Here is a 113,168-nt window from a genome sequence, read left to right as displayed (position 1 = left end):
CGCGGCATGGCGCAGCGCGTCGACCGTCTGGGCAAGCGTCGCGCCGCGCGGGCCGAAGAGCCCGCCGCCGCCGGCGCCTTCCTCGCCCGGCAGCCGGCGCCAGTCGAGCTTCAGCACCGTGCGATCGCTGATCGCCGGGCGCGAATCGCCCATGACGCTGCCCAGCAACACGAGGCCGCCGACGCCGAGGATGGTGATGAAGCCGATGATGGCCAGCAGACCGACGATGAACCGTCTCATGGGAGGAGGACCTGGTTAGTGCTGCCGTCGTCCTGAGCGAAGCGAAGGACCTTGCGGTCGTGCGAGCGGTACGCTGGCCGCATATGGCAGCAATACCGCTAGGTCCTTCGCTTCGCTCAGGACGACAGTGTGTTAGCGCCGCTCGGCGCGCGGGTCGAGGGCGTCCTGCAGGGCATCGCCCAGGAAGTTGAAGGCGATCACCGTGAGGAAGATGGCCAGGCCGGGCCAGACCGCCAGCAGCGGCGCGGTCCATACCAGGTCCTGCGCGCCGGTGAGCATGTTGCCCCAGCTGGCATGCGGCGCCTGGATGCCCAGGCCAAGGAAGCTCAGCACCGATTCCATCAGCACGATGCTGCCGATCGAGAGCGTCGTGGCGACGATCAGCGAGGCCGCGGTGTTGGGCAGGATGTGACGGAACATCTGCCGGCTCGGCGAGGCGCCCAGCGCGCGCGCGGCGCGCACGAAATCGCGCGCCTTCAACGACAGCGTCTCGGCGCGCACCAACCGCGCCACGCCGGTCCAGCCGGTGAGCGCGACGATGACGACGATGCGGTAGAGCGACATCATCTCGGACTGGGCCGTCTCGGCCGGGACGCCGAGCTTGGTGACGTCGATGGCCGCCAGCACGATCAGCAGCGGCAGCAGCGGCAGCGCGATCACCATGTCGGTGATGCGCATGATGATCGCATCGGTACGGCCGCCGACGAAGCCCGAGACCACGCCGATCACCGCGCCGATCGCCGCCGACAGCACCGCGGCGACGAGGGCGACCAGCATCGACACCCGGCCGCCCTCGAGCAGGCGCTGCAGCACGTCGCGCCCCAGATCGTCGGTGCCCAGCCAGTGGCGGGCGCCGGGCGGCTCGAAGCGCGCCAGCAGGTCGGCGTTGGTGGCGTCGATGCCGCGCCAGGCGCCCAGCAGCGGCGCCAACAGCGACATGCCGAAGATCAGCACCAGCAGGACCAGCGAGGCGACGCCCAGGCGATGCTGCAGGAAGCGGCGCCAGGCGCGCCGGGTGGGCGAGCCCGCTCTCACGATCCCGGTCTCATGCGGGGCGATGGCATATGGCGTTCAGGTCTACCTTCCCCCGGAGGGGGAAGGTGCCCGAAGGGCGGAAGGGGGATGTCGAAGACGGACACCGGCGTCGTTGAAGCATCCCCCTTCCGTCGCTGCGCGCCACCTTCCCCCTCCGGGGGAAGGCAAAGCCGAGGCAAAACGGCCCTATCCAATCGCCCTGCGTTCTCATGGGGCCTCGCGCAGGCGCACGCGCGGATCGAGCGCGGCGTAGCCGAGATCGGCGAGGAAGTTGCCCAGCAGGGTGGCGAAGGTCGCCAGCATCAGGCCGACCAGCGCCAGGTTGAAGTCGTTGCCGAGGATCGCGTCGTAGATCGTCTTGCCCATGCCGGGCCGCGCGAACATGGTCTCGGTGATCACCGCGCCGGAGAACAGGCTGCCGAAGGACAGCGCCAGCACCGTCAGCACCGGCGCCATGGCGTTGCGCAGCACGTGGCGCCACATCACCTGGCCTTCGCTCAGGCCCTTCGACCGCGCGGTGCGCACGTGGTCGGCGCGCAGCGCGTTGATCGCGGCGGCGCGCACGAAGCGGATGTGATGGCCGAGCTGGGTCAGGCTCAGCACGATGACCGGCATCACCAGATGGCGCGCCTGCTGCCATGGGCCCTCGCCGACGCCGCCGGCCGGCAGCCAGCCCAGCACCACGGCGAACAGCGTGATCATCAGCAGCGCCAGCCAGAAGCTGGGCAGCGAGACGCCGGCGAAGCACAGCAGGTTGACGACGTAGTCGACGCCGCTCTGCGCGCGGCGCGCCACCCACAGCCCGGCGGGAATCGCGATCGCCACCGAGATCGACAGCGCCAGCCCCATCAGCAGCAGCGTGTCGAGCAGGCGCGGGGCGAGCACCGCCAGCACCGGCTGGGTGAACAGGCGCGAATAGCCGAGCCGGCCCGACAGCGCCTCGCCCAGCCAGCTCAGGTAGCGCGCCCAGATCGGCTGGTCGAGGCCGTACAGCCCGCGCAGGCGCGCGGCGTCGGCCGGCGTCATCTCGGGATCGCCCTGGATCATCAGGTCGATCGGATCGCCCGGCATGAGCCCGATCAGCCCGAAGACGATCGCGCTCATGGCGAGCAGGACCAGCAGCATCTGCAGAAGCCTGCCGAGCAGGTAGCGCGTCATGCCGGCAGTATACACAGCGACAGGTCTTCTTACCTTCCCCCGGAGGGGGAAGGTGGCGCGCAGCGCCGGAAGGGGGATGTCGAAGACGAACGCAGGAGTCCGTCTTCAACATCCCCCTTCCGCCCTTCGGGCACCTTCCCCCTCCGGGGGAAGGTAACGTTCGTCAATACTTCAGCCGCCGCTCCAGCCCGTCCCTCACTTCGGGCCACTCGTCGTCGACGATGCTGAAATAGACCGAATCCCTGATGTGGCCGTCGGCCAGCACCATGTGCTTGCGGAAGATGCCTTCCTGGGTCGCGCCCAGGCGCAGGATGGCGTCGCGGCTGCGCTGGTTGCGCGCGTCGGTCTTGTACTCGACACGGTTCCATCTCAGCGTCTCGAAGACGTGCCGCATCAGCAGCAGCTTGCACTCGGGGTTGACCATGCCGGCCCAGACGGTGGGGTCGTACCAGGTCGCGCCGATTTCCACCCGCTTGTGCGCCGCCTCGATGTTCATGAAGCGCGTGCTGCCTACCAGCCGGTCCTCCTCCAGCAGGCGCACGACGAACGGTCGCTCGATGCCCGAAGCGGCGCGGTTCAGCGCGTTGTCGAAATAGGGATCGAAGGCGGCGCCGAAGGCCGAGGTGGTCAGCACCCAGATGCGCGGGTTCTGCGCCGCCGGACGCAGCATCTCGCGATGGCGTTCGGCGAGCGGCTCGAGCCGCACGTAGCGGCCGGTCAGCTCGACGGGCTCGAAGGACATGCGCGGATCATAGACAGGAGCACAAAGCATTGAAGGGGAATGTTGTGCCGCCTATTCCCAGCGCCACTGCTCGACCCAAAGGGTCGAGGAATTGAGATGGCCGGTCGGGCGGACGCCCTTGAGCTGCCGCGGGAAGATGAAGGCATCGGCGCGGTGGTAGAGCGGCAGCACCGGCAGGTCGTCGGCGTAGAGCCTCTGGATCTCCGCGAAGTGGGCGCGGCGCTTCTGCGGATCGATCTCGCGCTCGGCGGCATCGAGCGCGCGGTCCATGGCGGGGTTCCTGTAGCCGGGATGGTTCTGGCCGCTCCAGTTGTTGGCCGCGGTCGGGATCTCGTTGGAGTGCAGCGTGGTGCGCGGCACGCCCTCCGGCCGCGTCACCCAGGCGTACATCGCGAGCCCGCTGAAGCCGCGCTTGTTGAGCGACTCCGAGGAGAAGACGCGCGGCGGCTCGGCCTTCAGCCGCAGATCGATGCCGATCTGGCGCCACTGGCTCTGCAGCACCTGCTGCACCTGCTCGCGCGTGCGGTTGCCGGCGGTGGTCACCAGCTCGAAGGTCAGCCGCTCTCCTTTGGCGTTGTGGCGGACGCCGCCCTTGATGTCGCGCCAGCCCGCCTCGTCGAGCAGCGCGCGCGCTTTCGCCGGATCGTAGGCGTAGTGGCGCGCCTGCTTGTCGTACATCGGATCGAGCGGGCTCAAGCCGCCATGCGCCACCGGCTGCTTGCCCTCGAACAGCCGGCTCGAGATCGCCTGGCGGTCCATGCCGTGCATCAGCGCCTGGCGCACCTTGAGATCCTTGAGGATCGGGTTGTCGAGGTTGACGTCGATATGCTCGTAGATCAGCGCCGGCTGGTAGTGGACGACGAAGCGGTCCTTGTGGCGCTTCTCGAAGGCGATCGCCTGGTCGATCGACAGGCCGAGCTCGCCCAGGATGTAGTCGACGCTGCCCGACAGCAGGTTGGCTTCCAGCGCGGCGCTGTTCTCGATGGTGCGCACGACGATGCGGCGGAAGAACGGCCTGGCGCCCCACCAGGTGGGGTTGCGCTCCAGCACGACCTGCGCCCCCGGTTGCGCCGAGACGATGCGGTAGGGGCCGCTGTACAGGCCGGGATTGGCGGTGTTGGTGTCGTAGCTGTTGCGGTTGCGGTACTCGAGCGGGTTGGCCTCGAAGATCGGCTTCTCGATATGCGCCGGCAGCAGCAGCAGGCCGGTCGAGTTGTAGTCGAAGGTGACGCGATCGATCGTCAGGGTGAACGACTTCTCGTCGTGCGCCGCGACCTTGAGGATGCGGCGATAGCCTTCCGAGGAGGCGACGCCGGATTGCGGGTGCTTGCCGAACGCGATGGTGAACTCGACGTCCTTGACGCTGACCGGCGTGCCGTCGCCCCATCTGGCCTCGGGCCGGATGGTGAAGTCGATCTCCATGCCCTTCCTGCCCTCGGGCAGGTCGACCAGGCGCGCCTTGCCGTTGTCCAGGGTCGGCAGCTCGGTGCACAGCAGACAGACCAGCTTCCAGTCCGGGTCGTAGGCCGTGAAGGGCCGCGCCGTCATGTTCTGCACCACCGATTTGGCCAGCATGGCGCCGATCAGCGGGTTCCAGGTCGAGGGATACTGGGTCAGCCCGATCACCAGCTCGTCCTTGGCTTGCGCCGGCCGGGCGAACGGGGCGAGGCTGGCGAGCAGGGCGAGGACGAGCGCGATCGATCTGGTGAGCATCAGGACGGCCTCGCGGACGGGAACGGCGTGCCAAGCGTCGCACCGGCGCCCATGTCCAGGCAAGGGAGCGGAGGATGGCGGAACCGCTGGGTGCGCAACTGGTGCGGCGCTTCTACGACGAGGTCTGGAACCACGCCGACGAGGCGGTGGCGCGCGAGATCCTCGCCGCCGACCTGTCGTTCCGCGGCTCGATCGGCGAGGAACGCGCGGGCGCCGAAGGCTTCATCGACTACATGCGCAAGATCCATCGCGCCTTCGCCGACTACCATTGCCGCATCGACCATCTGGTGGCCGACGCCGACAGCGCCGCCGCGCGCATGACCTTCGGCGGGCTGCATTGCGAATCGCTGTGGGGCGAGAAGCCGACCGGCCACACGGTGACCTGGACCGGCGCGGCCTTCTTCACCGTCAAGCACGGACAGATCGCGACGATCTGGGTGCTGGGCGACACCGAAACCCTGCGCCGCCAGCTGAGGGGCACGAAATGAACGTTACCTTCCCCCGGAGGGCAGGGCGATCGCATATGGCGTTTCCCCCTCTCCCCGCATGCGGGGAGAGGGTCGGGGTGAGGGGTCGTTTCAGGTTGAGCACAGTCGTGGTGCGCCACTTGCGGCAGCCCCTCACCCCAACCCTCTCCCCGCAAGCGGGGAGAGGGGGGCACAAGGCCAAACCATATGCGATCGCCCTGCCCTCCGGGGGAAGGTATTGGCCTCCGACGGTGCGCCTCAGTGGCGGCCCTTGGCGAGGCCGGTCTTCTCGGCATCGCGCAATTCGGCATTCTCCGGTGATTCGACGGCCTTCTTCGCCTTCTCGGCGGCGGGCTTCACCTTGCCGGAATCGATGTGCTCCTTGAGGCCAGCATTGTAGGCGCGCGCGGCGCTGCGGCTGCCCTCGCCTTCGTTCCTGTTCGAGATGGGGACGTGCTTGTTGCCCATGACGCAACTCCTGCCGTTCGGGGTCTCCTCCAGAACGGCAGGTCGCGGGACGGGTTGCCGCTTCAGCGCGCCGGCGGTTGGGCCATGGCGCCCATCGGCGGGCGCATCTGGTTGGGCCGTTGGCCGGCGCCGCCATGGGTGGCCGACCATCCATCCGGCGATTCGAGGAAGGCGCGGGTCTCGGCCAGGCCCTGGGCGTCGAAGTACTTGTGACGTTCGGCCGCGTCGAGCACATCCCACCAGGTGGCGAGCGCATGCAGCTTCACGCCCATCAGCGAGAGCGTGTCGATGCTCTGGGCAAAGATGCCGTAGTGGAAGATCACGAAGCAGTCGGTGACCTTGGCGTCGGCCTTGCGCAGCGCCTCGATGAAATTGACCTTGCTGCCGCCGTCGGTGGCGAGATCCTCGACCAGCAGCACGCGCTGGCCGGGCTTCAGCTCGCCCTCGATCTGAGCCATGCGGCCGAAGCCCTTGGGCTGCTTGCGCACGTAGATCATCGGCTTCTTCGCCGTCTGGGCGATGAAGGCCGAGAACGGGATGCCCGCCGTCTCGCCGCCGGCGACGACGTCGATCTTCGACCAGCCGATCGTGTCGCCGATCAGCTTGTGGGCATGCGCCATGATCTTCGCCCGCGCCTCGGGGAACGAAATGATCTTGCGGCAGTCGATGTAGACCGGGCTGGCGCGGCCCGAGGTGAAGATGAAGGGCTTGTCGGCCCGGCAATGGACCGCCTCGATCTCCAGCAGCAGCCGCGCCGTGTCGCGCGCACCCGCCGATGCGCTGGCTTTCGACGCCTTGCCCGCAGCCCTGCTCGCGGCCTTCGTGACGGCCTTCTTCGTTGCCGGCTTGCTGACGGCCTTCCTGGGCGGCGACTTTCTTGCTGCGGTCTTGCCTTTCTTCACGGCCATTGACGTCCCCCGGGCCCGTCGCCTGTGCGACGGCCGAAGCGTGTGTAGCGTCAGGGGGTTAGCTGGGCAAGACCCATGCCGTCAAACCGCCCGATGGGGGCCGGGCCGGGGCGAAGAAGGCACATGAGGTGAGGGCGCTTTTTGCTTTTGCAAAAGCGGCTTGCGAGCCGACCTCAATCGAATGCGGCATATTTTCTCATCGGATCTGCAATCATCGCGCCGCGCTCAGCCGCGCGGGCGCCGGTCGGGCACGGCGAGGTAGCACAGTGCCGAGACCAGCAGCACGGCGGCCACCGCGCCGAAGCCCATGCGATAGACGAAGTCGCTGCGCGGTCCGCCCTGGGCGAGCTGGCTGATCACCGCGCCGGCGAGCAGCGGCAGGGCCATGCTGCCGCCGACCTGGGCGATGTTCAGCGTGGTGACGCCGCGGCCGACGAGGTCGGGCGGGTACATCGCGCGGCCATGGGCCACGATCTGCACCGAGTAGGCGGCGAAGAAGCACAGCGCGACCAGCAGGCTCACGGCCAGCCACGTGGCCGGCAGCGGGACGAGCACCAGCGCCAGGAACGGCGCCAGGGTCAGCGCGACGCCGGCGATCACCACGCCCTTGCGCGTGTTGAAGACGCGATCGAGCGGACCGTAGAGGCTGACCCCGACGATCTGGGCGATCGCCATGGCTGTCACCACGTGACCGCGCGCCAGCGCGTCCATGCCGTGCACGTCGGCGAGGTAGGGACCGCTCCACGCGCCCATGATCGCCAGCATCGAGGCATAGGCGGAGAAGTGCATCGCCATCAGCATCGGCATGCGCGGCAGGCGCAGGATGCGGCCGATGCCGCGCAGCATGTCGATGAACGAGCCGGTCGAGGGCCGCCGTCGCGGCGCGCCGGGCGGCGTGTCGTGCACGGTGAACCAGAACAGCAGGCCGGTGGCGACGGCCAGCCCCGCCATGGCGCCGAAGGCGCCGCGCCAGCCCAGCCACTCGGCGAGGATGGCCAGTGGCGTGCCGGCGAGCAGCGTGCCGAGCCCGCCCAGCGCGAAGACGCGCGCCAGCATGGTGGCGAACTGCGCCGGCGCGAACCACACGCCGCACAGCACGGCGCCGGCCATGAAGTAGCCGGAGCAGCCCAGGCCGACGACCAGGCGCGCGGCGATCATCTCGGCCGGCGTGCGCGCCAGCGCCTGGCCGACGGCGCCCAGCACGGTGAGCACCGTGAGCGCGGCGATCGGGCCGCGCACGCCATAGCGGTCGAAGGCGATGCCCAGCGGCACCTGCGCCACCAGCAGCGAAAGGAAGAAGACGCTGACCGCCACGCCATAGACCGCCGCCGACATGCCGAGATCGCGCATGACGTCGGGCGCCACGGTGTTGAGCAGCACGCGGAAGGACTGGCTGAGCGTGGCGATGGCGACGAGGCCGGCGATGAACAGGGACACCTGCAGGCGCGTCGGCGCGCCGGTACTGACTGTGCTCGACATGGGGATCTTGTGGAGGAAGCTGCGCCGGCGATGCTTCGCTCAGGACCGAAGCGTCATTGCCGCGCCACCGCGTTGGCCTCGGCCTCGCTGCGCGGCAGCGAGGCGAGCTCGGCGACGGTGATCGGCTTGACCGGCGGCCGCAGGCGGTAGTGGCCGATCTCGGCCGGCGTCTTGCCGCGCGCCTGGGCGATCAGCTCGGTGACGGTCAGGCCGCAGAGGCGTCCCTGGCACGGGCCCATGCCGCAGCGCAGATAGGCCTTGAGCTGGTTGGGGCCGGTCGCGCCGACGCGCACCGCCTCGACGATCTGCGCTGCGCTCACCTCCTCGCAGCGGCAGGCGATGGTGTCGCCGGCGGGAATGCGATGCGCCTCGATCGGCCGGAAGGCGCGGTCGAGGAAGGCGCGGCCGCGGCCGAATCTCGCCAGGGCACGCCGCGGTGCGGCGGCCTCGCGCTCACGCGTCGGCTCATCGATCCGGCCCAGCCGGCATGCCGCGTCGAGCGCCGCCAGCCGGCCGCGCTCGGCCGCGGCCTCCGCACCGGCGATGCCCGCGCCGTCGCCGGCGATCGACACGCCATCGGCGCTGCTGTGACCCCAGGCATCGAGCATCGGCACGAAGCAGAGCTGCGCGTCGTCCCAGCGATGGGCACAGCCGATCGACATCGCGAGGTTGGCGTTGGGCACCACGCCCTGGTGCAGCAGCAGCGTATCGCACTCGATGTGACGCGCGGCGGCGCTGCGATCGGCGAATGACACACGGCGCAGGCGCGTGTCGCCCTCGGCGCGCAGGCCGCTCACGCCGCGCTGCGGCATCAGGTGACGCCTGGTCTCGCGCATCAGCGCCAATCCCTTGAGCAGATAGGGCGAGGCCGCGAAGGACAGCATGTCGAGGCCGATGCCGATGCGCGGCGTCGTGTCGAGGATCGCGCTCAACGTGCCGCCGGCGCGCAGCAGCTGGGCGGCGAGCAGCCACAGCAGCGGGCCGCTGCCGGCCAGCACCGTGCGGCCCGACGGCGCGAGGCCGGCGCTCTTGAGCAGGATCTGCGCCGCGCCGGCGGTCAGCACGCCGGGCAGCGTCCAGCCGGGTATCGGCATCGGCCGCTCCTGCGCGCCCGTCGCGACGATGACGTGGCGCGCTTGCATCAACCGTGCCTTGCCGCCGCTGGAGATGCCGATCTCGCGCCGGCCGTCCTCGACGCGCGGCGCGACGCTGAAGACGGTTGAGCCCGGCAGGTATGCGGCGCCGCTGCCCGCGAACGCGCGTGCCAGCTCCAGCCCGCGCCAGTAGTCGTCGCCGAACACCGTGCCCTGGCGCACCGGCGTCTCGGTGACGGCGCGATAGATCTGGCCGCCGGGCGAGGGCTGCTCGTCGAGCACGACCGCCTCGACGCCGAGCCGTGCGGCGGTGGTCGCGGCGGCCATGCCGGCGGGGCCGGCGCCGATGATCGCCAGCTCGCAGGTCCCGGTCATCGCCCCGCCATCCGTTTGCCGCGTTGCGTCTCGACCTGCATGCCCTCGCGCACGCGCACCAGGCAGCCCTGGCGGTTGCCGACGCCGTCGATCGTCACCAGGCAGTCGAAGCACACGCCCATCAGGCAGTACGGCCCGCGCGGCGTGCTCGACACCGCCGTCTCGCGGCAGGCGGCGTGACCGGCGGCGAGCAGGGCGGCGGCGACCGTGTCGGTCGGCCGCGCGGTGATCGCCTGGTTGTCGACGGTCAGCGTCACCAGCGCCGCGTCGGCGAGGTCAGGCAGCCGGTGGAACATGGAACCGTCCGGCGCTGAAGGCGGTGAAGTCGTCGGTGAGGCGACCGCCGGCGATCAGCGGGGCGAGCAGCGTGGCGTGCGCCGCCGCCAGGGTCACACCGCTGTGGCAGGTGGCGACGAAGGCGCCGGGATGGCTTTTCGACTCCTCGTAGATCGGGAAACCATCTGGCGTCATCACCCGCAGCGCCGCCCAGGTGCGCACCACGTTGAGCGAGCCCAGCAGCGGAAACATGCGCATCGCACGCTCCGCGATCGTGCCGACGACGCCCAGCCCGACGCGATCGTCGTAGCCGGCTTCTTCCAGCGAGTCGCCCATCATCACGCCGCCTTCGTCGGTCTGGCGGATGGTGACCACGGGATAGTTCAGGAACGGCGCGGCCTTCTCGGTGATGACAATCTGGCCGCGCTGCGGCCGCACCGGCACGTCGAGCCCGACCATCTCGCCCAGCCTGCGGTTGCCGTTGCCCGCCGTCAGCACGATGCGCGGCGCTTCGATGATCCGCGTGCCGCTGTGCATGACGAACACGCCGCCGCGATGCTCGATGCGATCGACGCCGTGCTCGGGCAGATACGATACGCCACGCAGCTTCAGCGCGGTGTGCAGCGCGCGCAACAGGCGCGGCGAATTGGCGTGGCCGTCGAGCGGGCAGTAGGCGCCGCCGACAACCTCGGGCCCGATGTCGGGCAGCATCTTTTGCAGCCGCGTGCGGTCCATGATCTCGTAGGGCAGTTCCGACTGGTTGTGGAGGCGCTTGAGCATGGTGTCGCGCCGCTCGAGCTCGGCCTCGGAGAGCGCCAGCGAGAAGCCGCCGGGGCGCTGGTGCGCGACGTCGATCCCGGTCTCCTCGCGCAATTCCTGCGCGAAGCCCGCCCAGGCATCCGACGAGGCGCGCGTCCAGCGCGCGTACTCGGGCATGCCCAGGCCCTTGCTCTGCACCCAGACGAGGGCGAAATTGCCGCGCGAGGCGCGGAACGCGACGTCGCCCTCGTCGAGCAGCGCCACGCGCCTGCCGGCACGGGCGAGGCCCCAGGCGATCGCCGAGCCGACCAGCCCGCCGCCGATAACCGCGATGTCGTGCTCAGCCATGTTGGAAGTTTCGCGCCGGCTCGTGCATGCTTCGCCGACCATGACGTGCCGGCCGCGGAAGTCAACGACGGCCGCCGATCGCGGATGAGGAGGACGAGTTGAAGGTGATCCTGACGCGTCGCCGTGCTTTGAGCCTCGCGGGCCTGCTGGCGCTCGCCGGCGCCATTCCGGCGCTGGCGCAGACGGCGTCGGCGCCGCCGGCCGATCCCCTGCCGGCGCTGCCGCTCAATCTCGTCGTCGTCGGCGATTCGCTGGGCCAGGGCGTGTGGGGCAGCCTGTACTGGCGCTTCTACGCCACCCGCGAGGTCAGGGTGATCAACGCCACCAAGGCGTCGACCGGCTTCAACCGCACGCCCTACGAGGACTTGCTGGATATCGGCGACGGTCAGAGCGCGCAGCTCGCCGTCATGATGACCGGTGCCAACGACGCGCAGAACGCCTGGCCGCTGCAGGAGGGTGGCGCCGTCGGCGTGTTCGGCACCGCTGCCTGGGCGCAGCTCTACCGCCAGCGCATGGATCGCTTCTTCGATGCCGCGATCGCCCGCGGCACCACGGTGATCTGGATCGGCATGCCGATCATGCGCGATCCCGGCTTCGAGCGGCGCATGGCGCTGGTACGCGAGGCACAGCGCGACGCCTGCGCCGCGCGCGGCGTGACCTATCTCGATCTCGTGCCGCCCAGCGTCGACGAGGCGGGCGGCTATACCGAGATCAAGAGGGACGACAAGGGCCGCACGCGCACCTTCCGCGGCGACGATGGCGTGCATCTCACGGTGTACGGCTCGGAGTGGGTGGCCGAGATCGTGCTCTTCGCGCTGCTCGATCAGAAGCCGTCGTGGCTCGATCCCGCGCGCGAGAAGCTTGTCCGCACCGCGCTGGGGTAGGGAAGGAAGAGGACGATGCGCATCACCGACGGGCAGATCCACATCTGGTCCAGCGGCATGCCGATGAACATGCATCGGCAGGTCACGTCCTACTCCGCCGACGAAGCGTTGCGCGACATGGACGAGGCCGGCGTCGATTCCGCCATCATCCATCCGCCGAGCTGGGACCCGAAATGCAGCGAGGTCGCGGCCGAGGCCGTAAGGGCGCATCCGCATCGCTTCGCGATTCTCGACGCCTTCGACGTCACCGCGCCGGACGGCCGCGCGATCGTCGAGGGCTGGCGGCAGCGGCCGGGCATGTGCGGCCTGCGCTTCGCCTTCCTGCGACCGGGCACGACCACGTGGCTCACCGACGGCAGCATGGAGTGGCTGTGGCCGCAGGCACAGAAGCACAACATCCCCATCGCCATGCTGGTGCCCAGCCGCGCGCGCGAGGTCGGTGAGATCGCTGGCCGCTTCCCCGACCTGAAGCTGATCATCGACCATTGCGCGGCGCGCCGTGGCAAGGTCGACGCCGAGGCCTTCGAGGACCTCGACACCTTCCTCGATGTTGCGCGCCAGCATCCCAACGTGGCGATCAAGGCGACCGGCGCGCCAAGCTATTCGAGCGGGCCCTATCCGTTCAGGACGGTGCACGATCCGCTGCATCGCATGTTCGACGCCTTCGGGCCGCAACGCATGTTCTGGGGCACCGACATCACGCGCATGCCGTGCTCGTGGCGCCAGTGCGTCACGCTTTTCACCGAGGAGCTGCCGTGGCTCAAGGGTCGCGACCTCGAGCTGGTGATGGGCGGGGCGATGCGGCGCTTCATCGGCTGGACGGGCTGAGGAATCAGAGGGAGGAAACCATGTCGGCGGCACAATTGCGCGCCCTGCTGCGCACGAAGAAGCTGATCGTCGCGCCGGGCGCGATCGACGGCATCACCGGGCGGCTGATCGAGCAGGCGGGCTTCTCCTGCGCCTACATGACCGGCGCCGGCACCTCGGCGACGATGGGCTATCCCGATTACGGCCTCTTGACCATGAGCGAGATGGTGGCCAATGCCGGGCGCATCGCGGCCTCGCTCAGCATCCCGCTGATCAGCGACGCCGATACCGGCTACGGCAACGAGCTCAACGTCTTCCGCACCGTGCAGGAGTTCGAGCGCGCCGGTGTCGCGGCGATCCATATCGAGGACCAGGTGTTCCCCAAGAAGTGCGGGCACCTGGACGACAAGGAGCTGATCCCGCGCGACGACTACATCGCCAAGATCCGCGCCGCCGCGGCGGCGCGCCGCTCGCCCGACTTCGCGATCATCGCCCGCACCGACGCGCGCGCCGTGGTCGGCCTCGAGGAGGCGATCGCGCGCGCCAACGCGGCGCTGGCCAACGGCGCCGACATCGCCTTCGTCGAGGCGCCGCAGACCATGGAGGAGATCGCCGCGGTGCCGAAGCGGGTGAACGGTCCGTGCCTGCTCAACGTCGTGCGCGGCGGCAAGACGCCCGACATCGACATGGCCGACGCCGAGGCGATGGGCTACGCGGTGGCGATCTTCCCCGGCCTGCTGTTCGCCGCGATCATCGCCGCCTGCGACCAGCAGTTGGCCGAGCTCAGGAAGACCAACCGGCACCCCAGGATCGCAGGCGGCGTGCCGCTGCGCGAGACCTTCGCGCGTTTCGGCGCCAACGAGTGGGACGCGCGACGCACGGCCTATCGCGACCAGGCGAAGGCGGCGGAGTAGGGCTGGGGGCGCGCCCCGACCTACGCCGGGCCGCGGCGGCGCGGCGGCAGCGCGCGGGCGGCGCCGGCCAGCATCTTCTGCGACTCGCTGACGATGGTCGTGCCGACGGACTGGCGGACCTCGCGGTCGAACTTCGACAGCGCCTCGCGGATCTGCGCGATCAGCGGTGCGGCATCGGCGTCGGGCATGCGGAAATAGGCCTGCGCCTCGGCCATCAGGGCGGGCAGCGCGGCGGCGGCCGATTTGGCGACGGCGGCCGAGGAGGAGGCGGCGGATTTCGCCGCGGCGGCCGACTCCGAAACCTTGCCCATCAGCTCGTGGATGTTGCGGCCGAGCTCCTCGGCCTGGGCCTTCCAGTCGGCGGTGGCGATCTGCAGGCTGGCGTGGCGCAGGCACAGCGGATCGCCGGTCATCTCCGGGCTGCGCACGGCCGGGCGGCCGCAGCGCACGCAGGAACAGGCCAACTCCGCCGAGGCGACCTCGACGATCTGCTCGACCAGCTCGGACGATTCGGTGGCGCCCGTCCAGGTCGCGTCGAGGCGGCTGTCGCGCTTGGCGATCGAAATCCAGCGGAAGCTGTCGAGCTCGGAATCGTCGAGAATCTGCGTGACTTCCGAGAACATCTGGGCGACCGGCGCCACCCAGCCCAGCGGCAGGGCCTCGAGCTGCGCGCGCGCCGCATCGGTTATGCGCTCGTCACAGGCCGCCAGCAGGGTCCGCAGCCGCTTGTTGGATCGTTGCTTCACCATCGCGTCACTCCCGGCCACAGGCCGGCACATGCACTACGCGTGCCGTTACCGCCGAATGTGGGGACGACCGGGCCGGAATCCCAGTCACCCCGTCAGATTACCGACGAGTTGCTGTCGAGTCACCATTTCTCCGCGACATCAATGTCACAGGCGCGCGACGGTTCCCGCTAGACTGCGGCCATGGACGAAGTGACACCCGGTCCGGTCTACAGCGATCCCCTGGCGCGCTGGTTCGTAACCGAGGCGTATCGCATCACCGACACCAGCGAGCTGATCGCCCAGGCCGGCGAGCAGCTGGTAGGCGCCGGCATTCCGCTGTACCGCCTGGCCTACTTCCAGAGCACCCTGCACCCGGAATTCGCCGGCAAGGGCTATTTCTGGCGCCGCGGCCGCGGCATCGTCACCCAGAGCGCGCAGCACGGGCTTTTCCAGGGCGACGCCTATCTCGACAACCCGCTGCCGCCGGTGCTGGAGCAGCGCAAGACCGTACGGGTGCGGCTCGAAAGCATCGAGCCGCAGGCGCCGGTCCTGCGGCAGCTGAAGGACGAGGGCGCCACCGACTATGTCGCCCTGCCGCTGATCTTCTCGACCGGCCATGTCGACGCCCTGAGCGTGGTCTCCGACCAGCCCGGCGGCTTCTCGGCGGCCGATCTCGACCGCATGTTCCTGCTGCAGTTCGCCTTCACCCGACTGGTCGAGGTGCATTCCCTGAGGGACACCGCGATCAACCTGCTCGACGCCTATGTCGGCCACGCCGCTGGCGAGCGCATCCTGGCAGGCGAGGTCCGGCGCGGCGGCGGCCAGACCATCGAGGCGGTAATCTGGTACTGCGACCTGCGCGGCTTCACCCGGGTCTCCGACAGCCTGCCGCGCGACAGCGTCATCACCCTGCTCAACGACTATTTCGGTGCCATGGGGGCGGCCGTCAGCGGCGCCGGCGGCGAGATCCTGAAATTCATGGGCGACGGCATGCTGGCGATGTTTCCGGTCGCCGTGGCCACGCAGCGCCGCTTCATCGCCCAGCGCGCCGTGCTGGCCGCGCTCGAGGCGCAGCGCGCCATGGACGCGCTCAACAGGCGGCGCGAGACCGACGGTGAGCCCGTGGTGCGCTTCGGCCTGGCGCTGCATGTCGGCGAGGTGAATTTCGGCAATATCGGCGCCAGCTCGCGGCTGGACTTCACCGTCATCGGCCCGGCCGTGAACTATGCGGCGCGGCTGGAGCGGCTCTGCCCGACGATCGGCCGGCCGGTGCTGCTGTCGGCGGCGCTGGCGGCGCTGCTGCCCGAGGGCGATGCGGTGCCCCTGGGCGAGCACCCGCTCAAGGACATCGCCGAGCCGCAGCCGGTCTTCGGCCTGAAGTAGCCGCCTGTCACAGGCCGATACCCGAAGCCATTTGGCCGCCGCGATCCTGTCCGGCCGCCGCCCTGCTCGGCGGGTTATATGGCCCCCTGAATTGATTGCGGAGGACGTCCATGAAACGCCTTGGCCTCGCGGCCCTGATGAGCCTGTCGCTGGCGCTCGGCGCCTGCGGCGACAACCCGATGGATCGCGGGCTGAGTGGCGCGGGCATGGGCGCCGGCGCCGGCATGCTGGGCGGCCTGCTGGTCGGCGCGCCGCTCGAAGGCGCGCTGCTCGGCGCCGTGGTCGGCGGTGCCGCCGGCGCGCTCACCCAGCGCAATCAGGTCGATTTCGGCCGCCCGATGTGGCGGTAAGACTCCTTCCCCCGGAGGGGGAAGGTGCCCGAAGGGCGGAAGGGGGATGTCGAAGACGAACGCTGGGTCCGTCTTCGACATCGCCCTTCCGTCGCGCTGCGCGCGCCACCTTCCCCCTCCGGGGGAAGGAAGGATTCAGGCATTCATGAACCGCTTCAGGCGGCCGCCGATGATCTCCTCGGCCTCGCGCATGATGCGGTCGATCAGCTCCTTCACCGTGGGCACGTCGCGGATCAGGCCGGCCACCATGCCGCACGACCAGGCGCCGGCATCCATCGCGCCTTCCTTCATGATCTTGGGATAGACGCCCGCGACCTCGGGCAGGATGTCCTCGAACTTCACCTTGGCGCCCAGCGCCTTCTCCTTCTCGAGCAGGCGCTCGACGGCGGCGTTCCTCAGCACGCGCTCGGTGTTGCGCAGCGGGCGCATGACCAGCCGCGTGTCGAGCTCCGAGGCGGCGACCAGCGCCTGCTTCACGTTGTCGTGGATCGGCGCTTCCTTCGTCGCCATGAAGCGCGTCCCCATGTTCATGCCCTCGGCGCCCAGCGACAGCGCCGCCACCAGCGAGCGGCCGTCGGCCATGCCGCCCGAGGCGACGAAGGGGATCTTGAGCTCCTCCGCCGCGCGCGGCAGCAGGATGAAGTTGGGCACGTCGTCCTCGCCGGGATGGCCGCCGCATTCGAAGCCGTCGACGCTGACCGCGTCGCAACCGATCGATTCAGCCTTCAGCGAGTGGCGCACCGAGGTGCATTTGTGGATCACCTTGATACCGGCGTCCTTCAGGGTGGGCAGCCATTTCTGCGGATTGTTGCCGGCTGTCTCGACGATCTTCACGCCGCCCTCGACGATGGCGCGGATGTAGCCGGGATAGTCGGGCGGCGTCACCGAGGGCAGGAAGGTGAGGTTGACGCCGAAGGGCTTGTTGGTCATGGCGCGGCAGCGCCGGATCTCGTGGGCCAGCAGCTCGGGTGTGCGCTGCGTCAGCCCGGTGATGATGCCCAGCCCACCGGCGTTCGACACCGCGGCGGCCATCTCGGCGAAGCCGACGAAATGCATGCCGCCCTGGATGATCGGATGCTCGATGCCGAGCATTTCGGTGATCCTGGTCTTCATTGGGACCTCCCCCTTCGTTGGTCAGTGCGCCAATCATACCTTCCCCCGGAGGGGGAAGGTGCCCGCAGGGCGGAAGGGGGATGTCGAAGACGAACACAGGTGTCCGGCTTCAACATCCCCCTTCCGTCGCTCCGCGCCACCTTCCCCCTCCGGGGGAAGGAGTGATTCTACGGAAATCTGTACCGCTGTGCGATCGGCGGCACGCGGCTGGTGCCGTCGTAGCAGACGATGATGGCGCTGTTGACCATGTTGCCCTTGCCGTCGCTGCCGTATTCGGTTGCCAGGCCGCGATGGCGCAGCGACGCGAGCCTCGCGCGCACCGACTCGCCGTCGACCTTGTCGGCACCGTCCGCCTTGGCGATCTCGGTGATGGCCACCGCCAGCATCGACACGGCGTCATACTCGGCCACGGCAAAAGCATCGGGATCGGCCTTGTACTCGGCGCGATAGGCGTCGACGAACGCCTTCATGCGCGGCTCGTCCATCGAGGCCGCGGGCATCGATGCGGTCTCCGCGCACACGCCCTTGAGCTCGGCCGGCTGGAACAGCGCCGCCGTCGCCGGCTGCGCCATGGCCGAGCCGGCGATGATCGGCAGGTCGGGCGCCACGGCGCCGGCGGCGCGGATGGCCAGCGCCGTCGATTGCGAATGCAGGTGCAGCACCAGCGCGTCGGCGCCGGCCGATTTCGCCTTGGCGATGATCGGCGTGAAGTCGTTGATCGAAGTGGCGACGCCTTCCTCCAGCGCCACCGTGATGCCGCCGTCGGCGAAGGCCTTGGCCAGCACCTCGCGGCCGGACTGGCCATAGGCGGTGGTCTGGAAGATCACCGCCGGCTTCTTCGCTTTCGTCACTTCGGCGACGTAGCGCGCATGCGCGATCTTCACCACGCCGTCGGCCGGGAAGAAGCGGAAGAAGAAGGGATTGTTGAGCTCGCTCAGCCGTGCCGTGCCCGAGACCGCCAGCAGCGGCAGTTTCGCATTCGCCGCCTCCGGCAGCAGCGCCAGCATCTGCGTGCCGAGGATCGGGCCGAGCACGGCCACCGGCGCGCGCGCGCCGTCTCGCGCGCCATCGCGCATCGCGCGGTGCCAGGCGGTGACGGCGGCTTCCGGCGCCGTGCCGGTGTCGAGCACCTCGGGCGCGAAGCGCACCAGGGAGGCGCTGTCGCGGATGGCGAGCAGGGCGCCCTCGCGCTGGCTCTTGCCTTCGAGCGCGGCGAAGCCGGTCAGCGGCAGCAGGATCGGCAGCCGGAACGACGGCACAGCCTGGGCGCGGCCGATCGCCGGCGCCGCGAGCGTCGCGGCAGAGGCCAGCAGGAGGCGTCGCGACAGCATGGCTACACCGCCGCGCCGCCGGCCCAAGGCGACATCACCTCGTTCATGCCGGTGACCGTGCCGGTCATCGGATCGCGGCGGATGCAGCTGGGGTTGGCGAAGTTCAGCGGATAGATCGGGTTGGGGACCTCGGTGAGCGGCATCTTCTTCGAGATGGCGCGCTTGATCTCCTCGTCAAGGTCCCAGTTGGCGCGCACCGGTCCGACGCCCGACACGTCGATGCGCGGCTGGTGGAAGGCGGTCTCGACATCCATGCCGCGGTCGGCCTGCATCATGATCAGCTGGGTGATCGCCGGCACGATGCGCCGTCCGCCCGAGGCGCCGATGGCGAACCAGCCTTCGCCGTTCTTCGACACCACCGTCGCGCAGATATTGCACAGCGGCCGCTTGCCCGGGGTGAGCGAGTTGGGTTTGCCCTGCTCGGGATCGAACCACATGATGCCGTTGTTCATCATGATGCCGGTCTTCGGCAGCATCACGCGCGAGCCGAACAGCGACAGCAGGGTCTGGGTCAGCGCCACCATGTTGCCCTCGGCGTCGACGGCGTTGAAATGCGTCGTGCACGAATCGGTGTGCGCGTCGCCCATGGTGCGGAAGCGCTCCTCGTAGGCGGTGTGCAGGCCCTCGGCGATGGCGATGAACGCCTCGGCGTCGGGCGCGCCGCTGCCGATGGTGCGATCGCCGATCAGCTCGAAGGCGCGCTTCATCGTCGGGCCGGCGGTCAGGTACGGCACGGTGTGCACGGTGGCGCCGTTGCGCTCGAAGGTGACCGGCTCGACCACGCGGGCGTGGTAGCCGGCGAGGTCCTCGAGCGCGATCGCCGAGCCGCCGGCATTGAGGTCGGCCACGATGTCCCTGGCGATCTGGCCCTCGTAGTAGTCGCGCGGGCCGGCGTCGCGCAGCCGCTTCAACGTGCCGGCGAGGTTGCCCAGCTTGATGCGCGGCGGGTTGCCCTCCCAGTCGATCACCGGCGGGAAGCCGTTGGGCAGGTAGGTGGCGCGCGACGTCTCGTACTGGTTGAGGGCGGCGGCGCCGGTGGTGATCATCGTCGTGCCGTACCAGTCGCAGCTCATGCCGCGCTCGGCCAGCTCGATGCCGGCTTCCATCACCTGCTTCCAGTCCCATGTGCCGAAGCGCTTCAGCGCCGTGGCCATGCCGTCGACCTGCCCGGGCACGGCGATCGAGTGGTAGCCCATGACGTTGTTGTTGTTGACCACCGGTGCCCAGCCGAACAGGTCGCTGATCGCCTTGCCGCCGGTCAGCGCGTAGTTCTTCAGGTCGAGCCCGCGCGCCGCCACGGCGCCGTAGTCGACGATGTAGGCCTTGCGCTCCCTGGCGATCCAGATCGCCATGTAGCCGACGCCGCCGATGCCGCTCATCCACGGCTCGACGCAGCCGATGGCCATCGCCGTGGTCACCGCCGCGTCGATGGCGTTGCCGCCGCGCGCCAGGGTGCGCGCGCCCATCTGCGCCGCCAGCGTGTTCTGCGCCACCACCGCGCCCTTGCCGCGCACTGCGTGCTTGATGATGCGCTGGTTGCGATTGAAGTTCTCACTCATGTCCGCACTGGTCCCCCGGCTTTGTCGCGCGGACCATAGCAGACGAAACCCGCGCCAAATCAAGGATCTGCCCGCATGCCGGGGATGCGTGGGCGGGCGCGCTCGTATAGGCTTTCAAAGCGCGATCGTGACGGCTCTGGACGACATCGACCTCGGCGCCCTGCTGGCCGGCGACAAGCGGACCTGGGACCGCTTCGTCGCCGCCGCGGCACCCCTGATCCACGCCGTGGCCCGCCGCGTGGTGTCGGCCCATGGCCTGTCGGCGGAGGAGGCGGGCGATGCCGCCCAGGACGTCTTCGTGCGGCTGTGCGCCAACGAGCGCCGGCTGCTGCGATCGTACGACCACTCGCGCGCCTCGCTGTCGACCTGGCTGGGCGTGATCGCGCGCTCCTGCGCGATCGACCACCTGCGGCGCAGGCGCCAGCCGACCGCGGCGCTCGACGACGTGCCGGAGGCGGCGGTGGCGGTCGAGGATCGCCATGTCGAGACGCTGAGCATTCCGCCCGGCCTGCTGACGGAGCGCCAGGCTCTTGTACTGACGCTGCTATACGACCGCGACATGGAGGTGGCCGACGCCGCCGCCCTGCTGCGGGTCGATGCCCAGACGGTGCGCAGCACGCATCACAAGGCGATGCTGCGCCTGCGTGAACATTTCCGCGTGAGCGCCTAAGAGGGTTGGGGGATGACGATGGCCCACCAAGCGTATCCAGAACGGGGATGTCCCCGGAGTGCGCGACCATGACCCAGGATGACGGATCGAGGAGCGCGCCCGACGCGTCCGGCCGCGCCCTGTGGCAGCGGGCGAGGGCAGCCGGGCCGGCGGCGGCCGGCCGGCCGGTGGACGACACGATGATCGCGGCCTGGCTCGATGGCCGGCTGTCGGAGGCCGAGACGGCTGCGGTCGAGCGGTACCTTGTCGCGCGCCCCGAGGCGCTGAAGGCCGCGCTCGAGGTGCGCAACGCACTGGCCGACGCGGCGCGCGCCCCGGTGCCCGACCGGGTGCTGGCGCGCGCCCGGGCGCTGGTCGGCTTCGAGGCCGAGCGGCAGGTGGGTCGCGGTGGGCTGACCGGATTGTTCGGCTCGCTCTTTGGCACCGGTCGCCGGGCGCTGGAGATGGCGGCGGTGGGTGCGGCCTTCGTGGTCGTGATCGCCGGCGGCTTCTCGCTGGGCGGCGGCACGCAGGAGGCCTATGCCCAGTCGGCGTACGACAGCACCGCCGCGGTCGAGCTGGTGCTCAATCCGCTGGGTGCGTTGCGGCTGAGCGAGGATATGGTCGATCTCCTGAACGAGCAGGGAGGTCGCTGATGCTGCGCAAGCACCTCGCCTGGATCCTGCTCGGCCTGTCGCTGGCACTCAACGTCGCCTTCGTCGGCGGCTTCGTTCACGCGCGCTACTTCGCCGAGCCGCCGCCGCTGGCCGACCTGCGGCTCGGAGCCGGCACGCCGGCACCGATCCCGACCATCGGCGTGCCCAAACCCGTTCCCTCGCCACAGGGCGCGGCCCGCGAGCTGGGCCTCGACGAGGGCCAGATGCGCGGCTTGCGCCAGATGCTGGCCGAGCAGCGCCGGCGCGCCGTGCCCGTCGTGCGCGAGATGGCGGCGCAGCGCGACGCGCTGGTTGTCGAGCTCGGCAAGGACAGGCCCGATGCCGCGGCGGTGGATCGTGCGCTGGATCGCATCGGCCAGTTGCGCATCCAGCTGCAGAAGGACAACGTGCAGGCGGCGCTGCGTTTCGCCGAGACGTTACCTGCGGAACAGCGCGAAGGGTTTCGCCGGTTGATGGTCAACCGCGCGATGGGCATGCAGTCCCGCCGTCAGGCGCCGGCCCAGCGCAAGTGAACCGGGGAGGTCGATCATGGCCGTGACCGCGATGCCTGGGCGCCGTGCGATGCTGGGACGCCGCGCCATGCTCGGCGGCACGGCGTTGGTGGCCCTCGCCGCGCCGGCGATCCTGACCCGTCCGGCACGCGCGGCGGGCATCGGCTTCGACGGCGCGCGCCACCTGCTGTCGCGCACCGGCTTCGGGCCGACGCCGGCCGAGATCGCCGCCTTCGAGACGATGGCGCACGAGGCGGCCATCGAGCGCCTGCTGCGCGGCTGGAAGCCGGGGGCGGTCACCGAGCCGCCGTCGTGGATCGACATCAAGCCGGCGGAAGTGCGTGCCATGCAGCGCGCCTACCAGGAGCGGCTCGCCAAGGCACGCGCCGCTCAGGACGGCCCTCCGCCACCCGCCGCGAGCGCCGACGGCGCCGCACCGGCGCCGACACCGGCACGCCCGCGCGGCGTGGCGGGCAAGCCGCTGGTCAATGCCGCGCCCTTGCAGGAGCAGGACCGCCAGCTGCGCAACTGGTGGGTCGAGGAGATGCTGGTCACCGACCAGCCACTGGTCGAGCGCATGGTGCTGTTCTGGCACAACCACTTCACGACCGGCCTGCAGAAGGTGCGTCTGGTGCCGGCGGTCTATCGCCAGAACGTGCTGTTCCGCCGTCACGCGCTGGGCAATTTCGCCACGCTGCTGCGCGAGGTCGCGCGCGACCCGGCGATGTTGATCTATCTCGACGGCGCGCGAAACCGCGCCAGCCAGCCCAACGAGAACTTCGCCCGTGAGCTGCTCGAGCTCTTCACCCTGGGCGAGGGCCACTATGCCGAGGCCGACATCAAGGCGGCGGCGCGCGCCTTCACCGGCTGGAGCCTCGATCGCGAGAGCGGCGGCTTCCGCTTCTATCCGGCGCTGCACGACAACAACGACAAGACCTTCCTCGGCCGCACCGGCAATTTCGACGGCGGCGACATTCTCGACATCATCCTTGCGCAGCCGCGCACCGCGGAGTTCGTCGTCGCCAAGCTGTGGCGCGAGTTCGTGTCGCTCAGGCGCGACCAGGCCGAGATCAGGCGACTGGCCGGCGTGCTGCGCGATGCGAAGTACGAGATGCGCCCGCTGCTGAGGGCGATGTTCGGCGCGCCGGCGTTCCGCGACAGCGCCAACCGCGGCACGCTGATCAAGTCGCCGGTCGAGCTGATGGTCGGCACGGTGCGCCTGCTGGGCCTGCCGGTGCCGGAGAAGACGCGCCTGGTGCGCGGCATGCAGGCGATGGGCCAGCTGCCGCTGTCGCCGCCCAACGTCAAGGGCTGGCCGGGCGGCGAGGACTGGATCACCACCAACCGCCTGCTGATGCGCCAGCAGATCCTGCGCCGCATCGTCGAGGCGACGTCGGTCGCCTCGGCCGACGACGGGCCCGACAGCATGATGCCGGGTGGCATGATGAAGCCCGGCCGCCGCGCCGAGCGGCGCGAGCAGATGGCGCCGGAACCGCCGCGGCCGGTCGAGGGCCGCAGCCTGCGCGACGCCGGCATGAGCGCGCGGCTGGGCCCGACGCTTGCCGGCATCGATGTGCCGACCCTGACGCGCACGCTGCTGCCGCTGCCGCCGCTCGTGCCGCTTCCGGCCGGCGCGACCCCGGGCCAGGCGGTGGCCGCCTTGCTGCTCGATCCTGTCTATCAGCTGAAGTGAGGCGCACCATGCTGCGTCGTGACCTGCTCGCCGGCCTGTCCGGCTTCGCCGTCGCCCTGGGCAGCGGCGCTGCGTGGGCGCAGAACCGTCCGGGTGTCGCGCCGGCGCCGGCCTCGCCGACGGGCGCCCGTTTCGATCGCATCCTGGTGCTGGTCGAGCTGCGCGGCGGCAATGACGGGCTGAACACGCTCGTGCCCTATGCCGACCCCGCCTATCAGCGGGCGCGCGGCGCGCTCGCCGTCCCGCGCGAGCGCGTGCTGCAGCTCGACGAGCGCGTCGGCCTGCATCAGACGCTGGCGCCGATGATGGAGGCGTGGAAGGCGGGCGACCTCGCCATCCTGCAGGGTGTCGGCTATCCCTATCCCAACCGCTCGCATTTCCGCTCGATCGAGATCTGGGATACCGCTTCGGCGGCAAGCCAGACGATCACCGAGGGCTGGATGGCGCAGGCCTTCGCCGGCGTGAAGCGGCCGGCCGGCCGCAGGGTCGACAGCGTCGTCGTCGACACCAATGCGCTGTTCGCCACCGGCGGCGATCTGCAGACCATCGTCATGCAGGACGCCGAGAATTTCATCAACCAGGCCAGGGCGATGCGCGAGACCGGCACGCGACCGCAAGTCACCAACCCGGCGCTCGAGCACATCCTGAAGGTGCGCGCCGAGATCCACGCCGCCTCTCTCGGCCTGGCCGAGCACATGAAGAACGCGCCGGCGCCGGCCGCTGCCTATGGCGACGGCCCGCTCGCGCAGCAGCTCGAGCTCGCCACGCGCATCCTGCTGGCGCGCGTGCCGGTGCTGGCGGTCAAGGTGGCGCTGGGCGGCTTCGACACGCATGCCGGCCAGGCCACCGTGCACGAGCGCCTGCTCGGCCAGCTCGGCCGTGGCCTCGCGACGCTTCGCCGGAACCTGATCGCGGCCAATCGCTGGAACGACGTGATGTTGATGACCTACACGGAGTTCGGCCGCCGCGTGAAGCCCAACGCCAGCAGCGGCACCGACCACGGCACCGCCTCGCCGCAATTCGTCATGGGCGGCGCGGTGAAGGGCGGCCTGCACGGAGCCTACCCGTCGCTCATCGACCTGCAGGACGGCGACCTCAAGCACACCATCGACTTCCGCAACGTCTTCGGCACGGTGGCGAAGAAATGGTGGGGCCTGAACCGCGACTTCGGGATGCGTCAGCCGCAGACCCTGTCGTTCACTTCTTGATGGTCGGGGCGCGCCCCGAGCAGATAGTCACTTGCCGGCGAGCACGACCTCGCGCACCGAGGGGCGCATCGCCTCGATGCGGATGTACCAGATCAGCAGGCCGGCCAGCACCTTCACGCCGATCGGCAGCATGATGTAGGTGACGACCAGCGCGTTGGTGTCGAACTGCAGATTGCCCGGGTCGAAGCCCAGCATCGCCGCCACCGGCAGCGACAGTCCCGCGCCGATCGCCGTGGCCAGCTTGGTCGAGAGCGCCCAGAGACCGAAATAGGCGCCGGTCTCGCCCTTGGAGTCGGCGCCTTCCTCGGCGTGGATGATGTCGGCGAGAATCGAGGGCGGCAGGCCGTAATCGGCGCCCAGCGCCATGCCGGTGAGCACGGCGATGGCGATGAACAGCCCCATCTGGCCCTCGCCGACCAGGCCGGCGCCGCCGAAGGAGACCACGGTGAGCACCATGGCGGCGAACCAGGCGGCGGCCTTGCTGGTGCGCTTCGACAGCCACATCCACAGCGGCACGCTGGCGGCGGCCGAGACGAAGTAGGTCAGCAGCACCATGCCGGCCTGCACCGTCGTGCCCTTCAGCACGTACTCGACGTAGAACAGCATCACGCTGACCGCGATGCCCAGCGCCGAGCCGTTGACGACGAAGACCAGCAGCAGGCGGCGGAAGCGCGGATTCTTCAGCGGCGCCAGGAAGTCGTGGAACACCGAGGCGCGACTCTTGCGTTCGACCGGCGGGTGCACCGTGTTGGGCGACCACAGGTAGCTCGGCAGGAAGCAGAGGATGGCGATCGGGATGAACAGGATGCCGAAGATGCCGTAACCCTTGATCTCGGCGGCCTGCTTCAGGCCGTTGACGGTGGCCTGCGCGGCGGCGACCGCCACGCTGTCGCCCGCCGCCCTTGCGCTGGCCAGCGCCGCGGTGGCCGCCTGCCAGGCCTCGGCGATGTCGCTGTGGATGTCGGGATTGATCAGCAGGGCCGGCAGCACGACGGCGAGCGTCATGCCGGTGAGCCCGAAGACCTCGCGCGCCACGGTCACGCGCGTGCGTTCGTTGTAGTCGTCGGTCAGGTCCGCGCCATGGGCGTGATAGCTGATCGATACGCCGGCATAGCCGAGATGCACGATGACCAGCGCCGCCAGCAGCCAGGCGGTCAGCCCGCCGGTGCCCAGCGCCGCCTTCGACGGCGGATCGAACAGCATCAGGAAGCCGCCGACCAGCAGGGGCATGCACATGAAGACGAAGATCAGCCGGCCGCGCGGGCGCCTGGTCATGCGGTCGCTGATGTAGCCGATCAGCGGATCCTGCAGCGCGTCGATCATGCGCGTGATCAGGAGGTAGGTGCCCAGCGCGGCGAAGGACAGGCCCAGCGCGTCGCCATAGAATTTCGGCACGTTCAGCACGACCGGCAGCGCCGCCATGTTGAGCGGCAGCTGCAGCGTCGCGTAGGCGACCAGTCTGTTGAAGGGAAGCTTTACGTACGTCGTCGAATCCGGCGAGCCGGCGGCGGCGAGTTGCAAGGGTAGCCTTCCTGTGTCTTTCGTTGGTCGCGACTATGATGGCTCGCAGTCGATACGCCAAGCTTCAGCTGTGCGTGAATTCCGCCTGGATGACGTCCGTGCGCCCGCTGGAGAAGCCGGCGGCGCAGTAGGCCAGATAGTAGCGCCACATGCGCACGAACCGGTCGTCGAAGCCCAGGCCCCTCACCCTGTCGACGACGCCGTCGAACCGGCCGAGCCAGGCCTCCAGGGTGCGGGCGTAGTCGCGGCCGAACTCGTGCGCGCCGGCCAGCGCCATGCCGGCGCGCCTTGCCTGGGCGCGCAGGGTCGCGGCCGAGGGCAGCATGCCGCCGGGGAAGATGTAGGTCTGGATGAAGTCGGCGCCGCGGCGATAGCGCTCGAAGCAATCGTCGGCGATGGTGATCGCCTGGACGATGGCGCGGCCGCCGGGATTGAGGTGGCGCTTGAGCGCGTCGAAATAGCTCGGCCAGTGGCGCTCGCCCACCGCCTCGATCATCTCGATCGACACGATGTGATCGTAGGTGCCCTCGACGTCGCGGTAGTCGCGGAACTCGACAGAGGCGATCTGCGCCAGCCCGGCGCGGCTCAGCCGGCTGCGCGCGTAGGCGAGCTGTTCCCGCGAGATGGTGATGGCGCGCACGCGCACGCCGCGGCGCGCCGCGGTCTCGGCGAAGCCGCCCCAGCCGCAGCCGATCTCCAGCAGGGTATCGCCCTGGCGCGCGTCCAGCCGGTCGAGGATGCGCTCGTACTTGGCGCGCTGCGCCTGATCGAGCGGCCGCGACGAATCGCCGTCGTAGAGCGCCGACGAGTAGGTCATCGTCGGATCGAGCCACAGCGAATAGAAGGCGTTGCCCAGATCGTAGTGCGCGTGGATGTTGCGCCGCGATCCGCGCCTGGTGTTGTCGTGTCCCAGATGGGCGAGCCGCAGCAGCTGGCGGCGCCACCACGAGGCCCGCGCGATGCGCCCCAGCGCCGCCTCGTTGGCGGCCATCAGCTCGAGCAGGCGCACCAGGTCGGGCGAGTCCCATTCGCCGGCCATGTAGCCCTCGGCGAAGCCCATGTCGCCGGACGACAGCACGCGCGAGAAGACCTGCCAGTCGCGCACGTTGATGGTCGCCTCGGGTCCCGGCTGGCCGCCGGCGAAGCGGCGCGTGCCGCCGTCGGGCAGGCCGAGCGTCAGCCCGCCCACCTTCAGGCGATCGAGCGCCTTCAGGGCCACGAAAGCGGCCAGCGGCAGACCATCGCGGGCGGTCCCATGGTGGGCGGTCATCGTGTGAGCATCTCCCCCGGCGGCTCGGGCCTCGGATGGAAACGGGTCCGTTTGCGCCACAACCCTAACGCTCGCCAGTGTATGCGGAATATCACCGCCAGGGCCACCAGCGGATTGGCCACGAAACGGCGCAACACGGCGGTCCTGTCCAGCGTGCAACGCGGCCCGCTGAGCGCGGTTGCCGGGATGAGGCCGGCGGCATCGCGGTGGTGCATCTGGGGACGCTCGCTGGCTTCGAGGTTTGCGGGGATCAAGGCGCGAAGCGACAGCGCAGCGTCTTGATCCTTGGCTTCCCCCACCCCCCTTAAGGGGGTGGGGGAAGCAGGGGACGTTGGAACCCCGTTGGAAGGGGGGTTGGAACCCGTTGGAAGCACCTGTTGGTACCCCGTTGGAAGGCGTTGGAATGGGTTGGAAACCCGTTGGAAGACCGTTGGAACGTCGGCATCGGCGCTCACTTCCCTCGGCATTTCCGATGCTGCCCTGGCCCGTCGGGCGCCCGTCGCGCGCCTGCCCGTGGCGCCGCCATCGACCGGTCGGCGCCATTTCCATGTTGTCGGTCTGTCGCACCCCGCACCGGGTGTCATGATTGAAGGACCACTGGGCTGTGCTTGGTAATTCCTTATTTACCCAATTCGTGAATTTATCAAGACCCTTCTTCCTGCCTTCTCGTCCCCACGGGGGACGGAACTACGACGTCGGACAGTCCGGGCGCGGTTCCATGGCGAGGGAGACGAGATCGGCGCCGGCGGTGACCAGGCCGGCGCTGACGCTGATGCGGTCCATCACGCCGGTGTCGTAGAGCAGCATCGAGAGCGTGAACAGCGGCCGGCCGCCGAAGCGGGTGCGGGTGAAGGCGATGGTGACCGGCCAGGCCTGGATGTTGAGCTCGCCGGCCGGCGACGCGGGGCGCGGCGGGCGCAGCAGCTCGGGCGAGGCGATGCCGGCGTCGACGGTCATGACGTCGCTGGTCACCTCGGGATCGAAGATGGTGAAGGAGAACGCGGTCTGCCCGGCCTTCAGCCGGTCGATCGCCGCAGCGATCGCCGCCACCGGCAGCGCGGTGCCGCCGGGCATGGCGAAGTCGATGGTGCGCGCCGGCAGCCTGATCTCGGCCGTGCCGCCGACGCGGCTGCTCGTCGCCTTGCCGGTGATGTGCTCGGGATGATCGTTGATGCGCCGCTCGAGCTGGTAGGTGAAGGCGCTGCCGCCCACCGTCTCCTCGCCGCGCAGCCGCGACTCGGTGGCGTAGCGCAGCATGGAGGTGAGCACGAAGGCGAAGCCGACATCGCGCTCGATGCGCCAGTAGCGGCAGTCGAAGGTCAGCCGCTGGCGCGCCGTGCCGATCTGCACGCCGTTGATCGCCGTGCCCAGGCGGATCACGTACTCGGCGCGATGCGGCGCGAGGTCGGCCGCCAGTGTCGGCGCGCCCGGCAACGCCAGCAGAATAAGGCAGGCCGCGAGGCGGCGAAGCGATCGCATGGCGCGACCATGATGGCGGAACGCCGGCAGGTCAACGCGACGCAGTGTCGGCGTTCCCGCAGGCATGGGCGACGGTGTAAGCTGCGCGTCCCCTCTCGCGCGCACAAGGCCAAGAACGCCGCCATCCGCCATGGAACCCGCCACTCGCTTCAAGCCATTCGATCGCGAACGCGCGACGGCGGCGGCGCGTTCCGTCGGCGGCCTGCCCTTCGTCTGCAACGGCGTCGAGCTGGTGGCGCGGCCCGACGGCTCGCTGTGGTGGCCGGCAGAGCGGCTGCTGGCGGTGGCCGACCTGCATCTCGAGAAGGGCAGCTGGTACGGCATGCGCACCGGCCAGCTGCTGCCGCCCTACGACACGCGCGCCACGCTGGCGCGGCTGGCGCAGGCCATCGCCGAGACCGGACCGCGCATCGTGCTGTGCGTCGGCGACAGCTTCCACGACGGCGAGGCCGCCTCGCGCGTCGATGCCGCCGATGCGCGCGAGATCACGCGCCTGGTCGGCGCGGCACGCGACTGGATCTGGATCACCGGCAATCACGATCCCGCGCCGCCGCGGCAATGGGGCGGTCAGGCGAGCATCGAGCTGGCCTTCGGCCGGCTGGTGTTCCGCCACCAGGCGCTGGCCATGCCGCTCACCGACACCGGCGGCGAGGTCTCCGGCCACTATCATCCGGTGGCCTCGCTGGTGGTGCGCGGTCGCGGGCTGCGCCGGCGCTGCTTCCTCACCGACGGCATGCGGCTGATCTTGCCGTCCTACGGCGCCTACACCGGCGGGCTCAACGCGCGCGACGCCGCGGTGGCGGCGATCTTCGGCGGTCCCTACGACGCGCTGGCGATCGGTGCGTCGAGCGTGCACCGCCTGCCGGTCGAGGCGCTGCGCCGCGACGCGGCGCTCATGGCGGCGAAGTGATTTTGTCATCCCGAGCGTAGCGAGGGATCCAGGACCGTCCTGGATCCCTCGCTACGCTCGGAATGACAGAGGGGCATGGTCCGAACGGCGTCAGAACTCGTAGCGCACCGTGACCTCGCCGAGGCCCTCGATGCGGCCGACCGCCGTCGTGCCCACCGGGATGAACTGGCAGGCGACCATCGAGCCGGTCGAGACGATCATGCCCTTCTTCAGGATCTTGCCGTGATCGGCCAGGCGATTGGCGACCCAGGCCAGCGAATTCACGCAATGGCCCAGCACATCGCCGGAATTGCCCGATGCGACCTCCTCGCCGTCGAACGAAACCGTGCCCTTGAGATTGCCGATGTCGAGCTTGCGCCAGTCGGGATTGACCGGCGCCAGCAGCGAGCCCCAGTTCCAGCCGACATCGATGATCAGCGCCATCGCCGACAGGCGCGAGTAGTCCGAGCCGCGATCCTCGATCAGCTCGAAGCCGGCGCGCGCCGATTCGATGAAGGGCGTGATGGTCTCCTTCGTGTAGGGCTTGCCGGCCGGTGGCGGCGGCACGTCGGCGTTGACCGTCAGGATGATCTCCAGCTCGAGGCCAAGGCGCACGTGGTTGGCCGCCTTCAGCGTCACCTCGCGCTCGAAGACGCGCGACTTGCGGATCGCGCCATAGGCAGGATTCTTCAATCCGGTCTGCTTGAGGATCGCCGGCGAGGTCAGGCCGATCTTGTAGCCGACGACCTCGCCATCCTCGGGGATGACGCGCTTCAGCAGCGCGTCCTGCGCGGCGTAGGCGGCGTCCTCGCCTGCCGGCGTCAGCGCCTTGGGCCACCAGCCCGCCGTGGTGCGCGTGCGGCGCAGGTTCATCACGTAGTCGGCGATCTGCTCGGACGTCGCGGCCATGGTCGTTTCCTCTGGTATAGAATCCTCTACCTTCCCCCGGAGGGGGAAGGTGGCGCGCGTAGCGCGACGGATGGGGGATGTCGAAGACGGACTCCCCTGTCCGTCTTCGACATCCCCCATCCGCCTTCGGCACCTTCCCCCTCCGGGGGAAGGTAAGATGCGACTATAGTCCAGCCATGCCGCGCATCCATCCCGCCATCGCCCGACCGATCCGCGTCGGCGGCCTGATCGGCGCCGTGCTGGTGGGCGGCGAGGGAAGCCGCATGGGCGCCGGCCCGCCCAAGCCGCTGCGCCAGCTGGCCGGCCGGCCGATGCTGGCGCATGTCATCGAGCGCCTGCGGCCGCAGGTGATGGACCTGGTGCTGAGCGCCCATGGCGACGCCGGGCCGTGGCGCGGCTTCGATGCGCCCGTCGTGCTCGATTCCCTGCCGCGCGATCCCGACGGGCGACGACCCGGGCCGCTGGCCGGCGTGCTGGCGGCGCTGGAGTGGATGGCCCGGCACCATCCCGCCGCGTCGTGGCTGCTGACCGTGCCTTCGGACGTGCCGCTGCTGCCGACCGACCTTACCGTCTATCTCGGCGGCCACATGCACGTGCCCGAGGCCGATGTGCTGGCGGTGCGCTATCGCGGCCGCACGCATCACGCCATCGCCATCTGGCGGGTCGAGCTGCTCGAGGCCCTGCGTCGCGCGGTGACGGAGGAGGGCGTGCGCTCGATCGAAGCCTTCGCGCGGCGCCACGACTTCGCGACCCTGGACTGGCCGCGCCGGGCGATCGATCCCTTCCTCAACGTCAACACACCGGAGGATCTGGCGCGCGCCGAGGCGTTGCTACGGTGAGTCGCGTGGACTTGCAGGCATGCGCGCATCAGACTTGGTGCCCGGGCAAGCGGGGGAGGAACCGATGCGGAGCTGGTGGCTGGCGTTCGCGCTGTCGGCGATCATGGGGCCGGCGTGGGCGCAACAGAGCTTTCGCGACTGCCCGACGTGCCCGGAGATGGTGGTGATCCCGCCGGGATCGTTCACCATGGGCGTGGCGGCAGCCGAGGAGGAACGCGAGGGCGTACCGGCGTACTTTCGTGGCCGCAGCGCGCCGCAGCATCGCGTGACCATCGGATACGCATTCTCGCTGGGGCGTCACGAGGTGACGCGAGGGCAGTTCGCGGCGTTCGCGCAGGCGACCGGCCGCGATACCGGCACGTCGTGCTGGACGCTGCGAGCGGACGGAAACTACGTGGAGACGGCGGGCCGCGACTGGCGCGATCCGGGTTTCGCGCAGACGGAGAACGATCCGGTGGTGTGCGTGAGCTGGGAAGACGCGCAGGCCTATGTCGAGTGGCTGAAGCGGACGACGGGCAAGGGCTACCGGCTGCCGTCGGAGGCGGAATGGGAGTACGCGGTGCGGGCGGGATCGCAGTCCGCGCGTTATTGGGGCGATAGCCTCGACGGCACATGTCTCCAGGCCAACGTCGCCGACCTCACTCTGGCCAGCCGCTTCAACGCCGAGAAGAATCCGGAACGCTTCTTCCTGTGCACCGATGGCCATTTGCATACAGCCCCGGTTGGTTCGTTCCGGCCCAACGCGTTCGGGCTGCACGACGCGCTTGGCAACGCCTGGGAATGGACAGGTGACTGCTCGCATGACACCTACAATGGGGCACCGGCGAATGGCGACTACTGGCACGCGTCCGGCGACTGTCCATTTCGTGTCGCTCGCGGCGGCAGCTGGTTCAACAATCCCTGGTCCGTCCGTGCCGGCTACCGCTTCTGGTTCACCCCCGGCTACAGAAGCTACGAAGTCGGTTTCCGCGTCGCTCGGACCAATTAGGTCTTGCGCCTCGCCCCTTTGCCGGCACGTCTCGATGCGCTGATCGCGCTCGGCCGGCGTGGACTACGCGTTGTGGCCATCCCCATGAGCACCACCATCATGCCTGCCGCGCCCGGCGAGGCGGAGCTCAAGGCCCAACCGTCCCGTGAGAGGGGAGAGGGAGTGGTGGCGTGCCTCTCGCTGGAAGCTATCGTCGCCATAGCCTGTGATGACGTGCGGCTCACAGGAATTTCAGGCACCTTGATTCCGGAGCGTGTGCCGCCACTGCTAGAGTTCGCGCATCCCATCGGGAGGGTTTCCATGAAGACGTCGCATTTCATTATCGCCTCCGCCGTCGCCGCCGCGATCGGCCTGCCGGGCGCCGCGCTGGCGCAGGCCAAGGCCGAGACCGAGAAGTGCTACGGCATCGTCAAGGCCGGGCAGAACGACTGCCAGACCGCGACCTCCTCGTGCGCCGGCACCTCGAAGAAGGACTCGCAGGCCGACGCCTGGATCGCGGTGCCCAAGGGCACCTGCGCCAAGATCGTCGGTGCCTCGCTGACGGCGAAGAAGTAGGCCGCCATGCTCGACGGCGCGGGCTCGCCGCTGCCATCGGGCATCGGCCTGCGCGCGCCCCATCTCGAGGAGCTGCCGACGCGTCGTCCGGCCGTCGGCTTCCTCGAGATCCACGCCGAGAACTATCTCGGCGGCGGGCCGGCGCCGCGCCGCATCGAGCGCCTGCGCGCCGACTACCGTTTCAGCGTCCATGCCGTCGGTCTCTCGCTGGGCAGCGCCGAGGGCCTCGATACGACGCATCTCGCCCGCGTGCAGGGGCTGATCGACCGGCTGCAGCCCGACCTCGTCTCCGATCACCTGTCGTGGAGCGTGGCGTCCGGCACCTATCTCAACGACCTGCTGCCGCTGCCCTACACCGAGGAGTCGCTCGACGTGGTGTGCCGCAACGTCGGGCGCCTGCAGGAAGCGCTGGGCCGGCGCGTGCTGGTCGAGAATCCCTCGTCCTACCTGCGCTTCAGCCATTCGACGATCGGCGAGGCCGAGTTCCTCGCCGCTGTCGTCGCGCGCACCGGCTGCGGCCTGCTGTGCGACGTCAACAACATCCACGTCACCTGCTCGAACATGCGGCTCGATGCGCTGGCCTATGTCGCGGCGCTGCCGGCCGAGGCGATCGGCGAGATCCACCTCGCCGGCCACGCCGTCAACGAGGCTGACGGCGAGACCATCCTGATCGACGACCACGGCTCGCGCGTCGCCGAGCCGGTCTGGGCGCTGCTGCGCCAGACGCTGGCGCGCATCGGCGACCGGCCGACCCTGATCGAATGGGACACCGACGTGCCGGCGCTCGACGTCCTGCTCGACGAGGCCGCGCGTGCCGATCGCGAGCGCCGCGCGATCGGCCTCGAGGCGGCGGCATGAGCGCGCTGGCCCTCGCCGAGCTGCAGAGCGCCTTTCGCGCCGTCTGCCTGGGTCGCGACGCGCCCGACCTGGCGGCGCTCGTCGACGGCGCCGACATCGGCGCCGAGGCGCGGCTGCGCATCTATCGCCACCACGTCTTCGACAGCCTGGCGACGGCGCTGGGCGCGACCTTCTCGACCGTGCAGGCGCTGGTCGGCGAGGCGTTCTTCCGCGGGCTGGCACGGCAGTTCATCGCCCTGTCGCCGCCATCGGGGCCGGTGCTGAGCGAATACGGTGCCGAGTTCGCCGTGTTCATCGAGCGCCACCAGGCCGCGCGGGAGCTGGTCTACCTCGCCGACGCCGCGCGGCTCGACTGGGCGCTGACCCGCGCCTATGGCTGCGATGCCGGCGCGGCGATGACGGCCGCACATCTCGCGGCGATCGCGCCCGATGCGCTGGGCGATCTTCGCCTGCGGCTGCGCGCCGGGGTCACGCTGTTGCGCTCGGCCTTTCCGATCGACCGGATCTGGGCGGTCTCGCAGGGCCGCGACGAGGGCGAGGTCGATCTCGCGTCCGGCGGCGTCGAGCTGGCCGTGTTCCAGCGCGACGACGATGCCGCCTTCGCGCGGATGACGCATGGCGAGGCGGTGCTGCTCGATGCCTGCGACGGCGCCACGAGCCTCGCCGACGCCCTCGAACGTGCGACGGCGGCCGATCCGTCCTTCGACCTCAGCACCGCGCTGCCCAGATTCCTCAACCTCGCCATCCTGGCCGCACCATGAACGCCTATCGCACGCTCGCTACCCGCCTCGAGGCCTTCCCCCAGCCGCTGCTGCAGTTCGCCATGCGCCTGGGCATCTTCTTCGTGTTCTGGCGCTCCGGCATGCTCAAGGCGGCGAACATGGAGCAGGCCGTGGCGCTGTTCCGTGACGAGTATCTCAGCACCCAGGACAAGGAGCCCGTGCCGGTCTTCTTCCAGGAGCTGCTGCGCATTCCGAACTGGCCGGCCGAGGCGATGGCGTGGGCGGCGACCGCGGTCGAGCTGGGCGGGCCGGCGCTGATTCTCGCCGGCCTGGCGACGCGGCTGTCGGCGGCCGCGCTGATCGGCATGACGCTGTTCATCCAGTTCTGTGTCTACTGGCGAGACTACCCCTCGCACCTGCTGTGGTTGTCGATCCTGCTGTTCATTCTCGTGCGTGGGCCGGGCCCATGGTCGCTCGATCGGCTGCTGGGTTTCGACGGCGGGCCACGCCGGTGACCGCCTGACAGGCCGCTGAAATCTCAGGCGCCGATCCACCTGTGCCACTATCTCGTTGGCACAGTTGTCGGATTCTCGATCGACTGATTTTGTTGCAGTGCACTATGAGCGGCGCAGCGAGGACGCCTAGTCGCTTGTTTTTCCCCATCCTCGCCCTCTATATTCCGCCCGCTTTTCCGGGGCGTGTGGCGGGCTCCCGTAAGGCCCGCTCGAGGAGCAGTGCGTATGTCGATGACTCTGCCGCCGGGCTACCGGCCGACGGACCGCGAACAGTTCATGAATCCGCTTCAGCAGGAATATTTCCGCCAGAAGCTGATGAAGTGGAAACAGGAACTGATCAACGAATCGAACCAGACCCTCGCATCGCTCCAGGAAGAAAGCCTCTCCCAGCCCGACCTCGCCGACCGGGCCACCGCCGAAACAGATCGCGCCCTTGAGCTCCGCACCCGCGACCGTTTCCGCAAGCTGATCGCCAAGATCGACTCCGCCATCCGCCGCATCGAAGAGAACACCTACGGCTACTGCGAGGAGACCGGCGAGCCCATCGCGCTCAAGCGTCTCGAGGCCAGGCCGATCGCCACGCTCAGCGTCGAGGCGCAGGAGCGCCACGAGCGCATGGAGCGCACGCGGCGCGACGAGTAGCCCGGGAGCACGGGCGCCTTCGCTTCCTGCTCGAGCTTGATGTTGCGTTCCTCGAGCTTCGGCCCCAGGTAAGCGGGCTCCTTGCGCACGGCGTCGGCGAATTGCCGGCGCGTCGTCTCGGGCGGGAAGTCGAGACCGTCCTCGTCCAGCGCGCTCTTCATCCTGGTGTTCTTCGCCGCGCGCCGCTTGCCGGCCTTGATCCGGCTCATCGCCGGCGGCAGCGAGGGGACGCATATGGTGAAGACGCCGCTGCGACGTCCATCGGCGCCGGGCCAATCGTCTTGCCCCTGTGTCCGCAATCAATAGACTGACTTCAAAGCAACAACCCCCCGAAGACTGGTGGCGATATTGACCCTGCCTCTGCCGCCGCAAGCCCTCGATCTGCTGAACTCGCTCGACGACAAGCTGGCGGTGACCGACGCGGTCGTCGACATCGTCGATGTGCGCAAGAGCCAGACCCGGGAGGGCCAGGATGCGCAGGATCTGCTGGTCCGTGGCCGTGACGGCAAGGAGCGCACCATCACGCTCACCGATTTCGGCGAGTTCGAGATGCGTCGCGGCCAGCAGATGTACGGGCTGTTCGTCGGCGACACCGCGGTCATGCTGTACAACACCAGGACCCACAAGCAGCTGCTGCTGCCGGGCGTCGACGCCGAGACGAAGCGCGGCCTGCTCGAGCGCGCGATCGATCCGCTCGACATCGTGCGCATCGTCCGCGGCTTCGCCACCGATCCGGAGGTGGCCGGCGGCGGGTCTCGCGCGCTGCGCGAGCTGAAATCCAACATCGAGAAGATCCTCGCCGAGAGGGCGGCGAAGGGCTCGTCGTCGGGCGCAATGCGCATTGTGCTGGGCGGCCTGCTGATCGCGCTGCTCGCCGGCGGCGGCATCTACTTCGGCTACGACCTGATCGCCGGCGGCTCCAAGCCCGTGGTCAGCATCGGCAATCCGCCGCATGTGCCGGGCACGCCGCTGGTCGCCTACCTGGACCTGGTGCAGCTGACGCTTGAGGAGACCCGCGCCGGCGCCGATCCGAAGGATGGAACGGCCGTCTGCGAGCTGGTCGGCTCGGTGTACAACCGCATGGGCCGCAAGATCGACAAGCTGAACTTCAACGGTCGCATGCGCGAGACCGTGGTTGCCTTCACCATCGAGGGAGTCGACAAGAGCGCGGAGAAGCGCGGCATCGTCATCGGCCGGCATCCCGGCGCCTGCCTGGAGAGCTACAAGGATCGCTACGAGCTCAGCGAGCCGCAATGCGTGCTCGACGGTGTGGTATGGAAGGGCTGCCGCGATGTCATCCGCATCCTTTTCTGAGGTATAGTGACGGCCCATGGGCGATCGGAATCACAAGAGCGGGCTGCATCCCAACTCCGAGCTGCTGCTGCGGCGGCCGGTGATCGGCCACAATGGCGGGCCCCTCGACATGTCGTGGGAGGCGTGGATCTGGCGCCGCGCCGCCGCCAAGGCGTGGAAGACGCCCAAGCCGGAGGTCGCGCTGCGCCGCATGGCGCGCGCCGAGAAGCTCGGCATCACGTATCGCGAGTTCACGGCCGTGATCCTCGACACCGGCACCTACCTGTCGACGGCGCTGGTGCCGCTGGGCCTGGTGGCCCGCATCCGGCACACCGCCGAGCGCACGATCGCGGTCGAGGCCCGGCCGGAGATGGCGGCGAAGCTGGCGCGCTTCGGCGGCCGGCTGCTGCTGGTCGCCGATCCGTTGATCCACGGCAAGCTGCCGCCGGAAGCGCTGGGCGATCTGCGCCTGTCGCTGTCGGCCGCGCTGCCCTGCGCCGTCGAGGCGATCGGGTTGCGCGACGACGTGAAGGGCCTCATGCGCGTGGCGGCCGTGCCGAAGCAGGAGGCCTTCTTCGTCGGCACCGGCTTCGCCGATGTCGCGGTGGCCGAGGCGGCCGGGCTCAGCCTGTTCAAATGGGCGCACGAGTGGCTGCCCTAGGCGGCGGCTCGTTGCCCCTGGCGGGTGTCAAGGTCGTCGAGTTCTCGCACACCGTGATGGGGCCGACCTGCGGCCTGATTATGGCCGATCTCGGTGCCGAGGTGGTCAAGATCGAGCCGGTCGACGGTGATCGCACGCGACGGCTGAAGGGCTTCGGCGTCGGCTTCTTCGGCTTCCTCAATCGCAACAAGCGCTGCCTCGCCATCGACATCGAGAAGCCCGAGGGCAGGGCGGTCGTCGACAGGCTCGTGAGCCAGGCGGACGTGCTGGTCGAGAACTTCGCGCCCGGCACGATGACTAGGCGCGGCTATGGCCCGAAGCGCTGCGCCGAGCTCAATCCGCGCCTGGTCTACTGCGCGCTCAAGGGCTTCCTCGGCGGGCCCTACGAGCATCGCGCCGCGCTCGACGAGGTCGTGCAGATGATGGGCGGGCTGGCCTACATGACCGGCCCGAGCGGCCGGCCGTTGCGTGCCGGCGCCTCGGTGGTCGACATCATGGGCGGCAGCTTCGGTGTGATCGGCGTTCTCCTGAAGCTCAGCGAGCGCGAGCGTACCGGCAGAGGCGGGCTGGTCGAGAGCGCGCTCTTTGAATCGGTTGTGCTGATGATGGGCCCGCACCTCGCCGCCGGCGCAGTGCTCAAGCATCCCGTACCGCCGATGCCCGAGCGCCTGAGCTCGTGGGCGATCTACGAGCCGTTCGACACGTCGGACGGCATCAAGATCTTCCTCGGCGTCACCAGCGACGGCCAGTGGCGGCGCTTCGTCGACATCTTCGGTCTCGACGAGATGAAGCGCGACCCCAGGCTCGCCACCAACAACGACCGCATCGCCGCGCGGCCCTGGCTGCTGCCGGCGCTGGCGAAGGTGATCGAGCGCATGCCGTTCGACGAGGTCGAGCGCAAGGCGGCCGAGGCCGACATCTCCTATTCGCGCGTCGCGCGGCCCGAGGATCTGTGGGACGACCCGCATCTCGCGGCGACCGGCCAGCTGGCCGAGCATGTCATGCCCGGCGGCGAGACCGCGCGCCTGCCGCTGCTGCCCTTCCGTCTCGACGGCAAGCTGATGGGCGTGCGCAACCAGGCGGCGGCGAAGATCGGCGGCGACAGCCGCGCCATTCTCTCGGAGCTGGGCTACGATTCGGCGGGGATCGAAGCGCTGGAGAAGTCAGGCGTGGTGACCCTGGGCGACTAGCTGATATGGTTCGTTTCGAAACACCGCGTTGAATTGTCTTCGAGAGTATGGAATGCGCGACAAAGACAGTCCGGCCACGAACGGTCAGGCGCCCGGCACACCGATCCTGCACGCTCCCAGCGCCGATCGCGTCGCCTACACGACCTGCTACATGTGCGCGTGCCGTTGCGGCATCAAGGTCCATCTCGCGGACGGCCGCATCCGATACATCGAGGGCAATCGCGATCACCCCGTGAACAAGGGGGTGCTCTGCGCCAAGGGTTCGGCCGGGCTGATGTCCCACTACTCGCCGGCCCGCCTGCAGAAGCCGCTGCGTCGCGTCGGCGAGCGCGGCAGCGGCGAATACAGGGAGATCGAGTGGGACGAGGCGATGGCGACGGCCACGGAATGGCTTGGCGCCATCCGGCGCAGCGATCCGCGCAAGCTTGCCTTCTTCACCGGCCGCGACCAGAGCCAGGCGCTCACCGGCTGGTGGGCGGCACAGTTCGGCACGCCCAACCATGCGGCCCATGGCGGGTTCTGCTCCGTCAACATGGCCGCGGGCGGCCTCTACACCATCGGCGGCTCGTTCTGGGAGTTCGGCGAGCCCGACTGGGAGAACACGCGTTACTTCATGATGTTCGGCGTCGCCGAGGACCACGACTCCAATCCCATCAAGATCGGGCTCGGCAAGCTCAAGACGCGCGGCACGGCGAAGTTCGTGTCGATCAACCCGATCCGCACCGGCTATTCGGCGATCGCCGACGAATGGATCGGCATCCGGCCGGGCACCGATGGCCTGTTCATCATGGCCTTGATCCAGGAGCTGCTGCGCGCCGGCAAGATCGACGAGGAGTACCTGCGCCGCCACACCAACGCGGCCTGGCTGGTCATTCAGGATGAGGGCGCGGCGGATCACGGGCTGTTCGCGCGCGACGAGGCAGGCCAGCCGCTGATCTTCGACGAGCCGAGCCAGGTGATCCTTCCCGTCAGCCGGACCGACGCGTCGCCGAGCCTGGCCGGGGCCGTCACCCTGGCCGACGGGCGCAAGGCGGTGCCGTCCTTCCACCTCGTCGCCAGGCGCTGCCTCGATCCGCGCTACGCAGCCGAGGCCGTCGCCGCGGAGACCGGCATCGATTGCGCCACCATCAAGCGCATCGCGGCCGAGCTCGCCCACGTGGCGTTCGAGCAAGCCGTGACGATCGAGCAGCCCTGGACCGACTGGACCGGTCGCCGCCACGAGCGGATGGTGGGACGCCCGATCTCCATCCATGCCATGCGCGGCATCTCGGCCCATTCCAACGGCTTTCACACCTGCCGCGCGCTGCACATCCTGCAGATGCTGCTGGGCGCCATCGATACGCCGGGCAGCTTTCGCTACAAGCCGCCTTTCCCGCGCCCCATCCCGCCGACCAACAAGCCGGTCGGCAAGCCCGATCAGGTGAACGCCGGCAAGCCGATGCCCGGCGCGCCGCTGGGCTTTCCGACCAGCCCGCACGACCTGCTGGTCGAGGCCGATGGCGCGCCGCGACGCCTCGACAAGGCCTATTCGTGGGAGGCGCCGCTTGCCGCCCATGGCGCCATGCATCAGGTCATCTACAACGCCTGGAAGGGCGATCCGTATCCGATCGACACGCTGTTCATGTACATGGCGAACATGGGCTGGAACTCGTCGATGAATACGGTCGGCACCATGGAAATGCTGACGGACAAGGATCCCGCCACCGGCGAGTACAAAATCCCGCGGATCATCTATTGCGACGCCTACGCCAGCGAGACGATCGCCTATGCCGATCTCATCCTGCCGGACACGACCTATCTCGAGCGCTGGGACTGCATCTCGCTGCTCGATCGTCCGATCTGCGACGCCGACGGCGTCGCCGATTCGATTCGCCAGCCGATCGTCGCGCCCGATCGCGATGTGCGGCCGTTTCAGGACGTCCTGATCGATCTCGGCGCGCGTCTGGGCCTGCCCGGCCTGATCAAGGACGATGGCAGCCCACGCTATCCCGGCGGCTACCCGGACTACCTGGTCCATCACGAGCGGCGGCCGGGCATCGGCATGCTGGCGGGATGGCGCGGGCCCGACGGCAGGCTCAAGGGCGTGGGGCCGGCGAACGAGAAGCAGCTCGACGCCTATGTCGCCAATCAATGCTTCTGGCGCAGCGAGGTCCCGGCGGGCGGGCGCTACTTCAAGCACGTCAATCGCGAGTATCTCGACTGGGCCGTGAACATGGGCCTGATCGACAAGGCCGAGCCGATCATCCTGCAGCTCTACAGCGAGACATTGCAGAAATTCCGCCTGGCCGCCGACGGTCATGGCGAGGTCCGGCCCCCGGCCGAGCATCGCGAACGCATCGCGACGTATTTCGACCCGTTGCCGTTCTGGTACATGCCGTTCGAGGAGGCGGCCGTCGACCGCGATGCCTTTCCGCTGCACGCCATCACGCAGCGGCCGATGGCGATGTATCATTCCTGGGGATCGCAGAACGCCTGGCTTCGCCAGATCCACGGCGAGAACCGCCTGCATATCAATCGCGAGACCGCCATGGCGCTGGGCATCGCCGATGACGATTGGGTCTCGGTGACCAGCCATCACGGCACGCTGAAGGCCCAGGTCAAGCTGATGGAGGGCGTCAACCCTTTCACCGTGTGGACCTGGAACGCCATCGGCAAGCGCGCCGGTGCCTGGAATCTGGCGCCCCGCGCCGAGGAAGCGCGGCGCGGCTTCCTGCTCAACCACATCATCTCCGAGATGCTGCCGACGCCGCGAAGCGGCCAGCACTACGGCAACTCCGACCCGGTCACCGGCCAGGCCGCGTGGTATGACCTGCGCGTGAAGATCGAGAAGATCGCCGCGGGCGACGAGCTTGCCCAGCCGCAGTTCGCCGTCCTGCCTCAGCCACCCAACCTTCCCGATCGACCCGACGTGCTGCGATACGGCGCCGGGTTTCGTGCGAAGGCCGAGGGAGGGCGCTCGTGACCAGCCTGCCCGACGCGCCCTCGTCCAGGCGACTGGGCCTGGTCATCGACCTCGATATCTGCGTTGGCTGTCATGCCTGCGCCGTGAATTGCAAGGAGTGGAACAGCGGCGGAGTCGCCGCGCCGCTGACCGATCTCGAGCCCTACAGCGACGGGCCCGACGGCGTCTGGTTCAATCGCGTGCATACCTACGAGGCGGGCGACGGCGCCGATGGACGCACCGTGCATTTCCCGCGCTCGTGCCTGCACTGCGCGCAGCCCGCCTGCGTCACGGTCTGTCCGACCGGTGCGTCGTACAAGCGCGCCGAGGACGGCATCGTGCTGGTCAACGAGGATCTCTGCATCGGATGCAAGCTGTGCTCCTGGGCCTGTCCCTACGGCGCACGGGAGTTCGACGAGGATGTCGGGGTGATGAAGAAGTGCACCCTGTGCATCGATCGCATCTACAACGAGACCTTCGCGCCCGAGGACCGGCAGCCGGCCTGTGTCGCCACCTGCCCGGCGTCGGCACGGCATTTCGGCGATCTCGGCGATCCGCAATCCGCCGTCTCGCGCCTCGTTGCCGATCGTGGCGGCTACGATCTCATGCCGGAGATGGGGTATATGCCGACGAACAAGTACCTGCCGCCGCGTCCGCGCAAGCAGACCGCCGGCTGCGTGGGCGCGGCGGCCGAACTGGCGCCCGCCCAGCCGGCCAGAGGTCTGCTCGGCTGGCTCGATCGCGTGTTGTCGCAATGACGAAGGATCAGGTCGCCTTCGTGGAGTAGCCATGCATCCTTCGCATTCGGTGATCTTCTTCACCACAGCCTCCGGTGCCGGATACGGGCTTCTGGCATTGATCGGAGTCCTGGCGCCGCTCTCCGCCCTGCCGCAGGACATGCGCTTCGGGCTGGTCGCTCTCCTGCTGGCGCTGCTCGCCATCACCGCCGGCCTGCTGTCCTCGCTGCTGCATCTCGGCAGGCCCGAGCGCGCGTGGCGGGCGCTGTCGCAGTACCGAACCTCCTGGCTGTCGCGCGAAGGGGTCGCTTCGGTCGCCACATACCTGCCGGCCGGCCTGTTCGCCGTCGCCTGGATCTTCCTCGGGACTGTCTCGCTGCCGCTGGGCCTCCTGGCGGCACTGGGTGCGGCGATCACCGTCTACTGCACGGGAATGATCTACCAATCCCTGAAGCCCGTGCCGCGATGGCACAATGCGTGGGTCGTGCCCAACTACCTGGCCTTGGCGCTGATGAACGGCAGCCTGTGGCTGGTCCTGGTTGCGCAGTTCTTCGCACCGCATCCGGCGTTGAGCGTCCTGGCGATCGCCGCCATTGCGCTGGCGGCGGCGCTGAAGCTGGGCTACTGGCGTTCGATCGACACGGCGACCGCTGTCAGCACCGCAGGAAGCGCGACGGGCCTCGGATCGTTCGGCACCGTCCGTCACTTCGCGGCGCCCCACACGTCCGAGAACTACCTGCTCAAGGAGATGGGCTATCGCATCGCGCGCAAGCACGCCGCCAAGCTGCGCCGGATCGCGCTCGTGCTGGGCTTTGGCTTGCCTGCCGTCCTGTCCGTGTTGCCGCTGGTGTCGTCCGGCTGGCCGGCGCTGATCGCGGCGCTCGTGGCCGCGGTTCTGGCGACGATTGGCGTGTTCGTCGAGCGCTGGCTTTTCTTCGCCGAAGCCAAGCATGTCGTCACGCTGTACTACGGGGATGAAGCGATCTGACCCTTGCCTGGCGTCAGGCCTTACTGGGGACGGCCGGCGCCTGGCTCCCGTGCCGCCTAAGCGGCCGGCAGGAAGACGTTGACCGTGGTGCCGCGTCCGGGCGCGCTGTCGATGGCGACATGGCCGCCCGATTGCTGGACGATGCCGTGGACGATGCTGAGTCCCAGCCCGACACCCCGGCCGGTGTCCTTGGTGGTGAAGAATGGCTCGGCGGCGCGGCGCGCGGTCTCGGCCGACATGCCCGCCCCGGTATCGGCGACCGACAGGCGGACATAGCGCCCCGGCTCGAGGCCGGGTCGATCGGCGAGATCGCCGGGACCGAGCTCGACATCGGCCACGCCGATCGTCAGCTCGCCGCCTTCCGCCATGGCATCGCGCGCGTTGATCGCGAGATTCATCAGCGCGTGCTCGATCTGGCGGGGATCGACGAAGGCGAACGACGGTCCGTCGCGCTCGCGGATGACGACGTCGATGGTCGAGCCCAGGGTCCGCTGCAGCATGCTGCGCATGCCATCGACCAGCGTCTGCAGTTCGACGCGCGCGGGCGACAGCACCTGGCTGCGCGAGAAGGCGAGCAGCTGGCTGGTGAGCTCGGCGCCGCGCTCGGCGGCTTCCTGGATTGTCTGCACCGCCGGCCGCGCCGGATTGTCGTGCGCGATGTCGTCGAGCGCCGCCTCGGCATTGCCGACGACGACCATCAGCAGGTTGTTGAAGTCGTGCGCGATGCCGCTGGCGAGATGGCCGATCGACTCCATCTTCTGCGACTGGCGCAGCGCGTTCTCCATGGTGCGCCGTTCGGTGACGTCCTGGCAGACCAGCATGACCGAGCGCTCCTCGGCGCTGTCGCGCGCCACGTCGGCGACCAGGATGCGCTTCGGCCCGGCGCCGTTGGAGAGCACCAGCTCGAGCCGCGCGCCGCTGCCATCGGCGCGGCAGCGCTCGATGGCGTCGATCAGTGCGCCGGCCGCGCCCCTGTCGTCGATCAGCCGCAGCAGGTCGCTCAGCCGGGGCGACCCGCCGCCCAGCAGTCCCTGGGCCCCGCTCGAGAGCTGCGACAGCGAGCCGTCGCGCGCCAGCCGCGTCGACCAGATGCCGGCGATCTCCTGCGCGCGGTTCAGCACCGCGTTGCGCCGGCGCAGCTCGTCCTCGGCCGTGCGCCGCGCCACCAGCTCGCGATCGACGACGATGGTTGCGACGATGATCACCAGCACGATCAGCGCCAGGATGAGGATCGAGGCGCGCGCCTCGCGTCGCCAGCCGCGCAGGATGTCGTCCTCGGACGCCGTCAACGCCACGGTCAGTGCGCCGCGCTCGGCCAGGCGGAACGACGTCAGGCCTTGCGACGCGCGATCGACGTCGCCGGTGAAGTATCCGGCACGCTCGCGCGCCATCGCGCGGCGCAGCGGCGCGGTGTCGGGCAGGGCAAGGCCCATGTCCGGCGGAGGCGAGGGCTGGCGGACCAGCACGAGGCCGGTGGCGTGCACGACCCACAGGCTGCCGCCGACGCCGACATCGATCGTCGCGTAGAAGCGGCGCAGCGCCTCGGGGTCGACCGAGGCGACCACCGCTCCGGCGAAGGAACCATCGGGCCGCGTCAGGCGCCGGCCGACCGGAAAGACGACCCGCCCGGTGGCGAGGCCGCGAAACGGCACATCGCTGACGGTGTCGGGCGACGTCGCTTCGGACAGGTGCCGGAAGATGTGGAGATCGCGTCGCGATTGCCCGATGGCCTGGGGGATCGTCGAATGGCGAACGATGCCCTGGTCGTCCACCACGGTGATCGCGTGAATGCCGGAGGCGCTCGCGCGCGCGGCGGCGAGCACCTGCCGCCACTCCGGGCTCGATCCCTCGGGGCCGCCCATGCGGGCGCTGAGGCCGGCGATCTGGCTCAATGTCGCGTCGACCTCGGCGATCGCGCGCTGCAGATGGGTGGCCAGCACGAGGGTGAGGGTGGTGCCGCGCGACCGCGCGATGTCGAATGCGTCGGACCGGGCGCGAGCCAGGTTCGTCGCCTGCCAAGCCGACAATGTCGCGACGAAGGTCACCGCCAGGACGACCATGGCCAGCCGCAAGCGGTCCAGCGGATGCCGGGGCAGACGGAGCGTCCTTCGCAGCGGCGCCGGCACGTGACCCTCGGTGGCGGTACGGGAAACTTTCTGCACTCGAATGTAAGTCTGTTGGGGCCGTCGTCAGAACGATCAAACCATCCAAAATGAACGGAGTGCGGCGCTCACGTTCAGGTGTGCCGGCCGATCCAGGTCTCTTATGTCAAATGCGAGGAACACTACCAGAACATGTGTCAAGTCTTTAAGAATATCAGTGGCTTAATTTTCCGCTTCCCAATGAGAACAAATTGCGTACATTGGCGTTGCTCGTTCGATTTATCCTGATTGTCGCGGAGCCGCAGGGCTGATTTAACGAGGAGCAGGACGATGTCGCTGGTGAACCTGAAGATCGTCGAGAAGGACGGGATGGACAACAAGGGCAAGGCGCTGGACGCTGCGCTGGCACAGATCGAGCGGGCCTTCGGCAAGGGCTCGATCATGAAGCTCGGCCAGCGCGAGACGCTGGAGATCGAGGCGATCTCGACCGGCTCCCTGAGCCTCGACATCGCGCTCGGCATCGGCGGCCTGCCCAAGGGCCGCATCGTCGAGATCTACGGCCCTGAGAGCTCGGGCAAGACGACGCTGGCGCTGCATTGCGTCGCCGAGGCGCAGAAGAAGGGCGGCACCTGCGCCTTCATCGATGCCGAGCATGCGATGGATCCGGCCTATGCCAAGAAGCTCGGCGTCGATGTCGAGAACCTGCTGATCTCGCAGCCCGACGCCGGCGAGCAGGCGCTGGAGATCGCCGATACCCTGGTGCGCTCCGGTGCGATCGATGTGCTGGTGATCGACTCGGTGGCGGCACTCGTGCCCAAGGCCGAGCTCGAGGGCGAGATGGGCGATTCGCTGCCCGGCCTGCAGGCGCGCCTGATGAGCCAGGCGCTGCGCAAGCTCACCGCCTCGATCTCCAAGTCCAACACCCTGGTGATCTTCATCAACCAGATCCGCATGAAGATCGGCGTGATGTTCGGCAATCCCGAGACCACGACCGGCGGCAATGCGCTGAAGTTCTATGCCTCGGTGCGCCTCGACATCCGCCGCATCGGCGCTATCAAGGAGCGCGAGGACGTGGTCGGCAACCAGACCCGCGTGAAGGTGGTGAAGAACAAGGTCGCGCCGCCGTTCAAGGTTGTCGAGTTCGACATCATGTACGGCGAAGGCGTCTCCAAGGTCGGCGAGCTGGTCGATCTCGGCGTCAAGGCCGGCATCGTCGAGAAGTCGGGCTCATGGTTCTCCTGGGACGGCCAGCGCATCGGCCAGGGGCGCGAGAACGCCAAGACCTTCCTGCGCGAGCATCCCGAGGTCGCCGACAAGATCGAGCACGCCATCCGCGCCAATGCCGGCGTGCTGTCGGGCGCGCTGATGGATGCCGAGGGCGGCTCGGACGACGACGAATGATCTTCGCTTGAGGGGCGTCCGCGTGGTCGACCGGGGAGGGCGGGCACGCGGACATTTTCCCACAGGCCTCAATCAGTCTCGACTCGCCAAGCGCGAAGTCTGACCGTAAACTGACGGTATACAGTGACGATATGGGGTGAGAAGGTCAGGTCAGCCGAAACGATTGGTTTTCCACAATTTATGGATTTCACAGTTGGGATGCGCCGTTGCCTCGCGGTGAACTGCGCTTAAGTTCGTATACGGAACTCGCGCTATCCCCATGGACCCCCATCCATAGGTGCGAGTTCCCCGGCGCCCTGCGATCCTGGGCGTCACGCGGGCGGCGCACCCCACGGCGCCGCCCGCTCCATTTGTGGGCTACCCGGCAATCAGCATCTCGATTTCGCGCGCGACTTGCGTCGGATGCTGGCGCACGACCCAGTGATCGTCGCTGTCGATCTCGATCAGGCGGGCATGCGGCATCAGGCCGGCAAGGTGGCGGCCGAGCGCCAGCGGGCTGATCGCATCTTGCGTGGCCCACACCAGCAGCACCGGCATGCGCAGACGCCGCAGCTCCGGACTGAGGTCGCCGACCGGCGCGAAGATCCAGTCCGGCGCGTGCGGGTACGCCCTGCGGTAATCGGGACGCCAATCAAACAGATCGAAGGCTGTCCGGTCGATGCCGCCCGACGTCGCCGTCAGCACGAGATGGCTGACACGGTCGGGCCGCCGCAGGGCCGCCTTGACAGCGGCCACGCCGCCCATCGACTGCGCCACCAGCGCCGTCGGTTCCTCGAGCCGATCGAGCACGAGGTCGGCAAGGTCGTCGTAGGAGGCGATCCTCGGCGAGGGCGGTACCGAGCCCATGCCTGGCCAGTCGAGGTAGCGCTTGCGCCACGACACCGGCAGCAACTCGCCCACCGGCAGCCAGAAGCTGGCCGCACCCGACGAGCCCGGCAGGAACAGCAGCGAGGGCCGGCTCATGACGCCGCCTTGCCGCCGTCGCCCTTCGTCAGCGCCGACTGTATCGACATCAGGCGCTCGATCCATTTCTGAGCCGGCCTGACCGCAGTCGGCTTCGGATTGAGCGCCAGCCAGCGCAGCAGCAGCGGCAGCAGGGTCGCGCGCGGCCGCGGGGGCGTGTCCTCCGACGTCAGGCGCAGGAGCGCGCCGGCGAGCGGTGGCGAGCGCACGCCCTCGACCAGGCCGCCGTCGACCGTCCAGCAGTGCTGCGGCAACGAGGTCACGATGTGCTCGCGGCAGGCCAGCGGCCGCGATGCGTGGATCGAGCAACGCTCGTTGTCGAGAAACGGGCAGTCCAGACGCAGGTCGAAGTATGAGCGGGCCAGTCGCCGGTACTCGTCGCTCGAGTGGCCGTGCACGTCGAGCATGGCGATTGCGGCGGCATCGAGCTTGCGCTCGGCCTCGGCCAGGCGCTGGCGGACAACGGCGCGACGCGGCTCGGGCATCGCCTCGATCAGGTCGCCCAGCGCCCAGGCCTCGACGTCGGCCAGCGGCACCGCCTGGCGGCAGCACGCCGCGCAGCCCTCGCGACAGGAGATGCTCTTGCCGCCGCGCTCGACCGCCGCCACGGCGGCGCCGATCGCATGCTCCGACAACTGGCGCACGACCGGCATGACAGCCAGCGCCGTGACTTCCCCGCTGGGAATTGCCAGCTCCAGGGTCGGCCTTGCCGCCGTCGGACGTGGCGGCGACGCGGCCGGCACGGTGTCGGGCCGCGGAATCGTCGACACCGCCTTGAGGAAGGCGTCGATCCATTCCGGTCCGGTCTTCAGCGGGAAGCGCTCGGGATGGTCCGCGACCCACTCCAGCGCCAGCGACAGCGCCACCCAGCGCGTCGATTGCTGGCCGGCGGGGTCGGTAAGCGTGCGCGCCAGCGCCGACATCTTCGGCACTTCGACCGGATCGATCTCGCCCTCGGCCAGTCGCGAGCAATTGGCTGCCGGCGAGGTCACCAGATACTCGCGGCAGACCAGTGGCCGGTCCTGGTGGATCGAGCAGCTCTCGTCCTCGAGGAAGGGACAGGCAAGATCGAGCTCGTAGTACTTCAGGCCGAAGGCGGTGGCTTCGTCCGCGGTCTGGCGCGTCGGTGCCATCAGGTAGTCCTTGAGCCCGGCCTCCTGCAGCCGGCGCGACGCCGCGGCAAAGCGTTCCTCGACTGCCTTGCGGCGCGAGGGCGGCATGGCGTCGACTACTGCGCGGAGGTGGTGTGCCTCGACGTCGGAGATCGGCACGAGCTGGCGACAGCAGGCGCCGCAGCCCTTGGTGCAGGAGATCTTCAGGCCCTTGCGCTCGACCTCCTTCTCGGTCTCGTCGACCACGGCGTTGACCAGCCGCATCAGCGTGGGCAGCGCCTGCTGTGGCTTGATCGGCCGCGGCGAGACCTCAAGCCGCGTCTCGACGCGCAGGGGGCCGACCATCATCCGGAGATTGGCGGAAATGACGTCGGAACCGGGCTTGGCAGGAGGCATACGGGCGGAACTCCGGGCTACACGGCGCGGCTCTTTACCATTCCTCGCTGGCTTCGGGGGGCGGAACCGTCACCATCTCGACCGAGTCGCCGAAGCGCAGCTGCATGGCGCGGCCGAAATGGTTGACCCAGGCCTCGGCGCTGCGCCGCTCGGGCTCTTCGGGATGACGGCGCAGCCAGTCGAGCACGGCGACCAGCGGGAACACGTTGTAGTTCTCGGGATCGTGCGCGGCGTCCATGACATGCAGCGCGGTAGAGGTCTGCGGCGCGGCCAGCCGCTTGATCTTGCCGCGCTCCAGCTTGGCGCAATGGGTTGCCGGCGAGACCACGAGGTACTCGCGGCAGATCAGCGGCCGATCAGGATGGATCGAGCAGGCCTCGTCCTCGAGGAACGGGCAGGGGATGCCGAGGTGGAAATAGTTGATCACGAGCTGCATGTGCTCACTCGCCAGAATCCTCCCGCCCTGCGTCAGCCGGTCCCACATGCCGGCCTCGCGCAGCCGCGCCTCGGCGTCGGCGAAGCGCGCCCGCACCCGGGCCTGGCGGTCCTCCGGCATGCGCTCGAGCAGCCCCGCCAGGGCGCGCGCCTCCATGTCCGAGATCGGCACGTATTGCCGGCAGCAGGCGCCGCAGCCGGCGCGGCAGGTGATGGTCTCGCCGCGCGCCGCCGAGGCGTCCTTGACGCGCTCCATCATGGCGTCGACCAGGGCGCGCAGCGCCGGCAGCACGGCATGGGCCGGCACCTCGCCCGATGGCAGGGGAACGGTGATCGCCTCGCCTCCCGGCAGCTCGATAATTGCCGGCGGGCCCTCGGTCCGGGTGGGTTCGTTGCTCATGGCGCGTGCGGACAGCATCGCATGGACACCCCCCGATGTGCATTGTAAAACCGCTGACTTTGCAACGGGATCGGCCGCGTTGATGCGACGCGGCGGGCGGCCCGGGGCGCCCGGCAGCGGTTCAGGACAATGGCAAGCGCGAGCGACATCAGGCGGACGTTCCTCGAGTTCTTCCGGCGCGAGGGCCACGAGGTCGTGGCCTCGAGCCCGCTCGTGCCGCGCAACGACCCCACCCTGATGTTCACCAACGCCGGGATGGTGCAGTTCAAGAACGTCTTCACCGGCCTGGAGAAGCGACCCTACAGCACGGCCGCGACCTCGCAGAAATGCGTGCGCGCCGGCGGCAAGCACAACGATCTCGAGAACGTCGGCTACACTGCTCGCCACCACACCTTCTTCGAGATGCTCGGCAATTTTAGCTTTGGCGACTACTTCAAGGAGCGCGCCATCGAGCTGTCGTGGAATCTCCTGACCAGGGACTACGGCCTGCCGAAGGACAAGCTGCTGGTCACCGTCTACCATGACGATGACGAGGCCTTCGGCCACTGGAAGAAGATCGCCGGCCTGCCCGACGAGAAGATCATCCGCATCGCCACCTCCGACAATTTCTGGGCGATGGGCGATACCGGCCCGTGCGGCCCGTGCTCGGAAATCTTCTACGACCACGGTCCCTCGATCGCCGGTGGCCCGCCAGGCAGCGCCGAGCAGGACGGCGATCGCTTCATCGAGATCTGGAACCTCGTCTTCATGCAGTTCGAGCAGGTGACGAAGGAGGAGCGGGTGAATCTGCCGCGCCCCTCGATCGACACCGGCATGGGGCTGGAACGCATCGCCGCGGTGATGCAGGGCAAGCACAACAACTACGACGTCGACATGATCCGTGCCCTGGTCGAGGCGGTGGCGCACGAGACCGGAGTCGATCCCGATGGCCCGCAGTCGCCTTCGCACAAGGTGATCGCCGACCATCTGCGTGCCAGCTCGTTCCTGATCGCCGACGGCGTGCTGCCGTCCAACGAAGGCCGTGGCTACGTGGTGCGCCGCATCATGCGTCGCGCGATGCGCCATGCCCACATGCTCGGCGCCAGGGACCCGGTGGTCTTCAAGCTGGTCCCCGAACTGGTGAAGCAGATGGGCGATGCCTTTCCCGAACTGGTGCGCGCACAGCCGCTGATCAGCGAGACACTGAGGCTGGAGGAGACTCGCTTCAAGCAGACCCTGGGTGTCGGCCTGCGCCTGCTCGAGGAGGAGACGCTCGGCATGACCCGGGGCGGCATGCTGCGCGGCGACGTCGCCTTCAAGCTCTACGACACCTATGGCTTCCCGTTGGATCTTACGCAGGACGTGCTGCGTGCGCGCGAGATCGTCGTCGACACGGCGGGCTTCGACAAGGCGATGGAAGAGCAGAAGGCCAAGGCGCGCGCCGCCTGGGCGGGCTCGGGCGAGGCGGCCAACGAGGCGGTGTGGTTCGACATCCGCGAGAAGGTCGGCGCCACGGAGTTTCTCGGCTACGAGGTCGAGCAGGCCGAGGGCAAGGTGATGGCGATCCTCGCCGATGGCCAGGAAGTGCAGTCGCTGGCGCAAGGCCAGAGCGGCCAGGCCGTGGTCAACCAGACGCCGTTCTACGGCGAGTCCGGCGGCCAGATGGGCGACACCGGCCGCATCGCCACGGCGGGTGGCGGCGACATCGCCGTCACCGACACGCTGAAGAAGCTGGGCGATCTGCACGTGCACAACGTGCTGGTCGAGAAGGGCACGCTGAATGTCGGTGACGACGTCGTGCTCTCCGTCGACGGGCGCAGGCGTTCGGCGCTGCGCGCGCATCACTCCGCCACCCACCTGCTGCACGAGGCGCTGCGCCGCCATCTCGGCGATCACGTGACGCAGAAGGGCTCGCTGGTGGCGCCCGACCGGCTGCGCTTCGACATCAGCCACGGCAAGGCCATCGCCTTCGACGAGCTGCGTGCCATCGAGGACGAGGTCAACGCGCGCATCCGGCTCAATACGCCGGTCGACACGCGGCTGATGACGCCCGACGAGGCAATCGCGGCGGGCGCCATGGCGCTGTTCGGCGAAAAGTACGGCGAGGAGGTACGCGTGCTGTCGATGGGCGGCGAGGGCGAGAAGTACTCGGTCGAGCTCTGCGGCGGCACGCATGCCAGGCGCACCGGCGACATCGGCCTGTTCAAGATCGTCGGCGAGGGCGCGGTGGCGGCCGGCGTGCGGCGCATCGAGGCGATGGCCGGCGCGGCCGCCGAGGCTTACGTGCGCGATCAGGGCGATCAGCTCGCCAAGGCGGCCAATGCGCTGCGCGTGCGGCCCGATGAAGTGGCGCCGCGTCTCATGGCGATGATCGACTCGCAGCGCAAGCTGGAACGCGAGCTGGGCGAGGCGCGCAAGGCGCTGGCGCTCGCGGGCAGCGGCAGCGCCAGCAAGGCGGCCGACTCCGGGCCGAAGGAGGTCGGCGGCGTGAAGCTGATCGCGCGTCGTCTCGACGGCGTGCCCGGCAAGGACCTCAAGGGCATGGCCGACGACTTCAAGAAGCAGGTCGGCTCGGGCGTGGTCGCGCTGGTCGGCGTCGAGGACGGCAAGGCCTCGGCGGTGATCGGCGTCACCGACGATCTCGTCGCACGACTCTCGGCGGTCGAGCTGGTGCGCGCGGCGGTCGCGGCCCTGGGCGGCAAGGGCGGCGGCGGACGGCCCGACATGGCGCAGGGCGGCGGACCGGACGCGGCGCAGGCCGACGCCGCGCTGCAGGCGGTCGAAGCGGCGATCAGCGCCAAGGTCGCGGCATGACCCGCGCGATCGCCACGGCGCTGCTCGCCGCCCTCGTCCTGTCCGCCTGCGGCCCCGACTACGTCAGGGAGAACGCGACCAGCGAGCAGTACAATCGCGACCTCGCAGCCTGCCGCGGCTTCACCGACGACATGATGGCCAAGGAGCGCGGCATCAACATGGACCGCGAGGCGACCATCGGCACCAGCGAGACGCGCTACGGCAGCACCCGCCTGCCGCGTCAGATGGCGCAGCGCAGCGATAACCTGCGCAGCGACAAGCTGATGGACATGTGCATGCAGCAGCGCGGCTGGACGCCCAAGCGCAACGACTGGTGGCCGTTCTGATGAAGGCGGTGATACTGGCGGGCGGTCTCGGAACGCGCATCGCCGAGGAGACCAATTCCCGGCCCAAGCCGATGGTCGAGATCGGCGGCCAGCCGATCCTCTGGCACATCATGAAGAGCTATGCCGGGTTCGGCGTCACGGATTTCGTGATCTGCTGTGGCTATCGCGGCTACATGATCAAGGAGTACTTCGCCAACTATCTGCTGCACCGCTCCGACGTCACCGTCGACCTCGCCACCGGCCGCATCGATATCCTGGCGCCACGCGCGGAGAACTGGCGCGTGACCATGGTCGACACCGGCCTGGCGACCATGACGGGCGGCCGCATCAAGCGCGTGGCGCATCACCTGGAGGGCGAGAGCGCGTTCTGCCTGACCTATGGCGACGGCGTGGCCGATCTCGATATCAGCACGCTGATCGACTTCCATCACCGCCACGGCAAGCTTGCCACCGTGACCGCGGTTCGTTCGCCGGCGCGCTTCGGCGCGCTCGCCCGCGACGGCGCCAGCGTCTCCGGCTTCCTCGAGAAGCATCGCGACGAGGGCGGCTGGATCAACGGCGGCTTTTTCGTGCTGTCGCCCAAGGTCATCGACTACATCAAGGACGACACAACGTCCTGGGAAGTCGAGCCTCTGGCGAAGCTGGCGAGCGACGGCGAGCTGATGGCCTTCGAGCATAGCGGCTTCTGGCAGCCAATGGACACGCTGCGCGAGCGCAACCTGCTGGAGGATCTCTGGCAGTCCGGCCGCGCGCCCTGGAAAACCTGGTCGTGAGCGCCACGCCGGGCCCCATGACACCCGATGGGTTCTTCCGCGGCAAGCGCGTGCTTCTCACCGGGCACACCGGCTTCAAGGGCGCCTGGCTGGCCATCTGGCTGCGCGAGCTGGGCGCCCGGGTCTGCGGCGTCAGCCTGCCGCCGCCGACCGAGCCCAGCATCTTCGAGCGCGCCGGGCTTGGCGCGCTGATCGACAGCCATATCTGCGACATCCGCGACGCCCCGGCGCTCGATCGCATCATGCGGGGCTTCGATCCCGAGATCGTCCTGCACCTCGCCGCGCAGCCGCTGGTGCGCACCAGCTACGAGGCGCCCGTCGAGACCTTCGGCACCAACGTCATGGGCACGGTCAACCTGCTGGAAAGCCTGCGCACGTTGTCCGGTGCGCGGGTCGCCGTCGTCGTCACCAGCGACAAGGTCTATCGCAACGCCGAGTGGGTCTATCCCTATCGCGAGGACGATCCGCTGGGCGGCCGCGATCCCTACAGCGCCAGCAAGGCGGCGGCGGAGATCGTCACGTCGGCCTACCGGCATTCCTTCTTCCACGATTCGAAGACGGCGGTGGCGACGGCGCGCGCCGGCAACGTCATCGGCGGCGGCGACTGGTCGAAGGACCGGTTGCTTCCCGATGCGATCCGCGCCTGGCAGTCGGGCGCGCCGCTCGGCGTACGCCATCCCGGCGCGCATCGTCCGTGGCAGCACGTGCTCGATGCGCTCCATGGCTACATGCTGCTGGTCGAGGCGCTTTGGCGCGATCCGTCCCTGGCGGGTCCATGGAATTTCGGGCCGGCGACACACGAGACGACCAAGGTCGGCGACGTGCTCGAGTTGGCGCGCAAGGTCTATGGCAGTGGCAAGATCGTCGCGGCGAAGGCGGAGCCGAAGCTGCATGAGGCGGGCAAGCTGATGGTCGAGTCGGCGAAGGCACGCGAGAGGCTGGGCTTCGCGCCGCGCTGGGGGCTCGAGGAGTCGGTGCGCCGCACGATGGGCTGGTACCAGAAGCTGGCGCAGGGCGAAGCGGCGCTGGAACTCTGCCGCGCCGACATCGCCGCGTTCGGCGCCGCGCGATGAGCGGCCGGTTCACGATCGAAGACACGCCGATCGCGGGCGTGAAGCTGGTGCGACGCAGGCGGCTGGGCGATGCGCGTGGTTTCCTCGAACGGCTGTTCTGCGCCGAGGAGCTGGGCGCCGCGGGCTGGGTGAAGCCGGTGGCGCAGATCAACCGCACCTTCACCTCCCAGGCCGGTGTCGTGCGCGGCATGCACTTCCAGCGCCCGCCCGCGGCCGAGATGAAGCTGGTGACCTGCGTGCAGGGCGCGGTGTTCGACGTCGTCGTCGACCTGCGCCTGGGTTCGCCGACATTGCTTCGCTGGTTCGGCCATACGCTGTCGGCCGACGAGGATGCCGCCATGCTCGTGCCCGAGGGCTGCGCGCACGGACTGCAGACGCTGAAGCCCGATGCCGCGATCCTCTACCTCCATTCGGCGCCCTACGACGCGGCGGCCGAGGGCGCGATCTCCGCGCTCGAGCCGCGCGTCGGCGTCGCCTGGCCGCTGCCCATCAGCGAGATGTCGGCGCGCGACGCGGCGCATCCCAGGCTCGACGACAGCTTCCGTGGAATCGATCTATGAATCGCTGCCGCCACTGCGACGCGCCCTTGTCGCTGAAGCTAATCGATCTCGGCACGGCGCCACCCTCCAATGCCTATCTGACGGCGGAGCAGCTGTCGGCCCCCGAGCTGTGGTATCCGCTGCGGGTGCTGGTGTGCGAGCGCTGCTGGCTGGTGCAGACCGAGGACTACGCCGCGCGCGAGAGCCTGTTCACCGCTGACTATGCCTATTTCAGCTCGACTTCGGCGTCCTGGCTGGCGCACGCCAAGGCCTATGTCGGCGCGATGACGCAGCGCTTCGCGTTGGGCGATGGCGATTTCGCCGTCGAGATCGCGTCCAACGACGGCTACCTGCTGCAGTACTTCAGGGAGCGCGCGATCCCCTGCCTGGGCGTCGAGCCGACGAAGGCGACGGCCGACGCGGCGCGTGCCCGGGGGCTGGAGGTCGCCGGCGAGTTCTTCGGCAGCGACACGGCGCGGCGCCTGCGGCAGCGCTACCCGGCTGCCAGCATCACCGCCGCCAACAACGTGCTGGCGCACGTGCCCGACATCAACGATTTCGTCGCCGGCTTCGCCATCATGTTGAGGCCCGACGGCGTGGCGACCTTCGAGTTCCCCCATCTGCTCGAGCTGATGCGGGGCCTGCAGTTCGACACCATCTACCACGAGCACTATTCGTACCTGTCGCTGACGACGGTCGCGACGATCTTCGCGCGCAACGGGCTGAGCATCTTCGATGTCGAGTGCCTGCCGACGCATGGCGGCAGCCTGCGCGTCTTCGCCCAGCGCAGCGGGGACGGCAAGCGCAGGGTCGAGGCCTCTGTCGATGCGATCCTGAAGCAGGAGCAGGCCGCGGGCGTCACGCGCCGCGCCTACTACGAGACGCTGCAGCCGGCGGCCGAGCGCATCAAGGACGGGCTGCTGGCCTGGCTCGTCGAGGCCAAGCGTGCCGGCCTGAAGGTCGCCGCCTATGGCGCGGCGGCCAAGGGCAATACGCTGCTGAATTTCGCCGGCGTTCGCTGCGATCTCGTGCGCTACGTCGTCGACCGCAGTCCGGGCAAGCAGGGCCGGTTCCTGCCGGGCAGCCGCATTCCGATCGTGTCGGAGGATCATCTGCGTGCCGATCGGCCGGACCGCGTGCTGATCCTGCCCTGGAACCTGCGCGCCGAGCTCGAGGCGCAGCTCGCCTATATCCGCGACTGGGGCGGCCAGCTGATCGCCGCGGTGCCGGAAGTCACGGTGTGGCGCGACGGAGGCTGCGCTTGCGCGCCCTCGTAACCGGCGCCACCGGATTCGTCGGCCGGACTGTCGTCGGCAGCCTGAAGAGGCGCGGCGTCGACGTCGTTACGCTGGGGCGTCAGGCGAATTGCGACATTCAGGCCGACTTGCTGGACGACGCACCGCTGGACGAGGCGATGAGGGGGGCCGCCGCGGAGGCGCTGATCCATGTCGCCTGGTATGCCGAGCACGGCAAGTTCTGGACCGCACCGGTCAATACGCAATGGGTGGCGGCCAGCGAGCGTCTCGCCGATGCGTTCTGCCGCGCCGGGGGGCGGCGCCTTGTCGGCGTCGGCACCTGTGCAGAATACGAATGGTCGGAGCACACCTGCTGCGTCGAGGGCTCGACGCCGCTGCGGGCGGCGACCCTGTACGGCGCATCCAAGCACCAGGCGAACCTGGCGATGGAAGCGGTCTGCGCGGCGCATGGCGTGCCGTTCGCGTGGGCCCGGCTGTTCATTCCCATCGGCAAGGGCGAACCGGCGGGTCGCCTCATTCCCTCGGTGATCGCCGCACTGCGCGGCGAGCGCGAGCCCTTCGCGATCGGCGGCGTGGCGTTGCGCGATTTCCTCCATGTCGGCGACGCGGGCGAGGCGCTGGCGACGCTGGCGACGTCGGATGGCACGGGCGCGTTCAACGTCGGTGCGGGCCAGCCGACGCAGATCGCCGACATGGTCGATCACCTCGCGGCCGTGCTAGGAAAGGACGCGGAGCCGCTGCGGCGCCTGTATGCCCTGCGTCCCGGCGAGCCCGCGTCGCTTTACGGCGATACCACGCGATTGCGCGCATTGGGCTGGAGTCCGCAGGTGTCGATCCAAGCCGCGCTGGACCTGATGCTGCGATGAGCGAGGTGCCGGCTGTCAGCATCGGCATGCCGGTGCACAACGCCGAGGAATACCTGCCGGCCACCATCGGCGCGATCCTGGCGCAGGACTTCCGGGACTTCGAGCTGATCATCTCCGACAATGCCTCGACCGACCGCTCGGCCGAGATCTGCGAGCGCTTCGCGCGCCAGGACGGTCGTGTGCGGTTCGTGCGCCAGCCACGCAATCTCGGGGCGACCGTTAACTTCCGCTTCGTGCTGGACCAGGCACGGGCGCCGCTCTTCATGTGGGCGGCAGCCGACGACATGCGCTCGCCGGATTTCCTCACCCAGACCGTCACGGTGCTGCGCCGCCGGCCCGACGCGATTGCGGCCAACTGCCGGACGCGCTTCGACAACGGCATCTTCGAGCGCAAACGCATGGGCGACGGGCCGATCGAGCACGACGATCCGGCGCAGCGCGTGCTCGCCTTCTTCGGCTACTGGCACGCCAATGGCCGCTACTACTCGCTGTTCCGGCGCGAAGCGCTGATGCGCAACCAGGCCTTGCACGAGGAGGAATATCTGGCGTCGGATTGGGCAGTCGTCCTGGAACTGCTCAAGCTCGGCAAGGTCGCGCAGGCCGACGGCGGCGAGCTGATCCTCGGGAGCCGCGGCATGAGCTCGCGCAATCTCTTCCGCTACTATCATCGCAGCGTCGTCGACTACGTGCTGCCGCTGTGGAAGTTCTGGCGCTTCACCGAACGCCTGTCGGCCACCGGGTTCACGGCGGGGCAGCGCTTTCGCCTTCGCATGCGCGTCGTCGGGCTGAACATCGAGTTCGTGCGCTGGCGGCTGAAGCAGGCGTTGCGTGCCAGGGCCGCGGCCAAGCGGATTGCGCCTGCGCAGCCGGTCGGCACCGCTCCGCATGACTAAGCTCGGACTGGTCTATCTCGATCGCGCGGCGAACTCCTCGCGTTTCGCGCGTCGCTTCACACGGTCGGTGATCGATGCCGCGGATGGCTTGGCCGTGGAGCTCCATTGGCAGGCAAAGGGCTATGCCGAGGGTGACAGGAATCCGATGCTCGAGACTCTGACGCGCAAGTGGAAAGGCGCGGTTCACGAGCATCGCTATCCCGAAGGTGTCTTCCAGTTCTTCATGAGCTTCGATGTCGCCGCGAAGGTCGACTGCGATGTCCTGGTATTCTTCACCTCGACCAGCGAGATCCTCTCGCGGACCTGGTTGCGCGCGTGCCTTGAGACGTTCGATCGTGTGCCCGGCTGCGGCGTGGCCGGCGCCACCGGCAGCTACGAGACGTCGGGCGCCACGACCTTTCCCAACGTCCATATCCGCACCAACGCGTTCATGATGGAACGCAGGCGTTTCCTCGAACTGGATCCCGGCGACGTATCGTCGCTGGAGAGCGGCAATGCCTTCGAGGCCGGACCGCTGGGGCTTACGCGGCAGATCGAGGCGCGCGGTCTGAAGCCGGTCGTCGTTGACGGCGAGGGCGGCCGATCCCTGGCCGAGGAGTGGCCGCGCAACCGCACGTTCCGCTCAGGCGGACAGGAGGCGCTTGCGGTGTCCGACTTCCGCACCTTCGACTATGCTGCGGGATCGCCGGGCAAACGCCGTTGGCTGGCGGAACTGGCATGGGGCGACGCGGCAATGCCGGGGCGGGCCAGTCGGCTCGAGCGGCTGAGGACATGGGCCGACTGGCGCTGGCGGGGCGCGCTCTACGGCTGCTAGCCCGGACGCCTCAGGATCGCGGTGTAGGCGGCACCCGCCCCCTCGCGCGCTTCCAATGGATCCAGGAAGCGACCGAGGGACAGTCCGGCGTTCCACATCTTGGTCTTGCCGCGGGCATTCTTGCCCCACGATCTTAGCATTGTGGCCCAGGTGAACTTGTTCCAGAACAGGCTCCCCTCGTCGCGCGTGGTGATGTTATCGACGGCGAGGCCGCTCTTTCGCGCCAGATCGCGAATCCACGCTATGGGCAGAAGATAGAGATGGCGCGGCAGATCGTGGTGGGGCCATCGTGCGCGCAGGAGCCTGGCCTGCCAGGCATCCGGATTGGGCGTGGCGATCACCAGGACGCCATCAGGCGCGAGACGCGACGCCGCCAACTCGAACATGCGCCAAGGCTCGGGCAGGTGCTCTATGGTGTGCCACAGGCAGATCGCATCGTAGCGCTCGTCCGACGCTTCGAGAACTGCCGCCGGTTCGTTGCTTTGGACGGCATGGATCCCGATGGTGTCGTTCATGAAGTTCACGCACGCTTGGTTCATCTCGATCGCGTGCACGTCGAAGCCGGCCAGCTGGGCCAGCCTGCAGAACACCCCGTCCGATGCGCCGATCTCAAGAAGCTTGCCGGACTTCTTGGCCGCTAGGACGAGATCAATCTTGTACCGTTCAAGAGGAACGCCAATTCTATCCAGATTCTCCAGAGTAGTCCACGGGTAATTATACTCGAATCCATAGTACTCAGGCAAGTTCTCAGGCGGATTTGAAACGAACCTGAGGCGGCACTTTGTGCAGCAGAATTGATGGAAGACGGCGTCGGTGACGCCCCTGTTGATATCGGAGCCGGAGAGGGCGTGTACCGCCTTGCTTCCACAATAGGGACAGGAGACTTGTGCACGGCCTTTTGTCATGGAGGTGTGTACCTTACTTGGCGACGTCGTGGGAGTGCGTGCCATCATATCGAGCGCCATGAATGTTCGCCGCATCGGCACCTATCATGCGGACCGATGGATTGCAAACCGGCGCGCGATGGAGGCCGTGCAGTTGCGTCGAACGCCCTGATGATGCTCTATATGCAGGAATGAAGCAGCCGTCACTTTCTCCAATGGGATGCCTATATGTCGCTCCTGAGACCACCGGTAAGTGTCGTCTATCTGGCACGGGCGGCTGAAGGCATCGAGGCTATCGAGCGCTTCAGGCAAAGCTACATCGATCATCCCGCCGGCATCCCGCACGATCTCGTCGTCTGCCTGAAAGGCGATGACGAAAGAGAGGTCGCGAGCGCAAAGGAGATCCTGGCGCCGATCGCCACGCGCTTCGTCGCCCAATCCGATGAAGGCTTCGATATCCACGCCTACCTTCGAACGGCCCAAACCGTCTATACGGAATGGATTAGCTGTCTCAATACGTTCTCGATCATCAACAAGCCGCTGTGGCTCGAGCGGCTGTATCGAGCGGCTTCTCGACCTGGTGTCGGTCTGGTCGGCGCGACTGCGTCCTACGAGAGTCGGCAGTCGACGATCGGCGCCTGGATTTGGTATCTCGGCAAGGTGCTCGACGGCGACCTGCTGCGATCGTCCACGCATGATCAGTTCGCCGACATCATTCGTGCCTTGGAGAACGGCTACCGGATTCCCGGAGTTGCGCGAGTCGGGCGTCGATTAAGGCTGTGGGCGCTGTTCGAGGAGCCCTATCGGCGACGGCATCTTCGCCTGTGGCGCCAGCGCATGTCGGTGCATCCCGACTACGAAGGCGCGCCCATGTTCCCGGCGTTTCCCAATCCGCACGTGCGGTCCAACGGCTTCCTTGTGCGGACGAGATTCCTGACGTCGCGATTCCCGAAGTTGGGACTCTCGAAGATGGATTGCCTCAAGTTCGAGAGCGGGCTCGAAGGGTTGAGCGCGACCATCGTCAAGGATGGTGCATCGCTCCTGGTGGTCGGCGACAAGGGGGAGTATCCGGTCGACGACTGGCCACACAGCAAGACCTTCCGTTCCGGCGATCAGGAAGATCTGCTCATCCGCGACAATCAGACCGACATCTTCAGTTCGCTGGCGCCGATCAATCGCGAGCTGCTACGGTATTTCACTTGGGGCGACGCCGCGGTCGATCCCGGGCAGTTCGAAATCCCGCCACTACGCTGCTTCAAGAACATCGAATCTGTGCTATTGCAGATGCCAACGCCGACACCAACACCAACACCCAATCAAGGAGCGCTCAGCTGACGCGGCACGCCACGCATGCGGCGTCGCAGCGCCAGGGCACGGCGGGGAATGGCTTGTAGCAGGCGCAGCGGAATGTCGTGTCGAACAGATAGCCACGCCAGCGCGTCCAGAACGTCGGTGTGGGTGCCAAAACGATGCACTCGGGCGCGGACGAGCCCAAGGGCCGACTCGTCGAAAAGCGTGGCGTACAGCCTTCTGAGTGAACGGCCGGCCCGTTTCCCCAGTTGAAATCGCTTGGCGAGGCGAATGAATAGCCGCTGTTCCGGCTTCGGCAACGTGCCGAGCTTGGCCTCGCGGTCGGGGCCCGCCGCGGCGTAGTAGCGGTGGGCCATCCACAGAGTCTGGATTGTCCGGTAGCGCCACAAACTCACGCGCTTCGGAAACAGCTCCGGCAACTTCTGGTAGATGGCAAGATTCGCGACCAGCCAATTGCGATAACGAACGTCGCCTGGCAATTGAAGCGCCTGCTCGGCCTGTGGCAGCACCGTGCGCATTGTATCGACATACGCGGACTGCGCCAGCTCCGGATTGTCGAGAGGGTCACACGACTTTGGCGACGTCCCGATGATGATGCATGGCTTCGGGTTCGCGATTACCCGGGGCGCCGTTCTCATGGTGACCAGTGACGCGTAGTAATGAGGGCACGGCGTTTGGAAGAACGGCCCGAGATGGGCGAGGCTGTCGATAAACGACTTCCTCCACGTGAGGTACTGAATGTTGAAGCCGAATGCCCTGCGGAATCTCATTCCTTGCTCGGCATAGAATCGACGCCTCCCAGATGGCAGCTCGGACGAACCCCAAGCTTTGCGCAGCGACGCCGAGGGCATGACGGTTGCCAGATACCCCCGTGGCCGGCGCGGCAGCGCGCCCGGGTAGACGTATTGATAGGCGGCTGAGAAGATGGCGTCGGGCCGATCGTGCTCCTCGATGATGGCCTTGAGGATCGTCAGGCCTTCCGGCGCGAGGACGTCGCCGTCTTCGATCGCGATCACATACTCTCCCGCCGCCTGCGCAAGGGCGTGGTTCCAGTTGTCAGCCCTTGCTAGGAGAGCTGCTGGCCGAATCACGCGATTGCCGGAATGTCCGATCAGCGCGAGATATCCGCGATAGTCCTCGTCCGAGCAATTGTCCGAAATAATGAGTTCCCAGGAGGTGATCGATTGCGCCAGCACCGATTCGACGGCGAACTTCACGTAGGCGAGGCCATTGCGGCTCGGAAGCAGGATGGAGAACATCGGCTGCTGGGGTGACAATCCTGACATCTGCACAGGTGTCCTGGATCCAAGGAGGGAGTTTTCAGGTGGTGCGGGTTCGCGAATGATGTCACTTGGCGCCGCGTGGAACCACCGCCCACCCCGCATCGTCCGTGCCTGGCGCGGGCTGTAGCATTTCGAACAGCTCGACCGCACTACCGATTCCGCCGACCGCGAGCTCCGTAACTTTCGGCGGCGCGGCCAGTGGATGCTGAATGTGATGGAGGATGCGATTGAACGGCCAGAGGTTGCGCACCTTCTTCATGCCCTTCACGGCCAGCGCGAATAGTCGTTCGTTCGGGGTCAGGATGACCTCACGCAAAGGCAGCCGGGCGTCGACCAGCGCGGCGATCTGCATCCGTCGATAGCGCTTGAAGTCGGGCTTCATGTCCCAGGCGGCACCGAGCCTCTCCTGCAGGTGTCGCATGGTTATGATGTAGTTGGTGTTGTAGGCTGGGCCGGGCAGGACGATGGGCTCCATGTCCTGCCAGAACGGATCCGCTCGATTCTCCGTCTTTAGCATCGCCGCGCCGCGCGCTTCCTCATTGTTGAACAGCGTGAAACCGAAGGACGCCTTCGATACGCCGGCGATCGCCACGGCCACGGGACAAACCAGGACCTTGTCCAGCAGAAGCATGGCCGCATTGGCGATGTAGTAATCGGGAAAGGGCGACTGGAAGAAATCGCCGTTGACCTTCATCCGGTCCGCCGAGGAGCGCCTGAAGATCAGTCCTTGCATGTTGAACAGGAAGCGGCGACGCATTCCGAAGGAGCCGGCCACCGCTTCGCGTTTCTGGGAACGATCGAGGTAGTGCGGCTTCGAATCGGTGCCCAGCGCCTCGCTGCGCACATGCGCGACATATCCCTCGCGACGCCACGGCGCGACGCCGGGATGGAAGAACTGCAGGATCGGGAAGTACAGCATATCGGGCCAATCGTGCTCGGTGACGAGCGCCCGGACCTTATCAAAGAAGCCAGGCGCCAGGCCGTCATCGTCGCCGATGAGCATGATGTAGTCGCCCGTGGCCATGTTGAACGCCCTATTCCAGCTGGCGGTGACGTCGAGAAACGTGTCCGAGCGCGCAAAGCGCACGTTGGGGTGCGCGAGCGATTGCACGAAGTTGCCCAGAGGCTCGGTCGAGCAGTTGTCGAAAACGATGAGTTCCCAGGAGCCGGCGCCCTGACGGATGACCGTGCTGACTGCTTCCTTGACAAGATTGAGCCGATCATGAGTGGGAACCACGATGGAAATGCTGATATCGCTTGCGGCCACGTTTCGTCCTGATTGTTGAGGGGGTCAACGTGCGATAGCGCTGTCTGTGGGTCAAGCAGCTGTGTAGTCGACGCTGCGCAAGCGCGACCTCCCGGTACCCGATCGATCGCGCCGGTCTATCGAGGCGTCAGAAGGGCGACGTCCTGGCCGTCGTCGGCCTCTTCGAAATAGCCCGACCACCAACCGCGCAGATACGGCCCTGCGAGCTTCAGGTCAGCGGCTTCGATCATCCGCATCATCGCCTCGTCGGTGTAGGCGACTGCCCCGGTCGGATAGGCCGGGTCGTTGATGTAACATCCGTCGCCATACGGATGCTCGAAGCGAAGGCCGAATGGGGTTCGGTTCGTGCGCACGGCAGCAGCGATGATCTCGGGTGAGTATCGGAAGAACGTCGCATAAGCGAGGCCGTCCGGTCGAAGGACCCGCCGGATCTCCTTCATGTAGTGCACGACCTCTGCTTCAAACAGGTGGGTGAAAACCGAGCCCAAGAAGACTCGATCGACGCTGCCTGCCTGCGCCGGTAAGGCGAAGTCCAGCGAGGTCTTCGCGCCCAGCGGATTGTAGAGTTCGTGCTGCGCATCGAAGTGGTGAAACTCGAAGTTCCGATATCGTGTGGAGATATTCCTGCGGCAACATTCAACGGAGTCGCGCGTGACGTCGATCCCGATATAGCGACCGTCCGCTGAAAGATAGTCGATCAACTGCATGGCGTCACGGCCGATGCCGCAGCCGATTTCAAGGACCGTCATATCGGGGTGCAAGCTCATGAATTTCTCATAGCTGCGGATGTGGGCGGCACCGATCGGATCGAGCGTCTCTGGGCCGGCTCCTGTCAGAACCACAAGGTGGACGGGCAGCTTGAAGCCCTTGAAGTCGGCCAGATCGTAACGGGGCGGAACGCGGATCGCCCAAGCGTCGCCGACCAGGATGTGGCTGCTGCCGTCGGGTGTCTTTGCCAAGCGTGCCGCTAGAGCTCCCGGCTCGATCGTCAGCCTATCGCCGTTCTCGAACCTGAACGAGTCGAACTCGTCCGGTCGAACGCTGATGCGCTGTCCGCCGCGATTCACGACAATTTTCAGCTCGGCGGACGATGCTCCCCGTGCGCGCCAAGTTGTCCCTAGGACGGCGTCCCAGGCGGCCCCAAACGGGTTCTTCATCCTGGCCGAATCGGGCCGCACGAACTGCCGAATCCATCACGGCGCCGGCGACCGGCGAAAGCAGGTAGAAGCATCGGACTCCCGACCAGGCGACAGACCAGCGGCCGCTGACGATTGAATGCTGAAGCAGGCACCTTGATACCTGTGACTGATGGGAGGTTTCCACAGGTACTATATGCATGTATACCGCTGCTCTGCCATGGGGAAAATCCGTGTCATAGCGAGCCATGGGCTGCGACAGGGGAGCAAGGGTCTGATTGACATGCCAACGCTGAAGCCGTTGCCGCCCCGCGATGAACTGATGGATAGGATTCGAGCCTCAGGCTCAGGGGATCTCGAGCACTTCGGCTATCCGGTCCGCGAGGATGGCCTGTATCTGCAGCAGGATCCCGCGGAGTTCGCCGACTTCGTCTCCTACATGGCGACCCAAGCGCAGTCCTCGGAGCTGTCCCTTGACATCGGCGTCGCGGGAGGCGGCCAGACGGTGTTCCTCCGGGAATATTACGGCTGCGCCGCGACGATCACCGTCGACCTCGGTGCGCATCCCGATGCGCATCACTGGAAGCGGATCAAGCAGTCGCTGAACTCTCAGCACGTGCTCGAGATTATCGACGACTCGCATTCGACGCGGGTCCGCGAGCTGCTTCGGCCATACAAGGGTACGGTTGATTTCGCATTCGTCGACGGCGACCACAGCTACCGCGGACTGCGCAAGGACGTCTTCCTGGTGCGTGAGCTGCTCAAGCCCGGAGCCCTGATGGCGCTGCACGACACCGTCGAGGTCCCGGACTGCAAGCGGGTGCACGACGAGATGCTGCGATCGAGGGTCTTCGAGCACGTCAAAGACTTCAACAGCAGATTCGGAATCTCACTGTGGCGCCTGAAGCAGCCGGTCGATTCGACTTGGCTCAACCGCATCGGCGGCTTCGGCCAGTTGTAGGGCGTCTTCCTTGTGGATAGCGTCTGGCATTAGAATCCCGCAAGGGATTCCAGTTGACGGCGTTGCTTGCGAATCTGGCGCATGCGAACGGGAGTATCGATGACGGTGAAGTCTTCGGAGCGCAAGCGGCTGAAGGCGATAATGAAGGACCGCAACGCGCCGCAGAAGCACGCATGGCGAGCCGAGATCGTCCTGCTTTCGGACGAGGGCCTTGGAAAGAACGAGATCATGCGTCGGACGAAGAAGTCCAAGACTTGCGTGTGGCGCTGGCAGGAACGCTTCATGGAAGAAAGGGGGCAAGGGCCTGCTGCGCGACAAGACGCGACCGTCGCGGATCGCGCTGCTCGGGCCGCAGGTCGCCGCTCGGGTTGTCGCCCTGACGCAGGAACGGCCGCCGGGAGAAGCCACCCACTGGACCGGAGCGACGGCGGGCGAGGCTTGCGGCTTCAGCGCCAGCGCAGTGAGATGGATGTGGCGGACTCATGGCCTTCAGCCCCACCAGATCAAGCAGTTCAAGCTCTCCAACGATCCGAAGTTCGTCGAAAGACTGCGGGCTGTCGTGGGGCTCTACGTTGATCCGCCTGCCCACGCCATCGTGCTCTCGGTCGACGAGAAGAGTTAGACTCAAGCGCTCGACCGCACTCAGCCGGGTCTTCCCATGAAGAAGGGGCGTGCCGGGACAATGACGCACAACGTCAAGCGCAACGGCACGACCACACTGTTCGCGGCCCTCGACGTCCTTGAGGGAAAGGTCACCGGACGCTGCATGCGAGAGCATCGCCATCAGGAGTTCATTCGCTTCCTCAACTCCATTGAGGCCGAGACGCCGAAGGGCAAAGCTGTCCATGTCGTGCTCGACAACTACGCCACCCACAAGCATCCGGAGGTTCACGCCTGGCTCGCCCGGCACAAACGGTTCTCCTTCCACTTCACGCCAATTTTCTGCTCGTGGCCCAATGCCGTCGAGCGCTATTTCGCCATACTTTCCAGGCGGTACTTGAAGCGCGGCGTCTTCCGCTCCGTGCCCGAACTGGAAATGGCGATCGATGGCTTCATCGCCGCGACAAATCAAATGCCAAGGCCCTTTGTCTGGACCGACGATCCCAACAAGATCATTGCCGCCGTCACGTGCGGGTACCAAAAATGTTAGATTCGATCGATTAGCTCGCCGCCACGGCCGGCCTGCGCAGGTCGGTGGAGTACTCGATACCCACCGGGGCGTTGCAGTCGAACGGGCTGTTCAGACCCAGCCTGGCGCCGGTCTCGCGCAGCGCCGGCAGGACCTCCTCGCCCAGCAGGCGGATGCAGGTCTTGGAATCCTCGTGGCTCACCGTGCCGTCGTTGGCCCACAGCGCCATGATGCCCGGCCGCGTCTCCTCGAGGATGCGGCGCAGCTTGGGAATCACCGTCCTGGGCGTGCCGGCGATGATCTGCAGGTCGTCGAGCTGCTGCTGGAAGTCGGGCCGGCCGCGCGGGCTGACGGCGCGCCCGGTGGCGAACTCGACGAAGGAGCGGCGCTGGGTGGGCGAGAAATAGCCCGAGGGGCTGCTCCACACCGGATGCGCCAGGCCGGTGAACTCGCCCTGCATCCACATGAACTGGCGCGCGTTGGCGATCGCCTTCTCCTCGGTCTCGGCCACGTGCACGCGCTGCAGATAGCCGCGATTCTCCGGCCCCGAGGTGTAGCCGGCTTCCTGCGCCGCCTGCTCGTAGGTCTCCCAGATCTTCCTGGTCGCCTCGATCGAGGTGTTGAGGGCGATATAGGGATAGCGCTGCTTGGCCGACCAGATGATGGTCTCGCGGCTCACCACGCCCGGGATCCAGACGCGCGGGTAGGGCTTCTGCAGCGGCACCGCCCAAGGGTTCACGACGCGGTGCTGGTAATGCGTGCCCTCGAAGCGGAACGGGCCGGGCTGGGTCCAGGCCTTGACGATAAGCTCGTGCGCCTCCTCGAAGCGCTCGCGGTTGTAGGCGGGGTTCACGCCCGTCGCCAGCTGCTCCTGGCCGCCACCGCGCACGAAGCCCGAGACCAGCCGGCCTTTCGAGATCATGTCGATCATCGCCAGCTCTTCGGCCAGGCGCAGCGGGTTGTCGGACAGCGGCAGCGGATTGCCGAGCATGACGATCTTCACCCGCTCGGTGATGGCCGCGAGCACGGCGGCGAAGATGTTGGCCTTGGCCTGCATGCAGAACGGCGCGTTGTGGTGCTCGTTGAGCATGATGCCGTCGAAGTTCACGGCCTCGGCCAGCCTGTACTGCTCGATGTACTCGTTGTAGAGGCGACTGCCGGCGATCGGATCGAAGTGGCTGTTGGAGAACATCAGGGCGGTGGCGCCGAAATCCAGGCCCTTCTTCGAGTCGTAGGCCGACATCGGCTGCTCGGTGAAGTACATCAGGTGCATGGTCGCCTCCCTCAGTTTCCGCCGGCCAGCGCCGTCACCAGCGCCGCCAGCTCCCCGGGCTTCTCCATCTCGACGTAGTGGCCGCAACCCTGGACGATCTCGAGCGTCGCGTTGGGCAGGCCCCTGGCATAAACCTCGGCGGCGCTCCTCGGCACGACGCGATCGTCGTCGCCATGCACCACAAGCGCGCGGGCCTTCACGCCGCCCAGAAGGTGGGGCAGCGTCTGGCTGTACATGTAGGGCTTCCAGGCGATGCGGAAGCTCATCTCCCGGCAGACGTCCCATTCCACCAGTTGGTCGGTGCTGGGCTCCGCGCCGTATACCGCGTTCATCGCGCTCTGCTGGTGGAAGCCGGCCTTGACGTAATCGACGTAGCTCAGCAGTGCCTGGTCGAGGATGTCGCCCTGCGGCGGCTTCACGCCCATCGCGCCGACCAGCGCCAGAGCTCCCACATCGCGCGGCGCCGCCGTCGCCATCTCCGCCGCGATCCAGCCGCCGAATCCCAGCCCGACGAGGGTCGGCGCGGAGACGCCAAGCTCGCTGAGCAGCCAGCTATACATCACGGCAACATCGCGCGGATGGCGCAACCACTGCGGCCGCTCCGACCTGCCGTAACCGGGATGATGCGGCACCAGCACGTCGAAGCCTTGGGCCAGCGCGTCGTAGAACGGCAATCGCGGGAGCGTGCCGGTGTCATGGTGCAGCACCAGCAGCGGTCGTCCCTTGCCGGCGCGTGCGAGATGCAGTTTCACGCCCGCGATGGCGAGACTCGACTCGTTCCAGGCGATGCTGCCCGCCATCGCGTGTCCTCCCTTGGATGTCGAAACGCTCGCAGTGGCGCGGCGACGAGTCAAATCACGGGAGGCTTGCGTCGGGCGCAACGCGCGCTATAGCAATCCGACCTTTCGCGGAGCGAGCGCTGTGATCCTCATCGGCCAATACGATTCGCCTTTCGTGCGTCGCGTCGGCGTCGCGTTGACGCTCTACGGCATGCCGTTCGAGCACCGTCCGTGGTCGACCTTCGGCGATGCCGACAAGCTCAGGCCCTACAACCCGCTGACCCGCGTGCCGACCCTGGTGCTCGACGACGGCGACGCGCTGATCGAGAGCCACAGCATTCTCGACTATCTCGACAGTCTCGTGCCGGCGGACAAGCGCATGTTTCCGATCGCTGAGCCGCAGCGTCGCCAGGCGCTGAAGGTCGCGGCGCTCGCCACCGGCATGGCCGACAAGGCGGTGAGCCTGTTCTACGAGTTGCGCCTGCACCAGCAGGCGTCGGCCCTGTTCGTCGAGCGCTGCCGCGCGCAGGTCGTCGGCGCGGCGAGCCAGCTGGAATCCGACCGGACCCGCCGGCCCGGCGACTTCTGGTTCGGCGCGAGGATCGGTCATGCCGACATCGCCGTCGCCTGTGCGCTGCGCTTCATCGGCGAGGCGCATCCGGACCTGATGCCCATGGCCCGGTTCCCGGCGCTGGCCAATCACGCGAGGCGACTGGAAGCCCTGCCGGCGTTCCAGGCGATCGTTCAGCCCTTCATCCCGCCGTCGTCGTGAGGCAAGGCATCAGATGATGCCTTCCTCCCTGAAGATTTCCATGCACTTGAGCAGCGCTCGTTCGTAGCGCGCGCGCTCGGCGGCAATCTTGTCCGGCGTCCAGTCGAAAAAGCCGCGGCCTGTCTTGAAGCCGATGCGGCCTTCGTCGACGTTCTTCTGCAGCACCGGCGGCGGGCCGTCGGCGTTGCTGAGGTCGGGGTAAATGATCTTGGCCACCGCGCAGGTCGTGTCCCAGCCCGAGTGCTCCTTCTGCAGGATCGGGCCGGCGGCGGCGTAGCGGAAGCCGAAGCTCAGCCGCACCGTGGCGTCGACGTCCTCGGGCGAGGCGACGCCCTCTTCGATCAGCCATAGCGCCTCGCGCATCAGCGCGCCCTGGATGCGGTTGCCGAGGAAGCCGATCACGTCCTTGCGCACCTGCACCGGCCGCTTGCCCAGCGACGACATCATGTCGCCGACGGACTCGGCGAGCGTCACGTCGGTGTGCACCGAGCGCACAACCTCGACCAGCGGCACGAGGTGCGCCGGCATGAAGAAGTGCAGGCCCATCATGCGCGACTGAGTCGACAGATCCTTGCCGATCCTGCTGATCGGGAAGGACGACGAGTTGCTGGTGAGCGGGGTGCCTTTGGGCGCGAGCGTCTCGAGCTCGGCGAAGATCCTCTGCTTGAGCGGCAGATCCTCGCTCACCGTCTCGACGACGATGGCGACATCGGACCATGGCACCTCGGGCAGTGTCGCATGGGTCTTTACTCTTGTGAGGTCGACCGGCTTGGCCATCGCCTTCAGGCAACGCTCGACCACACCCGGTATCGCGTCGCGCGTCGAGGCCGAGCGCGACACCACATCGGTGTGCCAGCCGCCGCCGGCGAACATCGCGGCGATGCCGCCGCCCATCACGCCGCCACCCACGACGACGGCGCGCTTCGTTGACGATGCCATGATTGTTCCCTCGATCACCAGGTGGGGTCGATCGGCGTCGTCACGCCGTGCACGGCCTCGACGATCTCCGCGGCATCGAGCGCGAGGTCCTCGCGATAGCGCTGCGCCGCGATCTGCACGCCCAGCGGCAGGCCAAGCGGCGCGCCGGCTGCCGTGGTCGTGCCCACCGGCACCGCCGCCGAGGGCAGCCCGAGCATGTTGATGGTCGTCATCAGCGCCTGCGCCGACAGAACGTGGCGGATGGTGGCGACGTCCTTGTGGTCGAAGCCGACCTCGAAGGGCAGGTCGCCGGAGTTCGGGCCGACAACGAGCGGATAGCGTTCCATGAAGCGTGACCACTCGCGGCGCTGGGTCAGGACCTGCGCCAGGCCTTTCATGTAGTCGAGGATCGACAGGTCGGGCTGCACCTCGAACCACAGGCTCATCGCCTTGCGGGCCTGCGCATCGCCCAGCTTCTGCACCGTCTCCCAGGTCATGTGTCGCGCCTCGGTGAAGACCAGCGCCTGCCACAGCGCCGCGCCTGCCTCGACCGAGGGCGGCTCGATCTCCTCGACGGCGTAGCCGTTGTCGGCCAGCGCCTTGCCGGCCTTGCGCACCGCTTCGGCCACGGCGGGATGCGTGAACATGCCCTTGGGCGTAGGGCACAGCGCCACGCGGATCGGCCGCGCGGGCGCCGCACCCTCCAGCGGGGCCGGCACCCAGATCGGATCGCGCGCGTCGCCGCCGGCCATGGCCGAGAGCCCGATGCGCACGTCGCGCACCTTGCGCGCCAGCGGGCCGTTGACCGCCATGAGCTGGTTGCTGGCGGCGCGCTCGGCTGTCGCCGTGGCATTGAATGCCGGCACGCGGCCCTGCGTCGGGCGGATGCCGGCGAGACCGCAGGTGTAGGCGGGATAGCGGATCGAGCCGCCATAGTCGTTGCCGTGCGCCAGTGGCGCGATGCCGACGGCGAGCGCGGCGGAGGCGCCGCCCGACGAGCCGCCCGAGGTGCGCGTCCGGCACCAGGGATTGAGCGAGGGGCCATGCACGTCGTTGTCGGTGTGCCAGCGCAGGGAGAAGGCCGGCGTGTTGGTGCGCCCGACGATTACCGCGCCCGCCCTACGCCAGTTGGCGACCGGCGGCGAGTCCTCCTGCGCCGTCAGCTCCTTGAACGCCACCACGCCGTTGATCGTGGGATGGCCGGCCTGGTCGATGTTCTCCTTGATGGTCACCGGCACGCCATGCAGCGCGCCGAGCTGGCCGCCGCGGCGTACCGCGTCGTCGGCGGCGTTGGCGGCATCGAGCGCCTCGTCGGCGGTCAGGCGCACCACGGCATTGACCTTGGGATTGACCGCTTCGATGCGGTCGAGCACCGCGCGCGTCGCCTCGACGCTCGACACCTTGCGCGCGCGAATCGCCGAGGCGAGATCGACGGCGTCCCAGCGCCAGAGATCGGTATCGCTCATGCGTGCTCTCCCCAGGGCCGACGGGCCCGCTGCGAGCCTAGCGCGGCGCGTGGCGTCATTGCGAGCGTCGCACGTTGTGCGCCGCAGCGCCGCGGTCCAGGCCCCGGGGCGAAGGCGGTGAGCGGCTGACAAAGCAACGGCCCCTGTCGGGGGGCCGGTGCTGCGGTGACCGGCATCAAGCCGGGGCGATCAAAGGGGGGGGAGAAGAGCCGGCGCGACGCCGGCACTCCCAACTTACTTGTCGAGCCAGACCTCGTCGAAGCGCCAGCCGTTGTAGATCGCGTTGTGCTGCAGCACGAGGCCCTTGAGGTGCGGGAACATGCAGGTGTTGGCGACGTTCCACGAGATGATCGGCCGGGCGACATCGTCGGCCAGCTTGCGCTCGACCTCCCAGACCAGGCGCTTGCGCTTCTCGACATCGAGCTCGCGTGACTGCGCGTCGATCAGCGCATCGACTTCCTTGTTGCAATAGCCGGTGTAGTTGCGCTCCGAGCCGCACGAGTAGTTCTCGTAGAAGATCACGTCGGGATCATCGACGCCGCCGCCGGTCAGGTTGAGGCCGACCTGGTAGTCCTTCTTCGCCACCTTGGGGAACCAGACGGGCGAGTCGACCGGATCGAGCTCGCCATCCATGTAGATCTGCTTGAGCTGGTCGATCAGGATCACGGCGGGATCGCGGTAGATCGCGATGTTGCGGGTGGCGACCTTGATCTTCAGTGGCTTGGCGGCGCTGTAGCCCAGCTTGGTCATGATGGCGCGGGCGGCCTCCAGGCTCTTGGCCCTGTCGGCGTAGCCCGGCAGCTTGGCCAGCTCTTCCGTCGGCATGCCCCAGACGCCGGCCGGCGGCGGCAGCATGGCCGCACCCGGCAGGTCGTTGCCCTCGGCGATGATCTTGCTGAAGGCATCGCGATCGAGCGCCAGCATCATCGCTTTACGGATCTCGGGATTGTCGAAGGGCGGCGCCTGGTTGTTGACGATCAGGTTGGTGCTGACGTTGGTCGGCCGCGCTTCGCAGATCGCCGTCGGCGCCTGTGTCTTGACGTCCTTCAGCATCGGGAAGGTGACGTCCGAATCGAAGGTGAGATCGACGTTGCCGGCGACGAACGAGAGGATGCGCGTCGAACGGCTCGAGACGATCGTCCAGTCGATGGCGTCGAGGTAGGGCTGGCCCTTCTTGAAGTAGTCTGGGTTCTTGACCAGCTTGATCGATTCGTTGCGCTTGAACTCGACGAACTTGAACGGACCCGTGCCGATCGGCTTGGTACGCATCTGCGCGGCCGTTGCGTGGCAGGGGTAGACCGGCGTGTAGCCCGACGCCAGCATGGCGATGAACGAGGGCTGCGTCCGCTCCAGCACGAAGGTGACCTCCAGCGGCCCGTTGGCCTTGGTCTCCTTGAGGTTCTTGTACCAGACCTTGCGCGGGTTCTTGCGCATGGCCGACTCGCCCTTGGCCTTGCCGGTGAGTGCGTCCCAGGTGCAGACGACGTCGGCGCTGGTGAAGGGCTTGCCGTCGTGCCACTTCACGCCATCGCGCAGCTTGAAGGTGAGCTGCGACTTGTCGGCGTTCCACGACCAGCTCGTCGCCAGCTCGCCGACCAGCTTGTCGGCGCTGTTGAGCTTCTCCTTGGGGTCGAACATCACCAGGTTGTTGTACACCGGCATGAACGCCATGACGGTGGAGATCGTCGCCTCCTCGTGGATCGAGGCGCTGGGCGGGTTGTCGCGGTGCGCGATGCGCAGCGTGCCGCCCGATTTCTGGGCCAACGCGATGCCCGACATCAACATTGCCGCGACGCCTGTCGCGGCGAAAACCATCTTCGTATGACGCATGGAGTGTCTCCGTCCTCTCACTTCCACCCTGCGGCGCCCGGTTACGCCGCCCCGATCCGCCGGCTTGCGCCGGTCGTATTGCCAGCGACGCTAGCATGCGGGAGCGGACGATGACACCCCGGATGGAACGCCGTGCGTTGCAAGGCGCCATTGCGCTGTTGGCGCTGGTCCCCGTGGCCGCCGGCCTCGCCGGGGTGCTGCAGGGACAGGCGATGGTCGACGGCCTGGCCGGCCTGCCCTCGCAGGACAGCCACATGCGCTATCTCAGCGGCCTCCTGCTGGCGATCGGCGTGGCATGGTGGAGCGCGATCGCGGCCATCGAGCGCTGCGGCGCCCGCGTGCGACTGCTCGCGGCGCTGGTGGCCTGCGGCGGCCTCGCGCGCCTGCTCAGCCTGGTGGTGGCTGGACCGCCGTCCTGGTCGATGCTCGGCGCACTCGTGCTCGAGCTCATCGTGGCGCCGGCGATCGCGCTGTGGCAGGTGCGCGTGGCGCGCCGTATGACGGCACCATAGGCGCCATCGATCACCGGCCGGCATTCGCCGGCGCGGGTATCCTGATGGCGTAGTAGTACAGCAGCAGGCCGCCGCCGCCGCACAGCGCCATGGTGAGCAGCGAGATCATCGCCGGCGCCAGCGCCGGCGGGAAGATCAGCGGGAAGACGCCGATCGGCAGGTTGCCGAGCAGGTGCATCAGCATGGCCGCGGCCAGGCCGAGCGCCAGGCCGCCGCGCCAGCAGCGCCAGCCGCGCAGTGCCGTTGCCACCATCGCCGCGTGGAAGGGCCCGACCAGGACGCGCTCGGAGATGAAGCCGCCGAACTGCCACCACGGCAGCTCGGCGAACCGGCCGGACCGCGCGATCATGTCGGCGAGGAACCATACCTCGCCGATGGCGAAGCCGATGCCGAGCGCGAGCCCATACCAGGCCAGCGTGATGCGATCGACGCGGCGCGCGAAGAATGGCAGCAGGATCGGCCACAGCTTGGCCGGCTCCTCGGTCAGCGGCGCGTAGAGGAACTGCGCCCAGCGATAGATCGCGCTGGCGCCGACCGAAGGCTGCAGCAGGTCGATGATCGGCTGGCGCACCAGATGGAAGGCCAGCGCCGACATCGGCAGCTGCAGCACGAGCGCCAGCCCAAGCGGCCCGAGATGTGCGCGTGGCGCGAAGCGCCACAGCACGAAGCCGACGGCCGCCGCCAACACCATCGTGGCCGCGATCGACGCTCCCCAGATGCCGTGCATGGCCTCGCCCCCCGCCGTCGCCCGAGCTTAGCGTCGCGAAGCGTTCTTCGGAACAGGGCGGACGCAGGGGTGCCGCGCACGCGGCGGGATTGACCGGAACGCGACGGACACGCGATGAAGCGGGGCGGCCGACGGCGCAGGGGAGGAAGACGATGAAGGTGAACTCGAAGATCCGCTCGATCGAGACGCGCGCGGCCGACGCCGGCTGGCGCAACTACTACTTCGTCAAGGTGACGACCGAGGACGGCATCGTCGGCTGGAGCGAGTACGACGAAGGCTTCGGCGCACCGGGCGTCGGCACCGCGATCGCCAAGCTCTCCGACCGCCTGATCGGCCAGCCCGTCGGCGAGCACGAGCGGCTCTACGCCGAGCTCTACGCGGTGACGCGCCCGGCCGCCGGTGGCGTCGTCGCGCTGGCCCTGGGCGCGATCGAGAACGCGCTGCTCGACGCCAAGGCCAAGGCGCTGGGCGTGCCGTGCTACGAGCTGCTGGGCGGCAAGATCCGCGACCGCATCCGGGTCTACTGGTCGCACTGCGCGACCTGGCGCATCAACCATCCCGGCTACTTCAAGCCGGCGATCACCGATCTCGACGGCGTGGTGGGGATCGGTCGCGAGGTGCGCGAGAAGGGCTACACGGCGATGAAGACCAACATCTTCATCTACGATCAGCTGAAGAAGAACCCCAGGGGCTGGCGCCCCGGCTTCGGCACGCCCAACTACCCGGAGCGCAACGTCGATCGCCACGTGCTGCGCAATCTGCGCATGCATCTCGAGGCGATCCGCGAGGGCGCCGGCCCCGATGTCGACCTGCTGCTCGATCTCAACTTCAACTGCAGCACCGAGGGCTACCTGAAGATCCTGCGCGCGATCGGTGACCTCGACATGTTCTGGGTCGAGATCGATTCCTACAGCCCCGAGGCGCTCGGCCTGATCCGCCGCCAGAGCCCGCATCCGATCTCCTCCTGCGAGACCCTGCTGGGCATCCGCGAGTTCCTGCCGTATTTCCGCGAGCAGGCGATGGACGTGGCGATCATCGACACGCCGTGGAACGGCGTCTGGCAGTCGATGAAGATCGCCAACCTCGCCGAGGCGCACGAGGTCAACGTCGCGCCGCATAATTTCTACGGCCACCTCTGCACGATGATGAACGCGCACTTCGCGGCCTGCGTGCCCAATCTGCGCATCATGGAGACCGACGTCGACCGCCTCGAATGGGACCACGAGCTGTTCACGCACGTGCCGGAGTTCAAGGACGGCCACCTGATCATGCCCAACCGGCCGGGCTGGGGCACCGAACCGAACGAGGAAGCGATCAAGGCACACCCGCCCAAGCAGCAGACCGGCGGTCTCGCGAGCTACGGGCGGAAGTCGTGAGCCGTCGTGCTTTCAACTGACTACCTTCCCCCGGAGGGGCAGGGCATTCGCATATGACGCTTCGTCTCCTACCTTCCCCCGCCAGCGGGGGAAGGTATGAAGTGCAGCCATATGCGAATCCCCGCCCTCAGGGGGAAGGTATGAAACTGGTGACCGGCGACTACGCCGGGGCCCGCTTGACATGGTTTGCCATGGCGGCGTCGGCCAGGGCGAGGCGCAGCGGGCGGTTGAGCTCGACGGCGGCGCGCACGACCCTGCGGACCGCCGGCAGCACGTCGCGCGCGAGGTCGCGACCCTCGGCGCGCCAGCGTGCGGCATGCAGCGGCAGGTCGGCGGGCAGGTCGGCGCCCCAGCTGCGCCGCACCGCCGAGGCGACGGCGTGGTGCCAGGCGGCGTCGGCCGCGTCGTCGTTCGCGGCCGCGACCGGCTCGGGGCTCTGCGATGGATTGCTATGGTCTGCCGTCGTGACCGTCGCAGCGCAGGCGGCGGCTTCGCGCGCGGGCGGCGGATCCTCGGCGGCCAGCTCGGGGCTTTGCGATGGATTGCTATGGTCGGGCGTCGCGGCCGCGGCATCGCAGGCGGCGGCTTCGGGCGCAGGCGGCGGTGGTTCGGCGGCGACCGGCTCGGGGACTTGCGATGGATTGCTATGGGGTTCGCCATGGTCGGGCGCCGGCGCGGGGTAGCGCCGCCGCGCGCGCTTGGCGACGCGCTGGTGGACCGCCCAGTCGACGATCGACAGGTATTCCACGTCCTCGACCGTGTAGCGGCGCACCAGGCCGCGCGCCGCCAGCTCCTCGATCAGGACGCGCACGGCCTCGTCGTCGAGCGCGTCGCCGGGGAAGATCTGCAGGCGCAAGGTGCGCGGCCGCAGCGGCAGCACGCCGAAATCGTCGGCGAAGTTCTGCAGGCCGAGGAACAGCAGGCGGCTCATCGGCGTGCAGTCGATGACGGCCTCCCAGGTCCAGAAGTCGGGAGAGAGCAGGCGGATATGGGACATGCGGGCGGACTCCGGCGTGAAACGATGGCAGCCGGTGTAAGCCCGCAGGCGACAGACTCCTATTTCAACCTCTACGGTTGTCGTCCGCAGCCCTCCGATCGCTGCGAGACAGGGGATTCTGCCTCCGCTTATGCGTGTCGGAATCGCGGGTGATCGCCTATGATGTTCTTCCCTTCTCCCCGCCGTCGCGGGGAGAAGGAACTACAGCAAAGCCATATGCGATAGCCCTGCCCGGAGGGGGAAGGTGCCCGAAGGGCGGACGGGGGATGTCGAAGACGAACTGAGGAGTCCGTCTTCGACATCCCCCTTCCGGCGCTTCGCGCCACCTTCCCCCTCCGGGGGAAGTAAGGGTGCTCCATCCGCCCGAATGCGCTCTAATACGCAGCCTTCAGGATCTCCATGACTTGCTCCGGACTAGAGATCGGTCGCGGGTTCGAATGGGTCCAGTCGTCGAGCATGCAGTTCTTCGCCAGGCGCGGCAGGTCCGACTCGTCGATGTTCACGTCGCGCAAGGTGCGCGGCATGCCGAGATTGCGGATGAAGCTGTCGAGAATGCGCGCCGGCGGTGTGTTCGGCTGTCCCAGCGCGGCGGCGACCTCGCGCTGCCGCGCGCCGTTCACCGGCGCGTTGTAGTCGAGCACGTACGGCAGCATCACGCACGAGGTATGGCCGTGCGGCACGTTGGCCGAGCCGCCGAGGATGTGGCCGATGGCATGGCTGGCACCCAGCCGCGTGCCCGAGACAATGCCCACCATCGACAGCCACGCGCCGATCATGCAGCGCAGACGCGCGTCGAGATCGTTGGCATCGGCCTTCACCGCCGGCAGCCCGGCTCCCAGCGTGCGCAATGCCTGCAGCGCCGTGCCGTCGGTGTAGTCGTTGGCATCGAGCGACAGGAACGTCTCGATCGCATGGTCGACCGCGCGCACCCCGCTCGACAGCCACAGCCATTCGGGCGTGTGCACGGTGATCGCCGGATCGAGGATCACCGTCTCCGGCACGATGCCACGATTGATGAAGCTCTGCTTGAGCTTCAGTTTCGTGTTGGTGATGCCGGCGCGGGCGTTGAACTCGCCGGCCGACAGCGTGGTCGGCACCGCGATCTGCCGCACCTTCGGCGCCGTGAAGTCGGGCGTGCGGCGCGTGCCGGTGGTCTCGTCGACGACGCTGCGGAACGGCTCCATGCCATCGACGTCGCTGATGCCGTGCTCCAGGCAGATCGTGACCGCCTTGCCGCCATCGGTAACCGAGCCGCCGCCAATGGTCACCAGCAGATCCGCACCGGCGTCGCGCGCGGCATTGGCACAGGCGATGACCGACTCGCGCGGCGAATGCGCTGGCATATGATCGTGCACACCGGCGAAACGCGCACTGAGTGCCTTCTTCACCTTCTCGATCTCGTCTGTCGCGGCATTCAGCGTATGCCCGCTTAGGATGAAGACACGCTTTGCCTGTAGGCGATCCGCCTCGGCCACGATCGACTCGGCTGCAGGCTTTCCAAAGATCACGCGGTTCATCGCGGTGAAGACCATCGTGCCGGATTGCATGCTCGTCTCCTGCCGATTGGCCTACAAGCTAGTCCTTCGAAGCCACATGGTCGCAGTAGGCGCAGAGGCTAGAAGTATTGAAGGATACGTTACTCGGATCCAAGTCAACATGGCATCGAGCACACTTCCCTAGAACGGAGCCACACCAAACACAGCCAGTTTCCTCTGCTGTCGTTACGTAGGCGTCGACCGAGCACTCCGAGCAAGTTTGGACTGGCAGCGTGTCGCCATCTTTAGCTGCCATATAGGCATCGGCCTCGAAGTATTTATCGAGAGTATGCTCCACCAGTGCTTCTGCAGAAATCTCTTCGCCACAGCTTCTGCATACCGCTTCGACACTTTGGCGATCCCTATTCTCCGGGTCTGTCTGAGCCACGAGATTGGAGCCGCACTCGGGGCATTCGCGCGGTGCATCCTGCAAGCAAGAGTACGTCCACTCGACATATTGGAACGTGCCAACGCAAGCAGCAAGCTCGCGCTCGTGAACCTCGCGGACTTCCAGCATCTTCGTCCAGGCTTCGCCAAGTGCGGCCGCCGGAGACTCCTGCAAATACCGAAAGAGATCACTGACAACAGGAAACGCCCGCGCGATTGCCTCTCGCACCACAGCAACCGGCGTCGCGGTGTACAGATGCTCAATTTCATTCCGAATTCGATTCAGATCGTTCAGCAGAGTACGATCGATTCGTAGTCCGAAGTCCTTGAACCGATCTGCGAGTGTAGCGAAGTCCACAGTCTTAGAAGACTGAGGAACGAAGGAGATTCCCCCCACACCATCTGGTTGAGGCTTATAGGCCGCGCTCAATACGTCTGTCGCCTGGGCATTCGGTGCCTGACGCACAAGGACCTCCTTTGCCAAAAGGAGGATGCCCGCGTAGAAGTTCCTGACGGCAGACAAGGCACGCCCAGGATCGTTGGACTGGTAGTCTTCGACACCAATCCGTATTGCGAGAATCGCGTTGGTAAAGAGGGTGTTCATCTGCACACCAGGGAGTGTGAGGACTTCTGGTTAATCTGAAAGCACGAAAGGGCCGGGATTACTCACGACCCTTCGCTCATTCAACTGACGTTGCCGGGAATTACCACTTCGCCATGCGCTCCTTGAGCATGCCGTCGAGCGTGTCGAGGAACTCCTGCGTCGTCTGCCACGGCTGATTGGGACCGATCAGCAGCGCGAGGTCCTTGGTCATCTTGCCGCCCTCAACGGCCTCGACGCAGACCTTCTCCAGCGTCTCGGCGAACTTCACCACGTCGGGCGTGGCGTCGAAGGTGCCGCGGTACTTCAGGCCCTGCGTCCAGGCGAAGATCGAGGCGATCGGATTGGTCGAGGTCGCCTTGCCCTTCTGGTGCTCGCGATAGTGGCGCGTGACGGTGCCGTGCGCCGCCTCGGCCTCGACCGTCCTGCCGTCCGGCGTCAGCAGCACCGAGGTCATCAGGCCGAGCGAGCCGAAGCCCTGCGCCACGGTGTCGGACTGCACGTCGCCGTCATAGTTCTTGCAGGCCCAGACGAAGGCGCCATCCCACTTCAGCGCCGAGGCGACCATGTCGTCGATCAGGCGATGCTGGTAGGTGATGCCCCTGGCCTTGAACTTCTCGGCGAACTCCTCGTCGAAGACCTTCTGGAACAGATCCATGAAGCGGCCGTCGTATTGCTTCAGGATGGTGTTCTTGGTCGACAGGTAGACCGGCCAGCCGCGCATCAGGCCGTAATTGAACGTGCTGCGCGCGAAGCCCATGATCGACTCGTCGACGTTGTACATCGCCATGGCGACGCCACCGCCGGGGAAGTCGAAGACGTTGTGCTCGAGGACCTTGCCGTCCTCGCCCTCGAACCTGATGGTGAGCTTGCCCCTGCCGGGCACGACGAAGTCGGTGGCGCGGTACTGGTCGCCGAAGGCGTGACGGCCGATGACGATCGGCTTGGTCCAGCCCGGCACCAGACGCGGCACGTTCCTGCAGACGATCGGCTCGCGGAAGATGGTGCCGCCGATGATATTGCGGATCGTGCCATTGGGTGACTTCCACATCTCCTTGAGATTGAATTCCTGCACGCGGCCTTCGTCCGGCGTGATGGTGGCGCACTTCACCGCGACGCCGTGCTTCCTGGTGGCCTCGGCCGAGTCGACCGTCACCTGGTCGCTGGTCCTGTCGCGATTCTCGATGCCGAGGTCGTAGTACTTCAGGTCGATGTCGAGATAGGGAAGGATCAGCTTGTCCTTGATGAAGGCCCACATGATGCGGGTCATCTCGTCGCCGTCCATCTCGACGACCGGGTTGTTCACCTTGATCTTCGGCATCGTGCTTCCTGTTGTCTGGCGCGCTGCCCCTGCTGCCTGCGGTGCTATCGCCATGCATCGCCAATGTACTCCTTCTCCCCGCGAGGGCGGGGAGAGGGTGCCCTAAGGGCGGATGAGGGGCTTCGCGGAGTCTCAACAACGACGGCGTTCGTCGTCGCGCGAGGAAGCCCCTCATCCGCCTCACTGGCGCTCGGCACCTTCTCCCCGCCTTCGCGGGGAGAAGGACAGAATGCCATACCGACGCCGCGTCAGAGAGCGGCGAGCGCGTCGTTCAGCGTCTTGCTCGGCCGCATCGCTGCCGATGTCCTGGACCGATCGGGCAGATAGTAGCCGCCGGTATTCACCGGCTTGCCCTGCGCGGCGATCAGCTCGGCATCGATCTTGGCCTGGTTGGCCTCCAGCGTCTTCGCCAGCGGCTTGAAGCGGGCCGACAGCGCCGTGCTGTTGTCGCGCTTGGCCAGCGCCTGCGCCCAGTACAGGGCGAGGTAGAAATGGCTGCCGCGATTGTCCAGCTCGCCGACCTTGCGTGCCGGCGAGCGGTTGTGCTCGAGGATCTGGCCGTTGGCCTCGTCGAGCGTCTCGGCCAGGACCTTCACGTCCTCGTTGCCGGTCGTCTGCGCCAGATGCTCCAGCGACGCGCCGAGCGCGAGGAATTCGCCCAGCGAGTCCCAGCGCAGATACCCCTCCTGCTGGAACTGCTCGACGTGCTTGGGCGCCGAACCGCCGGCCCCGGTCTCGAACAAACCGCCGCCCGCCAGCAGCGGAACGATCGACAGCATCTTGGCCGAGGTGCCGAGCTCCATGATCGGGAAGAGGTCGGTCAGGTAGTCGCGCAGCACGTTGCCGGTGACGGAAATCGTGTCCTGGCCCTTGCGGATGCGCTCGAGCGAGAACTTGATCGCCTCGACTGGCGCAAGGATGCGGATGTCGAGGCCCTTGGTGTCCTCGTTCTTGAGATAGGTCTCGACCTTGGCGATCAGCTGCGCGTCGTGCGCGCGCCTGGCGTCGAGCCAGAACACCGCCGGCGTGCTGGTCAGCCGCGCGCGGCGCACCGCCAGCTTGACCCAGTCGCGGATCGGCTCGTCCTTGACCTGGCACATGCGGAAGACATCGCCGGCCTCGACCTTCTGGGTCATCAGGACCTGGCCGTCCTCGGCGACGACGTTGACCGTGCCGCCCTGGGGGATCCGGAACGTCTTGTCGTGCGAGCCGTACTCCTCGGCCTGCTGCGCCATCAGGCCGACGTTGGGCACGCTGCCCATCGTCTTCGGATCGAAGGCGCCGTTGGCCTTGCAGTCGTCGATGACGGCCTGGAACAGGGTCGAGTAGCAGCGGTCGGGGATCGCGGCGATGCAGTCGTGCAGCTTGCCGTCGGCGCCCCACATCTTGCCCGACTCGCGGATCATCGCCGGCATCGAGGCATCGACGATCACGTCGCTCGGCACGTGCAGGTTGGTGATGCCCTTGTCGGAGTTCACCATCGCCAGCCCGGGCCGCTTGGCGTACTGGGCCTGGATGTCGGCCTTGATCGCCGCCTTCTCGGCCTCGGGCAGGGTCTCGATCTTGGCCATCATCTCGCCGACGCCGATGTCGGGATCGACACCGATCTTCTTCAGCGTGGCGCCGTGCTTGGCGAACACGTCGGCGAAGAAGACGGACACGCAATGGCCGAACAGGATGGGATCGGAGATCCTCATCATGGTCGTCTTGAGATGCAGCGAGAACAGGATGCCGTCCTTCCTGGCCGCTTCGATGGTGGCGGCGTAGAAGGCGTCCAGCGCCTTGGCGTTCATCACCGAGCAGTCGATGATCTCGGCGGCCTTGAGCGGGATCTTGGGCTTCAGCACCGTCGTCGTGCCGTCCTGGGCGACCAGCTCGATGCGGGCGCTGGTCGGCGCCGCAATCGTGGTCGCGACTTCAGAGCCATAGAAGTCGTTGCCCGACATGTGCGCCACGCGCGTCTTGGAGTCCTTGCTCCAGGCACCCATCTTGTGCGGATTCTTGCGCGCGTACTGCTTCACGGCGCCGGCGGCGCGGCGGTCCGAGTTGCCCTCGCGCAGCACCGGATTGACCGCGCTGCCCAGCACCTTGCCGTAACGGGCGCGGATTTCCTTGTCCGCCGGCGTCGCGTCGCTGTCCGGATAGTTCGGCACGTCGTAGCCCTTGCCCTGCAGCTCCTTGATCGCGGCCTTGAGCTGCGGGATCGACGCCGAGATGTTGGGCAGCTTGATGATGTTGGCCTCGGGGCGCAGCGTAAGCTTGCCGAGCTCGGCGAGCTCGTCGTTGATCTTCTGCTCGGGCTTCAGCTTGTCGGGGAAGTTCGCGATAATGCGGCCGGTCAGAGAAATGTCCTTCAGCCTCACCTTCACGCCGGCGGTGCCGACGAAGGCCTCGACGATCGGCAGCAGGGAAAACGTCGCAAGACCGGGCGCTTCGTCGACCTTCGTCCAGACGATCTCGAGATCTGACATGCTTGCACCTCCGTGCGCCGCTTTCGTTCGGCCGAGTTGATCCGTTGCTGATCGCGGCCAGTCTTGTTGCATCGCCGTGAGGCAAAGGCAATCTCACGCCGCAGGGCGCGGCAAGGCGGCGCTGGGTCGCCCGAGAAAGGCGCCTCAGGTTCGATCCAGGGGCTTCATCAGCGAGCCGCGCGGCATGCTCTGCAAGGTCGGCAACACGTCGGAGGCCGAATCGACGAAGCGGATGGAGTCGCGCACATTGGCGCTGGCGAAGCGCCGGCCGATGACGCGCTCGATCAGGTCGAGCAGGGGCGTCCAGTAGCCGGCGGTGTTCAGCATCACCATGGGCTTCTCGTGCAGCGCCAGCGTGCGCCACGACATGATCTCGAACAGCTCCTCCAGCGTGCCGATGCCGCCGGGCAGTACGACGAAGGCGTCGGAGCGCTCGAACATCTCGCGCTTGCGCTCGTGCATGGTGGTGACGATCACCGGCTCGCTCAGCCGGCCGTGGCCGGCCTCGGCCCGGATCAGGAAGTCGGGGATCACGCCCACGACATAGCCGCCGCCCTCGAGCGTGCCGTCGGCCACCGCGCCCATCAGGCCCAGCCCGCCGCCGCCATAGACCAGCGTGACGCCTGCCTGGGCGAGCAGCGCGCCGAAACGCCGCGCCTCCTCGACATAGACCGGCTCGTCGCCGGGACGCGAGCCGCAGAAGACACAGACCGAACGAATAATTGACATCACGGGTCGGGAAGCGGGAGAGGGGAGGGATGCCGGCGGTTTTCCGCCGGGCGCATGTTTGCCATGATTGTCGTGGCATGAACGCCGGAAATCGTCCAGTCCGGCCAGGCCCATCCGTTCAGAGGTCAGATGACCGAACCCGTCAAGCCGCCCAACCCACCGTCCGACACCGGCCCCCTGCCGACGGACGAGGAGGCGATCCGTGCCGCCGTGGCTGCTCTGGCCGCCCGCCTGTCGCCGGCTGGCCCGCCTCGGGAGGTCACTCCGGGCAATGGCGATGGGGTGACCCTGGCGCCGGTCACCGCCAGGCCGGCCGCGGACGACGCGCCGGTGACGGTGATCCCCGTACCCGCCGCCGCGCCGCCGGCCGCGGACGAGGCGCCGAAGCCGCCGCGGAGCGCCCGCGCGGCGATGCTGCTGCCAGCTACGCCGAGCATCGAGCCGCCGGCCGCGCCGCGCCGCGGCGGCGGCCGCCTCGTCCTGGCGCTTGTCGCGATCCTGCTGCTGCTCGGCGGCGCCGGCTGGCTGCTGCGCGACCATCCCCAGGTGGCGGCGCTGCTGGGCGGATCCGCCACGCCGCCCACCGAGCCCAAGCAGGCCGCGGCGCCCGCCACGCCGACGGTACCGACTCCGCCGGCGACCCCTTCGGCACCCGTCAAGCCAGCCGATCCGCCGCCCGCGGGTACGGCAACGGCACCGCCCGCAGCCACGCCCGATCCGGCGCCCCCGGCGGCGACCCCGGCGCCGGCCGCCACGCCGGAGCCCGCCAAGCCGGAGCCCGCCAAGCCCGACAGCCCACCGACCTCGGCGACCGCGCCGCCCGCGGCCGCCCCCGATCCAGCGCCAGCCACGCCGGAGCCTGCCAAACCGGGCGACCCGCCGCCGGCCGCCACGGCGACGGCGCCGCCCGCAGCCGCCGTGCCCGATCCAGCGTCACCCGCGACAACGGCGCCGGCTGCGACCCCTGAGCCCGTCAAGCCCGGTGGTCCACCGCCTGCGGCCACGGCGGCGGCGCCGCCCGCAGCCACGCCGGCTCCAACCCCGACGGCCCCGGCCGCCACACCGGCGCCCGTCAAGCCGGACGGTCCGCCGCCGGCCACAACGGCGGCACCAGCGCCACCTCCTGCCGGGCCCGACAAGTCCGACCCGGCGGCGGCACCGCCGACCTTCGACAATGTCCTTGTGCGCGACGGCCGCGCCGTGATCTCGGGCCGGGCACCCGCCGGTTCGCGGGTCGAGGTGCAGCTCGGCGGCCGCACGGTGGCGACGGTCAACGCCGACACGCGCGGCGAGTGGGTGGTGATCCTCGACGCGCCACTGCCACCGGGAGGCCACGAGTTCCGCCTGGTGCAGACGCCGCCCGGCGGCGTGCCGGTGCCATCGGATCGAACCGTCGCCGTGATCGTCCCGCCGCCCGCCGCGCCGCCGCCTCTCGCCGCTGCGCCGCCCGTCGCGCCCGCGCCGGTGGCGCCGGCGTCACCGGCGCCGACCGTGCCCGGGCCACCGCCGGCACCTGCGCCGCCGCCGGCCGCGCCGCTGGTCGCGCGACACCGACCGCGCCGGGCGGCGCCAGCCAGGTGCTGCAGGGCCCGCCGCTGGCGCGCGCCGGCGATCTCGTGCTGGGCACCGTCGACTACGACGAGATCGGCCGCATGACGATCGGCGGCCAGGCCAATCCCGGCGAGACGGTGCGCGTCTACCTCAACAATCAGCCGATGGGCGACGCCACCGCCGGCGCCGACGGCAAATGGAGCCTGGCACCCGGGCAGTCCACGCCGCACGGCCCGCAGCGCCTGCGCGTCGATCGCCTGACCGCCGGCGGTCCCGGCGTGGCGCACCGGCTCGAGGTGCCGTTCGAGCGAGTGAAGGTGAAGCCCGGCGATTCGGTGACCGTCGTGCGCGGCGACAATCTGTGGAACATCGCCCGCGGCGCGCTGGGCGGCGGCGAGCGCTACACCGCGATCTACGAGGCCAACCGCAGCCAGATCCGCGACCCCAACCTGATCTATCCCGGCCAGGTGTTCGTCATCCCCAAGCCGAGATGAGCCCATGCTGGCCAATTTCCTGATTCCCATCCATCCCGAAGGATGGCGCTTCATCGCCATCTTCGCCGGTGTCACCCTGGCGCTGGCGTGGACGCCGCTGTTCTGGCCGCTGTTCATCGCCACCGGATGGTGCGTCTATTTCTTCCGCGATCCGCCGCGGCTCACGCCGGCGCGGGCGGGACTGTTCGTTGCGCCGGCCGACGGGCTGGTCCTGAAGGTCGAGGAAGCGGTGCCGCCACGCGAACTTGGTCTGGGCGAGGTGCCGATGATGCGCATCAGCACCTTCCTCAGCGTCTTCGACGTGCACATCAATCGCATCCCGGCGGACGCCACCGTCGATGTCGTGGCCTATCACCCCGGCCGCTTCCTTGCGGCGTCCGACGACAAGGCCGGCGACGAGAACGAGCGCCAGTCGGTCAGCCTGACCCTGCCCGACGGCCGCAGGGCCGTGGTGGTGCAGATCGCCGGCCTGGTCGCGCGGCGCATCGTCTGCCATCTGCGGCCGGGCCAGGCGGTGCGCGCCGGCGAGCGCTATGGCCTGATCCGCTTCGGCAGCCGCACGGATCTGTACCTGCCAACGGGCGTTGTTCCACTGGTGGCGCCGGGGCAACGTATGATCGGCGGCGAAACCGTGATGGCCGACGAGCGCGCCGCCGATGCCGGGCCGCGCGGCGCGGCCGAACTCTAGAGAGGCCAGGGAGGCGGACCATGCCCGATCCCGAGCAGCGCGAACGGCGCCTGCGCCTGCGCGGCCTGTCGATCAACCGGCTGCTGCCCAACATCATCACGCTGGCGGCGCTGTGCGCCGGCCTGACGGCGATCCGCTTCGCGCTGAACGGCGATTTCCGCTCCGCCGTGCTGGCGATCATCGCCGCCGCCTTCCTCGACGCGCTGGACGGGCGGGTGGCGCGCCGGCTCAATGCCACCAGCCGGTTCGGCGCCGAGCTCGATTCGCTGTCCGACGTGATTGCCTTCGGCGTGGCGCCGGCCTTCCTGATGTACCTCTCCACCATGAGCACGGCCGGCACCTTCGGCTGGGTCGTCACACTGATGTTCCCGATCTGCAGCGCGCTGCGCCTGGCCCGCTTCAATGTCGGGATCTACGCCGAGGAGAAGCCGCCGGTCTGGGCCGGGGCCTATTTCACGGGCGTGCCGGCGCCGGCCGGCGCTCTGCTGGTGCTCATGCCGCTGATGCTCAGCCTGTCGCCCGACGTCGAATGGGCGTGGCTGCGCCATCCCGTCACCGGCGCGGTGTTCCTGGTCGGTATCGGCGCGCTGATGATCAGCCGCCTGCCGTCATGGTCGCTCAAGCGCGGCCGCATCCCCGGTCCCTGGGTGGTGCCGACCCTGGTGCTGGTGGCGCTGGGGATCGGTCTGATGGTGACCACGCCGTGGACCACCCTGCCGCTGATCGGGCTGGTCTACCTCCTGCTGCTGCCGTTCAGCTTCGTCAGCCATCGCCGGACAGCGGCGCGCGAGGCGGCGCCCGCCCAGACGCCTTCGCCCGCCGTCGTCGAGTTGCGCGCCGTGGGCGACTCGAGCGATCCCGGCCGGCGCTGAACCATGCTCGATCCGCTGATGCGGCGGATCGTCGATCCGGCGCTCGACCGTGCGGGGCGCCGGCTGGTGGCCGCCGGTGCGTCTGCCGACGGGCTGACCCTGCTCGGTCTGGTGGTCGGGCTGGCGTGCGTGCCGTTGCTGGCGGCCGAGGCCTATGGCTGGGCGCTGGCCTGCTGTCTCGCCAATCGCGCTATCGACGGCCTCGACGGAGCGGTGGCGCGCATCCGCGGGCCGACCGATTTCGGCGGCTATGCCGACATCCTTGCCGACATGGTTTTCTATGCCGCCGTCGTTCTGGGCTTCGCCCTGGCCCGGCCGGAGAACGCGCTGTGGTCGGCGCTGCTGCTGGCGGCCTTCGTCGGCACCGCATCTTCTTTCCTGGGATATGCAGTGATCGCGGCCAAGCGGGGCCAGCAGGCATCGCCAGGAGGCCGCAAATCCTTCTATCACGCCGCCGGCCTGATCGAGGGCACGGAAACCATCGCATTCCTTGTCGCCATGATGATTTATCCAAGCATTTTCAAGTACTTATCATTGATTCTTGCAGGACTCTGTGCGGTCACTGTGGTCGGTCGTCTGGTCGAGGCAAGGCGTCGCTGGCGTGATCGCTGATTCATGGAATCTGAATACATTACATTAGTTCAATAAGTTAACAGAAATGTCTAATCTAAAGAACCAATCTCGTTGCTTAAACTCGAAAGCGGGCGTAAATTCCGCACCGGCAAGCCCGTGCTGTACGGCCGAAACGGCGAGCAATGGGCAATCGGGAGATATCTTGATGCTGTCGACCTTGCGCAGGCTTCTCGAGGACGAGCGGGGTGCCACCGCGATCGAGTACGGCCTGATCGTCGCGCTCCTCTCGACTGCGGCCATCGTAGCCTTCAGCACGGTAGGCACGAACCTCAGCTTGAGAATGAGCAACACGGCCAACAGCCTGAACTAGATCTCGACCGGTCCTTTACCTGCGTCAAAGCGACAGGCCGCGGCAGACGACAGCCGTGGCTCGTTGCGCGCTTGGTTGACGTGGATCGTCAAAGAATCGGTAGCTGTGGTATTATAATCACTTGTCATGTCTTTTTTATCTTTCGCGATAGCTTTGCGTTGATTTGATGAATTGGTTGAGATATAACTTCCACTCGCTGGAACTGATTGGAGGTGCAGTCCGGCAACGTGGCCCCGCCGCGATCCCATAAAACTCCTCCGGTATGAGCATGGTTCGCACTGAATTTGGGGGAGACCCGCAAGCCATAACGGCCCGAACCGGGCGAACCGAATGTATTTAGGAGATACGATCATGCTGTCCATCTTCCGCAATGTCATGAAGGACGAGTCCGGCGCCACGGCCATCGAGTACGGTCTGATCGCCGCGCTGATCTCTGTCGCTGCCATCACCGCGTTCAGCACGGTGGGCACCAAGCTCAGCGAAATGATGAGCAACACGGCCAACAGCCTGAACTAAGCTCGCCTTCAGCGCGAAAGAAGTCGGGCCGCAGGTCATCCTGCGGCCCGCTCTCGTTGTGGCCGGCACGATGATCGAAGATGGACGAATTGGGCCACCAGATCTAGCGAGCGGAGGCCAGGAATTGACGCAATCCGTGGTATCAGTCCATTACGGATGAGAAATCTCTTTTTAATTCAATGGTCTATTGGTCCATCTTGAAGTATTTTATCTTGACCATTGAAGTGACTTTGCGTAGATTTCTGCGCAGAAGCCGCAGCGGGATCGGGGCGACTTCTGCGGCCGGCCATGAGGCGCCGCATGTATTGCTGGTCCGGCTGATAGGCCTCCCGGTCCATCAAGCTTATTCATAATATATTCAAGAGGTTACCGTCATGTTGTCTGTCATCGGCACGATCCTGAAAGACGAGTCGGGTGCCACTGCCATCGAGTACGGCCTGATCGCCGCGCTGATCTCTGTCGCTGCCATCACCGCCTTCTCGACCGTCGGCACCAAGCTCAGCGAAATGATGAGCAACACCGCCAACAGCCTGAACTAGTGACGACCTGCCCGGGTCGCGCACGGCGTTACCTGGGCTGCTCCCGCCGGCACAAGCCGCCGCGACCCATCATCCGTCAAAGAACAGGCGCATGTCGGAAGCCCTCCAGCTCGTCGATCTCATTCTGATCAGCGGCTTTGCCGCCTTGGCGATCGGCGCCGCGCTCAGCGACTGGGCGCGCTTCGTCATTCCCAACCAGATTCCAGTGGCGATCGCCGGCCTGTTCGCCGTGCACGCCGGCGTCATCCTGCTGGGCGGCGGCGCGGCGATGTCGCTTGTCTGGGCGCTGGCCTGCGGCGCCGCGGTGTTTGCGGGCGGCGCCTTCCTGTTCTCCCAGAAAGTGCTGGGCGGTGGCGACGTCAAGCTGATGGCTGTCTGCGCGATGTGGGCCGGCCCCAGCCATATCGTCGAGTTCGTGCTGGTCACCACGCTCTACGGCGCGTTGCTCAGCGCGGCATTTCTCCTGCCGGCGTTCCGCCAGAAATCCGAGCTGGCCGATACCGGCTTCTCCGGTTCGGTAACGGCGGCACTGCGCCGCCGGCTGCCATACGGCTTGGCGATCGCCACCGGTGCGGTGGTGGTCTGCCTGCGATTGCTGACCGAGGCGAGGGCCTGATCCCATGAACGTCGCACGTGTAGGCGTCTTCGCCATCGCCCTGCTGGTTGCGGGTGTGATGGTCTTCTTCGGCCGTCACTGGCTGGGTTTCGCCGCCCAGCAGCCGCAGACGGTGGCCGCGCCCAGCGGTCCGGCGCAGCGCCTGGCCAAGCCCTCGCTGACCGAGGCGCCGCAGCCGGCGCCGGCCCTGCAGGTTCTGGTCGCCCGCACCGACATCCGCACCGGCCAGATCGTCAAGCCCGACGACATGCGCTGGCAGGCGTGGCCCGATGGCACAATCTCGCCGACCTACATCATCGAGGGCCGACGCCCACTGTCCGACTTCGTCGGCGCCGTCGCCCGCGCGCCGATCTCGGCCGGCGAGCCGATCACCGAGGGTCGTGTCGTGCTCTCCGGGACCCGCGGCTTCATGGCCGCTGTCCTCCAGCCCGGCATGCGTGCCGTTTCGGTGCAGGTCACCCCGACTTCCGGCGTGTCCGGCTTCATCTTCGCCGGCGATCGCGTCGATCTGATCCTTACGCACACCTACGAAAAGGACAGCCTCAAGGAGCGCCAGGCGAGCGAGACCATCCTGCGCGACATTCGCGTCATCGCCATGGACCAGCGACTGGATGTACGGCCCGGCGAAGCGCCCCAGATCGCCAAGACCGCGACCCTCGAGGTAACGCCCAAGCAGGCCGAGATCATCGTGCTCCTCGCCGAGATGGGCAAGCTCTCGCTCGCGCTGCGCAGCCTGCAGGAGCCATCGGACGTCGACGGCGGGGCAGCGGCGCGCACCCAGGACAACGAGCCCAGCTTCACCCGCGACAGCAACGTCAGCCGTCTGCTGGGCGGTCCCGCCGCACCGGTGGCCGCCTCGACCGGCGGTGGCGGCGCTCCGGCAACCACCATCACCATCCTGCGTGGGACGGCCGCTACGACCGCGGCCCCCCAGACCGGCCCTCCCCCGGCGGCGGCAGGAGCAAGCGGCGGAGTACAACGCCAATGACAATCAAGACCCCTCTGGACATCATTTCCGGCAGGCTGCGATTTCACTCGCGGCCTGTCGCATGCCTTTTCGCGGCGGCCGTCATGCTGTGGCCGATGACCGAGGTGAGTGCGCAGAGCGACGGCGTGACGATCAACCGACCTGTCACCGCTGCACGCGTAACGTCGAAGCCGCAGGCAAAGCCCGCGCGGGTCAAGGGCGAGATCTCGGCCGAAGAGCTCAATCGGCGTTTCAATGCGCAGCTGCAGATCGACCGTGCCCAGCAGGCCGCGCCGGTGACGCCGGCTTCGGTCGAGCCTCAGGCCGCGCCGGCGACGCCGGCTTCCGTCGAGCCTCAGGTCGCGACGCCCGTCGCCGTGCCGCCCTCGCCGAGCCCGGCACCGACCGTGCCGCCGCCGTCGCGTGACGAGGCGAAGCCCGGCTTCTTCGACCGCATGTTTGGCACGTCCAGGACTGAGCCGCCGCCGGCCGACGGTCTCGCACCAAGACCTGACCCGGCGCCAGTCCCGACCCAGGCCCAGGTCGCGCCACCACCCTCGGCCCCTTCCGGCGGCCAGACTCCGCCGCCGCCATCGGCTCCCTCCGGCGGTCAGCTCGCGCAGGCGCCCAGCCTGCCGCCACCGCAGCCTGTCCCGTTGCCGGGCCAGCCGCCCACGACACCCGTGCAGCCTGCACCGCCGCCGGCGCCCGTGCCGCCACCGCCGGGCATGACGACGATCCCGGTTCAGCCGCAAGTGGCACCGCCCCCGCCCGACCGCGCCCAGCGCGATTTCGGCCGCGCCGCGGTCGTGCCGACCGAGGCGCCGACCATGCAGATCGAGGTCAGCAAGGGCACCATGGTGCGATTGAAGGGGCCGGCGACGACGGTGTTCGTCGCCAACCCCGATATCGCCGACGTGCAGGTGAAGTCGCCGACCCAGATCTACGTCTTCGGCAAGAAGCCGGGCGAGACCTCGCTCTACGCCACCGACGGGGCCGACAATGTTCTGATCAACACCATCGTGCGCGTAACCCACGAGCATTCGCGGCTGCACGAGGCCCTGCGCCGCATCGCGCCCGGCACGCAATTGCAGTTCCAGACAGTGGGCGACATGATCTTCATCAACGGCACTGCGCGCAACGCCGGCGAGATCCAGGAGGCGCGCCGTATCGCCGGTGCGCAGCTCGGCAATCCCGACCGCGTCGTGGTTCAGGCCAGCGTCGACGCGCCCAGCCAGGTGCTGCTGCGCGTGCGCGTTATCGAAGCCCAGCGCCAGGCGCTCAAGCGCGTGGGGATCAACTGGGAGGCGGCCGGACGCATCGGCTCCTTCGCGCTCGGGCTGGCGACGCCTACCGACATCGCGTTCGGCGCCGCGGGCGAGCTGCTGCGCCAGGGGGCGCCGTCCGGTGGCCTGCTCAACATCCGCAACCAGGGCACCAACCGGGACATCAACGGCGTGGTCGACCTGCTGGCGACGGAAAACTTCATTGCCATCCTGGCCGAGCCCAACCTCGTCGCGCTGAGCGGCGAGACCGCGAGCTTCCTGGCCGGCGGCGAGTTTCCGGTCGTCACCACCTCGGGCGTCAACCAGGTCAGTGTCAGCTACAAGCAGTTCGGCGTCAGCCTCGCGTTCACGCCGACCATCTATGGCGACAGCCGGATCAATCTCAAGGTCCGCCCAGAGGTCAGCCAGCTCAGCACCCAGGGACAGGTGGTGCTCAACGGCTTCACCATCCCGGCGCTGACCACGCGCCGGGCCGAGACGACGGTCGAGCTCGGCAGCGGCCAGAGCTTCATGATCGGCGGCCTGATCAACAACACCTCGACCCAGGACATCTCGAAGCTTCCCGGCCTGGGCGACCTGCCGATCCTGGGGGCGCTGTTCCGCTCCGACGCCTTTCAGCGCAACGAGACGGAGCTGGTGATCCTTGTCACGCCGTATCTCGTCAGGCCATCGAGCGGGCGGATGATGTCGCCGACGGACGGCCTGGTTCCACCCAACGACGGCGATCGATACCTCTATGGCCGCACTTATCGCCAGCAACCCGCCGGGCAGGGCGGTCCGGTGCGTCGCGTCGTCGCCGGCGGCGGCTTCATGATCGACTAGCGCGGGCCAAGGGGAGACATGCCATGCTCATCCGTCTGATCGCGCCGGCCGTCCTGGCTCTTGCGCTGCTGTCGGCCTGCGAGAGTTCCGAGGTCGCCAGCTACAACAAGCCCAAGGAGCCGCGCGCCGACCGCGCCGTGGCGCTCCTGGCGGTGCGCTACTCGCCGGCCCAGACCGCGCCCTCGTTCGAGGACGCGGCGCGCATTGACGCGCTGGCTCGCCAGGCCCGCGAGGCCGGCGAGCCGATAACCATCGCCGCCGGCGGCTCGGGCAGCTACGCCGACCAGCAGCGAGTGGCCCATGTGCGCAGCATCGCGCAGCGCCACGGCGTCCCAATTCGGTCCAGTACGGTGCCATCGGGAGTGGCCCCGGTGCCGAACACGATAGTGCTTCAGCTCGAAAGGTACGTCGCGCGCGACCTGAACTGTCCGGATTGGAGCAAATCGCCCGGATATGACGGGCGAAATCTGCCACACAGCAACCTCGGTTGTGCCACGTCGGTGAATATCCAGACCATGGTTGCCAATCCCAGGGACCTCGAAGTCGGGCGCGATCCCGGCCAGTCCAGCGGCAAGCTTGGCGCCGACGCGGTCGACCGTCTCTACCGCAACCAGACCAAGGCCCTGTCGGTGGTCGGTACCAGCGCCCTGGGCGGCGGCGCGGCCGCGGCTGCCGGCGCCAGCACGACTTCGCCCTGACGAACTTCGGGATGAGAGCCATGGCAGCCCAGCCAGCGGAACCCTTCGACAACCTGGACGCGTCGCAGCCGGTCCCGGACATCCCGTCGCTTCCGGCAGGCGCGGTGCTGGCGTTCATCATCGACGAGGAGACCGCCGCCGTCGCCGAGAGCGAGGTGAGCGGCGATTCTGCCAGCCCTCTGCCGATGCACCGCGTTGTCGGCGGCTGCCAGACGGCGCTGTCGGTGCCCGACATGCCGCCTGGCCTCGCGGCACTGCTGATCGACATCGCCGACACGGAGAGCGCCGTCGCCGACCTCGCGGCGCTGGTCTCGACCATGCCGCCGGACTGCGCCGTCCTGGCGATCGGCGATGCCAACGACGTCAGCCTTTTCCGCGACCTGCTGGGCACGGGTGTCGCCGACTACCTGGTGCGCCCGCTGCGTCCCGGTATGCTGCGCAAGGCCCTGGACACCGCGCTGGCGGCCAAGAAGCGCGATCGCGAGATGACCGAGGCACGCGCCAAGCTCGAGCAGATCGGCTCGGGCAACATGATGGTACCCGTCGATCCCAGCGTGCCGGCCCGTGTCGTCGCCGTGGTCGGCGCGCGCGGCGGCGTCGGCACCTCGACCGTCGCCATCAGCCTGGCATCGATGGTGGCGACGACCAACAAGAGCGACGTGCTGATCCTCGATCTCGACCTGCACTACGGCTCGGTGATGCTGTCGCTCGACCTCGATCCGTCGGACGCCCTGCGCGAGGCGCTGCAGAGTCCGGATCGCGTCGACAACCTGTTCATCGAGCAATCGGTGCAGCGCAAGGGCGAGTTCCTGTGCGCGCTGGGTGCCGAGGATCCGCCGAACACGCCGATGCCGCTCGAGAAGGGCGTGCTCAGCCAGCTCGTCGAGAAGTTCCAGCGCAAATTCAACTTCATCGTGCTCGACGTGCCGCGCGGCGATCCGGTCATGCAGCAGCAGGCGTTCGAGTGCGCCACCGACATCGTCGTTGTCGGCGACCTGACGCTGACCGGCGTGCGCGACGGCATGCGACTGCTGAACTTCATCACCGAGAGCGCGCCACGCGCGACGGTCTATGTCGTGGCCGGCGGCGCCGCCGATCCTCGCAAGAGCCCGATCCGAATCGCCGATCTCGAGAAGAGCATCAAGCGCAAGGTCGACGGCCAGGTCGCCTATGACGAGAAGGCGCTGGCCGGCTCCGTCAATGCCGGCGTGCCGGTTCCCGAGGCGATGCCGCGCAGCCCGATCGTCAAGTCGCTGCAGCCCCTGGTGAAGGAGTTCCGCGCGCCCGAGCCGGCGAAGGGCGCGGCGCAGAAGGGCGCCGGCAAGTCCGGTCTCTTCGGCCCGCTCTTCGCCTCCAAGCCGAAGAAGAAGTAACCGACGGGTCGCGCGATGTTCGGACGTAGCGGCAAGAACCCGGAAGCGGCCAGGCCGGCGCCACAGGTGGCCAACGGCTTGGCCGATCGACTCGACCGTCGCGCGCGGGCCAACGAGGCGACCGCCGCGGCCAGCGCCACGCGCAGCGGCGCCGAGCGCGCCCAGCGCCTGGCCTCGCTGAACGAGGAACTCGCCGAGCCGCTGCGCGAGCGCATTGCCGCCGAGCGCGCCGCCGGCCGCTCGCCGGGCGAAGTGGCGCGTACCGCGGGCGAGATGATCCAGGCGCGTTCGCGCGCCGCCGGCATGGCGCTGACGGTGCTGGAGCTGCGCGACATGGTCGGCCGCGCGCTCGCGCCGGTCGCCGAGCCCGAACCGGAATCGCCGCCGCCGGCGCCTGAGCCACCGCCGCCACCGCCACCACGCTTCACCGCGCCGACGCCGAAGTCAGCCGATGACATGCCGGCGTGGCGACCCGTCCCGTCGTCGGGCGACGAAGAGGGTGCCGCCTGGCGGCCCTTGCCGCCAGCCTCAGGCCTGGCCAAGAAGCCGGCACCGCCCGCGCCGCCCATTCCGGCGCCGCCTGTTCCGGCGCCGGCCGCCCAGCCCAAGGCCCCGCCGACGGCCGCCGCCCCGAAGGCGCCGCCCGTGCCGGCCAGGGCCGCGGTGCCGGCCGGCGGCAAGCCGCCGCCGTCCTTCTCGGTGGTGCCCGGCGGTATTGCGGCGCCGACGCCGCAGACGGCGACCTCAACCCAGTCCGACGTCGTGAAGATGGGCCGGGTCAAGATCGAGCAGGCCAAGCGCCTGTTGCATCCGCTCGTCATCCGTCGCATGGACATCGCCGCGGCGGTCGAGTTGCCGCGCGCCGACCTGCAGCACCAGCTCGATGAGATGCTGCGCGACCTGCTGGTCGAGTCCCGCCTGCAGCTCAATCGCGCCGAGCAGACCGAGCTCCTGACCCAGATCCTCGACGACATGCTCGGGCTGGGACCGATCGAGCCGCTGCTGCGCGACGAGACGGTCACCGACATCATGGTCAACGGCCCCAAGCAGGTCTATGTCGAGACCAAGGGCAAGCTGCAGCTCACGGACGTCATTTTCGACGACAACGCGCATCTGCTGAACATCTGCAACCGGATCGTCAGCAAGGTCGGCCGGCGCGTCGACGAATCGAGCCCGATCTGCGACGCGCGCCTGCTCGACGGCAGCCGCGTCAACATCATCATCCCGCCGCTGGCGATCGACGGTCCCAGCGTCTCGATCCGAAAGTTCTCCAAGAAGTCGATCGACTTCGACCAGATGGCGGCGAGCGGCAACATGTCGCCGCAGATGGCCACGGTGCTGCGTATCGCCTCGCGCGTGCGCATGAACATCGTCATCTCCGGCGGCACCGGCTCGGGCAAGACGACCCTGCTCAACGCGCTCTCCGGCATGATCGGCCACGACGAGCGTATCGTGACCATTGAGGACGCTGCCGAGCTCAAGCTGCAGCAGCCGCATGTCGTGCGCCTCGAGACGCGTCCGCCCAACCTCGAGGGCAACGGCGAGATCTCGATGCGCGACCTGGTGAAGAACGCGCTGCGTATGCGGCCCGAGCGCATCATCCTCGGCGAGGTCCGCGGTCCCGAGGCCGTCGATCTTCTGCAGGCGATGAACACGGGCCATGACGGCTCGATGGGCACGCTGCACGCCAACCGGCCGCGCGAGGCGGTGACCCGCCTCGAGAACATGATGGCGATGGCCAACCTCAACCTGCCGGTCAAGGCGCTGCGCACGCAGATCGCCGGCGCAGTCAACATGATCGTGCAGATCCAGCGCATGCGCGATGGCATGCGGCGCATCACCCACATCACCGAGATTACCGGGATGGAGGGCGAGGTCATCACCACGCAGGATCTGTTCACCTACGAGTTCAAGGGCGAAGGGCCCGACGGCAAGCTGGTCGGCACTTTCAAGAGTTCCGGCCTGCGTCCGAACTTCCTGGCCAAGGCGGCGTATTACGGTCTCGACCGCGCCGTCATGGAGGCGATGGGCTGAGTCATGGAATTGCCCGGTAACGTCGCGCCGGAGGCGCTGTTTCTCGCCTTCAGCATGGTCTTCGGCCTGTGTGTCGCGGTGTGGTACGTGCTCACCGTCGAGAAGCAGCGGCGCCAGCAGCGCGAGCGGCTGGAGGAGGTGCGCGAGCGGCTCTGGGGCCAGGCGGCGCGCAACGTCAAGCAGGCGCGTCAGGCGCTGCGCAAGACGGCCGACAGTAAGATGACCGACAAGATGGTCATGCGCTGGCTGCCGAATCCCGCGGCGCTGCAGGACCGCCTCGAGCGCACCGGCGTCAATATCAGCGTCGGCGACTATGCGCTGATCTGCGCCGGCATCGGCGGCATTGTCGCCGTGGTGCTGATCCTGCTGGTCGGCCTGTCGATGCCGATCGGCCTGCTCGCCGCCGCCGCCGCCGCGCTCGGCCTGCCGCACATCTGGGTTGGCCGCAGGGTCAACAAGCGCATCGACCAGTTCAACGCCATCTTTCCCGACGCGCTCGACCTGATGGTGCGTGCGCTGCGTTCGGGCATCCCCATCCAGGAAGCCATCGCCAACGCCTCCAACGAGATCGGCGAGCCGGTCGGTGGCATCTTCCGCCGCGTGCAGCACGAGATGCGCATCGGCGTGCCGCTCGAGGACGCGTTCTGGCGCGTGGCCGAATCGATCAAGGTGCCGGAGTTCAATTTTCTGATCATCGCCATGTCAATCCAGCGCGAGACCGGCGGCAACCTCGCCGAGACGCTGGGCAATCTGTCGAACCTGCTGCGTGAGCGCCGGCAGATGAAGCTGAAGATCAAGGCATTCAGCTCCGAGGCGCGCGCCACGGCGATCATCATGGGCTCGCTGCCCTTCGTGCTGGGCCTCGTGCTGTTCCTGCTCAACCCCGACTACATGTCGACGATGTTCAGCGATCCACGCGGCATGACGATGCTGGCCGTCGCCGGTGGCAGCATGAGCATCGGCATCTTCATCATCAAGCGCATGGCGTCCTTCGAGATCTGAGGCGGGCGCCGTGGACACCATCTTCCCAGGCGGCTTCACCGGCGAGGAACTGATTCTCGGCGGCGTCGGCTTCGCCGCCGTGATCGTCGCCTATGTCGTGTGGAACGCGCTCCTGCTGCCCGAGGACTTCTCGCAGCGGCTCAAGGCGCTGCACGGCCGGCGCACCAAGCTGAAGAGCGACGCGACAAGCACCACCCGCCGTCGGGGCGAACGCCGCCTGCTTACCGTCGGCACCATGCGCAACTTCATCGGCCGGTTCGAGAGCCTCAAGGCCAACGGCGCCGACGACGTGCGCGCAAAGCTGCAGCAGGCCGGCTTCCGCAGCCCCGACGCCGTCGTCGTCTACCAGTTCATGCGCCTGTGCCTGCCGTTCGTGTTCGGCTTCATCATGGTGATGATCGTCTACGTGCTGAAGGTCTTCCCGTTTCCCGAGTTCCTCCAGCCGGTGCTGTGCTTCGGCGCCACCCTGTTCGGCTTCAAGGGGCCGGAAATCTACGTGCGCAATACCGCGATCAAGCGCACCCAGATCATCACCAAGGCGCTGCCCGACGGCCTCGACCTGCTGACCATCTGCGTCGAGGCCGGCCTGAGCCTGGACATGGCCTTGCAGCGCGTTTCGAAGGAGCTGCAGGGCCTCTCGGCCGAACTGGCCTACGAGCTGCAGCTCACCGCGATCGAGCTCACCTTTCTGCCCGATCGCCAGACCGCCTTCGAGAACCTGGCCACCCGCAACGACATTCCCGGCGTGCGCGCCCTGGTCAACGCGTTTCGCCAGACGGAGAAGTTCGGCACGCCGCTGGCGCAGTCGCTGCGCGTGCTGTCGGCCGAGTTCCGCAACGAACGCATGATGAAGGCGGAGGAGAAGGGCGCCCGGCTGCCGGCGATGATGACCGTGCCGATGATGATCTTCATCCTGCCGACACTCTTCATCATCATCATGGGGCCTGGCATCATCAGCATCATGGACACCATCATCAATTGATTGCTGCAGCAACGAAGACAAACTGTCCATATTGGTCAGTTTATTGCAGGTGACTGTTGACTCCGACCTTTTAACACATACAATGAAGATCAGGGTGTGTTCCGGATTTGATCCGGCATGCTGGATATTTTCGGTGCGGGCCAATATTACTCGGTCCGGATTTGATTGAAGACCATTCATGGGCGTCGATCCTCGCTTTCGGCGAGCCGACCGACGCAAAAGGTATGAGCGCGATGTTTTCGTCATGCCGTCTTGCCCTCCGGGCCGTCCGCCGGTTCGCGGTGCGATTGCGCGCCGATCAGGCCGGTGCCTCCTTTATTGAAATGGCGATTGCCCTGCCGATTCTGGTGCTCGTGCTGGGCGGTACCGCCGAGTTCGGCGTCAATTACTTCAACAAGTCGCAGCTCCAGGCTGCGGTCAATGCCGGTGCGCAGTATGCGCTGCGCAACCCGACCGACACGGCGGGCTCGCGCGCGGCGATCACCGCGGCGCTGCCCGCGACAGTGACCGGCGTCACCACCACGGCGACGTTCGCCTGCGAGTGCAACAATGGCACGGCCGTGTCATGCACCACCGGCACCTGCACCAGCGGCACGGTGCGCAAGATCATGACCCTGACCGCGACGCGCAACTCGGTGCGCATCCTCAGCAACGTGCAGGCCTGGTCCTTGCCGACATCGATCACCGTCACTGCGGCGGTGAGCGTCCAATGATCCGAAGAATGCGACACCTGCTGCGGCGGCTCCGCCGCGAGGAGAGCGGCGTGGCGTCCATCGAGTTCGCCATCGGCTCGATCGCCGTCCTGATGTGCATCGTGGGCGCCGTCGAGTTCGGGCGCTACTTCTACATCAAGAACAAGCTGGACTACGCGGTCACCGAGGCCGGCCGCTACGCGATCACCAACCCGGCCGCCACCGACAGCGCCATCTCCAGCCAGGTCACCACCAAGGCCCCATCGGGCGTCACGCCGACGGTCAGCGTCACGTCGACGACGAGCGGCACCATCACCTACAAGACGATCACCGCCACCGGCACGGTGGCGTTGGCCAGCAAGCTCTTCCCCTTCGTCTCGCTCGGCGTGACCAGCCGCACCCGCGTCCCGGTGATGTGACGGCAACCGCGCGCCGGGCGCCTGAGCTAAGCGACCCGGCCCGACGCGCCCCAGAGGGCGCGCAGGGGGCCGTCCGCGCCGTAGACCGGGTCCTTCGACGGATCCGGCACTTTCGCGATATCGGCGAGCGCGCTGGCGATATCGATCTCGCCGGCGCGTTTCTGGTCGAAACCGCCGGCCGCAGGGTAGGCGCCGACCACCAGCAGGTCGGCGCTTTGGGCCAGGCGCCTGTGCCCGGTACCCGCCGGCAGGATCGCGACGTCGCCGGCGCCGATGTCGAGCCGCTCGCCCGCCGCCCCGCCGAACTCGACCCGCGCGTCGCCGCGGGCGATGCCCAGCACCTCGTGCGCGCGGATGTGGAAGTGGCGGAACGGGTAGATGCCGTTGCGCCAGGATGAACCCCAGCCATTGGCGGCGAAGACTTCCTCGAAGATCGCCGCCGGATCGCCGGCCGGCTCCAGCCGCAGCGCGCCGCGATAGATGATCAGCGGCAGGCGCGGGTTGTTGGGCACCTCGGGGTCGGCCGCGAAGCGGAAGGTCAGCGGCTCGCGCGGCTGAAGCCGATCGGAAAACGGGATCAAGTCGGCGCGGCCCATGGCGACTCCCTTCGGCGGCATGCCACCGACGCGGCAGATCCCGGGCCGTTGCGGGCCGGTTCCGGAGCCTGGGACCGCGGGGCTGGCTTTTGCCTCAGAACGCTCTATAATACCCCGAGAAACAACAGAAAAGAGCCGGTACCCCCTCGGCCGGGCCAGATGACAACAAGCTCCCCAGCCCGTCGCGCGCGAGCGCTGATCGTTGCGTTCTTGTTTGCCCTTGCCGGTTGCTCAAGCGGCGATTCCGGCAATGTGCAGACTGAAGGCAATTACGACGCCGTCATGCGGCTTGCCGAGGGCGCGCGCGCCGGCGGCGACGCCGTCAACGCGCTCAGCATCTACCGCAAGGCCCGCGAGATGCGGCCGAGCGCCATCGAGCCGATCATCGGCCAGGCCGGCGCCATGGTCGAGCTGGGCGCCTACGAGGAGGCGGTCGCGGCCTACCAGGACGCGCTCAAGCTGGCGCCGTCGCATCCGGCGGCGCTGCGCGGGCTGGGCTCGGTCTTCATCGCGCTCGACCAGCCGGAGCTGGCCCTGGCGCAGTACGACTCGGCATTGCTCTCGGCGCCCGACGACCCGCGCGCCCTGACCGGCCGCGGCGTGGCGCTCGATCTGCTGGGCCGTCACGAGGAGGCGCGCACATCCTATCGCAGCGCCTCCGAGCACGCGCCGCAATTCGTGCCGGCGCGCAACAATCTCGGCCTGTCGCTGATCGTCGGCGGCTACTACGACGAGGCGATCGCCATCCTCACCCCGATCGCCAACAGCGCGTCGCGGGTGCGCGGCAACCTGGCGCTGGCCCACGGCATCGCCGGCGACATGGCCCAGGCCAGCCGCTGGCTGCGCGCCGACTACGACAGCGAGAGCGCCGCGCGCCAGCTGGTGTATTTCGGCCAGCTGCGCACGTTGTCGATTCCCGAGCGCGCCGCCAGCCTGCGCAACAACCCGCAATACTTCCCGCGGCCGGCGCCGTCGCGGCGGCCGGCGCCCTGAGGCCTCAGCCGAGCACCGCGAAGCCGCCGTCGACCGGGATCGCCGCGCCGGTGACGAAATCGGAGGCCGGGCTGGCGAGGAACACGGCGATGCCCGCCATGTCCTGCGGCGTGCCCCAGCGTCCCGCCGGGGTGCGCGACAGCACGCGCTCGTGCAGGCCCGGCACCTCGCGGCGCGCGTTGCTGGTCAGCTCGGTGTCGATCCAGCCCGGCAGCACGGCATTGACCTGGATGTTGTCCTTGGCCCAGGCGGTGGCGCAGACCTTGGTGAACTGCACGATGCCGCCCTTGCTGGCGGCGTAGGCCGGCGTGTACGGCGCGCCGAAGATCGACATCATCGAGCCGATGTTGATCACCTTGCCGCCGCCGGTCTTCTTCATCTCGGGGTGGGCGAGCTGGCTGCACACCATGGCGCTGGTCAGGTTGGTGTTGAGCACCAGCGTCCATTCCGCCACGGAGATCTCGTGCGGCGGCTTGCGCACGTTGATGCCGGCGTTGTTGATCAGGATGTCGAGACGGCCATGCTGCGTCACGGCGTGCGCCACCATCGCCGCGCACTGCTTCTCGTCGTTGACGTCGACGACGACCGACGAGGCCTCGGCGCCGGTGCCCTTCAGCGCCGCGACCGCCGCCTCGTTCTTCTGTGTGTTGCGGCCGGCGACGACGATGGCGGCACCTGCCTCGGCCATGCCGCGCGCCATGCCCAGGCCGATGCCGCCGTTGCCGCCGGTCACCACGGCGACCTTGCCCTTCAGATCGAATGCGCCTGCCATGAGTTCCTCGCTCTATTGCGCTGCCACTGCCGCGGATTGCGGCGCGCAGCTGGGCCGCCGCTCGCGCCACGATGTGGCGCGCTCGTAGGCGTGGCCGGCGCGCAGCACGCGCGCCTCGTCGAATGGCCGGCCGACGAGCTGCAGGGCCAGCGGCAATCCGCCCCCGCCATAGCCGCAGCACAGGCTGAGCGCGGGATGGCCGGTGATGTTGAACGGCACGGTGATCGGCGCGGCGCGGCGCAGCGGCGAGGTGTCGACATCCTCCAGCCGCTGCGCCGGCGCCAGGATCGTGGCGCCGGCCAGCAGGTCGACGCCCTGCAACGCCCGGTCGACCGCCGCCATGAGCTCGCGCCGCAGGCGCTGGCCCTGCACGTAGTCCTCGCCGGTGATGAAGGCGCCGACCATCAGCCGCTCGCGCGTGACGCGCGCGTACAGATGCGGGCGCGTGCGCAGATCGTGGGCGTGCACCGCGAAGCCCTCGGCGCCGCAGATCGCGCGGTAGGCGGCCTGGAACAGCGACATGTCAGGCAGCTCGACCTCGACGATGCGCGCGCCCAGCCGCGAGAGCTCGTTGAGCGCCACCTCGATGCCGGTTGCCATGTCGTCGCTCGCGCCGTCGCTGAAATTGCGCACGTAGCCGATGGTCAGGCCGCCAACGCCGCCCGCGAGCGCCGCGGCGTAATCGGGCACGGCCAGGTCGGCCGAGCCGGGATCGGCCGGGTCGAAGCCGGCGAGCGCGCCCAGCGACAGGGCGCAATCCTCGACCGTCCAGCAGAGCGGGCCGACATGGTCGAGGCTGAACGACAGCGGCGCCACGCCGCGGCGGCTGACGCGGCCATAAGTCGGCTTGATGCCGGCGACGCCGCAATAGGCTGCGGGCAGGCGGATCGAGCCGCCGGTATCAGTGCCCAGTGCCAGCGGCAGCATGCCCGACGCGACGGCGGCGCCCGAGCCGCTCGAGGAGCCGCCGGTGAAGCAGGCGCGGTCCCAGGGATTGCGCGCCGGCGGGAAGGGCAGGTCGAAGGCCGGCCCGCCGGTGGCGAATTCGTGCGTCGCCATCTTGCCGAGCAGCACGCCGCCGGCCGCGTGCAGCAGGTCGGCGACATGCGCATCCTTGGCCGGCACGTTGTCGATCAGCAGCTGCGAATGGCAGGTGGTGCGGATGCCTGCCGTATCGATGATGTCCTTCAGACCGTAGGGCACGCCGTGCAGCGGTCCGCGCCAACGGCCCGAAGCGATCTCGCGATGGGCGCGCTCGGCGTCTTGACGGGCGCGCGCCTCGGTCAGCAGCACGAAGGCGTTGAGCGCGGGATCCCAGGCGCGGATGCGCTCCAGCGTCGCCTCGAGCAGCTCGACCGGCGAGAGGGTCCGAGCCTGCAACGCCCGTCCGGCGCCGGCGATCGTCAGGCTGGCGGGATCGGCGCTCATCGCGCGTCTTCTGCCGGCGGCGGCGGTCGATGGATGAAGGCCGGCTCCTCGTCGTAGCGCCAGGGCCGGCGCAGCTCGTCCATCATCTGGCGCACCACCTTGAAAGCATCGAACATCGCCTGCTCTCGGTCCGCCGGCACGACGATGCCGGCCAGGCGCAGCGACGCCTCGTAGTCGGCGCGCAGATCCTGCTCGCTTCTCATCCGGATTCCTCCTCGCGTCAGGCGGCCGCCTTCAGGATATCCGCGGCCTTCTCGCCGACCATGATGCTGGGTGCATTGGTATTGCCCGAGGGCATGGTCGGGAAGATCGAGGCGTCGGCGACGCGCAGGCCTTCCAGCCCGTGCACCTTGAGCTTGTCGTCGACGACGCAGTTCGGTCCCGGCCCCATGCGGCAGGTGCCGATCGGATGATAGGCGGTCTGCGAGTTGTTGCGGATCCAGCCCAGGATCTGCTCGTCGGTTTCGACCTCCTTGCCCGGCGAGTGCTCGTCGCCGCGATAGGTGTCCATCGGCGCCGCCTCGACGATCTTGCGCATCATGCGGAAGCCGTCGACCGTGGTGCGCTGGTCGATCGGATCGCCGAGGAAGTTGAAGCGGATCGCCGGCTGGGCGCGCGGATCAGCCGAGCGGATGTGGATCGAGCCCAGGCTCTCGGGGCGCAGCTGGTAGCAGGCCACGGTCATCGACGGGAAGTCCTGCAGCTTGCGCTGCTTGGGATCCTTGATCGAGTAGGGCACCAGGTGCATCTGCACATCGGGTGTCGCGAGCTCGGGCCGCGTGCGCAGGAATGCCAGCACCGGTGCCGAGGGCAGGCTGAAGAATCCGCCGCCGGAGGTCATGTATTTCAGCGCCTGGCCGACGGCGCCGATGCCGCGCGCCATGTGGTTGTAAGACACCGCCGGCACCTTCACGCGCCAGACGATGCGGGCGTTGAGGTGATCGCGGAAATTCTCGCCCACCGCCGGAAGCTCGTGCTTCATCTCGATGCCGTGCTTCTTCAGGATCTCGGGGTTGCCGATGCCCGAGAGCTCGAGAATCTGCGGTGACGCCACGCCGCCGGCAGAGATCACGACCTCGCGCCCGGCGCGCGCCGTGTGCACCTGGCCGGCGCGCTCGTACTCGACGCCGATGCAGCGCTTGCCCTCGAGCAGCACCTTGTTGATGTGCGCCTCGCAGATCACCGTGAGGTTGGGCCGCTTCATCGCCGGCTCGATATAGCAGTGGGCCACGCTCATGCGCCGGCCCTTCCAGATGCTGGCCTGGGTCTTGACGACGCCTTCCTGGTCCTCGCTGTTGTAGTCCGCGTTGAGCTTGTAGCCGGCGGCGACGGCGGCCCGGAACAGCGCGTCGTAAAGCGGATTGCGGTCGGGAACTTCCGACACCTTCAAGGGCCCCGCCGTGCCACGGCCGTTCTTGCCGCCTTTCTCGTAATGCTCGATGCGCGTGAAGAGCGGCGCCACGTCCTGCCAGCTCCAGCCGCGATTGCCCAGCTGGGCCCAGGTATCGTAGTCGAGCGGCTGGCCGCGCACCCAGACCAGCCCGTTGATCGAGCTCGAGCCGCCCAGCAGCTTGCCGCGCGGCACGGGAATCTCGCGGTTGGCGGTGCCCGGCTCGGGATCGGACTGGTAGAGCCAATTGGCTTCGGGGCTGTTGATCAGCAGGCCGAAGCTGATCGGGTACCGCGCGTAGCGGTGGCTCGCCTTGCCGGCCTCCAGCAGCAGCACGCGCGAGCGGCCATCCTCGGTCAGCCTTGCCGCCAGCGCGCCGCCGGCGGAGCCTGCGCCGACGATGATGTAGTCGTACTGGATGTCGGCGCTGGCGTTCATGGCGTTCGGTCCCGGTTCTGCGCTGTTCGTTGCCGGCAGCCTAGCGCGCTCTCCTGGTTTCACAAGCTCGCCGCGGATGCTTCAAACTGCCGGCGCAGGCTTGCGCGGGCGGCATTGCCCGCGTCGCGATCCCAGCAATTGACGATCGCCACGCGGAACCCGCCAGGCGGCATGGCGTGCAGATGCGCGGCCCGGTCCTCGTGGAAGGTGATCTGCACACTGGAGATGGCGGCTTGCCGCGTCAGCTCGTCGATCATGGCGGCCGGTGGATGGCGGTAGCGCCGACCGTGCGGCAGGAAGAGCACTACGCTGTATCCGGTGCGCCGTCGGCTGTCGTCGAAACGCCACGCGCGCTTCTCATAGAGCCGCACCACCGCCTCGACCCAGCCTTCGCCGTAGAGATCGGGCCACTGGTCGGCGAAGCGCAGATGCACCTCGATGATGCGTCCGCCGATGCTCTCGAGGTTGACCATGCCGCTGTAGCCCTTGAGGTGCCTGCGGCACCAGGCGCCGCACCATCGCTCGACCGCTTCGTTGGCCTCGGCGTGCACTGTCCAGTGATCGAAGGTGCCATCGCCTGCCGACTCGCCGGTGGCGTGGCGCCACCATCGCGGCTCGCCGTCGAGCACTGCGACGTCGGTGCTGACGTGATCTCCCGTCAGCAAGCTTGTCCAGAAATGACCGGCGGTCTGTGCTTCCCTGTAGTCCTCGGCCGAGGCGATGACGCGGCTGCCCACGCCCATGCCCTTGAGATTGTAGATCGGCTTGGAGAAGACCGGGAACGACGGCGGGTCGACGCCATGCGGCGCGGCGTCGAGTCCCTGGCTGCGAGCCACCGCGAGCTTGTCGTAGACCCAGCGATGATCGGGGTTCCACATCCACGCGTCGCTGTCCTCGGTGGGAATCAGCACGTCGTCGGGGCAGGGCACATCAACAAAATACTGCATGCGCCAGGGATCGATCTCGGCGATGGGCATCACCATATTAGCGACGCTTGTGTCGCCTGGCGCAAGCGCGTGCTCACAGGAACCTGACACGGCGCGGTTGCATCCGGCCGCGACCGGAGCCCTGGAACCCGCTATCGTGGATGACGTTTGCGTCGTTGCTGCGCCAGCGGAGGCGATGTGTTGAACCGGTTCCTGGCGATCCGCGCCTTCAGTGAAGCGTTGGCCGCGCCGCTCTCAGCCGAAGACCAGACCGTGCAGTCGATGCCCGACGTCAGCCCGACGAAGTGGCATCTGGCGCACACGACCTGGTTCTTCGAAACCTTTGCGCTCAAGCCCTTCGTGGCGGGCTATCGCGTCTTCGACCCTGCGTATCACTATCTCTACAATTCCTACTACGAGGCCGAGGGCCCGCGTCATCCGCGGCCGCAGCGCGGCCTGCTGTCGCGACCCGGCGTACCGGAGATCCTCGCCTATCGCCGCCATGTGACCGAGGCGATGGCGCGCGCCCTCGATCGCGCCGAAGTAACCAACACACCGCTCGGACCGATCGTCGACCTCGGACTGCATCATGAGCAGCAGCACCAGGAATTGCTGCTCATGGATATCAAGCACGTGCTGTCGATCAATCCGTTGCGCCCGGCCTATCGCGCCGACCTGCCGCAATGTGACAGCAAAGCGCCGGCACTCGAGTGGCTCGCCTTCGAGGGCGGGCTGGCCGAGATCGGCCACCAGGGCCATGGCTTCGCCTTTGACAATGAAGGCCCGCGCCATCGCGTGTGGCTCGAGCCCTTCCGGCTGGCCGCGCGCCTGTCGACCTGCGGCGAGTACGCGGCCTTTGTCGACGACGGCGGCTATCGCCGCCCGGAGTTCTGGCTCTCGGCCGGTTGGACGTTCGTGCAGGAACGCGACTGGCAGGCGCCGCTCTACTGGGAGAAGCGCGACGGCGCCTGGCACGTCTTCACGCTGGGTGGCCTGCGGGCGATGAACGCCGACGAGCCGGTGTGCCACGTCAGCTTCTACGAGGCGGCGGCCTTCGCCAAATGGGCGGGCCGGCGTCTGCCGCGCGAGGCCGAGTGGGAGCGTGCGGCCGCCTCCGTGGCGATCGACGGCAACACCGCCGATTCGGGCGCGCTGCATCCGCTGGCGGCCGGTGGCGCGGGCCTGTCGCAGATGTTCGGCGACGTCTGGGAGTGGACCGCCAGTCCCTACGTCGCTTATCCGGGCTTCCGCGAGCCGGCGGGAGCGATCGGCGAATACAACGGCAAATTCATGTCCAACCAGATGGTGTTGCGCGGCGGCTGCGCCGTGACGCCGCCCGGCCATCTGCGGGTCACCTACCGCAATTTCTTTCCGCCTGATGCGCGCTGGATGTTCGGCGGCATCCGCCTTGCCGAGGATGCATGATGACCACCAGCCCGCTGCACAACCTGGCGCAAGCCGCCGCCGTCGCCGATCGCGAGGAGTTCGAACGCGCTGTGCTCGACGGCCTGTCGCGCGCGCCGCGCGCGATTCCCGCGAAGTACCTCTACGATGCGCGCGGCTCGCAGCTGTTCGACCAGATCTGCGAACTGCCGGAGTACTACCTGACGCGCACCGAGACCGCGATCCTGCGCGGCTGTGCGGCCGAGATCGCCGAGCTCGCAGGCCCGGGCCGCGCGCTGATCGAGTACGGCAGCGGCTCGAGCGTGAAGTCGCGCCTGCTGCTCGATGCGCTGCGCGATCTTGCCGTCTACGCACCGATCGACATCTCGCGTGACCATCTCGACACGACGGCCGATCAGCTGCGGCGCGACTATCCCGGGCTGCGGGTCGAGCCGGTGTGCGGCGACTACATGGCGATCGCGACGCTGCCTGACTCGGTGCCCTCGGCGCGCCGTCTGGGATTCTTCCCCGGCTCGACGATCGGCAACCTCACGCCGGACGAGGCCAGGGACTTCCTGCAGCGTGCGCGTGCGCTGGTCGGTGGCGGCGGCGCCATGGTGATCGGCGTCGACCTGCGCAAGGATCCGGCGCCGCTGCACGCCGCCTACAACGACAGCGCCGGAGTCACGGCCGCCTTCACGCTCAACCTGCTGCGGCGCATGAACCGGGAGCTCGACGCCACGCTCGATCTGTCGGGTTTCGCGCACGAGGCCTACTACAACGAGGAACTGGGCCGCATCGAGATCTACGCCCGCAGCCTGCGCTCGCAAACGGCGATGGTCGCGGGCTGGCGCTTTATGTTCGCGGCAGGCGAACGCATCCACACCGAGTACTCCTACAAGTACGACGATCGGACATTCGGAGCACTCGTAGACGGCACGGGCTTCGACATCGGCCGCACCTGGTGCGACGATGACAAGTTCTTTGCGGTGCATTACCTCGTTGCCGATTCGCAGGCGGGCTGATCACATGCGGCTCCCGAGCCGCGGAGCGATCGTCCGATGTCCAAGCGCAAGAACGTCCTGCTGATTGTCGTCGACCAATGGCGCGGCGAGCTGCTGCCGAAGCTCGGCGCGAAATTGCTGCGCTTGCCCAACATCGACAGGCTCTCAGCCGAAGGCGTCACCTTCCGTCATCACTTCACGCAGGCGGTGCCCTGCGGGCCAGGCCGCGCCAGCCTGCTCACCGGCCAGTACCTGATGAACCATCGCGCAGTGCAGAACACCATCCCGCTCGATTCGCGCTTCACTAACCTCGCGCACGAGCTGCGCAAGGGCGGCTACGATCCGGCGCTGGTCGGCTACACCACCACCACGCCCGATCCGCGCACCACCGGGCCCGACGATCCGCGCTTTCTCGTGCTCGGCGACATCATGGACGGCTTCCGCCCGGTGGGGGCCTTCGAGCCCTATCGCGACGCCTATTTCGGCTGGGTCGAAAGCCAGGGATACAGGCTGCCGGAGAATCGCGAGGACATCTGGCTACCGGACGGAGCGGCGGCGGGCGAGAGCGGCGCCACCGCGCGGCCCGCTCGCATCCCCAAGGAGCTGTCGGACACCGCCTGGTTCACCGAACGGGCGCTGTCCTATCTGCGCGGCCGCGGAGGCAAGCCGTGGTTCCTGCATCTCGGCTACTACCGCCCGCATCCGCCCTTCGTCGCAGCGGCGCCGTATAACGCGATGTACGATCCGCGGGACATGCCGGCGCCGCTGCGCGCGGCGAGCGCGGCCGAGGAGGCCGGGCAGCATCCGTTGCTGCGCTACTACATCGAGAACATCAGGCAATCGAGCTTCTTCCAGGACGGCCAGGGTCTGGGCAGCGCAATGACGGATGCCCAGGTGCGCCAGATGCGCGCCACCTACTACGGCCTGATGAGCGAGATCGACGACCAGCTCGGCCGCGTCTTCGAGTTCCTCCAGCAGACCGGACAGTGGCAGGACACGCTGATCGTCTTCACCTGCGATCATGGCGAGCAGCTCGGCGACCACCACCTCCTGGGCAAGATCGGCTACTGCGACGAGTCCTATCGCATCCCGATGATCATCCGCGATCCGTTGGCCGAGGCGAACGCCTCGCGCGGCAGCATCGTCGAGCGGCACTTCACCGAGACGATCGACACCATGCCCACCATCCTCGAGTGGCTTGGGCTGGGCGTTCCACGGCAATGCGATGGCCGCTCGCTGCTGCCGTTCTGTCACGGCGCGCCGCCGGCCGACTGGCGTAGCGAGGTCCACTACGAGTTCGACTTCCGCGACCTGCACTACAGCCAGCCGGAATCGGCACTGGGCGTGCCGATGGATCGCTGCAGCCTCGCGGTGGTGCAGGACCACGACTGCAAGTACGTGCACTTCGCCGCGCTGCCGCCGCTGTTCTTCGACCTGCGCGCCGATCCCGGCCAGTTCGTCAACCGCGCCGACGACCCGGCCTACGCGGCGAAGGTGCGCCACTACGCCCAGAAGATGCTCGACTGGCGCCTGGGTTTCGCCGAGCGCACTCTGACCGGCTATCGCGCCACGCCGGAGGGCCTGCAGGTCCGCGCCGCCTGAGCCCTTTCCTTGGTCGGGGCGCGCCACTCCAGTGGCGCGGTGGACTGCAAGACGCGTCACCGGAGTGGCGCGCCCCCAGCCTCACAGCGTCTTCAGGTATTCGATCAGGTCCCGCCGCTGCGGCTCGCTGAAGGCGGGGCCGATCACGCCCGAGGGCAGCCTGGTGACGTCCCGCTCGGTGCCTTCGAAGGAATGGCCGCGGTTGCTGTTGGCGAGGCTGCGCGTATCGAACTCGGTCAACCCGGAGGGGCAGCGATCGCCCGGCTCGGCCACGAGGCCGACCTTCCCGGGATCGAACTGGCGGCTGCCGACGCAGAAGCGCGTCGGCCGCTGGTCCTGCGGCTTGAGCAGGTCGTCGAGCGTCGGGACGGAGCCGTTGTGCAGGTAGGGCGCGGTGGCCCAGACGCCGTCGAGCGGGCGCGCACGATAATGCGGCACGACAGTGATGCTCGAGCGGCCATCGATGGTGTTCACCCGGAAGGTCTGCCT

At 68.0% G+C, this 113,168-nt stretch carries 108 protein-coding genes and 2 pseudogenes (2 of these 110 only partly in view); 63 read left to right on the top strand and 47 right to left on the bottom strand.

Translation table 11 applies throughout. The annotated features are described in order from the left end of the window. From sppA to KF889_20625, 5 genes and pseudogenes are all read right to left on the bottom strand, one after another. On the bottom strand, nt 1-240 hold the start of the coding sequence (gene sppA / locus KF889_20645; GenBank protein MBX3501858.1) for a signal peptide peptidase SppA. Its footprint begins 1,518 nt before the window's first position; 240 of the gene's 1,758 nt are visible here — the first part of the coding sequence; the start codon lies at nt 238-240; its stop codon lies off the left edge, out of view. A 132-nt stretch (nt 241-372) separates the two neighbouring features. Continuing rightward, a pseudogene (locus tag KF889_20640) lies at nt 373-1,245 on the bottom strand (ABC transporter permease). Nucleotides 1,246-1,482: 237 nt separating this feature from the next. Further along, nucleotides 1,483-2,433: an ABC transporter permease gene (locus KF889_20635; protein ID MBX3501857.1), complete on the bottom strand. Its 951-nt coding sequence runs from the start codon at nt 2,431-2,433 to the stop codon at nt 1,483-1,485. Nucleotides 2,434-2,596: 163 nt separating this feature from the next. Continuing rightward, on the bottom strand, nt 2,597-3,175 hold the full coding sequence (locus KF889_20630; GenBank protein MBX3501856.1) for a GNAT family N-acetyltransferase: 579 nt from the start codon (nt 3,173-3,175) through the stop codon (nt 2,597-2,599). A 51-nt stretch (nt 3,176-3,226) separates the two neighbouring features. Continuing rightward, entirely contained in the window at nt 3,227-4,888 is a 1,662-nt protein-coding gene (locus tag KF889_20625; protein MBX3501855.1) for a peptide ABC transporter substrate-binding protein, read from the bottom strand. Between the two features lie 74 nt (nt 4,889-4,962). On the opposite strand from KF889_20625, the gene KF889_20620 reads away from it, so the two are divergent. Next, on the top strand, nt 4,963-5,376 hold the full coding sequence (locus KF889_20620; GenBank protein ID MBX3501854.1) for an ester cyclase: 414 nt from the start codon (nt 4,963-4,965) through the stop codon (nt 5,374-5,376). Nucleotides 5,377-5,613: 237 nt separating this feature from the next. Here the strand turns inward: KF889_20620 and KF889_20615 are convergent, their stop codons facing one another. From KF889_20615 to KF889_20590, 6 genes are all read right to left on the bottom strand, one after another. Further along, nucleotides 5,614-5,823, bottom strand: coding sequence for a hypothetical protein (locus KF889_20615; protein MBX3501853.1), 210 nt, complete (start codon nt 5,821-5,823; stop codon nt 5,614-5,616). A gap of 62 nt (nt 5,824-5,885) precedes the next feature. Further along, on the bottom strand, nt 5,886-6,731 hold the full coding sequence (locus KF889_20610) for an orotate phosphoribosyltransferase (protein ID MBX3501852.1): 846 nt from the start codon (nt 6,729-6,731) through the stop codon (nt 5,886-5,888). Between the two features lie 225 nt (nt 6,732-6,956). Continuing rightward, nucleotides 6,957-8,210, bottom strand: a complete 1,254-nt coding sequence (locus KF889_20605) for an MFS transporter (protein ID MBX3501851.1) — start codon at nt 8,208-8,210, stop codon at nt 6,957-6,959. A gap of 53 nt (nt 8,211-8,263) precedes the next feature. Then, nucleotides 8,264-9,679, bottom strand: a complete 1,416-nt coding sequence (locus KF889_20600; protein MBX3501850.1) for an FAD-dependent oxidoreductase — start codon at nt 9,677-9,679, stop codon at nt 8,264-8,266. Further along, nucleotides 9,676-9,975, bottom strand: coding sequence for a (2Fe-2S)-binding protein (locus tag KF889_20595; GenBank protein ID MBX3501849.1), 300 nt, complete (start codon nt 9,973-9,975; stop codon nt 9,676-9,678). Before KF889_20595 ends, KF889_20600 begins: the two co-directional genes overlap by 4 nt. Further along, nucleotides 9,956-11,062, bottom strand: coding sequence for an FAD-binding oxidoreductase (locus KF889_20590; GenBank protein MBX3501848.1), 1,107 nt, complete (start codon nt 11,060-11,062; stop codon nt 9,956-9,958). Before KF889_20590 ends, KF889_20595 begins: the two co-directional genes overlap by 20 nt. A 98-nt stretch (nt 11,063-11,160) precedes the next feature. Between KF889_20590 and KF889_20585 the strand changes: the two genes are divergently transcribed. From KF889_20585 to KF889_20575, 3 genes are read left to right on the top strand one after another with little or no spacing between them, the layout of a single operon-like run. Beyond that, complete coding sequence (locus KF889_20585) at nt 11,161-11,946, top strand: DUF459 domain-containing protein (protein ID MBX3501847.1); 786 nt, start codon at nt 11,161-11,163, stop codon at nt 11,944-11,946. Between the two features lie 15 nt (nt 11,947-11,961). Next, nucleotides 11,962-12,774 (top strand): amidohydrolase family protein, encoded by an 813-nt coding sequence (locus tag KF889_20580; GenBank protein MBX3501846.1) that lies wholly within the window; start codon nt 11,962-11,964, stop codon nt 12,772-12,774. 20 nt (nt 12,775-12,794) lie between these two features. Then, nucleotides 12,795-13,667, top strand: a complete 873-nt coding sequence (locus KF889_20575; protein ID MBX3501845.1) for an isocitrate lyase/PEP mutase family protein — start codon at nt 12,795-12,797, stop codon at nt 13,665-13,667. A gap of 20 nt (nt 13,668-13,687) precedes the next feature. On the opposite strand, the gene KF889_20570 is transcribed toward KF889_20575, so the two are convergent. Next, nucleotides 13,688-14,416, bottom strand: coding sequence for a hypothetical protein (locus KF889_20570; protein MBX3501844.1), 729 nt, complete (start codon nt 14,414-14,416; stop codon nt 13,688-13,690). A gap of 180 nt (nt 14,417-14,596) precedes the next feature. On the opposite strand from KF889_20570, the gene KF889_20565 reads away from it, so the two are divergent. Next, nucleotides 14,597-15,778: an adenylate/guanylate cyclase domain-containing protein gene (locus KF889_20565; protein MBX3501843.1), complete on the top strand. Its 1,182-nt coding sequence runs from the start codon at nt 14,597-14,599 to the stop codon at nt 15,776-15,778. Between the two features lie 110 nt (nt 15,779-15,888). Beyond that, nucleotides 15,889-16,128: a hypothetical protein gene (locus KF889_20560; protein MBX3501842.1), complete on the top strand. Its 240-nt coding sequence runs from the start codon at nt 15,889-15,891 to the stop codon at nt 16,126-16,128. Nucleotides 16,129-16,263: 135 nt separating this feature from the next. Here the strand turns inward: KF889_20560 and KF889_20555 are convergent, their stop codons facing one another. From KF889_20555 to KF889_20545, 3 genes are all read right to left on the bottom strand, one after another. Next, complete coding sequence (locus tag KF889_20555; GenBank protein ID MBX3501841.1) at nt 16,264-17,241, bottom strand: nitronate monooxygenase; 978 nt, start codon at nt 17,239-17,241, stop codon at nt 16,264-16,266. A gap of 167 nt (nt 17,242-17,408) precedes the next feature. Further along, nucleotides 17,409-18,572 carry an ABC transporter substrate-binding protein gene (locus tag KF889_20550; GenBank protein MBX3501840.1) on the bottom strand — a complete coding sequence of 388 codons (1,164 nt, stop codon included), beginning with the start codon at nt 18,570-18,572 and terminating at the stop codon, nt 17,409-17,411. A gap of 2 nt (nt 18,573-18,574) precedes the next feature. Next, nucleotides 18,575-20,131, bottom strand: coding sequence for a gamma-glutamyltransferase (locus tag KF889_20545; GenBank protein ID MBX3501839.1), 1,557 nt, complete (start codon nt 20,129-20,131; stop codon nt 18,575-18,577). Between the two features lie 127 nt (nt 20,132-20,258). Here KF889_20545 and KF889_20540 point away from each other — a divergent pair, with 127 nt between their 5' ends. The 5 genes from KF889_20540 to KF889_20520 all read left to right on the top strand — a co-directional run bounded on the left by KF889_20540 (nt 20,259) and on the right by KF889_20520 (nt 24,849). Beyond that, on the top strand, nt 20,259-20,801 hold the full coding sequence (locus tag KF889_20540; GenBank protein ID MBX3501838.1) for a sigma-70 family RNA polymerase sigma factor: 543 nt from the start codon (nt 20,259-20,261) through the stop codon (nt 20,799-20,801). A 68-nt stretch (nt 20,802-20,869) separates the two neighbouring features. Beyond that, nucleotides 20,870-21,436: a hypothetical protein gene (locus KF889_20535; GenBank protein ID MBX3501837.1), complete on the top strand. Its 567-nt coding sequence runs from the start codon at nt 20,870-20,872 to the stop codon at nt 21,434-21,436. Continuing rightward, entirely contained in the window at nt 21,436-21,969 is a 534-nt protein-coding gene (locus tag KF889_20530) for a periplasmic heavy metal sensor (GenBank protein MBX3501836.1), read from the top strand. The genes KF889_20535 and KF889_20530 overlap by 1 nt, the downstream gene beginning before the upstream one ends. A 16-nt stretch (nt 21,970-21,985) precedes the next feature. Further along, nucleotides 21,986-23,641, top strand: a complete 1,656-nt coding sequence (locus KF889_20525; GenBank protein MBX3501835.1) for a DUF1800 domain-containing protein — start codon at nt 21,986-21,988, stop codon at nt 23,639-23,641. Nucleotides 23,642-23,649: 8 nt separating this feature from the next. After that, complete coding sequence (locus KF889_20520; protein ID MBX3501834.1) at nt 23,650-24,849, top strand: DUF1501 domain-containing protein; 1,200 nt, start codon at nt 23,650-23,652, stop codon at nt 24,847-24,849. Nucleotides 24,850-24,876: 27 nt separating this feature from the next. Here the strand turns inward: KF889_20520 and KF889_20515 are convergent, their stop codons facing one another. The 4 genes from KF889_20515 to KF889_20500 form a co-directional block, all read right to left on the bottom strand. Next, nucleotides 24,877-26,370, bottom strand: a complete 1,494-nt coding sequence (locus KF889_20515; protein MBX3501833.1) for an MFS transporter — start codon at nt 26,368-26,370, stop codon at nt 24,877-24,879. Between the two features lie 64 nt (nt 26,371-26,434). Further along, nucleotides 26,435-27,640 (bottom strand): class I SAM-dependent methyltransferase, encoded by a 1,206-nt coding sequence (locus KF889_20510; GenBank protein ID MBX3501832.1) that lies wholly within the window; start codon nt 27,638-27,640, stop codon nt 26,435-26,437. Continuing rightward, the gene (locus tag KF889_20505; protein MBX3501831.1) at nt 27,637-28,224 is read right to left on the bottom strand and encodes a DUF1365 family protein; all 588 of its coding nucleotides are present in this window, start codon (nt 28,222-28,224) and stop codon (nt 27,637-27,639) included. Before KF889_20505 ends, KF889_20510 begins: the two co-directional genes overlap by 4 nt. Before the next feature lie 103 nt (nt 28,225-28,327). Further along, nucleotides 28,328-29,119 carry a DUF1849 family protein gene (locus KF889_20500; protein ID MBX3501830.1) on the bottom strand — a complete coding sequence of 264 codons (792 nt, stop codon included), beginning with the start codon at nt 29,117-29,119 and terminating at the stop codon, nt 28,328-28,330. Nucleotides 29,120-29,249: 130 nt separating this feature from the next. Between KF889_20500 and pdeM the strand changes: the two genes are divergently transcribed. Next, nucleotides 29,250-30,029 carry a ligase-associated DNA damage response endonuclease PdeM gene (gene pdeM, locus KF889_20495; GenBank protein MBX3501829.1) on the top strand — a complete coding sequence of 260 codons (780 nt, stop codon included), beginning with the start codon at nt 29,250-29,252 and terminating at the stop codon, nt 30,027-30,029. Between the two features lie 90 nt (nt 30,030-30,119). On the opposite strand, the gene KF889_20490 is transcribed toward pdeM, so the two are convergent. Next, entirely contained in the window at nt 30,120-30,917 is a 798-nt protein-coding gene (locus KF889_20490) for a hypothetical protein (protein ID MBX3501828.1), read from the bottom strand. Between the two features lie 176 nt (nt 30,918-31,093). On the opposite strand from KF889_20490, the gene KF889_20485 reads away from it, so the two are divergent. The 13 genes from KF889_20485 (at nt 31,094) to KF889_20425 (ending at nt 43,846) form a co-directional block, all read left to right on the top strand. Further along, nucleotides 31,094-31,756, top strand: a complete 663-nt coding sequence (locus KF889_20485; GenBank protein MBX3501827.1) for a molybdenum cofactor guanylyltransferase — start codon at nt 31,094-31,096, stop codon at nt 31,754-31,756. A 64-nt stretch (nt 31,757-31,820) separates the two neighbouring features. Further along, nucleotides 31,821-32,744 (top strand): formylglycine-generating enzyme family protein, encoded by a 924-nt coding sequence (locus KF889_20480; protein ID MBX3501826.1) that lies wholly within the window; start codon nt 31,821-31,823, stop codon nt 32,742-32,744. Between the two features lie 300 nt (nt 32,745-33,044). Next, nucleotides 33,045-33,299 carry a DUF2282 domain-containing protein gene (locus tag KF889_20475; protein ID MBX3501825.1) on the top strand — a complete coding sequence of 85 codons (255 nt, stop codon included), beginning with the start codon at nt 33,045-33,047 and terminating at the stop codon, nt 33,297-33,299. A gap of 6 nt (nt 33,300-33,305) precedes the next feature. Continuing rightward, nucleotides 33,306-34,157: a DUF692 domain-containing protein gene (locus KF889_20470; protein ID MBX3501824.1), complete on the top strand. Its 852-nt coding sequence runs from the start codon at nt 33,306-33,308 to the stop codon at nt 34,155-34,157. After that, nucleotides 34,154-34,918: a putative DNA-binding domain-containing protein gene (locus tag KF889_20465; protein ID MBX3501823.1), complete on the top strand. Its 765-nt coding sequence runs from the start codon at nt 34,154-34,156 to the stop codon at nt 34,916-34,918. The genes KF889_20470 and KF889_20465 overlap by 4 nt, the downstream gene beginning before the upstream one ends. Further along, complete coding sequence (locus KF889_20460) at nt 34,915-35,394, top strand: DoxX family protein (GenBank protein ID MBX3501822.1); 480 nt, start codon at nt 34,915-34,917, stop codon at nt 35,392-35,394. The genes KF889_20465 and KF889_20460 overlap by 4 nt, the downstream gene beginning before the upstream one ends. Before the next feature lie 225 nt (nt 35,395-35,619). Then, entirely contained in the window at nt 35,620-36,036 is a 417-nt protein-coding gene (gene dksA / locus KF889_20455; protein MBX3501821.1) for an RNA polymerase-binding protein DksA, read from the top strand. 348 nt (nt 36,037-36,384) lie between these two features. After that, the gene (locus KF889_20450; protein MBX3501820.1) at nt 36,385-37,350 is read left to right on the top strand and encodes a hypothetical protein; all 966 of its coding nucleotides are present in this window, start codon (nt 36,385-36,387) and stop codon (nt 37,348-37,350) included. 16 nt (nt 37,351-37,366) lie between these two features. Continuing rightward, a complete protein-coding gene (locus tag KF889_20445) occupies nt 37,367-37,990 on the top strand; it encodes a hypothetical protein (protein ID MBX3501819.1) in 624 nt (207 codons plus the stop codon). Then, complete coding sequence (locus KF889_20440; protein ID MBX3501818.1) at nt 37,966-39,180, top strand: CoA transferase; 1,215 nt, start codon at nt 37,966-37,968, stop codon at nt 39,178-39,180. Before KF889_20445 ends, KF889_20440 begins: the two co-directional genes overlap by 25 nt. A 52-nt stretch (nt 39,181-39,232) precedes the next feature. Then, on the top strand, nt 39,233-42,142 hold the full coding sequence (locus KF889_20435) for a molybdopterin oxidoreductase family protein (GenBank protein MBX3501817.1): 2,910 nt from the start codon (nt 39,233-39,235) through the stop codon (nt 42,140-42,142). After that, nucleotides 42,139-42,879 (top strand): 4Fe-4S dicluster domain-containing protein, encoded by a 741-nt coding sequence (locus KF889_20430; protein ID MBX3501816.1) that lies wholly within the window; start codon nt 42,139-42,141, stop codon nt 42,877-42,879. The genes KF889_20435 and KF889_20430 overlap by 4 nt, the downstream gene beginning before the upstream one ends. 31 nt (nt 42,880-42,910) lie before the next feature. Beyond that, on the top strand, nt 42,911-43,846 hold the full coding sequence (locus KF889_20425; GenBank protein ID MBX3501815.1) for a dimethyl sulfoxide reductase anchor subunit: 936 nt from the start codon (nt 42,911-42,913) through the stop codon (nt 43,844-43,846). Between the two features lie 56 nt (nt 43,847-43,902). Here KF889_20425 and KF889_20420 read toward each other — a convergent pair whose 3' ends face one another. After that, entirely contained in the window at nt 43,903-45,906 is a 2,004-nt protein-coding gene (locus KF889_20420) for a hypothetical protein (GenBank protein ID MBX3501814.1), read from the bottom strand. 372 nt (nt 45,907-46,278) lie between these two features. Here KF889_20420 and recA point away from each other — a divergent pair, with 372 nt between their 5' ends. Next, nucleotides 46,279-47,349, top strand: coding sequence for a recombinase RecA (recA, locus tag KF889_20415; GenBank protein MBX3501813.1), 1,071 nt, complete (start codon nt 46,279-46,281; stop codon nt 47,347-47,349). A 357-nt stretch (nt 47,350-47,706) separates the two neighbouring features. Here the strand turns inward: recA and KF889_20410 are convergent, their stop codons facing one another. The 3 genes from KF889_20410 to KF889_20400 are packed head-to-tail and all read right to left on the bottom strand — an operon-like array spanning nt 47,707 to nt 50,655. After that, on the bottom strand, nt 47,707-48,312 hold the full coding sequence (locus tag KF889_20410; GenBank protein ID MBX3501812.1) for an alpha/beta hydrolase: 606 nt from the start codon (nt 48,310-48,312) through the stop codon (nt 47,707-47,709). Further along, on the bottom strand, nt 48,309-49,820 hold the full coding sequence (locus tag KF889_20405) for a YkgJ family cysteine cluster protein (GenBank protein MBX3501811.1): 1,512 nt from the start codon (nt 49,818-49,820) through the stop codon (nt 48,309-48,311). The genes KF889_20410 and KF889_20405 overlap by 4 nt, the downstream gene beginning before the upstream one ends. Before the next feature lie 34 nt (nt 49,821-49,854). Further along, nucleotides 49,855-50,655, bottom strand: a complete 801-nt coding sequence (locus tag KF889_20400) for a YkgJ family cysteine cluster protein (GenBank protein ID MBX3501810.1) — start codon at nt 50,653-50,655, stop codon at nt 49,855-49,857. Between the two features lie 129 nt (nt 50,656-50,784). On the opposite strand from KF889_20400, the gene alaS reads away from it, so the two are divergent. From alaS to KF889_20355, 9 genes are read left to right on the top strand one after another with little or no spacing between them, the layout of a single operon-like run. After that, the gene (alaS, locus tag KF889_20395) at nt 50,785-53,448 is read left to right on the top strand and encodes an alanine--tRNA ligase (GenBank protein MBX3501809.1); all 2,664 of its coding nucleotides are present in this window, start codon (nt 50,785-50,787) and stop codon (nt 53,446-53,448) included. Next, entirely contained in the window at nt 53,445-53,774 is a 330-nt protein-coding gene (locus tag KF889_20390) for a hypothetical protein (protein ID MBX3501808.1), read from the top strand. Before alaS ends, KF889_20390 begins: the two co-directional genes overlap by 4 nt. Continuing rightward, complete coding sequence (gene rfbF, locus KF889_20385; GenBank protein ID MBX3501807.1) at nt 53,774-54,547, top strand: glucose-1-phosphate cytidylyltransferase; 774 nt, start codon at nt 53,774-53,776, stop codon at nt 54,545-54,547. Before KF889_20390 ends, rfbF begins: the two co-directional genes overlap by 1 nt. A gap of 17 nt (nt 54,548-54,564) precedes the next feature. Further along, nucleotides 54,565-55,620 (top strand): CDP-glucose 4,6-dehydratase, encoded by a 1,056-nt coding sequence (rfbG, locus tag KF889_20380; protein MBX3501806.1) that lies wholly within the window; start codon nt 54,565-54,567, stop codon nt 55,618-55,620. After that, nucleotides 55,617-56,180, top strand: a complete 564-nt coding sequence (locus KF889_20375) for a dTDP-4-dehydrorhamnose 3,5-epimerase family protein (GenBank protein MBX3501805.1) — start codon at nt 55,617-55,619, stop codon at nt 56,178-56,180. The genes rfbG and KF889_20375 overlap by 4 nt, the downstream gene beginning before the upstream one ends. Beyond that, nucleotides 56,177-57,436 carry a methyltransferase domain-containing protein gene (locus KF889_20370; protein ID MBX3501804.1) on the top strand — a complete coding sequence of 420 codons (1,260 nt, stop codon included), beginning with the start codon at nt 56,177-56,179 and terminating at the stop codon, nt 57,434-57,436. The genes KF889_20375 and KF889_20370 overlap by 4 nt, the downstream gene beginning before the upstream one ends. Then, nucleotides 57,421-58,281, top strand: coding sequence for an NAD(P)-dependent oxidoreductase (locus tag KF889_20365; GenBank protein MBX3501803.1), 861 nt, complete (start codon nt 57,421-57,423; stop codon nt 58,279-58,281). Before KF889_20370 ends, KF889_20365 begins: the two co-directional genes overlap by 16 nt. Next, nucleotides 58,278-59,174: a glycosyltransferase family 2 protein gene (locus KF889_20360; protein ID MBX3501802.1), complete on the top strand. Its 897-nt coding sequence runs from the start codon at nt 58,278-58,280 to the stop codon at nt 59,172-59,174. Before KF889_20365 ends, KF889_20360 begins: the two co-directional genes overlap by 4 nt. Then, nucleotides 59,134-59,988 (top strand): hypothetical protein, encoded by an 855-nt coding sequence (locus tag KF889_20355; GenBank protein ID MBX3501801.1) that lies wholly within the window; start codon nt 59,134-59,136, stop codon nt 59,986-59,988. The genes KF889_20360 and KF889_20355 overlap by 41 nt, the downstream gene beginning before the upstream one ends. Here the strand turns inward: KF889_20355 and KF889_20350 are convergent. Beyond that, nucleotides 59,985-60,953: a class I SAM-dependent methyltransferase gene (locus KF889_20350; protein ID MBX3501800.1), complete on the bottom strand. Its 969-nt coding sequence runs from the start codon at nt 60,951-60,953 to the stop codon at nt 59,985-59,987. The two genes, KF889_20355 and KF889_20350, sit on opposite strands and share 4 nt — an antisense overlap. 147 nt (nt 60,954-61,100) lie before the next feature. Between KF889_20350 and KF889_20345 the strand changes: the two genes are divergently transcribed. After that, nucleotides 61,101-62,207, top strand: coding sequence for a hypothetical protein (locus KF889_20345; GenBank protein MBX3501799.1), 1,107 nt, complete (start codon nt 61,101-61,103; stop codon nt 62,205-62,207). On the opposite strand, the gene KF889_20340 is transcribed toward KF889_20345, so the two are convergent. The 3 genes from KF889_20340 to KF889_20330 all read right to left on the bottom strand — a co-directional run bounded on the left by KF889_20340 (nt 62,189) and on the right by KF889_20330 (nt 65,890). Further along, complete coding sequence (locus tag KF889_20340; GenBank protein MBX3501798.1) at nt 62,189-63,442, bottom strand: glycosyltransferase; 1,254 nt, start codon at nt 63,440-63,442, stop codon at nt 62,189-62,191. The two genes, KF889_20345 and KF889_20340, sit on opposite strands and share 19 nt — an antisense overlap. 88 nt (nt 63,443-63,530) lie before the next feature. Continuing rightward, nucleotides 63,531-64,733: a glycosyltransferase family 2 protein gene (locus KF889_20335; protein MBX3501797.1), complete on the bottom strand. Its 1,203-nt coding sequence runs from the start codon at nt 64,731-64,733 to the stop codon at nt 63,531-63,533. A 116-nt stretch (nt 64,734-64,849) separates the two neighbouring features. Next, the gene (locus KF889_20330; GenBank protein ID MBX3501796.1) at nt 64,850-65,890 is read right to left on the bottom strand and encodes a class I SAM-dependent methyltransferase; all 1,041 of its coding nucleotides are present in this window, start codon (nt 65,888-65,890) and stop codon (nt 64,850-64,852) included. 262 nt (nt 65,891-66,152) lie between these two features. Here KF889_20330 and KF889_20325 point away from each other — a divergent pair, with 262 nt between their 5' ends. Further along, nucleotides 66,153-66,830, top strand: a complete 678-nt coding sequence (locus KF889_20325) for a class I SAM-dependent methyltransferase (GenBank protein MBX3501795.1) — start codon at nt 66,153-66,155, stop codon at nt 66,828-66,830. A gap of 81 nt (nt 66,831-66,911) precedes the next feature. Then, nucleotides 66,912-67,980 (top strand): annotated as a pseudogene (locus KF889_20320) (IS630 family transposase). 10 nt (nt 67,981-67,990) lie between these two features. Here KF889_20320 and KF889_20315 read toward each other — a convergent pair. Then, nucleotides 67,991-69,232, bottom strand: coding sequence for an LLM class flavin-dependent oxidoreductase (locus KF889_20315; protein MBX3501794.1), 1,242 nt, complete (start codon nt 69,230-69,232; stop codon nt 67,991-67,993). Nucleotides 69,233-69,243: 11 nt separating this feature from the next. Beyond that, nucleotides 69,244-70,032 (bottom strand): alpha/beta fold hydrolase, encoded by a 789-nt coding sequence (locus KF889_20310; GenBank protein ID MBX3501793.1) that lies wholly within the window; start codon nt 70,030-70,032, stop codon nt 69,244-69,246. 121 nt (nt 70,033-70,153) lie between these two features. On the opposite strand from KF889_20310, the gene KF889_20305 reads away from it, so the two are divergent. Further along, nucleotides 70,154-70,783, top strand: coding sequence for a glutathione S-transferase family protein (locus KF889_20305; GenBank protein MBX3501792.1), 630 nt, complete (start codon nt 70,154-70,156; stop codon nt 70,781-70,783). Between the two features lie 9 nt (nt 70,784-70,792). Here KF889_20305 and KF889_20300 read toward each other — a convergent pair whose 3' ends face one another. The 3 genes from KF889_20300 to KF889_20290 all read right to left on the bottom strand — a co-directional run bounded on the left by KF889_20300 (nt 70,793) and on the right by KF889_20290 (nt 74,997). Beyond that, nucleotides 70,793-71,722 carry a 3-hydroxyacyl-CoA dehydrogenase gene (locus tag KF889_20300; GenBank protein ID MBX3501791.1) on the bottom strand — a complete coding sequence of 310 codons (930 nt, stop codon included), beginning with the start codon at nt 71,720-71,722 and terminating at the stop codon, nt 70,793-70,795. Nucleotides 71,723-71,736: 14 nt separating this feature from the next. Then, a complete protein-coding gene (locus tag KF889_20295; GenBank protein ID MBX3501790.1) occupies nt 71,737-73,167 on the bottom strand; it encodes an amidase in 1,431 nt (476 codons plus the stop codon). 234 nt (nt 73,168-73,401) lie between these two features. Continuing rightward, on the bottom strand, nt 73,402-74,997 hold the full coding sequence (locus tag KF889_20290) for a peptide ABC transporter substrate-binding protein (GenBank protein MBX3501789.1): 1,596 nt from the start codon (nt 74,995-74,997) through the stop codon (nt 73,402-73,404). 110 nt (nt 74,998-75,107) lie between these two features. Here KF889_20290 and KF889_20285 point away from each other — a divergent pair, with 110 nt between their 5' ends. Next, nucleotides 75,108-75,509, top strand: coding sequence for a DUF4345 domain-containing protein (locus tag KF889_20285; GenBank protein MBX3501788.1), 402 nt, complete (start codon nt 75,108-75,110; stop codon nt 75,507-75,509). 10 nt (nt 75,510-75,519) lie between these two features. Here KF889_20285 and KF889_20280 read toward each other — a convergent pair whose 3' ends face one another. Further along, nucleotides 75,520-76,236: a hypothetical protein gene (locus KF889_20280; protein MBX3501787.1), complete on the bottom strand. Its 717-nt coding sequence runs from the start codon at nt 76,234-76,236 to the stop codon at nt 75,520-75,522. A gap of 152 nt (nt 76,237-76,388) precedes the next feature. Between KF889_20280 and KF889_20275 the strand changes: the two genes are divergently transcribed. Further along, nucleotides 76,389-77,612, top strand: a complete 1,224-nt coding sequence (locus KF889_20275; GenBank protein MBX3501786.1) for a mandelate racemase/muconate lactonizing enzyme family protein — start codon at nt 76,389-76,391, stop codon at nt 77,610-77,612. A gap of 160 nt (nt 77,613-77,772) precedes the next feature. Here KF889_20275 and KF889_20270 read toward each other — a convergent pair whose 3' ends face one another. The 6 genes from KF889_20270 to KF889_20245 all read right to left on the bottom strand — a co-directional run bounded on the left by KF889_20270 (nt 77,773) and on the right by KF889_20245 (nt 85,653). Further along, entirely contained in the window at nt 77,773-78,609 is an 837-nt protein-coding gene (locus KF889_20270) for a hypothetical protein (protein MBX3501785.1), read from the bottom strand. Nucleotides 78,610-78,983: 374 nt separating this feature from the next. After that, complete coding sequence (locus tag KF889_20265) at nt 78,984-80,156, bottom strand: iron-containing alcohol dehydrogenase (protein ID MBX3501784.1); 1,173 nt, start codon at nt 80,154-80,156, stop codon at nt 78,984-78,986. 28 nt (nt 80,157-80,184) lie between these two features. Beyond that, on the bottom strand, nt 80,185-81,135 hold the full coding sequence (locus KF889_20260; GenBank protein MBX3501783.1) for a hypothetical protein: 951 nt from the start codon (nt 81,133-81,135) through the stop codon (nt 80,185-80,187). Between the two features lie 100 nt (nt 81,136-81,235). Beyond that, entirely contained in the window at nt 81,236-82,453 is a 1,218-nt protein-coding gene (locus KF889_20255) for an NADP-dependent isocitrate dehydrogenase (GenBank protein MBX3501782.1), read from the bottom strand. A gap of 248 nt (nt 82,454-82,701) precedes the next feature. Then, the gene (locus KF889_20250; protein ID MBX3501781.1) at nt 82,702-84,924 is read right to left on the bottom strand and encodes an NADP-dependent isocitrate dehydrogenase; all 2,223 of its coding nucleotides are present in this window, start codon (nt 84,922-84,924) and stop codon (nt 82,702-82,704) included. A 144-nt stretch (nt 84,925-85,068) separates the two neighbouring features. Beyond that, entirely contained in the window at nt 85,069-85,653 is a 585-nt protein-coding gene (locus KF889_20245) for a TIGR00730 family Rossman fold protein (protein MBX3501780.1), read from the bottom strand. Between the two features lie 129 nt (nt 85,654-85,782). Here KF889_20245 and KF889_20240 point away from each other — a divergent pair, with 129 nt between their 5' ends. The 18 genes from KF889_20240 (at nt 85,783) to KF889_20155 (ending at nt 102,147) form a co-directional block, all read left to right on the top strand. Beyond that, entirely contained in the window at nt 85,783-87,309 is a 1,527-nt protein-coding gene (locus tag KF889_20240) for a hypothetical protein (GenBank protein ID MBX3501779.1), read from the top strand. Beyond that, nucleotides 87,231-87,698, top strand: a complete 468-nt coding sequence (locus tag KF889_20235) for a LysM peptidoglycan-binding domain-containing protein (protein ID MBX3501778.1) — start codon at nt 87,231-87,233, stop codon at nt 87,696-87,698. The genes KF889_20240 and KF889_20235 overlap by 79 nt, the downstream gene beginning before the upstream one ends. A gap of 4 nt (nt 87,699-87,702) precedes the next feature. Beyond that, complete coding sequence (locus KF889_20230) at nt 87,703-88,386, top strand: phosphatidylserine decarboxylase (protein ID MBX3501777.1); 684 nt, start codon at nt 87,703-87,705, stop codon at nt 88,384-88,386. Between the two features lie 20 nt (nt 88,387-88,406). Next, on the top strand, nt 88,407-89,258 hold the full coding sequence (pssA, locus tag KF889_20225; protein ID MBX3501776.1) for a CDP-diacylglycerol--serine O-phosphatidyltransferase: 852 nt from the start codon (nt 88,407-88,409) through the stop codon (nt 89,256-89,258). 3 nt (nt 89,259-89,261) lie between these two features. Beyond that, on the top strand, nt 89,262-89,870 hold the full coding sequence (locus KF889_20220) for a CDP-alcohol phosphatidyltransferase family protein (protein MBX3501775.1): 609 nt from the start codon (nt 89,262-89,264) through the stop codon (nt 89,868-89,870). 166 nt (nt 89,871-90,036) lie between these two features. Further along, nucleotides 90,037-90,201 carry a Flp family type IVb pilin gene (locus tag KF889_20215; GenBank protein ID MBX3501774.1) on the top strand — a complete coding sequence of 55 codons (165 nt, stop codon included), beginning with the start codon at nt 90,037-90,039 and terminating at the stop codon, nt 90,199-90,201. Between the two features lie 351 nt (nt 90,202-90,552). Continuing rightward, nucleotides 90,553-90,717 (top strand): Flp family type IVb pilin, encoded by a 165-nt coding sequence (locus KF889_20210; protein ID MBX3501773.1) that lies wholly within the window; start codon nt 90,553-90,555, stop codon nt 90,715-90,717. A gap of 374 nt (nt 90,718-91,091) precedes the next feature. Beyond that, entirely contained in the window at nt 91,092-91,256 is a 165-nt protein-coding gene (locus KF889_20205) for a Flp family type IVb pilin (GenBank protein ID MBX3501772.1), read from the top strand. A 91-nt stretch (nt 91,257-91,347) separates the two neighbouring features. Then, nucleotides 91,348-91,872: a prepilin peptidase gene (locus KF889_20200; GenBank protein ID MBX3501771.1), complete on the top strand. Its 525-nt coding sequence runs from the start codon at nt 91,348-91,350 to the stop codon at nt 91,870-91,872. 4 nt (nt 91,873-91,876) lie between these two features. Continuing rightward, the gene (gene cpaB / locus KF889_20195; GenBank protein MBX3501770.1) at nt 91,877-92,860 is read left to right on the top strand and encodes a Flp pilus assembly protein CpaB; all 984 of its coding nucleotides are present in this window, start codon (nt 91,877-91,879) and stop codon (nt 92,858-92,860) included. Between the two features lie 83 nt (nt 92,861-92,943). Then, entirely contained in the window at nt 92,944-94,947 is a 2,004-nt protein-coding gene (locus KF889_20190) for a pilus assembly protein N-terminal domain-containing protein (protein MBX3501769.1), read from the top strand. Nucleotides 94,948-94,970: 23 nt separating this feature from the next. Continuing rightward, the gene (locus tag KF889_20185; protein ID MBX3501768.1) at nt 94,971-95,645 is read left to right on the top strand and encodes a hypothetical protein; all 675 of its coding nucleotides are present in this window, start codon (nt 94,971-94,973) and stop codon (nt 95,643-95,645) included. Nucleotides 95,646-95,665: 20 nt separating this feature from the next. After that, nucleotides 95,666-97,018, top strand: a complete 1,353-nt coding sequence (locus KF889_20180) for an AAA family ATPase (protein MBX3501767.1) — start codon at nt 95,666-95,668, stop codon at nt 97,016-97,018. Nucleotides 97,019-97,474: 456 nt separating this feature from the next. Continuing rightward, complete coding sequence (locus KF889_20175) at nt 97,475-99,052, top strand: CpaF family protein (protein MBX3501766.1); 1,578 nt, start codon at nt 97,475-97,477, stop codon at nt 99,050-99,052. Between the two features lie 3 nt (nt 99,053-99,055). Next, entirely contained in the window at nt 99,056-100,054 is a 999-nt protein-coding gene (locus KF889_20170) for a type II secretion system F family protein (protein MBX3501765.1), read from the top strand. A gap of 10 nt (nt 100,055-100,064) precedes the next feature. Continuing rightward, nucleotides 100,065-101,036, top strand: coding sequence for a type II secretion system F family protein (locus KF889_20165; GenBank protein ID MBX3501764.1), 972 nt, complete (start codon nt 100,065-100,067; stop codon nt 101,034-101,036). Nucleotides 101,037-101,197: 161 nt separating this feature from the next. After that, on the top strand, nt 101,198-101,749 hold the full coding sequence (locus KF889_20160) for a pilus assembly protein (protein ID MBX3501763.1): 552 nt from the start codon (nt 101,198-101,200) through the stop codon (nt 101,747-101,749). A 50-nt stretch (nt 101,750-101,799) separates the two neighbouring features. Beyond that, nucleotides 101,800-102,147 carry a pilus assembly protein gene (locus KF889_20155; GenBank protein MBX3501762.1) on the top strand — a complete coding sequence of 116 codons (348 nt, stop codon included), beginning with the start codon at nt 101,800-101,802 and terminating at the stop codon, nt 102,145-102,147. A 26-nt stretch (nt 102,148-102,173) separates the two neighbouring features. Here KF889_20155 and KF889_20150 read toward each other — a convergent pair whose 3' ends face one another. Further along, nucleotides 102,174-102,689, bottom strand: a complete 516-nt coding sequence (locus KF889_20150; protein MBX3501761.1) for a cupin — start codon at nt 102,687-102,689, stop codon at nt 102,174-102,176. 306 nt (nt 102,690-102,995) lie between these two features. Between KF889_20150 and KF889_20145 the strand changes: the two genes are divergently transcribed. Further along, nucleotides 102,996-103,736, top strand: coding sequence for a tetratricopeptide repeat protein (locus tag KF889_20145; protein ID MBX3501760.1), 741 nt, complete (start codon nt 102,996-102,998; stop codon nt 103,734-103,736). Nucleotides 103,737-103,740: 4 nt separating this feature from the next. Here KF889_20145 and KF889_20140 read toward each other — a convergent pair whose 3' ends face one another. Genes KF889_20140 through KF889_20120 form a run of 5 tightly spaced genes read right to left on the bottom strand, consistent with a single transcriptional unit; the run spans nt 103,741 to nt 108,747 of the window. Beyond that, the gene (locus KF889_20140; protein ID MBX3501759.1) at nt 103,741-104,508 is read right to left on the bottom strand and encodes a glucose 1-dehydrogenase; all 768 of its coding nucleotides are present in this window, start codon (nt 104,506-104,508) and stop codon (nt 103,741-103,743) included. 12 nt (nt 104,509-104,520) lie between these two features. Continuing rightward, nucleotides 104,521-105,936 (bottom strand): amidase, encoded by a 1,416-nt coding sequence (locus KF889_20135; protein MBX3501758.1) that lies wholly within the window; start codon nt 105,934-105,936, stop codon nt 104,521-104,523. Continuing rightward, nucleotides 105,933-106,139 carry a hypothetical protein gene (locus KF889_20130; protein ID MBX3501757.1) on the bottom strand — a complete coding sequence of 69 codons (207 nt, stop codon included), beginning with the start codon at nt 106,137-106,139 and terminating at the stop codon, nt 105,933-105,935. The genes KF889_20135 and KF889_20130 overlap by 4 nt, the downstream gene beginning before the upstream one ends. Nucleotides 106,140-106,156: 17 nt before the next feature. Continuing rightward, nucleotides 106,157-107,764: a GMC family oxidoreductase N-terminal domain-containing protein gene (locus KF889_20125; GenBank protein MBX3501756.1), complete on the bottom strand. Its 1,608-nt coding sequence runs from the start codon at nt 107,762-107,764 to the stop codon at nt 106,157-106,159. A gap of 59 nt (nt 107,765-107,823) precedes the next feature. Next, on the bottom strand, nt 107,824-108,747 hold the full coding sequence (locus tag KF889_20120) for a hypothetical protein (GenBank protein ID MBX3501755.1): 924 nt from the start codon (nt 108,745-108,747) through the stop codon (nt 107,824-107,826). A 111-nt stretch (nt 108,748-108,858) separates the two neighbouring features. On the opposite strand from KF889_20120, the gene egtB reads away from it, so the two are divergent. The 3 genes from egtB to KF889_20105 are packed head-to-tail and all read left to right on the top strand — an operon-like array spanning nt 108,859 to nt 112,679. Continuing rightward, a complete protein-coding gene (egtB, locus tag KF889_20115) occupies nt 108,859-110,115 on the top strand; it encodes an ergothioneine biosynthesis protein EgtB (GenBank protein ID MBX3501754.1) in 1,257 nt (418 codons plus the stop codon). Continuing rightward, nucleotides 110,115-111,098 (top strand): L-histidine N(alpha)-methyltransferase, encoded by a 984-nt coding sequence (egtD, locus tag KF889_20110; protein ID MBX3501753.1) that lies wholly within the window; start codon nt 110,115-110,117, stop codon nt 111,096-111,098. Before egtB ends, egtD begins: the two co-directional genes overlap by 1 nt. Nucleotides 111,099-111,134: 36 nt before the next feature. Then, nucleotides 111,135-112,679, top strand: coding sequence for an alkaline phosphatase family protein (locus tag KF889_20105; protein MBX3501752.1), 1,545 nt, complete (start codon nt 111,135-111,137; stop codon nt 112,677-112,679). Nucleotides 112,680-112,760: 81 nt separating this feature from the next. Here the strand turns inward: KF889_20105 and KF889_20100 are convergent, their stop codons facing one another. After that, nucleotides 112,761-113,168, bottom strand: the end of a protein-coding gene (locus KF889_20100) for a cytochrome c (protein MBX3501751.1). It continues 1,806 nt past the right edge of the window; 408 of the gene's 2,214 nt are visible here — the last part of the coding sequence; its start codon lies beyond the right edge, outside the window — the gene reads right to left on this strand; the stop codon is at nt 112,761-112,763.

It is taken from the genome of Alphaproteobacteria bacterium (assembly GCA_019635875.1).
Taxonomy (GTDB): domain Bacteria; phylum Pseudomonadota; class Alphaproteobacteria; order Reyranellales; family Reyranellaceae; genus JAFAZJ01.
This window is presented reverse-complemented; position numbering and strand designations above follow the sequence as displayed.

Excerpts from the sequence above, each read along its gene's own strand:
- pssA (MBX3501776.1), top strand. The coding sequence starts at position 88,407 with ATGCCCGATCCCGAGCAGCGCGAACGGCGCCTGCGCCTGCGCGGCCTG.
- KF889_20550 (MBX3501840.1), bottom strand. The coding sequence starts at position 18,572 with ATGCTGTCGCGACGCCTCCTGCTGGCCTCTGCCGCGACGCTCGCGGCG.
- KF889_20370 (MBX3501804.1), top strand. The coding sequence starts at position 56,177 with ATGAATCGCTGCCGCCACTGCGACGCGCCCTTGTCGCTGAAGCTAATC.
- KF889_20265 (MBX3501784.1), bottom strand. The coding sequence starts at position 80,156 with ATGCAATCCGGCACGATGGTCTTCACCGCGATGAACCGCGTGATCTTT.
- KF889_20620 (MBX3501854.1), top strand. The coding sequence starts at position 4,963 with ATGGCGGAACCGCTGGGTGCGCAACTGGTGCGGCGCTTCTACGACGAG.
- KF889_20175 (MBX3501766.1), top strand. The coding sequence starts at position 97,475 with ATGCCGGCGTGGCGACCCGTCCCGTCGTCGGGCGACGAAGAGGGTGCC.
- KF889_20250 (MBX3501781.1), bottom strand. The coding sequence starts at position 84,924 with ATGTCAGATCTCGAGATCGTCTGGACGAAGGTCGACGAAGCGCCCGGT.
- KF889_20510 (MBX3501832.1), bottom strand. The coding sequence starts at position 27,640 with ATGACCGCCCACCATGGGACCGCCCGCGATGGTCTGCCGCTGGCCGCT.
- KF889_20485 (MBX3501827.1), top strand. The coding sequence starts at position 31,094 with ATGCCGCGCATCCATCCCGCCATCGCCCGACCGATCCGCGTCGGCGGC.
- KF889_20565 (MBX3501843.1), top strand. The coding sequence starts at position 14,597 with ATGGACGAAGTGACACCCGGTCCGGTCTACAGCGATCCCCTGGCGCGC.
- KF889_20425 (MBX3501815.1), top strand. The coding sequence starts at position 42,911 with ATGCATCCTTCGCATTCGGTGATCTTCTTCACCACAGCCTCCGGTGCC.
- KF889_20595 (MBX3501849.1), bottom strand. The coding sequence starts at position 9,975 with ATGTTCCACCGGCTGCCTGACCTCGCCGACGCGGCGCTGGTGACGCTG.
- KF889_20475 (MBX3501825.1), top strand. The coding sequence starts at position 33,045 with ATGAAGACGTCGCATTTCATTATCGCCTCCGCCGTCGCCGCCGCGATC.
- KF889_20470 (MBX3501824.1), top strand. The coding sequence starts at position 33,306 with ATGCTCGACGGCGCGGGCTCGCCGCTGCCATCGGGCATCGGCCTGCGC.
- KF889_20575 (MBX3501845.1), top strand. The coding sequence starts at position 12,795 with ATGTCGGCGGCACAATTGCGCGCCCTGCTGCGCACGAAGAAGCTGATC.
- KF889_20185 (MBX3501768.1), top strand. The coding sequence starts at position 94,971 with ATGCTCATCCGTCTGATCGCGCCGGCCGTCCTGGCTCTTGCGCTGCTG.
- KF889_20560 (MBX3501842.1), top strand. The coding sequence starts at position 15,889 with ATGAAACGCCTTGGCCTCGCGGCCCTGATGAGCCTGTCGCTGGCGCTC.
- KF889_20240 (MBX3501779.1), top strand. The coding sequence starts at position 85,783 with ATGACCGAACCCGTCAAGCCGCCCAACCCACCGTCCGACACCGGCCCC.
- KF889_20130 (MBX3501757.1), bottom strand. The coding sequence starts at position 106,139 with ATGAGAAGCGAGCAGGATCTGCGCGCCGACTACGAGGCGTCGCTGCGC.
- KF889_20255 (MBX3501782.1), bottom strand. The coding sequence starts at position 82,453 with ATGCCGAAGATCAAGGTGAACAACCCGGTCGTCGAGATGGACGGCGAC.
- KF889_20295 (MBX3501790.1), bottom strand. The coding sequence starts at position 73,167 with ATGAGCGATACCGATCTCTGGCGCTGGGACGCCGTCGATCTCGCCTCG.
- KF889_20445 (MBX3501819.1), top strand. The coding sequence starts at position 37,367 with ATGGGCGATCGGAATCACAAGAGCGGGCTGCATCCCAACTCCGAGCTG.
- KF889_20605 (MBX3501851.1), bottom strand. The coding sequence starts at position 8,210 with ATGTCGAGCACAGTCAGTACCGGCGCGCCGACGCGCCTGCAGGTGTCC.
- KF889_20270 (MBX3501785.1), bottom strand. The coding sequence starts at position 78,609 with ATGTCCCATATCCGCCTGCTCTCTCCCGACTTCTGGACCTGGGAGGCC.
- KF889_20215 (MBX3501774.1), top strand. The coding sequence starts at position 90,037 with ATGCTGTCGACCTTGCGCAGGCTTCTCGAGGACGAGCGGGGTGCCACC.
- KF889_20590 (MBX3501848.1), bottom strand. The coding sequence starts at position 11,062 with ATGGCTGAGCACGACATCGCGGTTATCGGCGGCGGGCTGGTCGGCTCG.
- KF889_20525 (MBX3501835.1), top strand. The coding sequence starts at position 21,986 with ATGGCCGTGACCGCGATGCCTGGGCGCCGTGCGATGCTGGGACGCCGC.
- KF889_20170 (MBX3501765.1), top strand. The coding sequence starts at position 99,056 with ATGGAATTGCCCGGTAACGTCGCGCCGGAGGCGCTGTTTCTCGCCTTC.
- KF889_20325 (MBX3501795.1), top strand. The coding sequence starts at position 66,153 with ATGCCAACGCTGAAGCCGTTGCCGCCCCGCGATGAACTGATGGATAGG.
- KF889_20360 (MBX3501802.1), top strand. The coding sequence starts at position 58,278 with ATGAGCGAGGTGCCGGCTGTCAGCATCGGCATGCCGGTGCACAACGCC.
- KF889_20435 (MBX3501817.1), top strand. The coding sequence starts at position 39,233 with ATGCGCGACAAAGACAGTCCGGCCACGAACGGTCAGGCGCCCGGCACA.
- KF889_20490 (MBX3501828.1), bottom strand. The coding sequence starts at position 30,917 with ATGGCCGCGACGTCCGAGCAGATCGCCGACTACGTGATGAACCTGCGC.
- KF889_20300 (MBX3501791.1), bottom strand. The coding sequence starts at position 71,722 with ATGGCATCGTCAACGAAGCGCGCCGTCGTCGTGGGTGGCGGCGTGATG.
- KF889_20465 (MBX3501823.1), top strand. The coding sequence starts at position 34,154 with ATGAGCGCGCTGGCCCTCGCCGAGCTGCAGAGCGCCTTTCGCGCCGTC.
- KF889_20280 (MBX3501787.1), bottom strand. The coding sequence starts at position 76,236 with ATGCACGGCATCTGGGGAGCGTCGATCGCGGCCACGATGGTGTTGGCG.
- KF889_20140 (MBX3501759.1), bottom strand. The coding sequence starts at position 104,508 with ATGGCAGGCGCATTCGATCTGAAGGGCAAGGTCGCCGTGGTGACCGGC.
- KF889_20555 (MBX3501841.1), bottom strand. The coding sequence starts at position 17,241 with ATGAAGACCAGGATCACCGAAATGCTCGGCATCGAGCATCCGATCATC.
- KF889_20480 (MBX3501826.1), top strand. The coding sequence starts at position 31,821 with ATGCGGAGCTGGTGGCTGGCGTTCGCGCTGTCGGCGATCATGGGGCCG.
- KF889_20500 (MBX3501830.1), bottom strand. The coding sequence starts at position 29,119 with ATGCGATCGCTTCGCCGCCTCGCGGCCTGCCTTATTCTGCTGGCGTTG.
- KF889_20210 (MBX3501773.1), top strand. The coding sequence starts at position 90,553 with ATGCTGTCCATCTTCCGCAATGTCATGAAGGACGAGTCCGGCGCCACG.
- KF889_20530 (MBX3501836.1), top strand. The coding sequence starts at position 21,436 with ATGCTGCGCAAGCACCTCGCCTGGATCCTGCTCGGCCTGTCGCTGGCA.
- KF889_20315 (MBX3501794.1), bottom strand. The coding sequence starts at position 69,232 with ATGCACCTGATGTACTTCACCGAGCAGCCGATGTCGGCCTACGACTCG.
- KF889_20230 (MBX3501777.1), top strand. The coding sequence starts at position 87,703 with ATGCTGGCCAATTTCCTGATTCCCATCCATCCCGAAGGATGGCGCTTC.
- KF889_20285 (MBX3501788.1), top strand. The coding sequence starts at position 75,108 with ATGACACCCCGGATGGAACGCCGTGCGTTGCAAGGCGCCATTGCGCTG.
- KF889_20345 (MBX3501799.1), top strand. The coding sequence starts at position 61,101 with ATGTCGCTCCTGAGACCACCGGTAAGTGTCGTCTATCTGGCACGGGCG.
- KF889_20120 (MBX3501755.1), bottom strand. The coding sequence starts at position 108,747 with ATGGTGATGCCCATCGCCGAGATCGATCCCTGGCGCATGCAGTATTTT.
- KF889_20440 (MBX3501818.1), top strand. The coding sequence starts at position 37,966 with ATGGGCGCACGAGTGGCTGCCCTAGGCGGCGGCTCGTTGCCCCTGGCG.
- KF889_20375 (MBX3501805.1), top strand. The coding sequence starts at position 55,617 with ATGAGCGGCCGGTTCACGATCGAAGACACGCCGATCGCGGGCGTGAAG.
- KF889_20635 (MBX3501857.1), bottom strand. The coding sequence starts at position 2,433 with ATGACGCGCTACCTGCTCGGCAGGCTTCTGCAGATGCTGCTGGTCCTG.
- KF889_20310 (MBX3501793.1), bottom strand. The coding sequence starts at position 70,032 with ATGGCGGGCAGCATCGCCTGGAACGAGTCGAGTCTCGCCATCGCGGGC.
- KF889_20125 (MBX3501756.1), bottom strand. The coding sequence starts at position 107,764 with ATGAACGCCAGCGCCGACATCCAGTACGACTACATCATCGTCGGCGCA.
- KF889_20245 (MBX3501780.1), bottom strand. The coding sequence starts at position 85,653 with ATGTCAATTATTCGTTCGGTCTGTGTCTTCTGCGGCTCGCGTCCCGGC.
- KF889_20180 (MBX3501767.1), top strand. The coding sequence starts at position 95,666 with ATGGCAGCCCAGCCAGCGGAACCCTTCGACAACCTGGACGCGTCGCAG.
- KF889_20570 (MBX3501844.1), bottom strand. The coding sequence starts at position 14,416 with ATGGTGAAGCAACGATCCAACAAGCGGCTGCGGACCCTGCTGGCGGCC.
- KF889_20200 (MBX3501771.1), top strand. The coding sequence starts at position 91,348 with ATGTCGGAAGCCCTCCAGCTCGTCGATCTCATTCTGATCAGCGGCTTT.
- KF889_20135 (MBX3501758.1), bottom strand. The coding sequence starts at position 105,936 with ATGAGCGCCGATCCCGCCAGCCTGACGATCGCCGGCGCCGGACGGGCG.
- rfbF (MBX3501807.1), top strand. The coding sequence starts at position 53,774 with ATGAAGGCGGTGATACTGGCGGGCGGTCTCGGAACGCGCATCGCCGAG.
- KF889_20505 (MBX3501831.1), bottom strand. The coding sequence starts at position 28,224 with ATGACACCCGGTGCGGGGTGCGACAGACCGACAACATGGAAATGGCGC.
- KF889_20535 (MBX3501837.1), top strand. The coding sequence starts at position 20,870 with ATGACCCAGGATGACGGATCGAGGAGCGCGCCCGACGCGTCCGGCCGC.
- KF889_20400 (MBX3501810.1), bottom strand. The coding sequence starts at position 50,655 with ATGAGCAACGAACCCACCCGGACCGAGGGCCCGCCGGCAATTATCGAG.
- KF889_20405 (MBX3501811.1), bottom strand. The coding sequence starts at position 49,820 with ATGCCTCCTGCCAAGCCCGGTTCCGACGTCATTTCCGCCAATCTCCGG.
- KF889_20340 (MBX3501798.1), bottom strand. The coding sequence starts at position 63,442 with ATGTTCTCCATCCTGCTTCCGAGCCGCAATGGCCTCGCCTACGTGAAG.
- KF889_20260 (MBX3501783.1), bottom strand. The coding sequence starts at position 81,135 with ATGAACACCCTCTTTACCAACGCGATTCTCGCAATACGGATTGGTGTC.
- cpaB (MBX3501770.1), top strand. The coding sequence starts at position 91,877 with ATGAACGTCGCACGTGTAGGCGTCTTCGCCATCGCCCTGCTGGTTGCG.
- pdeM (MBX3501829.1), top strand. The coding sequence starts at position 29,250 with ATGGAACCCGCCACTCGCTTCAAGCCATTCGATCGCGAACGCGCGACG.
- KF889_20350 (MBX3501800.1), bottom strand. The coding sequence starts at position 60,953 with ATGGCGCTCGATATGATGGCACGCACTCCCACGACGTCGCCAAGTAAG.
- KF889_20330 (MBX3501796.1), bottom strand. The coding sequence starts at position 65,890 with ATGAAGAACCCGTTTGGGGCCGCCTGGGACGCCGTCCTAGGGACAACT.
- KF889_20520 (MBX3501834.1), top strand. The coding sequence starts at position 23,650 with ATGCTGCGTCGTGACCTGCTCGCCGGCCTGTCCGGCTTCGCCGTCGCC.
- KF889_20460 (MBX3501822.1), top strand. The coding sequence starts at position 34,915 with ATGAACGCCTATCGCACGCTCGCTACCCGCCTCGAGGCCTTCCCCCAG.
- recA (MBX3501813.1), top strand. The coding sequence starts at position 46,279 with ATGTCGCTGGTGAACCTGAAGATCGTCGAGAAGGACGGGATGGACAAC.
- KF889_20205 (MBX3501772.1), top strand. The coding sequence starts at position 91,092 with ATGTTGTCTGTCATCGGCACGATCCTGAAAGACGAGTCGGGTGCCACT.
- KF889_20410 (MBX3501812.1), bottom strand. The coding sequence starts at position 48,312 with ATGAGCCGGCCCTCGCTGCTGTTCCTGCCGGGCTCGTCGGGTGCGGCC.
- KF889_20390 (MBX3501808.1), top strand. The coding sequence starts at position 53,445 with ATGACCCGCGCGATCGCCACGGCGCTGCTCGCCGCCCTCGTCCTGTCC.
- KF889_20615 (MBX3501853.1), bottom strand. The coding sequence starts at position 5,823 with ATGGGCAACAAGCACGTCCCCATCTCGAACAGGAACGAAGGCGAGGGC.
- KF889_20610 (MBX3501852.1), bottom strand. The coding sequence starts at position 6,731 with ATGGCCGTGAAGAAAGGCAAGACCGCAGCAAGAAAGTCGCCGCCCAGG.
- rfbG (MBX3501806.1), top strand. The coding sequence starts at position 54,565 with ATGACACCCGATGGGTTCTTCCGCGGCAAGCGCGTGCTTCTCACCGGG.
- KF889_20545 (MBX3501839.1), bottom strand. The coding sequence starts at position 20,131 with ATGAGTGAGAACTTCAATCGCAACCAGCGCATCATCAAGCACGCAGTG.
- egtD (MBX3501753.1), top strand. The coding sequence starts at position 110,115 with ATGACCACCAGCCCGCTGCACAACCTGGCGCAAGCCGCCGCCGTCGCC.
- KF889_20290 (MBX3501789.1), bottom strand. The coding sequence starts at position 74,997 with ATGCGTCATACGAAGATGGTTTTCGCCGCGACAGGCGTCGCGGCAATG.
- KF889_20625 (MBX3501855.1), bottom strand. The coding sequence starts at position 4,888 with ATGCTCACCAGATCGATCGCGCTCGTCCTCGCCCTGCTCGCCAGCCTC.
- alaS (MBX3501809.1), top strand. The coding sequence starts at position 50,785 with ATGGCAAGCGCGAGCGACATCAGGCGGACGTTCCTCGAGTTCTTCCGG.
- KF889_20275 (MBX3501786.1), top strand. The coding sequence starts at position 76,389 with ATGAAGGTGAACTCGAAGATCCGCTCGATCGAGACGCGCGCGGCCGAC.
- KF889_20630 (MBX3501856.1), bottom strand. The coding sequence starts at position 3,175 with ATGTCCTTCGAGCCCGTCGAGCTGACCGGCCGCTACGTGCGGCTCGAG.
- dksA (MBX3501821.1), top strand. The coding sequence starts at position 35,620 with ATGTCGATGACTCTGCCGCCGGGCTACCGGCCGACGGACCGCGAACAG.
- KF889_20220 (MBX3501775.1), top strand. The coding sequence starts at position 89,262 with ATGCTCGATCCGCTGATGCGGCGGATCGTCGATCCGGCGCTCGACCGT.
- KF889_20105 (MBX3501752.1), top strand. The coding sequence starts at position 111,135 with ATGTCCAAGCGCAAGAACGTCCTGCTGATTGTCGTCGACCAATGGCGC.
- KF889_20190 (MBX3501769.1), top strand. The coding sequence starts at position 92,944 with ATGCTGTGGCCGATGACCGAGGTGAGTGCGCAGAGCGACGGCGTGACG.
- KF889_20420 (MBX3501814.1), bottom strand. The coding sequence starts at position 45,906 with ATGGTCGTCCTGGCGGTGACCTTCGTCGCGACATTGTCGGCTTGGCAG.
- KF889_20580 (MBX3501846.1), top strand. The coding sequence starts at position 11,962 with ATGCGCATCACCGACGGGCAGATCCACATCTGGTCCAGCGGCATGCCG.
- KF889_20600 (MBX3501850.1), bottom strand. The coding sequence starts at position 9,679 with ATGACCGGGACCTGCGAGCTGGCGATCATCGGCGCCGGCCCCGCCGGC.